Annotated in this window: 82 protein-coding genes and 1 tRNA gene (2 of these 83 cut by a window edge); 42 read left to right on the top strand and 41 right to left on the bottom strand. The window is 71.5% G+C overall.

All coding sequences use genetic code 11. The features are described from left to right. Together WME85_RS26065 and WME85_RS26060 are read left to right on the top strand one after the other, a co-directional pair. Positions 1–140: the end of a glucuronyl esterase domain-containing protein gene (locus WME85_RS26065; RefSeq protein WP_437842072.1), read on the top strand. Its footprint begins 949 nt before the window's first position; only the last 140 of its 1,089 coding nucleotides appear in the window; its start codon lies beyond the left edge, outside the window; the stop codon is at positions 138–140. Positions 141–459: 319 nt separating this feature from the next. Beyond that, positions 460–1,302 (top strand): hypothetical protein, encoded by an 843-nt coding sequence (locus WME85_RS26060; protein WP_437842070.1) that lies wholly within the window; start codon positions 460–462, stop codon positions 1,300–1,302. Positions 1,303–1,449: 147 nt separating this feature from the next. Here WME85_RS26060 and WME85_RS26055 read toward each other — a convergent pair whose 3' ends face one another. Genes WME85_RS26055 through WME85_RS26030 form a run of 6 tightly spaced genes read right to left on the bottom strand, consistent with a single transcriptional unit; the run spans position 1,450 to position 8,172 of the window. After that, positions 1,450–2,388, bottom strand: a complete 939-nt coding sequence (locus WME85_RS26055; protein ID WP_437842069.1) for an NAD-dependent epimerase/dehydratase family protein — start codon at positions 2,386–2,388, stop codon at positions 1,450–1,452. Next, complete coding sequence (gene rfbG, locus WME85_RS26050; RefSeq protein WP_437842067.1) at positions 2,385–3,452, bottom strand: CDP-glucose 4,6-dehydratase; 1,068 nt, start codon at positions 3,450–3,452, stop codon at positions 2,385–2,387. Before rfbG ends, WME85_RS26055 begins: the two co-directional genes overlap by 4 nt. Next, positions 3,449–4,222 carry a glucose-1-phosphate cytidylyltransferase gene (gene rfbF / locus WME85_RS26045; RefSeq protein ID WP_437842065.1) on the bottom strand — a complete coding sequence of 258 codons (774 nt, stop codon included), beginning with the start codon at positions 4,220–4,222 and terminating at the stop codon, positions 3,449–3,451. Before rfbF ends, rfbG begins: the two co-directional genes overlap by 4 nt. Next, positions 4,219–5,385 carry a glycoside hydrolase family 26 protein gene (locus WME85_RS26040; protein WP_437842063.1) on the bottom strand — a complete coding sequence of 389 codons (1,167 nt, stop codon included), beginning with the start codon at positions 5,383–5,385 and terminating at the stop codon, positions 4,219–4,221. Before WME85_RS26040 ends, rfbF begins: the two co-directional genes overlap by 4 nt. Continuing rightward, on the bottom strand, positions 5,382–7,043 hold the full coding sequence (locus tag WME85_RS26035) for a glycosyltransferase family 2 protein (RefSeq protein WP_437842061.1): 1,662 nt from the start codon (positions 7,041–7,043) through the stop codon (positions 5,382–5,384). Before WME85_RS26035 ends, WME85_RS26040 begins: the two co-directional genes overlap by 4 nt. Then, on the bottom strand, positions 7,009–8,172 hold the full coding sequence (locus WME85_RS26030) for a hypothetical protein (RefSeq protein WP_437842059.1): 1,164 nt from the start codon (positions 8,170–8,172) through the stop codon (positions 7,009–7,011). Before WME85_RS26030 ends, WME85_RS26035 begins: the two co-directional genes overlap by 35 nt. Positions 8,173–8,387: 215 nt before the next feature. Here WME85_RS26030 and WME85_RS26025 point away from each other — a divergent pair, with 215 nt between their 5' ends. The 4 genes from WME85_RS26025 to WME85_RS26010 all read left to right on the top strand — a co-directional run bounded on the left by WME85_RS26025 (position 8,388) and on the right by WME85_RS26010 (position 12,848). Next, on the top strand, positions 8,388–9,062 hold the full coding sequence (locus tag WME85_RS26025; RefSeq protein WP_437842057.1) for an RNA polymerase sigma factor: 675 nt from the start codon (positions 8,388–8,390) through the stop codon (positions 9,060–9,062). Beyond that, entirely contained in the window at positions 9,050–10,276 is a 1,227-nt protein-coding gene (locus tag WME85_RS26020) for a FecR domain-containing protein (RefSeq protein WP_437842055.1), read from the top strand. Before WME85_RS26025 ends, WME85_RS26020 begins: the two co-directional genes overlap by 13 nt. Then, positions 10,266–11,504 (top strand): hypothetical protein, encoded by a 1,239-nt coding sequence (locus WME85_RS26015; RefSeq protein ID WP_437842054.1) that lies wholly within the window; start codon positions 10,266–10,268, stop codon positions 11,502–11,504. The genes WME85_RS26020 and WME85_RS26015 overlap by 11 nt, the downstream gene beginning before the upstream one ends. A gap of 498 nt (positions 11,505–12,002) precedes the next feature. Then, complete coding sequence (locus tag WME85_RS26010) at positions 12,003–12,848, top strand: SUMF1/EgtB/PvdO family nonheme iron enzyme (RefSeq protein ID WP_437842052.1); 846 nt, start codon at positions 12,003–12,005, stop codon at positions 12,846–12,848. Positions 12,849–12,901: 53 nt separating this feature from the next. Here WME85_RS26010 and WME85_RS26005 read toward each other — a convergent pair whose 3' ends face one another. Continuing rightward, entirely contained in the window at positions 12,902–13,831 is a 930-nt protein-coding gene (locus tag WME85_RS26005) for a LysR family transcriptional regulator (protein ID WP_437842050.1), read from the bottom strand. 114 nt (positions 13,832–13,945) lie between these two features. On the opposite strand from WME85_RS26005, the gene WME85_RS26000 reads away from it, so the two are divergent. The 6 genes from WME85_RS26000 to WME85_RS25975 all read left to right on the top strand — a co-directional run bounded on the left by WME85_RS26000 (position 13,946) and on the right by WME85_RS25975 (position 20,101). Beyond that, a complete protein-coding gene (locus WME85_RS26000; protein WP_437301721.1) occupies positions 13,946–14,110 on the top strand; it encodes a hypothetical protein in 165 nt (54 codons plus the stop codon). Next, entirely contained in the window at positions 14,107–14,604 is a 498-nt protein-coding gene (locus tag WME85_RS25995; protein WP_437842049.1) for an anthrone oxygenase family protein, read from the top strand. Before WME85_RS26000 ends, WME85_RS25995 begins: the two co-directional genes overlap by 4 nt. Before the next feature lie 110 nt (positions 14,605–14,714). Continuing rightward, positions 14,715–16,163, top strand: a complete 1,449-nt coding sequence (locus WME85_RS25990) for a serine/threonine-protein kinase (RefSeq protein ID WP_437842047.1) — start codon at positions 14,715–14,717, stop codon at positions 16,161–16,163. Beyond that, the gene (locus WME85_RS25985) at positions 16,153–17,151 is read left to right on the top strand and encodes a hypothetical protein (protein ID WP_437842046.1); all 999 of its coding nucleotides are present in this window, start codon (positions 16,153–16,155) and stop codon (positions 17,149–17,151) included. Before WME85_RS25990 ends, WME85_RS25985 begins: the two co-directional genes overlap by 11 nt. Continuing rightward, positions 17,151–17,921 carry a hypothetical protein gene (locus WME85_RS25980; RefSeq protein ID WP_437842044.1) on the top strand — a complete coding sequence of 257 codons (771 nt, stop codon included), beginning with the start codon at positions 17,151–17,153 and terminating at the stop codon, positions 17,919–17,921. Before WME85_RS25985 ends, WME85_RS25980 begins: the two co-directional genes overlap by 1 nt. Positions 17,922–18,283: 362 nt before the next feature. After that, a complete protein-coding gene (locus WME85_RS25975) occupies positions 18,284–20,101 on the top strand; it encodes a CotH kinase family protein (protein WP_437842042.1) in 1,818 nt (605 codons plus the stop codon). A 33-nt stretch (positions 20,102–20,134) separates the two neighbouring features. On the opposite strand, the gene WME85_RS25970 is transcribed toward WME85_RS25975, so the two are convergent. Continuing rightward, on the bottom strand, positions 20,135–21,922 hold the full coding sequence (locus WME85_RS25970) for a hypothetical protein (RefSeq protein WP_437842040.1): 1,788 nt from the start codon (positions 21,920–21,922) through the stop codon (positions 20,135–20,137). A 144-nt stretch (positions 21,923–22,066) separates the two neighbouring features. Then, the gene (locus tag WME85_RS25965) at positions 22,067–22,900 is read right to left on the bottom strand and encodes an alpha/beta hydrolase (RefSeq protein WP_437842038.1); all 834 of its coding nucleotides are present in this window, start codon (positions 22,898–22,900) and stop codon (positions 22,067–22,069) included. Between the two features lie 303 nt (positions 22,901–23,203). Between WME85_RS25965 and WME85_RS25960 the strand changes: the two genes are divergently transcribed. Continuing rightward, positions 23,204–24,892, top strand: a complete 1,689-nt coding sequence (locus WME85_RS25960; protein WP_437842036.1) for a DUF1592 domain-containing protein — start codon at positions 23,204–23,206, stop codon at positions 24,890–24,892. A 14-nt stretch (positions 24,893–24,906) separates the two neighbouring features. Next, entirely contained in the window at positions 24,907–26,268 is a 1,362-nt protein-coding gene (locus WME85_RS25955; protein ID WP_437842034.1) for a DUF1552 domain-containing protein, read from the top strand. Positions 26,269–26,347: 79 nt separating this feature from the next. On the opposite strand, the gene WME85_RS25950 is transcribed toward WME85_RS25955, so the two are convergent. Further along, entirely contained in the window at positions 26,348–27,514 is a 1,167-nt protein-coding gene (locus WME85_RS25950) for a S1C family serine protease (RefSeq protein WP_437842032.1), read from the bottom strand. 207 nt (positions 27,515–27,721) lie between these two features. On the opposite strand from WME85_RS25950, the gene serA reads away from it, so the two are divergent. After that, positions 27,722–28,981, top strand: coding sequence for a phosphoglycerate dehydrogenase (serA, locus tag WME85_RS25945; protein WP_437312138.1), 1,260 nt, complete (start codon positions 27,722–27,724; stop codon positions 28,979–28,981). Positions 28,982–29,080: 99 nt separating this feature from the next. Here serA and WME85_RS25940 read toward each other — a convergent pair whose 3' ends face one another. The 5 genes from WME85_RS25940 to WME85_RS25920 all read right to left on the bottom strand — a co-directional run bounded on the left by WME85_RS25940 (position 29,081) and on the right by WME85_RS25920 (position 36,031). Further along, complete coding sequence (locus WME85_RS25940) at positions 29,081–30,334, bottom strand: MFS transporter (RefSeq protein WP_437842030.1); 1,254 nt, start codon at positions 30,332–30,334, stop codon at positions 29,081–29,083. 112 nt (positions 30,335–30,446) lie between these two features. Further along, the gene (locus tag WME85_RS25935; protein WP_437842029.1) at positions 30,447–31,319 is read right to left on the bottom strand and encodes an alpha/beta fold hydrolase; all 873 of its coding nucleotides are present in this window, start codon (positions 31,317–31,319) and stop codon (positions 30,447–30,449) included. Between the two features lie 228 nt (positions 31,320–31,547). Continuing rightward, complete coding sequence (locus tag WME85_RS25930) at positions 31,548–33,446, bottom strand: hypothetical protein (RefSeq protein WP_437842027.1); 1,899 nt, start codon at positions 33,444–33,446, stop codon at positions 31,548–31,550. 288 nt (positions 33,447–33,734) lie between these two features. Further along, positions 33,735–35,141, bottom strand: a complete 1,407-nt coding sequence (locus WME85_RS25925; RefSeq protein ID WP_437842025.1) for an FAD-binding oxidoreductase — start codon at positions 35,139–35,141, stop codon at positions 33,735–33,737. A 50-nt stretch (positions 35,142–35,191) separates the two neighbouring features. Then, a complete protein-coding gene (locus tag WME85_RS25920; RefSeq protein ID WP_437842023.1) occupies positions 35,192–36,031 on the bottom strand; it encodes a GNAT family N-acetyltransferase in 840 nt (279 codons plus the stop codon). Positions 36,032–36,134: 103 nt separating this feature from the next. Here WME85_RS25920 and WME85_RS25915 point away from each other — a divergent pair, with 103 nt between their 5' ends. The 3 genes from WME85_RS25915 to WME85_RS25905 all read left to right on the top strand — a co-directional run bounded on the left by WME85_RS25915 (position 36,135) and on the right by WME85_RS25905 (position 39,557). Further along, a complete protein-coding gene (locus WME85_RS25915) occupies positions 36,135–37,166 on the top strand; it encodes an alpha/beta hydrolase (protein WP_437842021.1) in 1,032 nt (343 codons plus the stop codon). 594 nt (positions 37,167–37,760) lie between these two features. After that, the gene (locus WME85_RS25910; RefSeq protein ID WP_437842019.1) at positions 37,761–38,198 is read left to right on the top strand and encodes a hypothetical protein; all 438 of its coding nucleotides are present in this window, start codon (positions 37,761–37,763) and stop codon (positions 38,196–38,198) included. A 534-nt stretch (positions 38,199–38,732) separates the two neighbouring features. Beyond that, the gene (locus tag WME85_RS25905; protein ID WP_437312130.1) at positions 38,733–39,557 is read left to right on the top strand and encodes a CBS domain-containing protein; all 825 of its coding nucleotides are present in this window, start codon (positions 38,733–38,735) and stop codon (positions 39,555–39,557) included. Positions 39,558–39,569: 12 nt separating this feature from the next. Here WME85_RS25905 and WME85_RS25900 read toward each other — a convergent pair whose 3' ends face one another. The 3 genes from WME85_RS25900 to WME85_RS25890 all read right to left on the bottom strand — a co-directional run bounded on the left by WME85_RS25900 (position 39,570) and on the right by WME85_RS25890 (position 44,519). After that, positions 39,570–41,393, bottom strand: coding sequence for a hypothetical protein (locus tag WME85_RS25900; protein WP_437842017.1), 1,824 nt, complete (start codon positions 41,391–41,393; stop codon positions 39,570–39,572). 139 nt (positions 41,394–41,532) lie between these two features. Then, on the bottom strand, positions 41,533–42,624 hold the full coding sequence (locus WME85_RS25895) for an HmuY family protein (RefSeq protein ID WP_437842016.1): 1,092 nt from the start codon (positions 42,622–42,624) through the stop codon (positions 41,533–41,535). Next, positions 42,621–44,519, bottom strand: a complete 1,899-nt coding sequence (locus tag WME85_RS25890) for a TonB-dependent receptor plug domain-containing protein (protein ID WP_437842014.1) — start codon at positions 44,517–44,519, stop codon at positions 42,621–42,623. The genes WME85_RS25895 and WME85_RS25890 overlap by 4 nt, the downstream gene beginning before the upstream one ends. On the opposite strand from WME85_RS25890, the gene WME85_RS25885 reads away from it, so the two are divergent. The 3 genes from WME85_RS25885 (at position 44,512) to WME85_RS25875 (ending at position 45,741) form a co-directional block, all read left to right on the top strand. Then, positions 44,512–44,703, top strand: a complete 192-nt coding sequence (locus tag WME85_RS25885) for a hypothetical protein (RefSeq protein ID WP_437842013.1) — start codon at positions 44,512–44,514, stop codon at positions 44,701–44,703. The two genes, WME85_RS25890 and WME85_RS25885, sit on opposite strands and share 8 nt — an antisense overlap. 525 nt (positions 44,704–45,228) lie before the next feature. Further along, the gene (locus WME85_RS25880) at positions 45,229–45,468 is read left to right on the top strand and encodes a hypothetical protein (RefSeq protein WP_437842011.1); all 240 of its coding nucleotides are present in this window, start codon (positions 45,229–45,231) and stop codon (positions 45,466–45,468) included. Between the two features lie 198 nt (positions 45,469–45,666). Continuing rightward, positions 45,667–45,741, top strand: a tRNA-Glu gene (locus tag WME85_RS25875). A gap of 85 nt (positions 45,742–45,826) precedes the next feature. Here WME85_RS25875 and WME85_RS25870 read toward each other — a convergent pair. Next, the gene (locus WME85_RS25870; protein ID WP_437842009.1) at positions 45,827–46,462 is read right to left on the bottom strand and encodes a Uma2 family endonuclease; all 636 of its coding nucleotides are present in this window, start codon (positions 46,460–46,462) and stop codon (positions 45,827–45,829) included. Between the two features lie 599 nt (positions 46,463–47,061). On the opposite strand from WME85_RS25870, the gene WME85_RS25865 reads away from it, so the two are divergent. The 3 genes from WME85_RS25865 to WME85_RS25855 all read left to right on the top strand — a co-directional run bounded on the left by WME85_RS25865 (position 47,062) and on the right by WME85_RS25855 (position 49,183). Next, entirely contained in the window at positions 47,062–47,619 is a 558-nt protein-coding gene (locus tag WME85_RS25865) for a hypothetical protein (protein WP_437842008.1), read from the top strand. Positions 47,620–47,888: 269 nt separating this feature from the next. Beyond that, positions 47,889–48,044, top strand: a complete 156-nt coding sequence (locus tag WME85_RS25860) for a hypothetical protein (protein WP_437842007.1) — start codon at positions 47,889–47,891, stop codon at positions 48,042–48,044. Positions 48,045–48,895: 851 nt separating this feature from the next. Then, positions 48,896–49,183: a hypothetical protein gene (locus WME85_RS25855; protein ID WP_437842005.1), complete on the top strand. Its 288-nt coding sequence runs from the start codon at positions 48,896–48,898 to the stop codon at positions 49,181–49,183. On the opposite strand, the gene WME85_RS25850 is transcribed toward WME85_RS25855, so the two are convergent. Next, positions 49,146–50,516, bottom strand: a complete 1,371-nt coding sequence (locus WME85_RS25850) for a PAS domain S-box protein (protein ID WP_437842003.1) — start codon at positions 50,514–50,516, stop codon at positions 49,146–49,148. The genes WME85_RS25855 and WME85_RS25850 overlap by 38 nt on opposite strands. Before the next feature lie 377 nt (positions 50,517–50,893). Here WME85_RS25850 and WME85_RS25845 point away from each other — a divergent pair, with 377 nt between their 5' ends. After that, complete coding sequence (locus WME85_RS25845; RefSeq protein WP_437842002.1) at positions 50,894–52,045, top strand: alpha/beta hydrolase family esterase; 1,152 nt, start codon at positions 50,894–50,896, stop codon at positions 52,043–52,045. A 16-nt stretch (positions 52,046–52,061) separates the two neighbouring features. Here the strand turns inward: WME85_RS25845 and WME85_RS25840 are convergent, their stop codons facing one another. Then, entirely contained in the window at positions 52,062–52,199 is a 138-nt protein-coding gene (locus tag WME85_RS25840; RefSeq protein ID WP_437842000.1) for a hypothetical protein, read from the bottom strand. 135 nt (positions 52,200–52,334) lie between these two features. Between WME85_RS25840 and WME85_RS25835 the strand changes: the two genes are divergently transcribed. Further along, positions 52,335–53,147 carry a response regulator transcription factor gene (locus tag WME85_RS25835; RefSeq protein WP_437841998.1) on the top strand — a complete coding sequence of 271 codons (813 nt, stop codon included), beginning with the start codon at positions 52,335–52,337 and terminating at the stop codon, positions 53,145–53,147. A gap of 120 nt (positions 53,148–53,267) precedes the next feature. Here the strand turns inward: WME85_RS25835 and WME85_RS25830 are convergent, their stop codons facing one another. Beyond that, positions 53,268–54,677: an aldehyde dehydrogenase family protein gene (locus WME85_RS25830; RefSeq protein WP_437841997.1), complete on the bottom strand. Its 1,410-nt coding sequence runs from the start codon at positions 54,675–54,677 to the stop codon at positions 53,268–53,270. A gap of 471 nt (positions 54,678–55,148) precedes the next feature. Here WME85_RS25830 and WME85_RS25825 point away from each other — a divergent pair, with 471 nt between their 5' ends. Then, positions 55,149–56,597, top strand: a complete 1,449-nt coding sequence (locus WME85_RS25825; protein ID WP_437841996.1) for a B12-binding domain-containing radical SAM protein — start codon at positions 55,149–55,151, stop codon at positions 56,595–56,597. 397 nt (positions 56,598–56,994) lie between these two features. Next, entirely contained in the window at positions 56,995–59,298 is a 2,304-nt protein-coding gene (locus WME85_RS25820; protein ID WP_437841995.1) for a caspase family protein, read from the top strand. A 189-nt stretch (positions 59,299–59,487) separates the two neighbouring features. Here the strand turns inward: WME85_RS25820 and WME85_RS25815 are convergent, their stop codons facing one another. From WME85_RS25815 to WME85_RS25805, 3 genes are all read right to left on the bottom strand, one after another. Continuing rightward, a complete protein-coding gene (locus WME85_RS25815) occupies positions 59,488–62,826 on the bottom strand; it encodes a tetratricopeptide repeat protein (RefSeq protein ID WP_437841994.1) in 3,339 nt (1,112 codons plus the stop codon). A 74-nt stretch (positions 62,827–62,900) separates the two neighbouring features. Continuing rightward, positions 62,901–66,554 carry a tetratricopeptide repeat protein gene (locus WME85_RS25810; protein WP_437841993.1) on the bottom strand — a complete coding sequence of 1,218 codons (3,654 nt, stop codon included), beginning with the start codon at positions 66,552–66,554 and terminating at the stop codon, positions 62,901–62,903. A 4-nt stretch (positions 66,555–66,558) separates the two neighbouring features. Continuing rightward, the gene (locus tag WME85_RS25805) at positions 66,559–66,801 is read right to left on the bottom strand and encodes a hypothetical protein (protein WP_437841992.1); all 243 of its coding nucleotides are present in this window, start codon (positions 66,799–66,801) and stop codon (positions 66,559–66,561) included. A 402-nt stretch (positions 66,802–67,203) separates the two neighbouring features. Between WME85_RS25805 and WME85_RS25800 the strand changes: the two genes are divergently transcribed. Further along, positions 67,204–69,354 carry a caspase family protein gene (locus WME85_RS25800; RefSeq protein ID WP_437841991.1) on the top strand — a complete coding sequence of 717 codons (2,151 nt, stop codon included), beginning with the start codon at positions 67,204–67,206 and terminating at the stop codon, positions 69,352–69,354. 14 nt (positions 69,355–69,368) lie between these two features. Here WME85_RS25800 and WME85_RS25795 read toward each other — a convergent pair whose 3' ends face one another. From WME85_RS25795 to WME85_RS25780, 4 genes are all read right to left on the bottom strand, one after another. Further along, complete coding sequence (locus tag WME85_RS25795; RefSeq protein ID WP_437841990.1) at positions 69,369–72,773, bottom strand: tetratricopeptide repeat protein; 3,405 nt, start codon at positions 72,771–72,773, stop codon at positions 69,369–69,371. 11 nt (positions 72,774–72,784) lie between these two features. Next, positions 72,785–76,081, bottom strand: a complete 3,297-nt coding sequence (locus tag WME85_RS25790) for a tetratricopeptide repeat protein (protein WP_437841989.1) — start codon at positions 76,079–76,081, stop codon at positions 72,785–72,787. 98 nt (positions 76,082–76,179) lie between these two features. Then, a complete protein-coding gene (locus tag WME85_RS25785; RefSeq protein WP_437841988.1) occupies positions 76,180–79,971 on the bottom strand; it encodes a tetratricopeptide repeat protein in 3,792 nt (1,263 codons plus the stop codon). A 96-nt stretch (positions 79,972–80,067) separates the two neighbouring features. Beyond that, the gene (locus tag WME85_RS25780) at positions 80,068–83,775 is read right to left on the bottom strand and encodes a tetratricopeptide repeat protein (protein ID WP_437841987.1); all 3,708 of its coding nucleotides are present in this window, start codon (positions 83,773–83,775) and stop codon (positions 80,068–80,070) included. A gap of 472 nt (positions 83,776–84,247) precedes the next feature. Between WME85_RS25780 and WME85_RS25775 the strand changes: the two genes are divergently transcribed. Then, positions 84,248–85,036, top strand: a complete 789-nt coding sequence (locus WME85_RS25775; RefSeq protein WP_437841986.1) for a matrixin family metalloprotease — start codon at positions 84,248–84,250, stop codon at positions 85,034–85,036. Between the two features lie 129 nt (positions 85,037–85,165). Beyond that, positions 85,166–87,316: a caspase family protein gene (locus WME85_RS25770; RefSeq protein WP_437841984.1), complete on the top strand. Its 2,151-nt coding sequence runs from the start codon at positions 85,166–85,168 to the stop codon at positions 87,314–87,316. A gap of 143 nt (positions 87,317–87,459) precedes the next feature. Here the strand turns inward: WME85_RS25770 and WME85_RS25765 are convergent, their stop codons facing one another. The 4 genes from WME85_RS25765 to WME85_RS25750 form a co-directional block, all read right to left on the bottom strand. Next, on the bottom strand, positions 87,460–88,446 hold the full coding sequence (locus tag WME85_RS25765; protein ID WP_437841982.1) for an HTTM domain-containing protein: 987 nt from the start codon (positions 88,444–88,446) through the stop codon (positions 87,460–87,462). A gap of 4 nt (positions 88,447–88,450) precedes the next feature. Beyond that, entirely contained in the window at positions 88,451–89,239 is a 789-nt protein-coding gene (locus tag WME85_RS25760; RefSeq protein WP_437841981.1) for a DUF5819 family protein, read from the bottom strand. A gap of 110 nt (positions 89,240–89,349) precedes the next feature. Then, positions 89,350–89,739, bottom strand: a complete 390-nt coding sequence (locus WME85_RS25755) for a hypothetical protein (protein ID WP_437841980.1) — start codon at positions 89,737–89,739, stop codon at positions 89,350–89,352. Between the two features lie 1,196 nt (positions 89,740–90,935). After that, a complete protein-coding gene (locus WME85_RS25750) occupies positions 90,936–91,115 on the bottom strand; it encodes a hypothetical protein (protein WP_437841978.1) in 180 nt (59 codons plus the stop codon). Here WME85_RS25750 and WME85_RS25745 point away from each other — a divergent pair. Both WME85_RS25745 and WME85_RS25740 read left to right on the top strand, forming a co-directional pair. Next, positions 91,107–91,556, top strand: coding sequence for a hypothetical protein (locus tag WME85_RS25745; RefSeq protein WP_437841977.1), 450 nt, complete (start codon positions 91,107–91,109; stop codon positions 91,554–91,556). The two genes, WME85_RS25750 and WME85_RS25745, sit on opposite strands and share 9 nt — an antisense overlap. A gap of 193 nt (positions 91,557–91,749) precedes the next feature. Further along, a complete protein-coding gene (locus WME85_RS25740) occupies positions 91,750–92,163 on the top strand; it encodes a hypothetical protein (protein WP_437841975.1) in 414 nt (137 codons plus the stop codon). A 75-nt stretch (positions 92,164–92,238) separates the two neighbouring features. Here the strand turns inward: WME85_RS25740 and WME85_RS25735 are convergent, their stop codons facing one another. After that, positions 92,239–92,547 carry a hypothetical protein gene (locus tag WME85_RS25735; protein WP_437841973.1) on the bottom strand — a complete coding sequence of 103 codons (309 nt, stop codon included), beginning with the start codon at positions 92,545–92,547 and terminating at the stop codon, positions 92,239–92,241. A 209-nt stretch (positions 92,548–92,756) separates the two neighbouring features. Here WME85_RS25735 and WME85_RS25730 point away from each other — a divergent pair, with 209 nt between their 5' ends. Continuing rightward, entirely contained in the window at positions 92,757–95,051 is a 2,295-nt protein-coding gene (locus tag WME85_RS25730; protein WP_437841972.1) for a glycoside hydrolase family 15 protein, read from the top strand. Between the two features lie 18 nt (positions 95,052–95,069). Here WME85_RS25730 and WME85_RS25725 read toward each other — a convergent pair whose 3' ends face one another. From WME85_RS25725 to WME85_RS25695, 7 genes are all read right to left on the bottom strand, one after another. Further along, positions 95,070–98,372: an FAD-binding and (Fe-S)-binding domain-containing protein gene (locus tag WME85_RS25725; protein WP_437841970.1), complete on the bottom strand. Its 3,303-nt coding sequence runs from the start codon at positions 98,370–98,372 to the stop codon at positions 95,070–95,072. A 10-nt stretch (positions 98,373–98,382) separates the two neighbouring features. Next, positions 98,383–99,489, bottom strand: coding sequence for an enolase C-terminal domain-like protein (locus WME85_RS25720; protein WP_437841969.1), 1,107 nt, complete (start codon positions 99,487–99,489; stop codon positions 98,383–98,385). A 2-nt stretch (positions 99,490–99,491) separates the two neighbouring features. Next, on the bottom strand, positions 99,492–101,279 hold the full coding sequence (locus WME85_RS25715; protein ID WP_437841967.1) for a thiamine pyrophosphate-requiring protein: 1,788 nt from the start codon (positions 101,277–101,279) through the stop codon (positions 99,492–99,494). A 254-nt stretch (positions 101,280–101,533) separates the two neighbouring features. Further along, complete coding sequence (locus tag WME85_RS25710; RefSeq protein ID WP_437841966.1) at positions 101,534–102,160, bottom strand: hypothetical protein; 627 nt, start codon at positions 102,158–102,160, stop codon at positions 101,534–101,536. Positions 102,161–102,349: 189 nt separating this feature from the next. Continuing rightward, positions 102,350–102,619 carry a hypothetical protein gene (locus WME85_RS25705; protein WP_437841965.1) on the bottom strand — a complete coding sequence of 90 codons (270 nt, stop codon included), beginning with the start codon at positions 102,617–102,619 and terminating at the stop codon, positions 102,350–102,352. A gap of 148 nt (positions 102,620–102,767) precedes the next feature. Beyond that, positions 102,768–104,687 carry a chloride channel protein gene (locus WME85_RS25700; RefSeq protein ID WP_437841963.1) on the bottom strand — a complete coding sequence of 640 codons (1,920 nt, stop codon included), beginning with the start codon at positions 104,685–104,687 and terminating at the stop codon, positions 102,768–102,770. A gap of 700 nt (positions 104,688–105,387) precedes the next feature. Continuing rightward, positions 105,388–105,768, bottom strand: coding sequence for a sensory rhodopsin transducer (locus tag WME85_RS25695; protein ID WP_437841962.1), 381 nt, complete (start codon positions 105,766–105,768; stop codon positions 105,388–105,390). A 148-nt stretch (positions 105,769–105,916) separates the two neighbouring features. On the opposite strand from WME85_RS25695, the gene WME85_RS25690 reads away from it, so the two are divergent. The 8 genes from WME85_RS25690 to WME85_RS25655 all read left to right on the top strand — a co-directional run. Then, complete coding sequence (locus tag WME85_RS25690; protein WP_437841960.1) at positions 105,917–106,834, top strand: cation diffusion facilitator family transporter; 918 nt, start codon at positions 105,917–105,919, stop codon at positions 106,832–106,834. A 249-nt stretch (positions 106,835–107,083) separates the two neighbouring features. Continuing rightward, positions 107,084–108,547 carry a glucuronate isomerase gene (gene uxaC / locus WME85_RS25685; RefSeq protein ID WP_437841958.1) on the top strand — a complete coding sequence of 488 codons (1,464 nt, stop codon included), beginning with the start codon at positions 107,084–107,086 and terminating at the stop codon, positions 108,545–108,547. Positions 108,548–108,564: 17 nt separating this feature from the next. Then, a complete protein-coding gene (kduI, locus tag WME85_RS25680) occupies positions 108,565–109,410 on the top strand; it encodes a 5-dehydro-4-deoxy-D-glucuronate isomerase (RefSeq protein ID WP_437842357.1) in 846 nt (281 codons plus the stop codon). A 331-nt stretch (positions 109,411–109,741) separates the two neighbouring features. Beyond that, complete coding sequence (locus tag WME85_RS25675) at positions 109,742–111,412, top strand: serine/threonine-protein kinase (RefSeq protein WP_437841956.1); 1,671 nt, start codon at positions 109,742–109,744, stop codon at positions 111,410–111,412. After that, entirely contained in the window at positions 111,409–112,743 is a 1,335-nt protein-coding gene (locus WME85_RS25670; protein WP_437841954.1) for an arabinan endo-1,5-alpha-L-arabinosidase, read from the top strand. The genes WME85_RS25675 and WME85_RS25670 overlap by 4 nt, the downstream gene beginning before the upstream one ends. Positions 112,744–112,897: 154 nt before the next feature. Beyond that, the gene (locus WME85_RS25665) at positions 112,898–113,914 is read left to right on the top strand and encodes a LamG domain-containing protein (protein WP_437841953.1); all 1,017 of its coding nucleotides are present in this window, start codon (positions 112,898–112,900) and stop codon (positions 113,912–113,914) included. Between the two features lie 102 nt (positions 113,915–114,016). Continuing rightward, positions 114,017–114,931, top strand: a complete 915-nt coding sequence (locus WME85_RS25660) for a hypothetical protein (RefSeq protein ID WP_437841952.1) — start codon at positions 114,017–114,019, stop codon at positions 114,929–114,931. A 165-nt stretch (positions 114,932–115,096) separates the two neighbouring features. Next, positions 115,097–115,343: the beginning of a LamG domain-containing protein gene (locus WME85_RS25655; protein ID WP_437841951.1), read on the top strand. It continues 905 nt past the right edge of the window; 247 of the gene's 1,152 nt are visible here — the first part of the coding sequence; its start codon is at positions 115,097–115,099; its stop codon lies beyond the right edge, outside the window.

Raw genomic sequence — 115,343 nt, 5'->3', positions numbered from 1 at the left:
AAATGTTCAAGCGAGCATTCGAGGGCAATACCAGCGCAAACACGGACGTGCTGAATATCCTGGACAACGGCGTTCAGCAGCCGGTCAGCGAATGGAAAGACATGTGGGTCGACTGGGATATGGAGACGGTGCTGGAGTAGCGATCCCCGTCTCTCTCCCTGGCAAGCGCCGCACGAGCGCCAGACAGCTGTGAAGATCTCCCGGAGCTTCGCGACCTTCTTCGTGCCCGTCGCGGTCTGGTACAGGGCGAGCCGGCTCCTGCGCGCCGTGTCGACGAACCGCTGAACTCATCCTCCTCTTCGGATCCGCCTTCACTCCACAGCTGCGGGGTTCTCGGCGACGGGGCGCTCATCCACGCTCGGCCGCGCTCCCTCGTGACGGCCCGATCGCCTGACGTCGCGCCGCGGGCGGTCCCGCGCGGCGGTGGACCGCGCCCGCGCGGCGGTGGTAGGAGAAGATATGGCGAAGCGGCGCGTAGCATGGATGTGGGCGGCGTGGACGCTCGCAGCCAGCGGGTGCACCACGCTCGTGGGGCTGGACGACGGCTACCACCTGGTGGAAGGAGCGGGCGGCGCGTCCGGCGAGACGGGCGGCGGCCTGTCGTCGGCCTCGGCGATGGGCGGCACGGCCAGCCCCGGGACGGGCGGGGACGAGGGGAGCGTCCCCGAAGACGTCGACCTGATCGACGACATGGAAGACGGCGACAACGCCATCGATGAGGCGAGTGGCAGGGTCGGCTACTGGTACAGCTACAATGATGGGACGGGCACGCAGACTCCCCCGGATTCCTCGGAGGAGCCGCCCGTCGGGTTCGTCCCGGAGGCGCTCACGCCGCCGCGCGGCCAGAGCACGATGGCGGTACACACGTTCGGGTCCGGCTTCACGGAGTGGGGCGCCGGGGTCGGCTTCGCGCTGAACGGCCCCGACATGGGGCTGTTCCCCTACGACGCGTCGGCGTACGCAGGTATCGTGTTCTGGGCCAGGCTCGGCGACGCGGGCGCGGCGGCGACCGTCAAGGTCAACGTCTCGGACAAGTCCTCGGAGCCCGCGGGCGGGATCTGCGATGAATCGGCGGGCGAGGGTGAGCCCGATCGGTGCTTCGACCACTGGTCCTATATCGCGCCCCTCGGCGCGGAGTGGGCCCTGATCGTGATCCCCTTCGCGGAGCTCACGCGCGCTGGCTCGGGCGCCGAGCCCACCGCCCAGGCCGTCGACGTGGCAGGGCTCTACACGATCGACTTCGGGTTCGCGCAGGGCGAGGATTTCGACGTCTTCATCGACGACGTCGGCTTCTACAGGTGATCGCCTGAGGCGCGTGGCCCAGGCTGCGAATGGACGGCTCGTTCGTGCATGGGTGATGTGGGCTGCGCGAGATCGCGTGTCACGGCTGCTGACGAGACGGTATCGGTCACGCCGTGGGGCGTCGCCAGCTCCCCGTCCCCTGGGGCTTCACGAGGGGGCGAGCGAGGCGGCGACGCCGAGGGAGAGGGGCGTGCGAGGGCGCCAGCTGGTGGCGGCGCGGAAGCGGCGGGGGTCGCCGACGAGCCACGGGGGTTCGTCAGGGCGCGACGGCCGGCCGCCGAAGTCGAGGAGCGACTCCGGCGCGCCGAGCTGCCGCGCGACCTCGAGGCAGACCTCGCGCACGCTCGTGGGGCGACCCGAGCAGACGTTGTAGGCCGCGCCGGGCTCGAGCCCCGCGGTCGTCGCGCCGAGGAGCAGCGCCTCCACGACGTCGTCCACGAAGGTGAGATCGCGGCGCTGCGTGCCGGGGGTGAGGTCGACGCGCTCCCGCGCGCGGAGCCGGGCCGCGAGGTGCGGGATGAGGCGATGGGGCGCCTCGCCGGGGCCGTAGACGCCGAAGAGGCGGAGCGTCACGAGCGGCACCGACAGGGCCCGCGCCACGGCGCGCCCGTAGTCGTGCGCGGCGGCCTTGGCCGCGCCGTAGAGGTCCGAGGGGACGCGCGGCGCGCCCTCGTCGACGAGCTGCCCCTCGCGGACCGCGCTGTACTCCGAGCACGAGCCCGTGAAGACGACCCGCGTCCCGCCCCAGCGGGCGGCGGCCTCCAGGGTCGCGACGAGGGCCCCGACGTTGCCCTCGAGCAGCGTGCCCGGCGCTCGCTCTCTCGGGTTCACCCCGGCCGACGCCAGGTGGAAGACCACGTCCGGAGGCTCGTCGCCGACCCCATCCAGGAGCGCGTCCCGCGTCAGGCGATCGAGCGGGAGCCGCCGGACGCGCTGGCCCGGCGAGAGGCGCGAGAGGCGCGCCCAGCCCGCCGACCCCGCGGGCGCCGTCGCGACGACGTCGCACCCGTCCGCAAGGAGCCGCCGGACGAGCGCCGAGCCGATGAACCCGGTCGCGCCCGTGACGACCGCCGCGCCGAGCCTCACGCGAACCCCGTGGCGAGCCGGAGCTGCTCCTCGACGAGAGGCCGCGCGCGCCCGCGATCCGCGAGGTACCCCGCGTACCACGCGCTCGTGAGCTCGATGGCGCCGTCGGTGTCGAGGAGCGGGCGCCAGCCGAGCCGGGACCGCGCCTTGCTGCAGTCGAGCCGCAGCGTGGTCGCCTCGTGGAGCTGCTCGCCTTCCGAGGGCTCGGCGAGCTCGAGCGAGCCCCGCCCGAGCTCGCGGACGATGGCCTCCGCGAGGCGGTGCACCGTCCGCGGCTCGGCGTCGTCAGGGCCGAAGTTCCAGGCGCCGCTGTACCGCGCCGGATCGTCCCAGAGCCGCCGCGCGAGGAGGAGGTACCCCGAGAGCGGATCGAGGACGTGCTGCCAGGGGCGCACGGCGCGCGGGTGCCGGATGTGCACGGCCTTCCCCGCGACGACGCTCCGGACGATGTCCGGCACGATGCGGTCCTCCGCCCAGTCTCCGCCGCCGATGACGTTCCCGGCGCGCGCGGTCGCGAGCGCGATGTCGCGCCCGTAGAACGACTGCCGGTAGGCCGCCGCGACGAGCTCCGCGCAGGCCTTGCTCGCGCTGTACGTGTCGTGGCCGCCGAGGGCGTCGGTCTCGCGATAACCCCAGACCCACTCGTTGTTCTCGTAACACTTGTCCGTCGTCACCACGAGGACGACCCGCACCGACGGGAGGCGCCGCGCCGCCTCGAGCACGTGCGCCGTCCCGAGGACGTTGGTCGCGAAGGTCTCCACCGGCCGCGCGTACGACCTCCGGACGAGCGCCTGCGCCGCGAGGTGCAGCACGATCTCCGGCTCGGCCTCGGTCATCGCCCGCGCGAGGCGCCCCTCGTCGCAGAGGTCACCGAGGATCGAGGTGACCCCGTCGTCGATGCGCGCGTCGGCGAAGAGGCTCGGCGCGCCCTCCGGCGGCAGAGAGTACCCGGTGACCTGCGCGCCCAAGAGCCGCAGCCAGGCGGTGAGCCAGGAGCCCTTGAACCCCGTGTGCCCGGTGACGAACACGCGGCGGCCGGCGTAGAAGTCGAGGTGCTCGCTCATGACCAGGTCCTCCAGGGCGCGCGCCCCTCGTCCCAGAGCCGCTCGAGGAGGCGCTTGTCGCGCAGGGTATCCATCGGCTGCCAGAAGCCCTCGTGCTGATAGGCCATGAGCTGCCCGAGGGCGGCGAGCCGCTCGAGGGGCTCGCGCTCGAGCGGCATCGCGTCGTCGCAGTCGAGGTAGTCGAGGGCGCCTGGCTCGAAGACGAAGAAGCCCCCGTTGATCCACCCCCCCTCGGCCTGCGGCTTCTCGGCGAACGCCGCGACCTCGCTGCCCCGGAGATCGAGGACGCCGAACCGGGCCGGCGGGCGGACCGCGGTGATCGTCGCGAGCTTGCCGTGGGAGCGGTGGAAGGCGACGAGCTTCGCGATGTCGATGTCCCCGACCCCGTCGCCGTAGGTGACCATGAACGGCTCCCGTCCGAGCACGCGGCTCAGGCGGCGGATGCGCCCGCCCGTCTGGGTGTGCAGCCCCGTGTCGATGAGCGTCACGCGCCAGCTCGGGCAGTGGACGCCGAGCGCGTCGACCTCGCCGCTCCGCAGGTCGACCGTGAAGTCCGCGCGGCGCGTCCTCAGCCCCGCAAACCAGTCCTTGATGAAGTCGCCCTTGTAGCCGCAGGCCACGACGAAGTCGTCGAAGCCGTGCGCGGCGTACATCTGCATGATGTGCCAGAGGATGGGCTGGCCCCCGATCTCGACCATCGGCTTCGGCCTGTCGACTGTCTCTTCACTGAGGCGGGTCCCGAGCCCGCCGGCGAGCACCACGATCTTCATCGCTGAGCCTCCTGTGCATGGTTGGTCTGTGCCGCGAGCGCGCGGCGCACCGCGCCGGCGACCGCGGGGTCGTCGGCGAAGGCCCACGAGAGCGGCTCGTGGGTCACCGTCGCGTCGCTCGCGACGTGGAAGAACAAGAGCGCCTTCACCGCGGGGTGGCGCGCCGCGAAGCCCGTCAGGGCCTCCTCGTACCAGCGCGCGCGGTCCCCGCCGGCGGCCAGCGTGCCGAGCTCGGCGACCATCATCGGCTTGCCGAGCGGGGCGAGGCGCTCGTAGTGGCGCGCGAAGAGCTCCTGGAACGAGTACCATTTGGACCAGCGGACGGCGGTCCCGTAGTTGAGGACGCCCGTCGCGACCCAGTCGACCCACTCGTTGCCCGGGTAGTACTCCCAGTAGTTCTCGTACGAGACGCTCGGCGCCCAGACCCAGAGGACGTTCGACGCCCCGGCGGCGCGGAAGCGCCCGACGACGTGCCGCCACGCGCGGATGAACTCCTGCGGTCGCGGGTTGTTCACCGGCCCCCAGGGGTAGCGATAGCCGTCGTTCATCTCGTGCGCGAAGCGGAGGAGGATCGGGTGCCCGTGCTCCGCCGCCGCCTTCGCCCAGCCGTCGACGTAGGCGTCGTACTTGCCGTCGGCGATGTCGGTGAGGCCGCCGTGGTCCCGCGTCGCCGCCGGGCGGAGCGAGAAGTCCGCGCGCTGGAACGCGCTGAGCCAGGGCTCCCACGTGATGACCGGCACCGAGCCCACGGCCCAGATGGCCCGCGCGGCCCGGCTCGGGAAGCCCTGGTCCGCGCCGTCGCCCCAGGCCGCGTAGATCTGCGTGAGGAGGAGCGTCTGGCCGACCGCTTCCTCGAGCGCGAGGTACCCGCCGACCTCGCGCGGCAGCCCCCCGTCGTGCGCGCCGTAGAGGAGGCGCTTCGGGGCGCGGAGATCCTCCAGCTTGCGCGGCGCGAGCTCCGCGGACAGGCGCGCGAGCCGGGCGTCGCGCTCGGGGCCGGCGGTCCAGGCGAGATCCGCCGTGGCCACGGCGGCGCTCGCCGTGCTGAAGGCCGACGAGAGCCAGGCCTCGGCGGGCTCGCGCCCGTAGGTCGAGAAGAGCACCGCGAGGGCGGCGCCTGTCGCGGTGGCGGCTGTCAGCGCGACGCGGTGTGAGCGCTTCATCGTGATCCTCCGAGGGTGGTCATGGGGGTCGTGGTCGTCGTGGCGGTCGCGGCTCCGCGCGCGGGTAGGCGCTCCCAGGGGTCGATCACCTGGGCCGCGCCCCCGCCGCGCCGCGCGGCCCAGGCGATCGCTCCGCTCATCGACGCGGCCCCGAGCGCGCCGAAGAGGAGCATCGCCCAGTAGGACTCTGCGTCGCTCCAGCGCTCGGCGAGCCGGTGCGCGGAGGTCCGGAGCCAGAGGCTCGCGCCCATCGTGACGAGGAACGAAAGGACGACGAGCAGGTGCGGCCACGCGAGCGGCAGGAGCCGGCCGCCGAGCCCGCGCTTCGGCGTGGGCACGTAGCGGACGAGGCGCTTGACGATCGCCAGCGCCACCCCGAGCGTGTAGACGGGGAAGGCGGCGAGCTTGAGGAGGAGGGCGCGCCAGTGGAGGCCGCTCTCCGTGGCGCGGTCGCAGAACCACCGCTGCCCGTGGAAGTGGAGCGCGACCGCCGCCACGACGATGGGGGCGCCCGCCGCGACGAACCCCGCCGGATCCACGTGCATGGGCCAGGAGCCGCCCCAGAGCGCGACGAGCGGCAGGACGAGGTACGTCAGCGTGGCGGGGCCGGTGAGGTAGTACGTGCCGATGGCCACGTACGAGAGCCGCTGGCGCGCGCTGAGCCGGAAGAAGCGCGGCACCACCTCGGCGAAGAGCGCGTCGACCGCGCCGGTCGCCCACTTGAGCTGCTGGGAGAAGTACCCGCCGAGGTCGTCGGGCACGAGCCCGCGGCTGACGATCTCCGGGACGTAGACCGACGTCCATCCAGTCGAGTGCAGCCGGATGGAGGTCATGAGGTCCTCCGCGAGCCCCACGGCGTGCCCGCCGATGGACGCGAGCGCGGCGCGGCGGAAGGTGCAGTTGGCGCCGATGGCGACCGCGCTGCCGAGCCCGTGGAGCCCGAGCTGCATCGGCCCGTAGAACCCGTAGGTCTGCTCGGCCGCGCCGCGGGCGATCGGGGAGTCGGCCTGGTTGTAGTAGCCCTGCGAGACCTGCACGAAGCCCACGCGCGGGTCGTCGAAGTGCCCGAGCACGCGGTCGAAGAACTCCGGGAAGGGCAGGTGATCCGGATCGAGGACCAGGACGAAGTCCTCCGCGGTCCGCGCGAGGGCCATGTTGATCTTGCCGGCCTTGGCGCCCGGGACGCCGCTCGAGTCGAGCCACACCGCGCCGTGCCGCTCGGCGAGCGCGCGGAAGCGCGGGTCGGCCGTGCCGTCGAGGAGGTACGTGCGGTGCGGGTAGCGGACGCGGGCGAGCGCCGCGAGGGTCGCCTCGAACATGGCGAGCGGCTCGCCCGGCGCGGCCGTGGTGAAGACCGCGACGGAGAGGCCCGCGGGCGCCGGGCGATGCTCGACAGGGCCCGCCGCGAGGTACCCGATCCAGGCGAGGACGATGCGGCTGATGCCGTACCAGACCGCGATCGACAGCGCGACGAAGGTCGCGAGGTGGGCGACGTGGCGCTCCTGGAACCAGAAGCTCGCGAAGCCCGCGACGCCCACGAGCCCGAAGGCCACGAGCGCCCGGACGATCAAGCGATCGACGAGCCGCACGGGCGCGGCCGACGACCACCGGAATAGCCCCGGGTCAAAGCGGGAGATCGAGGCGAAGCGTCGTGTCATGGAACCGGTAGTAGAGCTGGTGGTTGTGGTGGTAGGTGACCCCGAGGCGGACGACGCCGAGGTCGAGCGACGCCCCCGCGCGGACGTCGACGTGGGTGCTGTCGACGCGCGACGTGACGCTCCAGGCGAGCGCGGTCGGATCGATCTCGCTCCCCTGCACGGCGAAGTCGCCGCTCGCGTCGAGGCGGAGCTTGCCGAGCGAGAGCGCCGCGACGAGGATGGGTCCGTGGCGGCGCACGCCGAGGGGGGTGAAATACGGCGAGTAGGTCTGCGCCGTGAGGGACCAGCGCGAGCGCGAGGTGTCGGCCCAGGCCGCGCCCCACCCGGCCTTCAGGCTCAGCGCGCCGCGCAGGAGCGGCGCCACGGCCCAGCCGTAGGCGGTGAGGCCGTCGTTCCCGTCGGAGTACCAGCGCCCCTCGCCGCGGAGCTCTCCGCTCCAGCCGTTCCAGTCGGCGACGGCGAGCGCGCCGCCCGCCGCGCTGACGAACACGTGCTCGCGGGTCGCCGCGTGGGCGTCGAGGAGCTCCTCGCGCCGCGCCGACGCGCGGAGCCGCAGCGGCGAGAGCCACCGCCCCTCGATCTCGCCGCTCCCCGACACCTGCGCGCTGCCGTCCGCCCAGACCCGCGCTGTTCCCGTCGCGCTGACGTCGAGGTCCGCCCGGGCCGGGCGGAAGAGGAGCCCCACGAGCCCGCCCACCGCGTGGGCCGGCGTCGCGCCGCTGCGGGGCTCCGTCGTCTCGCCGCGCTCGTGGGAGGCGCGCGGGTACCAGAGGCCGAGCGCGCGCGCGCGCAGCTCCAGGCTCGCCGTCGGCCAGAACGACAGCCCGGCGCTCTGCGACCAGCGATCGAGCGGCTGCGTGTCGAAGAAGGCGCGGGTCTCGAGCTCGAGGCGCGGGGCGAGCGCCGCGTCGAGCTGGCCGCGGAGGATCCCGGCGTCGCGCGCCGCCTCGCTCTGCGCGGGGACCTGCGCGAGGAGGGCCTCCGCCGCCGCGTAATCGGCGATCGCGAGCCGCTCCTGCGCCTCGGCGACGTGGCGCCACTCCCCGGGAAGCGGGCGCGGCGCGGCGCCGGCGGCGCCCGCGAGGGCGGCGGTGGCGATGAGGCAGGGGACGGAGGAAGCGAGGCGCATGGCAAGGGGAGGGGGACATCTCGTCCCGGTCGACCCCAAGGGACCGCCTCCGCCCGGGGACGGCTCACCGGGGCGCGCAGAAAAGATGCGTGAGCCGTCTCGGGCTCCTGCCGGTCCTTTGATGGAGAGCTGTGCCCTCCCGCATCGAACCCTCTCCGCCCCGCAGCGCCGAGCCTCGGCTCGGCGACACCGCCGCGACCCGCCGAGGAGACCCCGTGCCTGACGGATCGCGCTCGCCGATGCCGCACGCCGCGAGCCGCGCCAGCGCCCCGCCGGGCGGCGGGCAGCTCGTCGCGCTGCCGGTCGAGCGCGACGACGCCGAGCTCCTCCGTCGCCTCCAGCGCGGGGATCCCTGGGCCAAGGCGGTCCTCTTCGAGCGCTACGGCGCCCTCGTCGAGCGCGTCGCCCGCCGCATCCTCGGGACCGAGCGGCACACGACCTTCGTGGACGTCGTCCACGACGCCTTCGTGTCGGCCTATGCGACCGTGCACCAGGTGAGCGACGCGGCGGCGCTGACGTCGTGGATGAGGTCCGTCGCCGTGCACACGTCGTGCAAGAGCATCCGCCACCACAAGGCCCGGAGCTGGCTGCGCTTCTTTTCGCCCGAGGACATGCCCGAGCCCCTGGCGCGCGGCGCCGACGCGGAGCTCCGGGAGGCCCACGATCGGACCTACCGGCTGCTCGAGTCGTTCCCGCTCGAAGAGCGCGTCGCCTTCGCGCTGCGCTACATCGAAGGGATGGAGCTCACCGAGGCCGCGGCCGCCTGCGACGTGTCGCTGGCGACGATCAAGCGGCGGATCGCCCGGGCCGAGGCGCGCTTCGTCAGCGCTGCCCAGCGAGACCCCGTGCTCGCGACATGGATCGAGGAGGGCACGCGATGGAACCCGTGACACGACGCATCGAGACCCTCGGGGCCGAGGTGGCCCGCACCTCCGACCAGCGCGCCAGGCCGGGCGAGACGCTCGCCGCGGCCCGCGCGCGGCTCTTCGCCGCCGAGGTCGAGGCCCCGCCCCGCCGGGCGCGCCCCGCCGTCTGGGCCGCCGCGGCTGCCGCGCTCCTGCTCGCTGCGGGCGGCGCCGCGCTCTTCCGCACGGCCTGGCCGCCCGCGGGCGGGAGCGAGTTCGCCGCCGTCGCGCCGAGCGCGGGCGCGCCTGCGCCAGGCGCGGGCGCGCGGGTCGAGGCGCGCGACGCGCCGCTCGCCTTCACCTTCGCCGAGGGGACCTCCGTGCGGCTCGACGCGGCGTCCGCGCTCCAGGTCCTCGCGACCGACGCGCGCGGCGCGGAGCTGCGCGTGGAGCGGGGCGGCGCGGACTTCCACGTCGTCCACCGGAGCGACACGCGCTGGGTCGTCCACGCCGGGCCCTACGCGGTGCGCGTGACAGGGACGCGCTTCGAGGCGCGCTGGGCCCCCGAGGCGCGGCGCTTCACGCTCGCGCTCGCCGAGGGCAGCGTCGAGGTGACGGGCCCGGATCTCGGGACGGCGCGGCTCTCGGCGGGCGATCGGCTCGACATCACCGCGCCGAGCGAGCCCCCGGCGAGCAGCGCCGCCGCCGCCCCCTCGGCGGACGCGCCCGCGGTGGCCGCGGGGCCGCCGCCCGCGGACCGCGACCGCGACCCCCGCCCGCCGGCGGCCGGCGCGACGGACGCCGCGCCGCGCTGGCAGTCTCTGGCGAGCGCGGGGCGCCACGAGGAGGCGCTCGCGGCCGTCGAGCGGCTGGGGCTCGACGCCGTGCTCGCGCGGGCCACGCCCGAGGAGCTCCGGCTCCTCGCCGACGCCGCGCGCTACGCGGGGCGCCCGCGCGCCGCGCGCGCCGCGCTCCTCGCCCTGCGCAACCGGCACGGCGCGCGCGGCGACTCGGCGTTCCTCCTCGGCAAGCTCGCCGCCGATCAGCTCGGCGATCCTGGCGACGCGCTCGCCTGGTTCGACACCTACCTCCGCGAGGCGCCTGGGGGCGCGCTGCGCGAGCAAGCGCTCGGGCGGAGCCTCGAGCTGGAGCAGCGGCGGGACCGGGAGGTCGCGCGCCGCGCTGCGCGCCGTTACCTCGCCGAGTACCCCAACGGCGCCTACGCGCCCCTCGCGCGCTCCCTCACGGATGCGCGCTGAGCTCGCCTCCGCGCGCCGCGCCGCCCGCGCCGCCCGCGCCGGCCTCCGCGTCCTCGCGATGCTCGGCGCCCTCCCGGGCCTCCTCGGCGCGGCGCCGCCGCCCGAGGCGGCGCAGGCCCCGGCCAGCGCCGACGCGCCCGCGCGGGCCACGGTGGCCCTCGCCGGGGACCCGGCGGAAGCGACGTTCCAGCGGATCCGCGCCGAGCTCCGCGCGCTCGAGGTGCGCGTCACCACGGGCGGCGCCGAGGACGCGGACGCGCGCGTCGTCGTGGCCCGCAAGCGCGTGACGATCGCCCTCGCCGCGCGGCACGGAGGTGGCGAGCTCGAGGTCGCGGTGCGCGGCGGCGAGGGGCCCGAGATCCTCGCCCTGGCCGCCGTCGAGCTGCTCCGCGCTCGCCTCCTCCACCGCGATGCCCCGAGCCCTCACCGCGATGCCCCCAGCCCTCACCCGATCGACGGCGCCGCCGCGAGCGGCCAGCCCCACCCGCCCGCGGCCAGCCCTGCCGGCGTCCCCTCCGCGAGCCCGGCGGCCTCCGCGAATCCCCCATCCCCCGCGCCCCCCGCGCTCTCCGCCGATCACGCGCCCGCTGCGAGCTCCACCCCACCCGCTCCTCAGCCCGCTCCTCAGCCCTCCCCTCAGCCCTCCCCTCAGCCCTCCCCGCACACTGGCGACGACGCGCGGCGACGCACGCGCTTCGTCGCCTCGGTCGGCCCCGCGCTGCTCATCACCGGAGGCGATGTCCCGGCGACGCCGGCGCTCTCGATCGGCGCGTCCGCGCTCTTCCGCGGCGGCTACGTCGCGGCGGGCGGGACCGCGACGCTCGGCGACACCTCGTGGAGCATCCCCGGCGGGCGCCTCGAGCACGGCGTCTGGCTCGTCGGCGCCACGGCGGGCGGCGCGCTCTCCTTCGCGAGCGGCCGCGGCCTCGCGACGCTCGGGGCGGGCGCGAGCGTGCTGCGCCTGCGCTACCAGACGCTCCTCGCGTCACCGGTGTTCGACGGCGGCTCCGGCGCCGCGTGGGCTGCCGTCCCGCACCTCGATGCGGCCCTGCGCTGGTTCGTCCACGATCACGCCGGCTTCCGCCTCGGCGGCCTCGCCGGCGCCGCGTTTCCGGCCGTCGACATCCCGCACCCGGAGCGCAACGTCGGCTCGAGCCCCGCCGCCGACGCCACCCGCTACGGCCGACCTCTCCTCGCCGTCTCCCTCTCCCTGGAGGCGCGCTTCTGACGGCTCCCGGCGCCGTGCCCTGGGACGTCGCTCACTTCACGAGATCTCCTCCGATCCATCGTTGTCGAGGATCGGCTCTGTGAAAGAAGTCGCGCGAGAGGACGTCTGGCGCGCCTGTCGCGTGTGACAGCGCGTGCCGGGGTGGCCGCGCTGGCCGGCCATCGTGGCCGACCGGGCGGCCACGCCACGGCACGACGGCGGGTCGAGCAGCCGCGTTGCCCGGCATCGTCGGGCACGGCAGCAGGCCGAGATTTTGCAACCTCAGCAGCCAGCTCCCGACGCTCGCGAGAAGGAAGATCGCGACGAGCTCGGTTCAGCTTCCAACTTGGCCCGCGTGTGTACGCTGATGTAGTCAGACGTGGGAAGAAGGTTAACGTGCGAATCCTGGGCTTCACGGTAACGACACTCCTCGGCGTCGCGGCTTTGAGCTGCGGCAGTCATCTGGACACGGAGAGGGCCAGCGCCCGAACCGTCGAGATTCATGAGGTTCCGGCGCAGGTGTCCGAGCCTGCGCAGGTCGCGTCCTGGCAGATGGAGACCGACGAGCTGCCGACGGACGATCCCACGACGACGGAGGCGCCCGTCACCCTCCCCGGATCGACCGAGGGCTGCCCCGGCGGGATGGTGCGGGTGGAGGGTGAGTATTGCCCCGCCGTGGTGCAAGAATGCCTCGAATACCACCCCGAGTGGACGAAGCGCCACGGTGAGCCGGGCGTGGCCGCCCGGTGCTTGCGTTTCCGCGAGCCGTCGCGGTGCGTCGCCAAGAAGAACGAGAGTCTCTCGTTCTGTATGGACAGGTACGAGTACCCGAACGTCCCGGGTGAGCTGCCGCGCACGCTGACCTCGTGGGAGCAGGCCGCCGGTCTCTGTGAGGCGCAGGGCAAGCGGCTGTGCACCGAGGCCGAGTTCAACTTCGCCTGCGAGGGCCCCGAGGCGCTGCCTTACGCTTACGGCTACGAGCGGGACGCCGAGACGTGCAATCAGGACCGGGACTACGTCTTTCCCGACCACGCGCAGCGGCTGCTCCACTACGAGGCGTGCCAGCAGAACGAGCGGTGCGCCGCCGAGGTTGCGCGCCTGGACGGCCGCGAGCCGGCCGGCGCGCGCGCGGCGTGCGCCTCGTGGGCGGGCGTCTTCGATCTGAACGGCAACGTCAACGAGTGGGTGGTGCGCACTGATCAGAAGGCACCCTACCGCAGCGGGCTCAAGGGTGGATGGTGGGGGCCGATCCGGAGCCAGTGCCGTCCGATGACGACCTTTCACAAGGAAGACGACTACGGCTACGAGGTCGGCTTCCGCTGCTGTTCGGACGTCGAGCCGCAGGCCGCGAGCGAGAGCGGCTGAGAGCCCGGGGAGAGCGCCGGAGCGCGCTCCTCGGGCTCTCCTGACGGCCATCCTCACGTTTTCTTGCGGGTCGGCGCGCGCTCCCCCAGGCGCTCGACCAGGAGATCCCACAGGACGCGCACGCGGGGCACGTCGCGGAGCGCGCGGTGCGCGACGAGGAAGAGCTCGTCCGACGGCCACTCTGCCGCGGATTCGCGCAACGAGGCGCCGATCTTCACCGGGACCAGCCCGTAGTGCGCGACGCTGGGCTCCGGCACGAGCCCCACACCCACGCCGCTCGACAGCACCGAGAGCTGCACCCTGAGGCTGTCCGACCGCACCACCGGCTCGGCCCCGCGGGCGAACGTCTCGAGCCAGCGCGCCGGCCCGATGGTCGACAGCCGTTCCCCCCAGCCGACCCACGGCGCGTCCGGCCACGCCCGCAGCGTCCCGAGCTCGCGCGCGACCTCGGGCGAGGCGGCGGCCACCCAGCGCACCGACCGGAGGCGCGTCACCAGGAGATCGCCCCGGGTCGGCCGCGCCGTCCGGAGCGCGAGGTCGGCCTCGCGGCGCGTGAGGTCCAGGAGCGCTTCCCCGGGATCGAGCGTGATGCGGAGCGCCGGGTGCCGCTCGAGCAGCTCGCGCAGGAGCGGCACGACGACCGCCTCGGCCACGTCCGCGGGGCACGTCACCCGCACGGGCCCCGCGACCTCGCGCTCGATCCCCTCGGCGGCGCTGGCGAACCGCATCATCGCCTGCTCGATCTCCTCGGCGATGGGCAGGAGGTCCTCCGCGGCCCTGGTGGGCGCGACGCCGTCGCGCCCGCGATCGAAGAGGGACGCGTCCATCGCCTCCTCGATCGCCGCGAGGCGGCGCGACACGGTCGAGGCGTCGATGCCCAGCGTGGCCGCCGCGCTGCCGACGGTCCGGGCGCGGCACAGCGCCAGGAACAAGCGCACGTCGTCCCACTGGAGCGCTCTGCGGGCCGCGGACGTTCGTTGCATGGGTGCAATGATAGTCTGCATCGTTGCCTGTGGCGATGCGTCCGTGCACGGCCCATCCTCTCCCTGTCAGCGCGAGCCAGCGAGCCAGCGAGTCAGCGAGTCAAGGAGATGGCCATGACCGTTCAGAAGGGGAGGACGTCGAACATCGGGCGCACGGGCGAGGCGGGGCGCCGCGTGCGCCGCGTTGCCGAGCGGCTGACCGCGCGGGGGCTGCCGGCGCGCGTCGCCTGCCGCGCCGCGGGTCGCGACGCCGCGGCGGCGTGGGGGTGGAGCCGATGAGCGCGCGGGCGCTGTTCCTCCTGACCCTCGGGTCGACGCTCGGGTGTGGGCTGATCGCGGGGGTGTTCTTCGCTTTCTCGAGCTTCGTGGCGCCGGCGCTGGCGAAGCTCCCGCCGGCGCAGGGCGTCGCGGCGATGCAGTCGATCAACGTGGTTGTCCTGAACCGATCGTTCCTCGGGGTGTTCGTGGGGACGGCGGGGGCGTGCCTGATCGTGGCCGTCGCCTCGTTGTTCAGCTGGTCAGAGGCCGGCTCGCGGCTCCGCGTCGCCGGGGGCGCGCTGTATGTCATCGGCACGTTCCTGGTCACGATGGCGCGCAACGTCCCGCTCAACGACGCGCTGGCGAGCGTCTCGCCGGAGGCCGCGGTGGCCGCGGAGACGTGGGCTCGCTACGTCCCCGCGTGGACGGCGTGGAACACCGTCCGGGCGCTCGCGGCCCTCGCGGCCGCTGCCCTGTTCACGCTCGCCCTCGTCGAGAGCGCGCGCGCCGATTGACAGCGATCCAAACAGCGGTTCGATCGAGAGGTCGACAGACCGATCCGGTGGAATTGCAAAAACCGCTCATCGTGGCATATTGGATGCCCGTCTGTCACCCTGCGCTGCCCATGTCGAGCCCCGATGAGTACACGATTGCCCCTGGAGACGTCCTCCTCGGCAAGTACCGCGTGGAGAGCGTCCTCGGCAGGGGCGCCATGGGGCTCGTCGTCGCTGCGCGCCACCTCGCGCTCGACGATCGCGTCGCGATCAAGGTGCTCCTGCCGAGGTACGTGCGGGACCCGGAGATCCTCCAGCGCTTCCTGAGAGAGGGGCGCGCCGCCGTGCGCATTCGCAGCCGGCACGTCGTCCGTGTCGCCGACGTCGGCACGCTGGAGAACGGCGCGCCGTACCTGGTGATGGACCACCTGGAGGGGAAGGACCTCGCCGCCGTGCTCGCCGAGAGCGGGGTCCTCCCGGTGCCTGTCGCCATCGAGCTCGTGCTCCAGGTCTGCGAGGCGCTCGCGGAGGCGCACGCGCAAGGCATCATCCACAGGGACGTGAAGCCGAGCAATCTGTTCCTCACGCGGAACGCGGACGGCTCGCCGTGCATCAAGGTGCTCGATTTCGGGATCTCGAAGATGACGCACGCGGAGGACCACGCGCTGACGCGGGTCGGGGGAATGCTCGGCTCGCCTCTTTACATGTCCCCCGAGCAGCTCCGCTCCGCGAGCGACGTCGACGGCCGCGCGGACGTCTATTCGCTGGGCGTCGTGCTCTTCCAGCTGCTCACGGGGCGGACGCCGTTCGTCGCGCAGGAGCTCGCGCAGCTCGTCTACATGGTCACTCAGGGCGAGCCGCTGCGGCCGCGCGCGCTGCGCCCGGACATCCCGGAGCCGCTGGAGCAGGTGCTCCTCGCGGCGATCGCGCGGGATCGCGACCGTCGCTTCCCCACGATCGCGGATCTCGCGCTCGCGCTCGTGCCCTTCGCGCCGCCGCACGTGCGGTCGGCCGCGGAGCGCCTCTTCGTCGCGCTGCGCGGCTCGCTGCCGGCCGCGGCCGTGCAGCCTGGCGTTCTTCCCTTGGCCTCGTCGGCCGTGGCCGCCGTCCCCGCCGCGGCCGTGCCCCTCGAGGGGGGAGCGCTCACGATCGCGCCGGTCGGCACGACGACCCGCAAGCACGCGTCCCGCGAGCGGCGCGCCCTCCCCATCGCCATCGGGCTCGGCCTTGCGGTCGTGAGCACCGGCCTCTTCCTCTGGAGCCGGCCGCGCCACGCCGAGCGGGAGATCGCGCCGGCGGAGGGCGATCAGGCCGCTCTGGCGGAGCCTCGCGCCGCGCAGCCGAGCGCCGCTCCGCCCGTCGCCGTCGGGGTCGCCATCGAGCACTCGGCGAGCGCCGTGCCGCCGCCGAGCGCCGCGCCCGCGGCGTCGGCCGAGGTGCCGCAGCCGGAGGCGCGCGCGACGGCCTCCGCCGCGCCGGCGGCCGCGAAGCCGAGCGGCTCGGCTCAGCCTGCGAAGCGCGCCCCGCCGCCCGTGAAGCGCGCCCCGAGCGCCGACCCCTTCTCGCGCGATGTCTTCTGATACCCTCGCGGGGGCGATGGTGCCGCTGCAGACGAGGGGCCGAGTCAAGGGTGGACGCCGGTGGGGCGCGCGCCTCTGCGCGCTCGGCGTCGGCCTCACGACGGCGATCGCCGGGGGACGCGCGGCGAGGGCCGAGGACAAGGCGGGCGCCGTGGCGCTGTTCAGGGAGGCGGGAGCGCTCATCGACGCTGGCCAGCCCTCGCGCGCCTGCCCCAGGTACGAGGAGAGCCTTCGCCTGTATGACAGCGTGAACACCCGTTACTTCCTCGCCGATTGCTACGAGCGGGTCGGCAAGACGGCCTCCGCGTGGGCGCAATTCCTCGAGGTCGCCGCCCGGGTGCACGCGAGCGGCGATCGGGCGAAGGAAGCGAAGGCGCGCGAGCGCGCCGCGGCCGTCCGGCCGAAGGTCTCCCACCTCACGGTGGTCGTCGAGGCCGCGAGCACGTCGGGCCTCGAGGTGAAGCGCGACGGCACGCCGGTCGGCCCTGGCCAGTGGGGCGTGCCCATGCCGGTCGATCCGGGGACCCATGTCGTCGCGGCGAGCGCGCCGGGCAAGCGGGCGTGGACGGCGCGGGTCGAGGTCGGGCCGGGCGGCGCGACCTCGACCCTGGTCGTGCGCGCGCTCGAGGACGACCCCGCGTCGAGGGAGGCGGCCAGCGCGGGCGACGGGCGCCGCACGCTCGCGCTCGTCACGGGAGGCGCGGGGGTCGTGGCCGTGGGCGTCGGGACGGCGCTCGCCTTCGCGGCGAAGTCGAGGTTCGACGAGTCGAGCGCCTTCTGCAACGGCGACCGCTGCGATCGGCGCGGCATGGATATCCGCGACGGCGCCGTGGCGCGCGCGAACGTCGCGACGGTGGTCTTCGGCGTCGGCCTCGCGGCCATCGCCGGCGGTGGCGTGCTGTGGCTCACGGCGAAGAGCTCGGCGACGGGCGCGTCGATCGGGCTGGCGCCCGTGGTGGGCGGCGCGCTCGTGCGAGGCAGCTTCTGATGCGTCTCCAGACGCTCTTTCTCGGCCTCTGCGCGTCGGCGCTCGCGAGCGGATGTGGCCTCGTCCTCGGGATCTCATCCGGCGAGTACGACCCCGATCCGTTCGGCCTCGATGGTGGCGCCGGGGGCGCCGGGGGTGCCGGGGGCGCTGGTGAACCGGACGCGGGGGCCGAGCCGCCTCCCTGCACGGCGCTCCTGGACGACCTCGAGGACGGCGACGGCGCGATCGTCCGGTGCAAGGACCGTGTCGGCAACTGGTACACGTACAACGACGGCACCCGGGGCGGCACGCAATCTCCTCTGCCAGGCCGGCCGTTCGTGCCTGTCTCGCCCGGGCACGAGCCGAGCATGTACGCCGCCCACGTCGCGGGGAGCGGCTTCGTCACGAGGGGGGCCGGGATGGGGTTTGACCTGAACCTCGCCCCGGGGGGCGCGAAGTTGAGCTACGACGCGTCCGCGTACTCGGGCCTGACGTTCTGGGCCAAGGCAACGGCCCCGACGCACATCTACGTGAACTTCCCCGATCGCAACACCGATCTGGAGGGCGGCGTGTGCGCCGGCTCCGGCTGCGGCGACCACTTCGGCGAGGGACTCGACATCACGACCGAGTGGGCCCAGTACACGGTCATGTTCGCGGCCCTCAGCACGGACGGCTGGGGCGTGCCGGCGCCTGCCGCGTTCGATGCTGCGCACGCCTATTCGGTGGAGTTCCACACGGCGAAGTCGACCGTGTTCGATATGTCTGTCGACGACATCGCCTTTGTCCCGTGATCGCGGGGCGTCGCTGACCTGTCCATTTCGTCCCTGTCCGGCGCCTCGCGGAGCACCAGAGCCAGCCGGCGGCGCAACCCTTGGTTCCATTGACCGAGGCACGGAATGCGATCATCGCGGCCCCGCGCGCGCACCTTGTACCCGGTATACCGCAATCTGCGCCTGACGGCGGCCGCGCGGTCTCTCGGCCTCTCGGCCTCTCGGCCTCTCGGCCTCTCGGCCTCTCGGCCTCTCGGCCTCTCGGCCTGACAATGCGCGCGGTGAATCCGGGAATGCGTGCAAGGAGCGTGAACCCACTGTAAAAGGGGAGGAGCGTGAGAAAGTCATCGGCAAGTTTCTGGAGCTGGACCGGTCTGATAGCGATGTCCTTTGCGCTGCTCGCAGCGTGCGGCGATGCGGCGGAGGAGCCCCTGCCGAGCGGCAGCGGTGTCGGGGGCTCAGCCGGCGGCACCGGCGGCCTCGGCGGCCTCGGCGGCCTCGGCGGCGGCGCCGGCGGCCTCGGCGGCGCGGGCGGAGGAGCCGGCTCTGGCGGGGAGGAGCCGCCGCCTCCCGATCCGGCAGAGCCGCTCTTCGCCGGCGCGAGCATCCCACGGTTCGAGATCACATTGTCGCGGGCGTCGATCGAGCAGCTCGACGCCACGCCCGACGAGTATGTCCCGGGGCAGCTCAAGGTGACGATGGACGGCGAGGTGGTAGAGCTCTCCGACATCGGCGTGCGGCTCAAGGGGGTTCACGGCTCGGCCCGGACCCTGGAGCAGAAGGCTGCATTCCTGCTGAAATTCGGCGAGTTCACCGACGACCAGACCCTGTTCGGGGTGGAGAAGCTCGCGCTCAACAACATGGTCCAGGACCCGAGCATGATCCACGAGCGCCTGGCCTACGCGGTGTTCCGCGCGATGGACGTGCCCGCGTCGCGCTCGGCCCACGCGACGGTCTGGGTGAACGGCTCGCTCTACGGCCTGTATACCACCGTGGAGTCACCGGATAACCCACGCTTTCTGGATCGATGGCTCGGCGGCCACAAGGGCAACCTCTACGAGGGGGCTTACGGGAGCGATCTCGATCCCTGGCTCATCGAGACCTTCGACCAGGACAACGGCGACGACATCGCGTTCGCCGACCTGGCCGAGCTCGCGGAGGCGCTCGATGGCATGACGGACCCGGACACGTTCCTCACGGAGGCGTCGCAGGTCATCGACATGGATCGCTACCTCGCGTTCGCGGCCACCGAGACCTTCCTCGGCCACTGGGACGGTTATGCCTGGAAGCTCAACAACTACTTCATCGCGCGGCGCCCCGACGATGGCCGGTGGACCTTCCTGCCCTGGGGCCTCGACCAGACCTTCGACGACGATCTGTACCCCTTCGGCGGCGACGCGCGCCTCCAGCGCATGTGTACCGCCTCGCCGCCGTGCCGGCAGGCGCTCGCGGCTGCGTTCGAGCGCGTGATCGAGCGCGTCTCGGAGCTCGGCCTGGTGAGCGCCGTCGAGGAGGTGCGCGCCCAGGTCTGGGCCGATGTGCTCGAGGATCCGCGCAGGGAGGTGGGTCCCGATGACGTCGGCGCGCACATCGACGCGATCGTCGCTTTCCTGAACGACCGTCCCGCCAGCGTGCGGACCGCGCTCGTCTGCGTCGATCCTTCGGGGCTCGACGCGGACGGCGACCTCTCGTCCGGCTGCGGGGACGACTGCGACGACAGCGATCCCTCCGTGTACCCGGGCGCCCCCGAGCTGTGCGATCTAATCGACAACGACTGCGACGGGCGCGTGGACAACGATAACGATCGCTCGTGTCCGCACTGCGCTCCGCAGCCGCTTCCGGACGGCGGCTCCCTTGCGTTCTGTTTCGTGCCGGCTTCGTGGGAGGCCGCCGAGCTCGACTGCATCGCGCAGGGCGGGCACCTCGTGTCCATCCATGACGGGGAGGCGCAGGATCTCGTGGTCTCGGGCGCCGACGCGATCCAGCCGGGCGACTGGTGGATCGGCCTCACCGATGCGGCCTCCGAGGGGGACTTCGCGTGGATCGACGGCACGCCGACCGACCACGAACGCTGGGCCGGCGGCGAGCCGAACAACGCTGGTGACGGAGAGCACTGCGTGGAGCTGGCGAGCTGGGCCGACGGTCTCTGGAACGACATGCCCTGCGACGCCGAGCTACCCTACGTGTGCAAGCTGCCTTGACGCGCCGCACGCGGGCTCGCGATAACCTGCCGCTCAGAAGAACCCGGTCGGCCCGATGGACCACGGGAGCTCCAGCTCCTCGCCGACCGCCGGCGGCGCCACGCGGCGGAGCCGCCCGTCGCGCCACGTCAGCAGCACGAGCTCCGGATCCTCGAGCGGCGTCCCCAACTCGACCTCGATCCGCGTCGGCCTCCCGCCCTCGACGGCCGCGACCCGGATCGTGGCGTCGCACTGGCGGATCGCGTCGCCCACGCGGAGCGGCGCCTCCGGCGATCGGTACAGGGTCTCGAACATCCCTGTGAGCATGGTCCGCTCGACGGGCGCGAGGGCGAGCGACGACGCGCCGGTGCGCGTGAGCCGGTGCGTGGCCTTGGTCATCGAGAGGACCGACCAGCAGGAGAGCGCCTCGGGAGAGGTCATGACGAGGATCGCCGCCGGGTACGTCGATGCCATGGGATCCGAGGAAGCGGCGATGAAGACGCGCTTGCGCGGCGGCGCGTCGAGCTCCGCGGTGCGGGCGATCTCCTCGACGCTGCGCGCGATGCCCGCGCTCGTGCGGGTGCCGACGAGGAACAGGAGCGGCGCGAGCGCGACGTGCGCGAAGCCGAGCAGGCCCGCGCCGGCGCGGCGAGCGTGGGACGCGGCGCCGCGCGCCGGCCCGCGCCGGAGCCCGTGCACGACCAGCGCCGCGAGCAGCGGCGCGAACCCGACGTTCGGCAGCAGGAGCAGCCGCGACCCGGGGAAGCCGCCGGCCGTGACGAGGAGCGCGAGCACCGCGCCGGGGGCGAGCCAGCGCAGCGCCACCCGCTCCGCCTCGGGGATCGAGGGCAGGCAGGCGCGGTAGAGGAGCGCGGCGCCGGCGACCGCCGCGAGCCCGGCGGCGATGAAGGGGCCGCTCGGGAGCGCGGTGCCGAGCTCGCTGGGGATGGTCGCGAGCGCGTGGCCGAGCAGGATGGGGAGGCGCTCGGCCGCCGCGGCCGCGAACCCGAGCGGGTTGGAGAGGGGCTCGATGTACGCGGCGGTCCTCGCGGCCCCGCCGCCGACCGCCTTGTAGACGGCGAAGTACGCGAGCAGGCCCAGCACCGGGAGCGCGCTGACGAGCCGGGCGCGCCACCCGCCCGCGCTGCCGCGCGGCGCCGGTCCGGCGAGCTGGTACGCGACCCAGAAGCCTGCCCCGCCGAGCGCCACCTCGCCGCTGAGCAGCCCGACGCCGAGGCCGAGCGGACCCAGGTACCGCCCGGGGCGCCATCCCTCCTCGCGGTAACGGAGCCACGCGAGCAGCCCGAGCACCACGGAGAGCGCGCCGAGCAGCAGGTGCTGACAGGAGATCCAGCCGACCGGGCTCGCGTGCGCCGCGCTGATCGCGAAGATCAGCAGCGCGAGCGCCCCGGTCGCCCCGGGCAGCGCGCGCTGGAACAGCTTGCCGGCGGCCGCGACGAGGGCGAGGTACAGCGCGATGGAGACGAGGTGATAGGGGAGCGGCGCGTCGCCGAAGAGGGCGTGCTGGAGCGCCAGGAGCGCGCTCGCCAGCGGCCGGACGAGGTGGATCTTGAGCTCGGGATCGGTCCACCAGGGCACCCCCGATATCTCGATGAGCGCCTGCGTGGTGCGCGCGTCGCCGGTGAGGAAGCGATAGAGGTCGTACCAGGGCGGCGAGCCCGGGTACTTCTTCGAGAGGAAGGCGAAGAAGTGGTAATCATCGGCGTAGAAGCCGACTGCGATGGACGGAGCCGCCAGGACGGCGGTGAGGAGCAGGACAGCCCTGAAGAAATAAGGGTGGCAGAGCCAGCGCTCCAGGCGAGCCGGATGGTCGGGGGTCATTCCGCCTCGTGAGGTAGGGTAGGCTCCGCGCGCGGGCAATGCGGACGCGCATGGGCCACGCATGGAGGGACAGCGCGCCGCTGGCGAAGAGTGGCCGCGGCGCCCGCAGGTCTCGATTCCCTCCGGGTGGGTGGTAGACGGCCGTCAGCGCATCTCGCCGATGGCGCCGCGGATGAGCCGCACGAGATCGCGCCGCATCTCGGCGCTCACGGTGTGGCCGACGTCCGGATAGGCCTCCAGGCTCGCCTTGACACCGAGCCTGCTGAGCGTCGCGATCGCGTCACGGGTCGGTCCGATCGGCACGCGCCGGTCGGCCTCTCCGTGCAGCGCCACCAGGGCGGGAGTCGCCGGATCCACCGCGCCCGCGCCGGGCAGCACCGCGGGGGGGACCCAGCCGCCGACGGGGAACGCCGCGCCGACGACGCGCGGGTGGTGCAGGGCGAGCGCGAAGCTGAGCGCGCCGCCCTGGGAGAAGCCGGTGACGACGGCCTTGCCCCGCGTCGGCCGCTCGGCCGCGAGCCGCTCGAGCGCCGCCGCGAGCGCGCCGGCCGCGCGCAAGATGCCCTGTCCCACGTCGTCGCTCCCGAGCGCCTGCTGAAGCGCAAACCACGAATAGCCGTCGTGGTACGGCGTGAGCCCGCGCGGCACGATGAGGCGCGCCTTGAAGTCGGCGCCCGAGAGCAGGCCCGCGAACGACTCGGGCCGATCGCCGAGCCCGTGAATGGCGACGACGAGGGGGAGCGCCTCCCCCCTGTCGGCGCCGCCGGTGACCTCTTCGAGGTACTCGACCGCGACCGGCGCGGCCGGCGCGGTGGAGACCGCCGTGCTCGCGGCCGGCGCGGCCCCCGGCGCCTGCAGCCCGGTGTCCGCCGCGCCGCCCCCGGGCGGCGCCGCCCGCCGCTCGCACGCGGCGAGCGAGACGAGCGACGCGAGCGCGAGCGCGGACCAGGCGGAGCGGTGGAGGCGAGGGGGGCGCATGGAGGGGAGCCTGCTGAAACCGCTGCTCGGCAGCAACAGCGAACTTACCCCGGCGACACCGCGCCCGCCCCGACAGGAGCGGCGAGCCATCGAGAGCTCCTGCCGTATCCGGCGTTCATCGGAGGCCGTACACGCCAGATCGTGAGCCCGGTGCTGTTGGATTTATGTGCTTGAGGCGAACGCCGGTCGCGGCGCGGAATCCGGCGAACCGATGTCTTTTTGGTTTGTTAGTAAAGTGTCCTTCCTTCATAACATGATCAGATTGCTTATCAGGAGAATTCGATGTTCTCATTGGCTTGTCGATTGACCAGCTTCCCGCGGTGGCGGCGGCTCGGCGCGGGGGTGGGCGCCGCGGCGCTGCTGCTCGCGGGGTGCACGGGCGCCGTGGGCGACCCGCTGCCGGACGACGGCGTCGAGCCGGGCGGCGCGGTCGGGCCGGGCGGCGCGGCAGAGGCGCAGGTCGCCGAGCGCAGCATGTTCCCGCGGCTGAGCCACGCGCAGTGGGAGAACACCGTGCGCGATCTCCTGCGCCTCGACGACAGGCCCGGTCTCTCGGCTTCGTTCACGTCCGATCCGCTCGGCGGTGTGTTCGACAACAACGAGGCCGCGCTCCTGGTGACCCCGGGGCTCTGGGGCGATTACCAGCGCGCCGCCGAGGAGCTCGCGGCGATGGTGGCCGCCGACGAGGGGAAGCTCGGCCGGCTCCTGACCGCGGACCTGCCGGCCGAGCCGGAGGCGCGGGCGCAGGCGTTCGTCGAGCGGTTCGGCGAGCGCGCGTTCCGGCGCCCGCTCACGGCCGAGGAGCGGGCCGCGTACCTCGCCCTGTTCCAACGCGGCGCCGAGCTCTTCGAAGGCGAGGACCCGTTCGCCGCGGGCGTGCGCGCGGCGCTCGAGGCGTTTCTACAGTCACCCCATTTCGTCTACCGCGTCGAGGTCGGCGCCGGGCCGGCGAAGGGAGGGCTCATCCCGCTGAGCGGCCACGAGATCGCGACGAAGCTCGCGTATCTGCTGTGGAACACGATGCCCTCCGACGAGCTCCTGGCCGCGGCGAAGGCGGGCGAGCTCTCGACCCCGGAGGCCGTCCGCGCCTACGCCGAGCGCATGCTGGAGGACCCGCGGGCGCGCGAGGTCGTCGGCGCGTTCCACCGCCAGCTCTACGACTACAAGATGTACCACGACCTCAACAAGGACACCGCGCTCTACCCCGAGTTCGTCCCCGAGATGGGCGACGACATGCAGCGCGAGGCGGAGCTCTTCGTCGAGCACGTCGTGTTCGACGAGGGCGGCGGGCTCACCGACCTGCTCACCTCGCGCACCGCGTTCGTGAACGACCACCTCGCGGCGGTCTACGGGGTCGATGGCGACTTCTCCAACGAATTCACCAAGGTAGAGCTCAAGGACGCGGAGCGCTCCGGGCTGCTCACGCGCCTCGGCTTCCTCGCGGCGAAGGCGACGGCGCGGCAGCCCGACTCGATCCACCGGGGCGTCTTCGTGAACCTGAGGATCCTCTGCGCCGCGCTGCCGGCGCCGCCGGACAACGCGACAGCGCTGCCGCCGGGCGAGAAGGCGACCAACCGCGAGCGCGTCGAGGCGCACACGGGGAAGGGGACGTGCGGCGCGTCGTGCCACGGCGCGCTCATCAACCCTGCCGGGTTCGCCTTCGAGCGCTACGACGCGATCGGCAAGTACCGCACGACCGACAACGGGGCGGAGGTCAACTCCGCGGACGTCTACACGCTCGGCGGCCAGCCGAGGAGCTACGCGGACGCGATCGAGTTCAGCCAGCTCCTCGCCGAGAGCAGCGAGGCGCATGCTTGCTACGCGAAGCGCTGGGTCACGTTCGCCGAGGGCCGCGACGTCGGCGTGAAGGACCAGGCGTTCATCAGCGAGCTCGCCGAGGCGTCCCGCGGCGGCGCCTCGACCAAGGACCTCATCCTCCAGATCGTCTCGTCCGCTTCCTTCCTCGCTCGCGTTCCCGCGGAGGCGCAATGATCACCCGACGACGTGTGCTTCGAGGCCTGTTTGGCGTCACGGTCGCGCTCCCGTTCCTGGAGACCTTCGCGCCGCGGCGCGCGGCGGCCGGCGCGGGCGACGTGCCGCCCTTCGCGATCTTCATGCGCCAGGCCAACGGCGTGGCGCAGGCGGTCGGCGACGAGGAGCCCGAGATGTTCTGGCCCAGCAAGACCGGCGCGCTGACCGCCGAGTCGATGGCGCAGGACAGCGACCGGGCGGTGAGCGAGCTCAAGGACCACGCGAGCAAGCTCATCATGGTGCGCGGCGTCCGCTTCGCGTTCCAGGGCAACGGGTGCGGCCACTCCGGCGGCGGCAACCAGTGCCTCACGGCGGCGCGCGTGTCGGACGACCCGTCGGGCAACGAGTCGCTCGCGATGGGCGAGTCGATCGACAACCGCATCGCGACCCAGCTCAACGCACCAGGCGTCGAGCCGCTGACGCTCTACGCGGGCAGGATGGCCGGCTACATCAACGAGGTGCTCTCGTACCGCGGGCCGAAGCAGCTGCGCGCCGCGGAGCGCAACCCGTTCAACGCGTACCAGAAGCTCTTCGGGCTCGGCGGCGTCGACGACGGGGTCAAGCAGGCGCTGGCCGACCGCCGCGCCAGCGTGAACGACCTGGTCCGCGCGGACATGCAGGCGCTCATGCGCCGGAAGGACCTGAGCAAGAGCGACCGCGAGCGGCTGGAGCTCCACTTCGACAGCATCCGCGACCTCGAGGTCACGCTCGCCTGCGGGCTCCCGCCGGAGCAGGTCGCGGAGATGGAGGCGCTCTCCCCGCGGGCCGGCGCCAACGAGAACGTGGAGGCCGTCGCGCGCATGCAGATGGACATCATCGCGCTCGCGATGGCGTGCGGCGTGACGCGCGCGGCGACGCTCCAGGTGGGCGACGGCAACGACGGGACCGAGTACACGATCAACGGCGTCCGGCAGAAGAGCTACCACAAGATCTCGCACCGCATCGACAGCGACGGCTCGGAGGGCCCGCCCATCGAGGGCGCCCAGGAGCTGCACCACCAGATCGACCGGATCCACGCTCGGATGTTCAAGCACCTGCTCGACCGGCTCTCGTCCTACAAGCTCGGCTCGGGGACGCTCCTCGATCACGGCGTGGCCGTGTGGCTCAACGACAACGCCGACAAGTACCACTCCTACTCGAGGGTCCCGTACATCCTCGCCGGCGGCGCCGCCGGCTACCTGAGGACCGGCCAGTTCGTCGACATGAAGGTCACCAACAACAAGCTGCTCAACACCATCGGCGCGGCCGTCGGCTGCACCAACGGCCAGGGCGGCCCGCTCGACGACTTCGGCGACGAGAGCCTGGAAGGCGGCCTCATCGACGAGCTCCTCGCCTGATCGCGCTGCCCGCCCGCGCGCGGGAATGCTCGCGCGGGGGCGGGTCGCGCTCGACCGACGCCCCCGCGGGAGCCGCCGCTCAGGTGAGGAGCTCGACCGCGACCTCGACCGTGGTCTTCTGGCCGTTCCGGAGCAGGTCGACCTTCACCTTGTCCCCCGGCTTCTTGGTGTCGAGCGCGTTGTAGAGCGCGTCGTAGTCGTCGACCGCCGTGCCGTCGACCCCGACGATCACGTCGCCCAGCACGAGCCCGCGGTCGCCCTCGGAGAGGCCGCGCAGGCCGGCCTTGTCGGCGGGGCCGCCCGGGATGACGCCCATCACGATGACGCCGCGGATGCCGTTGCGCCGCTCCAGGCGGTGGGCCGGGTCGAGCTGGATGCCCAGGCCGACCGTCTCGGCCTTCCCGGTCTTGATGATCTGCGGGACGATCCGCGCGATCGTCGTCGAGGGCACGGCGAAGCCGATGCCGGCGGACGAGCCGGTCTTCGAGAAGATCATCGTGTTCATCCCGATGAGGTGCCCGCTCGAGTCGAGCAGCGGACCGCCGGAGTTGCCGGGGTTGATGGCGGCGTCGGTCTGGATCATGTCGCGGATGGTCACGCCGCCGACGCCCTCGACCGGGCGCCCGACCGCGCTGATGATGCCGGTCGTCAGCGTGTGGTCGAGGCCGAAGGGATTGCCGATCGCGATCGCCTTCTGCCCGACCTCCAGCGGCTCGCGCAGGGGCGCGACCTGGATCGGCTTGAGCATCTCCTTCGGCGCCTCGATCTTGAGCACGGCGATGTCCTTGCGCGGCTCGACGCCGACGAGCTTCGCCGGGAACGTCTTCTCCCCCTGGAGCCGGACCACGAGGGACTGCGCGTTGTCCACGACGTGGAAGTTCGTGACGATGTGCCCGTCGGCGTCCCAGACGAAGCCCGAGCCCGAGCCGGCGGGCACCTCGACCGCGGTGCCCCAGAAGCGGTCCACCACGAGGCGCTTCTGGGTCACGAAGACCGTCGCGGGCGCGACCTCGCGGAACACCGAGATGGTGTTGCGCTCGTCCTCGATCAGCGCGCCCTTCGAGGGCGGCGGGACGGGGGGCGGCATGGTCTCGATCGTCGAGGCCGTCGGGGGCGCATCGGGGACCTTCGTCGCGCTCGGCGGCGGGGGGCCGCCGGGGCTGGGCCTCTCCTTGCATCCGGAGGCAGCGGCGAGCGCGGCGACGGCGATGAAGGCACAGAGTCGAGCGTGGCTGCGGTGGCGCATGGGTCGCAATCTAGCCTGCGGCGGGCGAGGCGTCTCCTTTGCGGCGCGCTCGGCGGGAGGCGCGGCGCTTTGCCGCGCGCAACGGATGCGCGGACGACGCGCGGACGACGCGCGGACGGCGCGCGGACGGCGACCCATTGCGGTCGCGCCGGATCGGATCCGAGATGCAAACGGGCCAAGTTGCGGTAGTAGAGGTGGCCCTGACGGATGAAGCCCATGACGCACTCTTCGACCAAGTTTCAGACCACACCCCCTGCCGTGAAGGAGCCCGTGAAGGTGCTCCTGCTGGAGAACATCCACCAGAGCGCGCACGAGCTGTTTCGATCGCGGTCGTTCGAGATCGAGACGCGCAGCTCTGCGCTGAAGGAGGACGAGCTCATCGCCGCGCTCGCGGGGGTCGACATGCTCGGCATTCGCAGCAAGACGCACGTCACGGCGCGCGTGCTGGAGAAGGCTGACAAGCTGCTCTCCATCGGCTGCTTCTGCATCGGCACGAACCAGGTCGACCTGGACGCGGCGAACCGGCGCGGGGTGCCGGTGTTCAACGCGCCGTTCAGCAACACGCGCAGCGTCGCCGAGATGATCATCGCCGAGTGCATCGTGCTCGCCCGGCAGATCGGCGACCGGTCGCGCGAGGTGCACGCCGGCACGTGGAAGAAGGTCTCGAAGGCCTGCTACGAGGTCCGCGGCAAGACGATCGGCCTGATCGGCTACGGCCACATCGGCCAGCAGCTCGGCGTGCTCGCCGAGGCGATGGGGATGCGCGTGGTCTACTACGACATCGCGCAGAAGCTCCCGATGGGCAACAACCGCCCCCTGCCGACGCTGCAGGCGCTGCTCGCGGAGTCGGATTACGTCTCGCTCCACGTGCCGGCCACGCCGGACACGCACAACATGATCGGCGCCGCCGAGCTCGCGCACATGCGCAAGGGCTCGTACCTGCTCAACGCGAGCCGCGGCACGGTCGTGGTGATCCCGGCGCTGGCCGAGGCGCTGCGGAGCGGGCACCTCGCGGGCGCGGCGATCGACGTGTACCCGGAGGAGCCGGAGTCGAACTCGGACGGGTTCCACACGGAGCTGCAGAAGCTGCCGAACGTGCTCCTGACGCCGCACATCGGCGGCTCGACCGAGGAGGCGCAGGAGTCCATCGGCCGGGAAGTGTCGCGGGCGCTGACGCAGCTCGTGACCACCGGGGCGACGACGAGCGCGGTGAACTTCCCGAACGTGGAGCTCCCGCCGCTCAAGGGCACGCACCGCATCCTCAACGTCCACCGCAACGTGCCGGGCGTGCTCCGCGACGTGAACCGCATCGTGTCGGACGTGAACGCCAACATCGACAGCCAGGTCCTCTCGACGGACGCCAACATCGGTTACCTCATCATGGACCTGTCGCAGGACGTGTCGGCGGAGGTGAGCCGGCGGATCGGGGCGCTCGAGACGAGCATCCGGACACGCGTGCTCTACTGATCCGCGGCGGCCCGGCGGTGGGCGCCGGCGAGCTCCCGGAGCTGACGTTCGAGGTCGGACTCGTGGTCTTCGGCCACGGGAGCGCCTCGAGTCAGCGCCTCACGCGGCGAGCTCGAGCCGGCCCCGCTCGCCCCGCCGCGACGCCGGGTCGTCGCCCGAGAAGACGATCGTGAACACGACGAACGCGGCCCACAGCGCCGCCAGGTGGTAGAGCATCGCGACCCCGCCCGCGGCCTCGTACAGGGCGCTCGACGCGGGGGGGCCGAGGAGCATCCCCGCGGCGTAAAAGACGTTGTAAATCGAGTTGGCGCGGCTGTAGTCGCGCGGCGCGGTCACGACGCCCTGGAGCGCGAGGCTCAGCGGCGAGATCGACGCGAGCGTCGCGCCCGCGATGAACACCGCCACGCACATCGCCGTGTACTGGTCGAGGTACACGAAGCCGAGGATCATCAGCGTGCCGATCGCGCCGAGCACGCGCATGAGGGCCAGGTGCCCGCGGCGATCGCCGATCCGGCCGAAGACGTTGGTGAACGAGAGCATCCCCACCGCGAAGAAGGCAGGGATGAGGATCGTCTGATCCAGCGTGACGCCCTTCGAGGCCATGAGATAGAGCGGGAGGAACAGCACGACCGACGCCTGGAAATAGCCGTAAGCGAAGGTCGCGAAGCACGCGGTCTTGATGCGCCAGAGGATCGACGCGGAGGACGCCGCGGGCTCGGCGCCCTCGGGCGCGCCGGCCTCCCCGTGCGCCAGCGCCTCGGGCGGGTCGCGGTCGAGGCGCGCGAGCACGAGCAGCGAGGAGAGCGCCGAGATCACGCAGGAGATGACGAACGCCGACGGCATCGAGGCGAGCGCGACGATGCCCTTCGCGCAGAGCGGGCCGAGGACATAGCCGAGCGCCATCGCGACGGCGTAGAGGCTCGTGACGAACGCCTTGTTGTCCTTGTCCGACCGGGCGAGCAGGATCGTCTCGCAGCTCACCCAGATGCCGACCGAGCAGGCGCCGTCGAGGAAGCGCACCGCCGCGATCGAGGCGAAGCCCGGCAGAAAGGGGAAGACGCCCACCGCGCCCGCGTACCCGGCCAGCGAGATGACCAGCGTGGCCTTCGCCGAGAACCGGCGGATGAGCGCGCCCATCGGCAGCGAGAGCAGGACGATGCCGAGCGCGAAGCACGACGCGAGCAGCCCGATGTCGCGCTTGTTGAACCCGCGCGCGTCGAGGAACACCGCCGTGAGCGAGATGGCGATGCCGTACGCGAGCCCGAGCAGGAAGATCGCGCCGTAGATGAGCCAGATGTTCCGATCAGGGATGCGGCGGAGCATGATCGAGCGCGAGGTTCGATCGGCAGCCACGCCGTGTCAAACGGGTCCGTGGCGCCGGAAAAGCGCTCTGCCGCCGCTCCCGCTGCGCGTGTAGGCCGCGCTGCGCCGCGCCGAGGCGCGGCGGGGCGCGATCAGGCCGGCATCACCGGAGGAACTCGAGGAGGAGCTGATTGACCCTCTCGGGCCGGTCGTAGTGCACGAAGTGGCTCGCGTCGGGGATACGGGTGACTCGAGCGTTCGGGACCAGCTCCGGATCCGGCGCGGCGAGCTCGGAGCCGAGGTAGCGGTCGTGCTCGCCCCAGATCACCAGCACGGGGGTGTCGATGCGGGGCGACTTGCCCAGGTCGCGCATGCTGCTCGGGCGGAAGGCGGCGCGGTAGTAGTTGATCGTGGCCGTGAGCGCGCCGGGCCGCGACCACGCCTCGAGATAACGGGCGAGATCCTCGTCGGTCACCGCGCCCGGCCGCCGCGGATCCTCCTGCACCGACGCGCGGAACAGGGCGTAATCGTTTCGCTGCGCGAGCAGCTCGGGCAGCTTCGGGAGCTGGAAGAAGAACATGTACCAGCTCTTGCGGAGCTGCCGCGCCGTGCGGAACGCGGCGAGGAGCCGCGCGGGGTGCGGGCAGTTGAGGATGACAAGCCGCTCGAGGAGCGCGGGATACCGCATGGCGAACGCCCAGGCGACGCCGCCGCCCCAGTCGTGGCCGACCACGGCCGCGGCGCGCTCCGCGCCCGCAGCCTGGATGAGCGCCGCCACGTCGGCGGTCAGCTCGTCGATCGCGTACGCCGCGACGCCCGCGGGCTTGTCCGAGAGGTTGTAGCCGCGCATGTCCGGCGCGATCACGCGGTAGCCCGCCTCGACGAGCGCCGGGATCTGGTGCCGCCACGAGTACCAGAGCTCGGGAAAGCCGTGCAGGAGCACGACGAGCGGCCCCTCGCCAGCCTCGACATAGTGAAGGCGGACTCCGCCTCGTTCGGTGAACCGGTGCGATAGCCTGGATTCGTCGAGGGTCATCGTCTCTTCCTTCCGCTGATCGGCCACCGTCGTCCGGGCCGGTCAGGCGCTGGGTATGTGGGTGTTCACGCGGTGCTTCAGGCCGCTGGAGGCTCCAGGAGGCCACGGCGAGCGCCTCCTGCCGAGCGGCGCCGCGGTTCTACCACGAAGCGGATCGACCAGCGCTGCGGCGGCGGGCGCCGCGGGCGCGCGAGCGGCGGCGCTCCGGCCGGCCCCCTCGACCGAGGATCAGGCCCGCCGGCGCGGCGTCTCGGGGTGGGCGTCGCCGCGCTGCGCGCTCCTGCCGCCGCGGCCCCCGAGCGCCGCCAGGATCGCGCTCCGGGTGCGGTGCTCGTCGCAGAGCGCCCGGAGTTCGTCCCGGTCGAGCAGCCGGTCCACGTAGACCTCGGCCATCACGGGGTAGGCCAGGTCGTGCGTGAGGGCGCCGAACCGCACGTCCACCTCGGGCGTCGACGCTTCGCGGCCGTCCGGCGCGAAGACCTTCACCACGGGCGGCGTCCGGAACGACACGAGCACGCGCTGCGCGCTCCATCCCAGGAAGACCCAGGCCTTCGTCTTCTGGCGCTCGAGGTCGTGGAAGACGGGCACCATCCTCCGCGCGTCCCGCCCGACGTCGCGGTCGTCCCGCGCGATCCAGCGCCGGAACGCCTGCGCGTCGTGCTCGCGCCCGCGCCCGGATCCGAGCGACCCGTCCCGGTCCGGCAGGACGCCCACGACCGCGCAGGCGTCGCGGAACGCCGGATCCATGGCCTCGTCGAGCGACATCCCGAGATCGCCCGCGACCGCGGCGGCCGCGCCGAAGAACAGCCCCTCGACCTGCGCGAGCTCGTCCGAGAGCGGGAGCTCGACCGGCCCTTCGGGGGTGAGGCGCATGATGCGGGCGAGCGCTTCCTCGCCGAACGTGCCCTCGAGGGTCCGGCGCACGAAGCGGTATCCGAGCGTGCGGCGAAGGAAATACGACGCCGTGGGCTCGGCGGAGAGCTCCGGCAGGACGTCGATGACGACGCTCGGCCGGCGGCGCAGCGCCGGCGGGGCGCAGCCGAGGAGCGGGACCGCGAGCTGCTTGACGTGCGTCTCGCGCGTGAGCGCGAGGACGCCCTTGAACAGCTCCAGCAGGAGCTCGCCGTACCTCCGCTCGAACGACAGCCGCGACGCTTCCGGCGAGCGCCCGGGCGCGACGAGCGGCTCGAGCGCCCAGGTCTGGATGTCGTACCAGCCCGAGGCCGCGGTGGGGCGGAGGTCCACGCTGCCGTCGCGGATGCGCGCCGCGAGCTCGCCGATCAGGTCGAACCCCTCGGGGATGGACCTGTCGCCGAGGAGCCTCACCGTCAGATCGGCCTCGACGGAGCGCGACGGCGGGAAGATCGCGTGCGCGCGCCCCACCTCGACCTGGCCGCGATCGAGCGAGCGCAGCACGGACGTCAGATCGGGGGTCGCCAGCGCCCCCGTGAGCCGCGACGCGAGGGCGAGCACCGCCTCGTACGTGGTCCGCGCGGCGGCCTCTTCGCGGAGGACGCGGGCGAGCGCCTCGATCTGGCCGGGATCGCGCAGCGGCGCCTGGAGCAGCCGGTCCTGCTGGAAGACGCGCCGGAGCGGCTCGCTCCACGTGTAGATCCCGAGCGGCTTCGAGCGGAGCTCGTCGGCGAGGAACTCGTCGGTGAGGCGCGCGACGTCGGCCGCGAGCGCGGGCGGCGCCGCCCTGGCGACCCCGCCGAGCCGCGCCGCGGAGAGCAGCAGCGCGGCCGGGACCGCGGGCGAGCCGTGGGCCAGCGACGCGAGCCATGTCTCGAGCAGGTACGCCTTGCCGCGCAGCCGCCCGGCGCCGTGCTGGGCGGCGAGCTCGACCGCCGCGATCAGGCCATCGTCGAACTGCTTGGCCTTCTGGGCGAGCATCGCGGTCGAGACCATCCTCGACGGGGGCCGCGCCGCCCGGAGCGTGGGGAAGATCTCGGGCTCGCCTTCCTCGGCCTCGTACTCGGCCGGGACGGAGAGGCAGAGCGCCTGACACGAGAGATCCGCCTCGACCCGGTACCCCTGGACCCTCCAGGTGCGCGTCCTCGAAGGCGCGAACGGCGCTGTCGCCTCGGGGCGGCTCGGGGCATCCGTCGCTGCCGCAGAGGGGGGCACGGGCGGCTCCGCCGCGTCGCCGCGCGGGAGCGTCGCTTCCGTCGGGGCCTGAGGACCACGCCTTCGCCTGAGCCAGTCGAGCAGCCCCATACGCCTCGCGAGGGAGTATGACCGCGAGGCCACCCCGGGGCGACGCGGAGCGCGCCAGCGCGGCCGCGCACGCAACCACGAGGAGGGGACTTCGAGAGATCCGGAGAAGGACGGCTTGTGTCCGGGTCGGAGCGCGCCGTTTGCCCTTTCAGCGGCGGGCGGCGAGGTGCCTTTGCCGAGGGGCAGCCCGGGGCGCGCTCAGACGTCGATGATCTTGCCTGGGTTCATGATGTTCAGCGGGTCGAGCGCGCGCTTGATCGACCGCATGATCGCGAGCTCCTCGGCCGAGCGCGAGTAGGGCAGGTAATCCTTCTTGAGCAGGCCGATCCCGTGCTCGGCGGAGATGCTGCCGCGGTACTTCTTCACGAGCGAGAAGATGGCGTGATCCGCATCGTGGGTGCGCTGCAGGAACTCCTCCCGGGTGAGGCTGTCGGGCTTCATCACGTTGATATGGAGGTTGCCGTCGCCGATGTGACCGAAGAGGGCGATCTCCCACCCTGGATAGCGGGCCTCGAAGAGGCTCTCCAGCTCGGAGCAGAAGCCCTCGAGCTCCTGGATGGGGAGCGACACGTCGTTCTTGTGCGGCAGCCCGGTCGCCGACAGGCTCTCGCTGATCCCCTCGCGCAGGGTCCAGAGCTCGGCGGCCTGCGTCGAGTGCTGCGCGAGCGTGCCGTCGGTGACCAGCCCGCGCTCGAACAGCGAGGTGATCCAGGCGTCGAGCGCCTCGGGTTCGCCGCGCTCGACCTCGATGAGCACGTAGTAGTCCGACGGCGCGGAGAGCGGCATGCGCACGTTCCGGTGCCGGCGCAGGCGCGCCTGGCACTTCTCCGTGAAGAACTCGTAGGCCATCACCACGAACGGCCCCATGCGGGCCTCGCGGAACAGCGCGAGCACGCCGGCGAGGTCCGGCACCGCGAAGAGGAACACGTTGAGCTCCTCGGGCACGCGCGTGAGCTTGAGCGTCGCCTCGGTGATGATCCCGAGCGTGCCCTCGCTGCCGATGAAGAGCTGGCGCAGGTCGATCCCCGTGTTGTTCTTCTCGAGGGCGCCGTTCAGGTCGAGCACCGCGCCGCTCGCGGTCACGACCGTGAGGCCGAGCACCCACTGCCGCGTGAGGCCGTAGCGGATGACCTTCACGCCGCCGGCGTTCGTGGCGATGTTGCCGCCCACCTGGCTCGACCCCTTCGAGGCGAAGTCGACCGGCCACGTGAGGCCGAGCGGCGCGACGTGCTGGTGCACCGCCTCGGTCACCGCGCCTGCCTCGACGCGCACGGTCGCGCCGAGCACGTCGACGGGGCCCATCTTGCGCATCCGCTCGAGCGAGACGACGAGCTCGCCCTTCGCCGCCACGGCGCCGGCAGCGAGCCCGGTGCGCCCGCCCGAGGGCACGACCGGGACGCGGTGCTCGGAGCAGAGGCGGAGGAGGCGGGAGACCTCGTCCGTCGAGCGCGGGAGCGCGATCGCCGAGGGCCTCGGCTCGTGGACCTTGGTCCAGTCGCGGCCGAACGTCGCGAGATCGGCGGCGTCGGTCGAGAGGAGATCCGCGGGGAGCTCGCGCGCGAGGGCCGCGAGGAAGTCGCCGGGGAGGCCGGGAAGTGGGCTCATGGCCGGCTCGGTACTGCGGCGTCGCGGCGAGGGCAAGCGGCCTGCGCGGGTCAGCCGTCGCGCGGGATCTCGCCGCGGAAGTGCGCGCCGACCAGCTGCACGGCCGCGCCGACCCCGCGCAGGGCGGAGACGAGCGCGTCGTCGTCCTCGACGGTGACGAGGAGCGCCCCGGGCTCGCGCGGGGCGTGCGGGCGAAGGGCGTCGAGGAGGGGAGCGGCGAGCCCGGGCGCGGCGACGCGGAACGGAAACGCGCCGGGGAGGAAAGCGTCGAAGCTGGCAAACCCTAGCGGCGGCGCGTCCGGCGCCGCTGGGTCGACCAGGCAGAGGAGCACGAGGCCGCCGCGGCCGCGGGCCTCGGCGACCTGGCCCGGCAGCAGGGCGAACGCCGCCTCCAGCGCGGCGTCGTCGGACGGCTGCGCCGGGCGGGCGACCACCGGGCGGGATGGGCGCGGGAGGCGAGCCACGGCATCCCAGGCGAGCTGGAACGTGGTCATCGTGTAGGCGTGCTCCATGCCGACGCTCCGGTAGAGCCGCACGGCAGCGGTGTTGTCCGGCTTCACGTTGAGGCACCAGCGCGTGCAGCCGCGGCCGTGGAGGTGCGCGGCGATCGCTTGCATGACCGCACCCCCGACGCCCCGGCCGCGGTGGGGCGGCGCGACAACGACGTGGCGCACGTAGCCGATCCCGCGCAGCGGCTGGACATAGGCGTAGGCCACCACCTCGCCGCGCGCCGCGCCGCGCGCCTCCTCGAGGAAGAGCGTGTCCCTGGCCATGGCGCCCTCCCAGCGGTCGCGAGGCAGGACGGGATTGCCCGTGTCGAGCTCCACGAAGAGCCGGGCGAAGTGCTCGTAGTCGTCTGGAACGGCAGGGCGCGCGACGAGGCGGGACATGGCGCGAGCTTACCTTCGGGCGAACCGCCCGTCCCGCGGGCGCAAGCACCTCGCGGGCGCGAGCGTTGCGGCGCCGCGCCCGACAGGGCACCGTGACGGAGGGATGGACAGGGCACATGGCGGGTGGATCCTCGAGGGCCGCGCGGCGCCGCTCGCGGCGCTCGCGCTCGCGCTGGCCGCATGCGAAGGCGCGACCAGCGGGGCGCCGCGCGCGGGCCAAACCGGCGGCGCAGGCGGCGCAGGCGCAGGCGCGGGCGCGGGCGAGGAGGCGGACGCCGGCGAGGGAGGCGGTGACGCTTCCGTCGACGCCCCGACGGGCAGCAGCGCCCCGACGGGCAGCGGCGCCCCGACGAGCAGCGGCGCCCCGACGGGCAGCGGCGCTTCCGGCGGGGGCGGCGCCGGAGGGCAAGGCGGCGACGGAGGCGCCGGCGGCGCGCTGACCTGGGAGCCGGTCGAGACGGAGTGGTGCTCGGCAGGGTGGAGCGGCCTGGACGATCACACCTGCTTCCATGTGCCGGAGACGGCCGCGCGCGGCGCGCCGATCCTCCTCGTGCTGCACGGGGCCATGGCGCCCGACTCGCTGCCCGGGGGACTGCAGGCGATCGCCGCGGAGGCCGCCAGGGCGCTCGGGGTCGTCGCCGTGTTCCCGCGCGGAAGGCCGGGACTCTGCACCTGGGATCCGTCCGTGGAGACCCACCTCTGCTGGCCGACGCGCCGCGAGACCGTCGACGCCGCGGCGCCCGCCCTCATCGAGGAGTGGATGCGCGCCGAGGCGCTGCTGGCGCGGATCCTCGGCGGGACGTTCGGCAGGCGCTATGTCATGGGCTTCTCCAACGGGGGCTATTTCGCGAGCTACGTGGCGCTGGAGGGGCTCGTCGACGTCGACGGCGCCGGGCTCGTCGGCGCGGGGCGCATGGTCATCGAAGAGCACCTCTTCTCGCAGGAGAGGCCGCCGATCTACATCGCCGTCGGCGAGCAGGAGCTCGCCTCCACGGTCGCGAGCGCCGAGAACCTCGCCGACGTGCTCACCCAGCACGGCTGGGAGCACGAGCTCGTGGTGCACCCCGGGCGCGGCCACGAGATCCGCGCCGACGACTTCACGGGCGCCTGGCAGACCTGGATCGCCGCGCCCTGAGCGGCCCGGCCTGGCGCGGCGAGGCCAGAGGCGACAGGCACTCAGACCGCAGGCATCGCAGGATGGAAGAGCGCTGCTCCCGGGCGCTCTCGCGTGCACAGACGCAAGAGAGATGGGCTGAGCGCCGCGACAGCGGCGGCTCCAATAGACCGAGAGCGGTGCGCGCACCTGCGCGATTGTCGTCGCCTGGATCACCATGTGCGCGAGGCGGCGCCGGATCGTCGGAGACGCCCTGTCGAGGCGCCCCGCGAAGAGAAGTCGATAGCTCGGGAAAGGCGTGTTTTTGCCGGAGCCGCGGCGTCTTGCGAGTCGCCAGCGGGGCTCCGCTGCGCGGTGAGCGCGCCTGGAAGCGCCTTATCTGCCCAGTGATCCGGCGCGGGTGAACTGGCCGTCGCTCCGGGGCCGGACGCTGTTTAGGAATGTCGGTTTGTCGGTGCCTCGCGCCCGCCGCGAGCGCGCTCGGGCGGCAGCCTCTGCACACCAGCTCTCGGGCATGAGCGCTGCTCTCTGCGACATCCGACTCGCGCGACGGTCCTGCGGATGTCGCAGGCCGTGGAAGGAGGAGAAATGGTTGAGCTGGTGAATAGCAGGTGGATGCATGTTGCGATGGCGATGGCGGCCTTGACGACCGGGTGCGCGGCGGGAGAGGCCGACGCCGACGAGATCGACGCGGACGAGGCCCAGGCCGTGGAGGTCGAGGAGACCTCCCAGGCGCTCTTCGGCAATCGGGACTGCGGCAACTCGTGGAACAACGGCCCGGGCTGGGGCTGGTCCGGCGGCGGCAACTACCCGGGCGGGTGGGGCTCGAAGCCGTTCTGCGGCGGGAACCCCTGGGGCGGCAACAGCTGGAAGCCGTGCGGCAACTCGTACGGCAACTCGTACGGCAACTACGGCAATCCTTACAACTATGGGTATCCCCCGAGCGGCTATGGCCCTTACAGCGGCTATGGTCCTTACAGCGGCGGTGGTCTCTTCAACGGCTATCGCCCCGGCAGCTTCGCCCCCAGCTACGGCTGCAACAACAGGTACTAGCCCGTCGCCCGTCCGGAGCGCGAAGGAGAGAAGCGGCCCCGGACGGCGCGACGAGATCTCGGGACGACGAGGCAGAGCCGCGGCGCGCTCGGTAGCTGACCCGCGGCGCGCCTGAGACGCCTCTCGGGACCTGGTCGCCAGGAGCTCGTGGCAGAAGCACGGCTCCTGGCGGCCGGGCGACCCGGGGCCAGCTCCGGCTCGCCTCGGCCGCCCTGACGCTACGTTCCAGGGCTCCCCACGTGATGCATTTTGGGACAACCCCTGCCTGGAAAACCTACATCGGTCCGGTCGCCCGAGAGCTGCCCAGCTCGCCACACACCTTGGCGCAGATTGAGCGCCGCTGCGCCGCGTCTGCGCCGCGTCAACGGCGGTAAGGCGCACCCCCCGCGCGGCGCCGCGCCAGGCCGAGCGCCTCGTGGATTGGCGCCCGATAGCGCCCGCTCACATTACGGATCGCTTCTTGCTTTTACCGCGTTGCGCGCTGATGCGCCGCCTGCCCGAGACCCCGGCAGGCGTCTTCGAGGAATTCCCCCCATGATGCGCTTTGCGACCCCCGTCTCGCGTTACATGACCTGCGAAGTCATCACGGCGCCCGACACGACGCCGCTGCCCGAGGTGCATCGCTCGCTCGGCGAGCACGCGATCTCCTGCGTTCCCATCGTCGACGCGGCGTCGCGCGCGATCGGCGTGCTCTCCCGCACCGACCTGCTGCGGCTCGGTCGGTTCGAGACGAAGACGAACAGCCGCGGGATGCTGCTGACCTTGCCCGACGTCCCGGCGCGCGACGTGCTGCGCCCGGGGATCATCACGGTGGGGCGCACGACGCTGGTCGTGCAGGCGGCGAGCGTGCTGCTGAAGCACCGCATCCACCGGGTGTTCGTCCGCGAGGGCGACAGCTTGACCGGGGTCTTCAGCACGAAGGATCTCCTCCTCGCCCTCGTCGAGGCGCGGGACGCGACCCCGATCGCCGAGCTCATGTCGGCCCCCGCGTACACGATCCCGCTCGACGCGCCGCTCGCGCTCGCCGCCGATCGGCTGACGACAGCGCAGGTGAGCGGGCTCGTGGTGGTGGACCCGGACGGCTGGCCGGTGGGGATGTTCACCCAGACAGAGGCGCTGCTCGCGCACGGCGTGCTCTCCGATTCGCCGGTCGAGGACGTGATGAGCCCCGCCATGGTCTGTCTCGATGTCCGCACGCCGCTCCACCGGGCCGCGGCCGCGGCGCACGCGGCGCAGGCGCGGCGCGTGCTCGTGGTGCAGGGGCGACGGCTCCGCGGCGTGCTGACCGGCCTCGACTTCGCGCGCGCCGTCGCCGGGACGGGCGTGATCCCCGTGGCCGCGAGGTCCAAGGCCGGGTAGCGCCAGCGCGGCTCACCGCGCGGCGCGGGTCGCCATGCGCCCGACCACCGCGTCGGGGTCGGCGGCCAGCCGCGCGGCGAGCGCGCGGGCGGCGGCCGGCGAGGCGGAGGCGAGCCCCTGGATCGCGCCGAGCCGCGCGCGCCGGGGCAGGCGCGGGTCCGCGGCGAGCGCCTGGAGCTCCGCGAGCGCCGGCGCGGAGGGCGTGGCGGCGCGGCCGGCCGCGGCGAGGGCGCGCGCCCTCGCCTGCACGGGCGCCGCCGGATCGCGGCCGACGGCGAGCAGCTGGTCGGCATCCGCGACGCCGGCCGCGCGGAGCAACGCGAAGAAGTCCGCGCCGGCCGCCGCGCTCTGCCCACAGAAGTGCCCCTCGAGCAGGGTCGCGGCGCGCGGCGGGAGCGCTACCGTCCAGGCGCGATCGCCCGGCGCCGCGCCGCGGCCGGCCAGATCGCGGCCGGCCTGGGCCATGTCGCGGCCAGCCGGGGCCGGGGCGCGCGCGCCGCCCGCCGGCGTGCCCGGGTCGTCGGGGAGCGGGTCCGCAGCGCCGCCGCCGTCCTCGACGATCCCGCGGTAGAACGCGCTCGCCTGCACGATCGTCGTCTGCTGCGGCGTCATCTTGCCCGAGAGATCTCCCCCGGTCGGGAACATGACGTTGCTGTAATCGGGGCAGCGCGCCTCCAGCGCCAGCACGTCGTCGCACCGCGCTGTGTCGTCGAGCGGGTCGGCGAAGCCGGGCTCGAGCTCGGTGGTGTGGAACAGCCCGGCCAGATGGCCCAGCTCGTGGCGCAGGATGACCGTGTCGGCGTCGGGTTGCTCGTAGAGCGCGACCACGATGCCGCTGAGATGAGTGCCGTGCTCCACGGCGACGGAGGGCACGGCCGGCGTCACGCCGGCAGCGAGCTCGAGCCTGCCGCCGAGCTGTGACACAGCGATCACGTTGAGCGCGGGCCTGCCGGCGGCGCCAGCCGTCTGCTCGAGCACGATGGGCAGCAGCTCCTCGTCGATGACGTCCCACTCCGGTCCGAGGTGATGGACCGTGATGTTGCCGACGCTGAGGCCCACGAACCCCTGGTACGCCGTGCGCAGCGCGCTCTTCATGTACTCCTCGGAGAGCGCGCGTCCGGCGATGAAGGCGTTGATATCGATCTTCCCGCCGTGAAAGCGCCCGTCGAGCGTCTGGCGGCGCCACACCGAGAGGCGCGCCGGCCCCGCCGGGACGCCGAAGCCGCCGTCACCCACCGTGATCCAGTACGTGCCTGGCACAAATGGCACGGCTGCTGCCGCGCCCGTCTGGGGGACGGCCGCTGCGCCGATACCCTGGTTGTAGAAGGTGCCCATGGTGCCGGGGATCGAGTAGTCCGTCGCGAACGTCCTGCCGCCGGGGCCAGAGATCTCCGCGATCCCGATCGGATCGAAGCTCGGCCGCGAGGTCATGAGCTGCGCGATCGCCGTGAAGCCGAGGGTGCCTGGCGGGATATCCACCGGGATGGGGACGCCGATGGCGACCTCGCCGAGATCCTCCTCGACGAGGGGCGGAATCGGCGGCGCGCCGCCCTCGCCGATCTCGCCGCCTTGACCGGAGCTCGACGCGTCCCGTGGGGCGGAGCTCGTGCTCCCGCCGGTCTCGTCGAAGCCCCCGGCGCCGTCGCGCGGCTCGAACCCGTCGATCACCACCTTGCCGCCGCAGGCGCTGGCGTCGAGCGCGGCGAGCGCGGCGAGCACGCCCGCGGCGAGCAGCCCCCCGCGGCGCGCCGGCGTCGCCCTGCGTTCACCCTCGGGTGTCCCGTCGCGGCGGGACGGGCGTGCGGCGCTCGGTGCGGGTGCAAGCGGCTCTGTCATAAGCATGCTCCTTACAGGAGGTGAGGGCTACCCCTCACCGCGCGCGCAGTATGATCGCGTCCCTGCGCGAAGTCACGCGCCGCGCACGCTCTTCACCGCCCCGTCGCGCGCGAGGGCGGGAGTGACGCGGGAGTGACGCTCATTCCACCTGCTTGACGCGCATTACCACCCGTCCCGGGGACGCGTCCGTCGCGCCCTCGAAGCGCTCGAATAGGACCACGAAGCGCGACTGGCCGTCAGCGCTCTGGATGAGCCACGCGGAGTCCTTCGCTGGCGCGGGGGGGCTCGATCCAGGCTCGATCCAGCGCCCGGTGAAGGCGGTCGCGACGTGATCGCCGCGGTAGCGGACGGCGGGATCGGTGAGGTCCGCGTGCTCGGCCGCGTCGAACCGCGCTGCCTCCGACTCGGCGGTGCGCTCCTTGACGTCGGCGAGCGACTCGGACCTTGTCTCGGCTTCCTGGAGGTCGGCGCCGCGCGTGGTCCCGGGGCCGCCCAGCTCGCCGTTGACGCTGACGAGCGATCTGCGGAAGCAGACGTGCCACTCGGTCGACTCGCTCGCCTCGGCGGGCGTGAGCATCAGCTGTCGGTTGCCCGCGAGGTCGAGGCAGGCGCTCGGCGCGCTCTCGTCGGCGTCGAGGCCGCCCGCGGTGGCGTCGAGGTTCTCGATGTCGACGGTCTCACCGGGGCCGTCGGGGAGCACCTCGGCGACCCGGAGCTGGTAGAGCCCCGTGACCGGCGCCCCCTCCACCTCTCCGTAGAAGGAGAGGATCTGGAGCTTCCAGTAGCGGCCCTCGTGCTCGATGGCGTGGACGTGATAGCGGCTGAAGGCGACGTGCTGCTCGCCGTCGTAGGCGTACCACTGCGTGAAGGCGCCGCCGGCCTCGTCCTTGAGGAGGAAGGGCGTGTTCGGCAGCTGGCCCGCCCGGTAGTCCTCGAGGCTGATCGGCAGCGCGCCGCCGTCGCCGGGGCCGCTGAGTCCGCTGTTGGTGAGGACATCATATCCGGAGAGCGCGAGATCCCAGTCCGTGGACGCCGAGCCGTCGTCGGCCGGGGTGACGATCTCGGGCGTGGCGAGCCGGAGGAAGACGCGGCCGGAGGCCGGCACATCGACCTCGAGGAGCGCGCCGTCCTCGGTGGTCGGATCGCCCCCGCTCGAGCTCTCTTTGCCAACGTCATCGCTGCACCCCGGGGTGAGCAGGAGAAGCGCTGCGGTGATTGACCATCTTGTCATGAGTCCTCCCACGGTAGCTCGGCGGCGACGCCGAGGTAAACGGTGCGCCCCTCGAGGGGCCGGTGATCGCCGTGGCGGTCAGGATCCTTCTGCGCGCCGAGCAGGTTGCGGACGCCCACGTAGGCCTGCGAGGAAGGCCAGAGCGGGCGCGCGAGCCGCGCGTCGAGCGTGGTGAAGCCGGGCGCGCGCAGGCCCTCCTGGATGAAGGCGCCGCTGATGGTCCGGAGCCTGGTGACGAGCTCGAGCTGGAAGGGCAGGTCGGCGCGGAGCGCCGCCTGCGCCGTGTGCGGCGGCTTGCTGGAGAGCGGCTTCCCGGGCTCGGTCGTGTCGTCGCTCGTCCACAGGTAGGCATAGCCGGCCTCGGCGCGGAGCCACGCTGTCGCCTGGAACGTCGCCGAGAGCTCGATCCCCGCGGTCCGCGCCCTGGCGATGTTCATGTAGGTATACGTGTCGACGTCGGGTTGCGGGTCAGGTTGCGTATCGTCGTCGGGTTGCGTGTCGTCGTCGGCGGAGGAGCGGATGGGCGTCGGGTTGATATCGATGAGGCCATCGACCCAGTTCGAGAAGGCGCCTCCCCGCAGGGTGAGGCCCTCTGTCGGGATCCACGTGACGTCGCCGTTCACGCCCCAGGACTTCTCCGGGGCGAGATGGGGGTTGCCCTTGAGGATGTAGCCGAGGCTCGAGTGGTCGAACGAGAAGCCGAGCTCCTTCGCGCTGGGCGCGCGGAAGCCCCGCCCGCCGGAGATGCGCAGGGTGAGCGACGGCGCGGGCCGGTAGGCGAGGGCGAGGCGCGGGGCGATGACGCCGCCGCTGTAGCGCGGCAAGTACTCGCCGCGGACGCCGGGCATGAGGGTGAGGCGGTCGGTGAGCTTCCACGCGAGCTGGCCGTAGAGCGCGGCGCTGCCGAGCTCGGTGTCGGGCACCTCGTCGACGGCGCTGTCGGAGGTGCCCGAGGTGGAGATCGCGGTGGTCTTGTGCTCCTGGGTGAGCGACTCGACCTCGGCGCGCGCGCCGGCGACCCAGGTGAGCTGGCCCTGGGCGATGGTGGCGATCGCCTCGTAGCTCTGCAGGGTCCCCGAGCGCTCGCGCAGCTCCGCGGCGTCCGAGCCGCGCAGATCGCGGCCGCTCGTGCGGAAGGCCCATTGTCGGCCGGCGGCGAGGCGCAGGTTGGAGCCTCCGCCGAGGTCGAGCGTCTCGGTGAGGTGCAGGGTGACGCGGTCGGTGACCTCGGGGACGTCGTAGATGTAGGGGCGGAGGCCTGGCAGCGTTGGTGGCTGCTCGATGCCGTCCTGCTCGTCGTGGATCCAGCGGGCGCGGAGGCGCACGTCGATGCCGCGGCCGAGCGCGGCGCCGGCGCGCAGGCCGACGAGGTGCTGCGCGCGCTCGGGGAGCGTGGTGGCGGCGCTGTCGTCGACGAGGGAGAGGCTGTCCTCCCGCTGGAACGAGGCGTCCGCGCTGGCCCAGGCGGCCTCGCCGCGGTAGGCGCCGGCTCCCTGGACGAGGAGGCCGGCGCGGCTGCGGCCCTCGAGGCGGCCGCGGCCGCTGAAGCCCGGGTGGGCGGGGGGCGCGGAGAGGACGTTGACGACGCCGCCGATGGCGCTCGCGCCGTAGAGCGAGCTCGTCGGTCCGGTGACGAGCTCGATGCGGGAGACATCGCTGAGCGGGAGGGAGGAGAGGTCGATGGCGCCGCCGGCGTCGCCGATGACGCGCTCGCCGTCCTCGAGGACGAGGACGCGGTCGAGGTCGAAGCCCTGGATCTGGATGGCGCTCGGGCTGCCGAGCGAGCCGTAGGCGCTCGGGTTCACCTGGACGCCGAGCTCGCCGTCGAGGGCCTCGCCGACGTTGGTGGCGCCGCGGCGCTCGGCCTCCTCGCGGGTGATGACGCGCGTGCGCACCGTGGCGCGCTGGCTGCTCTCGGGGGTGCGGGTGCCGGTGACGACGACCTCGAGCGGAGGGGGCGGGGAGGGAGAGGGGGGCGGCGCGGCGTGGGAGGGGGTGGGCGGCGCGGGCGGCGTGGGGTGGGGCGGCGCGGATCGCGCAGGCTCCGGCTCCGCCGGCGGCGCAGGCTGTGGGGGCTGAGGCTGCGCGGGCTGCGCGAGCGCAGGGTGCCAAGGGGCGGCCGAGAGGAGCGCCGGGAGAAGGCAGAAGGCGAGCTGCGCGGCGCGTGTCAGGCGCCGGCTTCGGTGCACGGTCCTCCCGGGGACATGAGAACAGCAGGCTCGGAGCGCGGAAGAAGGAGCATGGGGAGAGCTCAGGCCCGTGTGGCGCAAGGTAGGTGGCGCGGGTGCATGGTCGCCCGGTTCACGGCGGCCGTCCAGCGGTTCGGGGCGAGCGATCACATCGATGGTGCGCGCCCGCGGTAGCGGGGCACGGGGCGCTCGGAGGGCAGGGTGGGGCACGCGAAGGGGCGGGGAGCAAGGGCCCGCGAAAGGCAGCGCAGGACCTCGAGAGGTGCGGAGGAGGGCCCGGAGGAGGGAGCTCCGTGCCGGGCGAACGGCCGACGACGAGCTCACGAGCACCTGGTCGGCCCCCTTGCGCCCCTTGCGGTGCGCCTCGACGGCTCCAGGTGGTCTGGAGAAGCCGGAACAGCCCGAGGAGGTGCTCATGAAGAAGGACGAGAAGGCGACGGAGGAACAAGGGGCAGCGGCGCCCAAGAGCGCGTCCCCGCAGGATCGGCAGGGCGGCGGCGAGCAACACCGGCACGTCCCAGGGGATCCGGTCGAGGGCCACGAGGCCAGGTCGGACAAGGAGCCGGAAGAGAAGGTGGACGAGACCGTGGAAGACTCGTTCCCCGCGAGCGACGCCCCCGCCTGGACGCCGGCCAAGAGCGGCGAGGCCGACTAGGCCCGCCGAGATCGAGGCGACGACAGGCAGCGAGGGTCGCTACCCCCCGAAGCCCGCCGCGACGAGCCGCCGAACCGGGCGCGGCTCCGCTCGGCGGGCCTCGCGGGCGACGCGGAGGGAGCGGATGATGGAGCGGACGGAGCTGGTAGGGCTTGCATTGCTCGACGACGGCGGGTAGGTTCCCGCGCCGCATCGCCGGTCCCCATCGTCTAGCCCGGCCCAGGACTCAGCCCTTTCAAGGCTGCTACGCGGGTTCGAATCCCGCTGGGGACGCAATTCTTGAGTAATTCCCACTAGTTGGCGATGCTTCAAGCGCCGGCCAGCAGCGTGGGTGGATGCCATCCTGATGGCGGCAACCCTACTGGGCCTCAGGATCGCCGAGCGCTCCTTCTCCGGATTCAGGACCGAGTCGTTCTACCTCGCTCCAGAGCGCATCGAGATCGAGCGTGAGCCCCTCGAGGCCGGGCACGCCGTCGACGATCCCGTCCGCCGCCGAGCGCGCATGCACGTAGCGGCGATCGGTCCCGAGTTCGAGGAACTCGAGCGTTCTTTCCTGCGGGTCGATGATCCAATACCAGCGCACCCCGAAAGACGCGTACTCGTGCAGTTTGTCGACACGATCGCGGCGTGCATCACGCGGGGTAGGAGAGACCACCTCGACCATGACGTCGGGCGGAGCGCTGATTGTTCCGCGCCGAGGCGGCTTCCGACTCCCGGGCATGTACGCAGAGGCGTCGGGCTTCCGGCCAGAGACAGCGCTCACCGCGTACTTCGCTTCGGACCCCAGCACGAGCCCGCCCTGCGGGATGAGCCAGGCCCCGAGGACCCTGACCACCCAGGCCACGATGACTTCGTGAATGGCGTCCGGCACCTCTTCCTCCACGATCCGTCCATCGACGAGCTCGCCCGGCTCATCTTCCGGCAAACTGATCCAGTGGGCGAAAGTGACCCTCCGCTCGACCGCGGCCTCGGTGCGTGCGCTGTCGCTGATCACATCAGCATGATAGCACGACGTTGCCGCGTGTCGTCGTGCTGTGCGGGTTCCTCGAGGTGTTCCAGGCTCGCCCTCGCGTCCGCTGCCGCGCCTGGCGCTGTGATCAGCGGGCTGCCCTCGCGATGAGCATCGCCATGAGCGAGCGCTCTGCGGTGAGCGCGCCCATCGGTGGGGAGCTCGGCGGATGTGTCGCGGCAGGCGGCCTGCGGGCTTCCTCCCGCGGGCGTTTCACCTGCACGTCCTGGAATGCTCGAGGGGAAACTGCACGCTGACAGGCTCGGCTGCGGGGCAGGAAGCAGGCGGGCGAGTCGCCACCTTCAAGGCGGAGCGGTTCCTTGACCCGTCGAGGCGCCTGAGGATACATGCTACCCGGGGTGTTGCTGCATCCGCGCCCGGTACGTTTTCTGTTCAGTGAGCTTGTGTGTCAGCGCAAGAAGCTTGATAGAGACCCCCGCTCGGCGACGGCCAGAATCGCACCGTCTGGTATTTGTTTGACAACGAGACGGTCGTCTTGTTGTCAACGCCATCCCGGAGCTAAGCGCTTGCTGGCCGTCAGCGAGTGAGGAGTATTGTGTTCGGTTATACACAGTGAGATTCGCATGTGGTTCGAGAGGCGCACGTTCAATCCGGAGCACCTCTGCTTCCATGAGGCACTACAGTTCTTTGCCAGCTACTTCGGCTCCGTCACCCTCTGCCGTTTTCCGATCGAAGAGGACGGGATCATTATCAAGACACCCGGATGCGACCAGGTAGTCACGCTGCACGGGGCCGCAGAGATGATCGGCTTTTTAACGGGGAACAGTCCGCAGCCGACATCCCTGGCTTACTCTCTTGCCCCGACGCCGATCCATCTTCCGGGTGATCCTCCAGAGAGAACGGGTGAGTTGCCAGCCAACAGGATTGGGCCCACTCTTTGCGTTTACCTGCTAGCGGGACTTTCGCAAAAAAGCAGGCTTTGCCACCGCATCCATCGTCAATTCGGCCCAGTTCTGCACGAGGTCATTCGCATGAACGAACTCCGAATTTCACTATCACTGAAACGCCGTCGGATGGCCGCCCGCTTGACGCAGCACGCTCCATCCAGCCTCTGTTCCAAGCCGGATTTCGTTCCTGTAGCTAGTTGGCGCCGTTTTAGGCTCAAAAAGAGCGACGAATAGCTCGATCCGGGGCCTGTTTTGCGAAAGTAGGGCTAGGCTATGCTTTCGAGCGTCACCACGCATCGATCAAGAATAAGCAGCCCAAGAAACCTGATGGCAAGGACGACCTTCAAAGCTGGGATAAAGATCTCCAGTTCTTTCGCCATATCAGGAACGGGTGCTTTCATGGCAACAGATTTCAGATCTGGAAACATCAGGTTGCGCGCAATCCGCCGCCACACACGGGATGGCCTCGCTCTAACGTTCCGGAGTGGCGCAACCATATCATCATGATCGACGACTCGTCCGGGACCGACCAGATCGTCGATGAGCATGGTGCCGAGCTGAACGGGCGGAAGGTGATAGGCGAATACCTGTACGTTCCTGATGTGCTTTCGCTTCTCTACGACATGGGGAACCGCATCGCCGAAGTGTTGAAGCCGTAAAGAAGCAATGTGCTCGTCTCAGCACCCGGGTGCGCTCGGCGGCGAGGTCGATGACGCCGGCGGCGTCCGCACCCATCACCTCGCCGCCAGCATGCGGACCCCTACGTGATTCCTGCGGATCTCGACGCGTTTCCAGGGTTCGAATCCCGCTGGGGACGCTCCGCTTTCTGTAAGCATTTCCGCGCAGTAGGCCCCAGGTGGCCGGTCCCTCGGACGAACCAGGAGCGCGGCAGGAAGCGGCGGGAAGGGCTCCCCCACGGGATGCATGAGGTTCTCGGCCTCGCGCACGTAGCCCATGGTCGTTGCGATGTCATCGTGGCCGGCGCGGCGCATGCTCTACCAGCGTGTCACCTCGTGGCGGAGGACGCGGACGGAACCGCAGCCCTTCTGTCAGCGCCAGCGCGCTGGGCTACTGGGCTAGGTTGTAGGCGTCACTCGACGCGTCCTCGCACCGAGCGGAGCGCTTCCCATGAGCACGTCGGGCGACCCTTGCGCCCCTGAGTATCGCGGTCGAGCGAGTGCACAGCGGGAGGTGTGCATGCCATCGTGGGAAAGGAACTGATCTTCCCGTCGGCATGCCTGCTTCTTCACCATTACCCTGCATCATGTAAGCGCATCTGCATGCGTTGTCCTGGCCGCGCTTCTGGCCCGCTGCCGGGCCTCGCGCAGCATACGCCGCTCGCCAGCGGTGCACAGCGCTCACCGCTGCGCGGCACCCGAACCCGCGTCACACCGGCGGCTGACGGACGACAGATACATCCACGGCCACGAGGTGCGCCTGACTGATCCCAACCCCTCCCGTTCGATGGCTCCGAGCTCATCGAGTGGGGCTGCGCCCAGCTCACATCGCGGTGACGAACCGGCTGCACCACGATGCGCGCCGGCTGGCGCGCCATGGCTTCCACAAGGCGGACAGCAAGCCGTGGCAGCCGCTCGACACCTCGCTCCGGCGGCGGCTACCGCACGAGGACACCTACGCTGACGACAGCCACGGGGTGCGGCTGATCGGCGGCCTGATGTGCCTCGGGCCGGAGCAGCGCTGCGCTGTCGCCGTCCTGCTCGATCAGGCGCTGTGCGGCCTGCTGAGCGACGAGGGGATCATCAGCGTGCCGCGGTACGAGGTGCGTCCTCTCGGGTGAGCCCACCCCCCTCCACCTTCGACGTCGCGAAGATCCCGCGCGCGCCCGCCCGGGCGAGCGCGTAAGCGATCCCGCCCTGCAGCGTGCCCCGCGTGGCGATGCCTTGCAGATCCACGCCGAGGCTGACCATGGTCTGGGCGACCTCCGCGCGGATCCCGGTGAGCACCACCTCGGCGCCGAGCAGCCGCGCTCCTTGCGCCACGCGGAGGAGAGCGTCCGCCACCTTCGTGTCGACGACCTTCACCCCCGTGACGTCGATGATCGCGACCGTCGCGCCCGACGACGAGAGCCCTCCCAGCAGGGTGTCCATCACCTGCCCCGCGCGCCTCGTGTCCAGCACGCCGATGAGCGGCATCACCACCACCTGATCGGTGATCGGGATGAGCGGCGTCGACAGCTCGGCGATCGCGGCGGCCTGAAGGCGGATGAGCTCCTGCTGCTGCTCCGAGCGCAGCAGCTCCGCCTCCTTGCGCGCCGTGACATCGGTGTTGATCTCCATGACCAGGGCCTGCGCTTCGCCCGGGTCCGGCTGAGCGACCCACCGGCTCTCGACGACGACGGTCCCGCCGTCGCGCCGGGTGTGCTCGAGCTCCCCCTGCCAGTGGGCGTCCGCGCGCAGCGCCGCGTCGATCTCGGAGAGCGCTGCAGGGAACCGCGTGCGCAGGAGCTCGTGGGATCGCGCGCCGATCGCCTCGGCGGCGGCGTAGCCGTACATCCGCTCTGCTCCCCGGTTCCAGTACGTGATCGTGCCGTCGAACCGCCGGAGGACGATCGCGTCGTGCGCGAGATCGAGCAGCTGCGCTTGCCGCCTGAGCAAGGCGGTTTGCCGATCTCGCTCCTTCTCGGCCGCCTTGCGCGCGGTGATATCGTTGTTGATCTCGAACACCGTCTCAGGGCTGCCGCTCGGGCCCCGCCGGAGCACCCATCTGCTCGAGACGATGACGACGCCGCGAGGCGTCGAGTGCTCGAGGTCTCCTTCCCAGTGGCCGTCCTCCAGCAAGGACCGCTCGATAGCGGGCAGCGGCGCGGGGAAGACGGTGCGGAGGAGCTCATGGGAGGCGCGCCCCACCGCGTCCTCCTTGCGGATGCCGTACATCCGCTCTGCGCCCTCGTTCCAGTACGTGATCATCCCATCGAGGCGCCGGACGAGGATGGCGTCGTGCGCCACGTCGAGCAGCTCCACGCGCTCCCTGAGCGCCTCGATCTCTCGCGCGCGCTCGGCTTCCGCCCCGGAAGCCGCGACCGGCGACCGCTCCGGCTCGCCCGTGCCCTGCTGTGAGGCGGCGAGCTCGGCCGTTCCCGTGCCGCCGGGTGCCCTGGTGCTGCTGGTCATTGTCCCTCTCCCTCCCGCCACGCCCACAGGGACCTCCAGCGCGGAGCCGGAGCTACCCATGGCCGCGCCACGCTAGTCCTCGGCCAAGTAGCCTGTCAAGCTGGACTGCCCTCACGAGCGACAAGCGGCATCTCGGCGACAAGCGGCATCTCGCCTCGCCGAGAGCGCTGCGGCGTGCTGCCGCCAGGGGTGCGGCCAGGCTCAGCGGTCGAGGCGAACTGCGCAGGTGAGGTCGCCGCGGCAGCATAGGCCAGTATGCCTATGCCTGGAGAGGGCGACCTCGGGTATCACAGTCACCCGCATCGCGTGATGCGAGCGCGTGACGCCAGACCGCGGGCTAACGATCTCTACCCATACCAGAAAAAAGGTGGCGACCCATGGTGATCGGACGAACGAGTTTGCCAAAGCAGATCCTGCTGTCAGGAGCGCTCGGCATTGCCTTGTGGGGCTGCAGCAGCGGCGGCGACGGGACCACCAGCGCCGGCGGCGACGGCGGCGGCGATGATACCAGTACGAGTGTCACCTCGGGCAGCGGCACCAGCTCCGCGTCCGGGAGCACGACGGCCTCGTCAGGCGGTGACAGCACCACGGGGAGCGGCACCGGTGGGAGCGGCACCGGTGGGAGCGGCACCGGTGGCACCGGCACCGGCACCGGCGGCGGGGGTACCGGCGGCAGCGCGACCACGGGCGCGGGCGCCGGGGGCGGCGGCACCGGCGGGGGCGGAAGCGTTACCTGCCCGTCGCCCGCGCTGAGGGCTGGCGACACGAACCAGACGGTGACGGTGGGCTCCGCGAGCCGCAGCTATGTCTTGCATGTCCCCGCCGCGTACGACGGCAGCAAGCCCGTGCCTCTCGTCGTGGACTTCCACCCTCTCGGCGGCTCCGGCCCGTCGGAGCGAACGGGCTCGCCGTACCCGGCGCAGACCGACCCGGAGGGGGTGATCATGGCGTTCCCGAGCGGGCTTTCCGGACCCTCGGGCGGCGCCTGGAACGTCGGGCCCTGCTGCGTGGCAGGCACCGACGACGTGGCCTTCGCCAAGGCCCTGGTGGCCCAGGTCCAGGAGACCGCCTGCATCGACCCCAAGCGCATCTATGCCGTCGGCTTCTCCATGGGCGGCGGTATGTCCCACTACCTCGCCTGCCACGCCGCCGACGTGTTCGCGGCGGTCGCGCCCGCCGCCTTCGACCTCCTGCAGGAGAACGTCGGCGACTGCGAGCCGTCGCGCCCCATCACCGTGGTCTCGTTCCGGGGCACCGGGGATCCCATCGTGCCCTATGCCGGCGGATCTTCGTCGGTGGTGCGCGGCATGCCCGTCAACTTCCTTGGCGCGAAGGCGACGTTCGCGAAGTGGGCCGATATCAATGGATGCACCGGCTCGCCCTCGGCCGAGGACGGCCAGGGCTGCTCGACCTACTCGACGTGCGAGGGCGGCGTCGAGGTCGCCCTTTGCACGAAGCAGGGCGGTAGCCACGAGCCCGGCAATGCCGCGGTCGGCTGGCCCGTCCTGAAGCGGCACACCATGCCGTAGACCACGTCCACCGCGCTCAGGGGAGAAGGTGCTCACGCGATTCGCTCGGCAGGATGGGACCTATCAGCAATGACCCCTCGTCCCGGCCATCGACGAGGGCTTCGAACAGCAACCGGGCCTGCAGCGCCATCGGAAGAATCTGCTGCTGATTCATCCCTCTCACCGTGCTTGCGGCTTCCCATGACCAGCGAGCTCGCGCATTGACCGCGGGCGCCCTGATCGTCCATACTGGCGAGTGATCCTTTGCGAGCCGTGCTCCTGCGCGGCCTCGTCCTCACTCGCCTTTTTTATGAAGGTCAGCGGAACCACAATCCTGACGCGGAAGACGCTGATCAGCCGGAGGTTCGGCTCGGAAGCGTGGCGCGTCTTCTTTCGTGACGTGGCGCTGGGCAATCCATGGTTCCGACGGCCGATCACGGGCAGCAGCCTGGTCCCGCTGTCCGAGTTCCTCGCGTTCCACGACGAGCTCGTGCGTCGGTTCTATCCGGACGGCAAGGACGTGCTGTTCGAGCTCGGGGCCGAGTCGGCGCGCTGGGCGCACGTCGACGGTCCGCTGAATCGCTTCGTCCAGGATCCGGAGATCACCTCGCTGGTCGCGGCGATCGCGGACCTCTGGCACCGTTACTTCACCGAGACGGACAGCCGCTCCGAGGCGAACCTGAGCGACTCCGGCGTCGAGTTTCGAGTCCGTGACCTCCCCGCCTGGCACCCGTATCTCGAGCAGTTCGTGATCGGGTACACGAAGGAGATCCTGGAGCTCTATTGCGCGAACCCGATCTGGACGCATCGCCTCACCGGGGAGCGCGGGACGACGTACGGCTATCTGTTCGCCACCGATCCTGCGCCGGTCGCGCCTCCGAGCAGCAAGCGCCCGGGCACCGGGCACGGCCGGCTCCTCCGGCCGCGAAAGGTGCTCACGGCCCGCGAGCTGGAGGTGCTGCGGCTCGTCGGGGCCGGCAAGACCAACCGCGAGATCGCCTTCGTCCTGCGCATCTCGGAGAAGACCGTGCAGCACCACGTCGCCCACGCCTACGACAAGCTCGGCATCTACAGCCGCGCCGGCGCGACGCTGTGGCTGGCCGAGCGCGGGCTCCTCGGCTGACCCGGGGGCAAGGGCGCTCCGCTCGCCGCGCTCCGCTCGCTCATTGCCTCAGCGCCTCGCGGGTCGAGCCAGGGCGCTGCCCGCGGGCGCGCGTCCTCGCCGCGCGCGCCCGCGCGCAGCCTACCTTCGCTGCACCGCCTTGCCCGTGCGATCGAGGAACACGTCGCGCACGCTCACGATGTCGTCCCCCGACAGGAAGCCGCTGCGCCCGAGGAGCCGCCCGCGCTCCCAGTTGGTCAGGCCGAGCTCCGGGCGATCGTAGGCCCACTGCCCGTCGACCCACCGCGTGAAGCCGTTGCTGACGTACGGGGCGTCGACGGCGGCGTAGAGCTCCTCGAAGGCGCCCGGGCGCGTGGAGAGGATCGACGCGACGAAGCGCGGGCTCGACCTGTTGAAGCGGCGCGCGGCCTCCTGCAGGTCGTCCACGAGCAGGAACGAGACCTCCGGCACGCGCTCCCACTCCCACTCCGTCCCGAGCGAGCCCTCCGGGAAGCCCTCCTCGCCGGTGACGACGCCCTCGGACCCCGCCACCACGTGCACCTTTGCGCCCGCCTTGCGCAGCGCGCGCTCCACGACCGGACCGAGCGAGCCCCTCGCCGCGCGCTCGAGCAGGAGCACGTTCAGGGTGTTGCAGACCTTGCGATCGAGGCTGTTCACGATCGCGCTCTCGAGCGCCTCGGGATCGGCGCTCTGCTCGACGAACATCCACGCCCCGCCCGTCCCGTGCAGGGACGCGGGGATGCCGTGCTGCTCCGCGATCGCGCCGAGCAGCGCGACCGTGGCGCCCGAGCCGCGCGCGACGGCGAGGCGCACCCTGGGCAAGGTGAAGAGCGCCTGCCCGGCGCCGTGCGCCTTGTGCCGGACCAGGCGCACCGCGCCCTCGGGCAGGCCGGCCGCCAGCAGGGCGGGGCGGAGCGCGTGGGCCTCGATGGCGAGCGCCGTCCCGAGCGCGTCGGCGCCGATGCGCATCACCGCGGCGTTGCCGTTGCGCACCACGCCGGCGCCGTCGGCGAACACGTTCGGCCGCCCCTCGAAGACGAACGCGACGACGCCGAGGGGCGCGCGCCGGCGCTCGATCACGTAGCCCTGCCGCTCGCGGCGCTCGATCACCTCGCCGACGCGGCTCGGCGTGCTCGCCCAGTTGCGCAGCCCAGCGATCATGTCGGCGCGCATCTTCGGCGTGGCCACGAGCCGCGCGGTGCTGCGGCCGCGCGCCTCGGCGCTCGCCACGTCCTCCGCGTTGGCCCGCGCCACGTGCGCCCACACGGCGTCGTCGGCCAGGCGCTCCGCGAAGCCCAGGAAGAAGGCGTCGACGGCGCTGCTCGGCACCCCGGCGAGGGCCTCCACCGCGGCGGCCGCCTCGTCGACGGCGGCGCGCGCGGCCTCGTGGGCCTCCTCCGAGATGACCACGAGCTCGCCGGTCCGCACGACCGGCACCACGCGGTCGGTCGGCTTCACGGCCGGCATCGGCACGACGTTCTGACCAACGACGACGGGGGTCCCAGCAGGGATGGTGGCGATCGACGACATGGCAGCACGGCGTGATACGCCCCGCGCCGGGGGGCCGCAACCGTGGAGCCACCCGCCGGCGCTGATCTGCGGCTGGATCGAGGGCGGGGGCCGCCGCGGATCCGTGGACGCGCCCGTTGCCGCGGCGGATGAACGCCGAGCGGCCCGCGGCCCGCGGCCACGCCGGCCCGCGGCGCGGTCGCGGCGCCCGCGGCGGGCTCGCGGACCAGCGCCTTCAGATCAGCCTGGTCGCAAGAGGATGGGCGAAGCCGAAGGAGAGGTTCCGCATTGACGCTCTCGTTGGAACTCGCTTCCTCCGCTCCCGCACGCGCCCACCACCGTCCTTCCACGGTAGCTCCTCCCGCTTCTGGAATCGACACTGGCCGGCTTCCGTTATTCTGAGCGCGTCTCATCGAGTCTCCGTCCGCCCGCGGATCCGCGTCGTCATCGCGGATCCAGCCCGATGAGGCGCATGATCCCGAGGAGGCGCTCATGAAGGTGAGGATTGTCGTGAGTTACGTCCCCCGCTATCGCAGGGGGCACCATTTCCACTTCGTCCCGCCGGTCACCGGGATCCACCTCGCGGCGATCACCCCGCCGGAGCACGAGGTCGAGCTCTTCCACGAGCAGGTGCGCCCTGTCCCCGTGGACGCCGCGCCGGACGTCGTCGCGCTCTCTTTCTTCTCCGGCTTCGCGCGCCGCGCCTACACGCTCGCCGATCGCTACCGCGCCCTCGGCGTGCGCGTCGTCGCTGGCGGGCCGCATGTCTCGTACTGGGTCGAGGAGGCGCTCCAGCACGTGGACGTGGTGGTCACCGGGGAGGCCGAGGCGGTCTGGCCCGCGGTCCTGCGCGATCTCGAGCGAGGCACGCAGCGCCGCGTCTATCACGGCGAGCCGGCCTCGCTCGCCGGGCTGCCGACCCCTCGCTACGATCTGCTCGAAGGCCGCTTCCTCGTCCCCCGCGTGCTCCAGGCGACGCGCGGCTGCCCGTTCACGTGCAGCTTCTGCACGGTGCCCGACCTCAACCCCGGCTTCCGCGTGCGCCCCGTGGGCGAGGTGATCCGCGACATCGCCACCACGCATTTCCCCCGCTTCTGGCAGGAGAAGGTCGCCTGGTTCTGGGACGACAACCTGCTCGTCCAGCGCCGCTGGGCCAAGGAGCTCCTGCGCGAGCTCGCCGGGCTCGATCGCTGGTGGCTCACGCAGGCCTCCATCGATATCGTCAAGGATCGGGAGCTCCTCGACGCGATGGAGCGGTCGGGGTGTATCGGCATCTTCCTCGGCATCGAGAGCCTCGACGAGGCCGACCTGAAGAGCGTCGACAAGCGCCAGAACCGCGCGCGCGAGTACCGCGACGCCATCCGCAAGCTGCACGATCGCGGGATCTGCGTGATGGCGGGGTTCATCTCGGGCTTCGACGATCAGACGCCGGAGGTCATCGCCTCCACGGCCGATCGGCTGAACGACATCGGCGTCGACGTCCCGTTCCTGAGCATCCTCACGCCGTTCCGGGGCACGCCGCTGTACGACGAGCACCGGCGGGACGGGCGGATCCTGGAAGAGCGCGACTGGCCCCATTACAGCGGCTACGGCGTGGCCTTCCGGCCGGCGCGCATGAGCCCCGAGCAGCTCCTCGCCGCCCACCGGCAGATGTGGAATCGCGCCTTTTCCCCCGCGGCGGTGCTCGAGCGCCTCGCGCGGGGCGCGCGGTCCTTGAGCCGCGGCGCCATGATGCTCTCGGCGACGATGAACGGCTTTTACGGCCTGAAGCAGGTCACCGGCAACGAGCCGGCCGCGCCGCCGCTCGAGCCGCGAGGGACGATCCGGCACCCCGCGCCCGGGGACGCCCCGGCCCGGCTCTCGCGCCTCGGGCTGAGGCGGGCGGAGGCCGCCGTCGTTCACCCGGGAGGGGCACACGAGGCCGCCACCTCGCCGGAGTGAGCAGCGGCCAGGACCCGCTCCTGGATCGCACCAGCCCGCTCCATCAGCGGCGGCGCACGTGCGGGCGCCGCGCTGGCTCGATGCAATAACCTGGCCACGTTGGTGAGGTGGATGGCCGTGGTGGGATGCTCGTGCCCCAGCGCCCTATCGAAGACGGCCAGAGCGTGACGGTAGTTGTCCAATGACGCGGCGCGGGGCCCCCATCTCCTCGAGCACGCGTCGGCTCAAAGAGACTGAAAATGCCGTAACTGGCTCCCTTGGTCTGAAAAGCGACGCGAGGCGATTCGCCCTTTGTCCCCTCCGCTCCAGCTTGACCTCTTGGCCCTGTTCTTCATCGAACCGTCATGGGCTGTCGGCGCGCGCGAGCGAGCGTTAGCCTTTGAGGAGGGAAATGGCCATGTCAATTTCAGAAGCCAACGTCGGGGTTTGCCACGATCGGATGCTGCCGCTCGATCTGGAAGAGGATGGAAGACGGGCCGCAGTGCAGGAAAGCGAGGCGCAAGATGCCGATCCGAGCCGCGATCCGAACCTTGAGCCAGCGGATCCCATGATGGCGGGGCAACCGGACGACGAGCACGACGAGGCGGAGACGAGCAGCGCTCGGGACACGGGCTCGACCTTCCGGGCGCTGCTCATCGGCATCGACTTCTATTTCCCGAACCGGCTCGAGAGCGGCGCCACCTACGCGAGCTTGAGCGGCTGTGTGAACGACGTCGGCCTCGTCGAGTCGGCGCTGCGCGCCCACGTCACCGGACCGCTCGAATTAACGAAGCTCGTCGCGTACGACGACGGGGCTGGCCAGCCCGGTGGGCCGAGCTCCGAATGGCCTACGTACGCCAACATGAAGGCGGCGTTCGAGGCGCTGATCACCCGGGCGCAGCCAGGCGACCAGGTGTACATCCACTACTCCGGCCACGGCGGCCGCATCCCCACGATGTTCGGAGACCTGAAGGGGTCCGGCAGGTACGACGAGACGCTGGTGCCGATGGACATCGGCAAGGCCTCGCCTTACCTGAACGATGTAGATCTCGTGTATTACCTGGACGCGCTCACGAGGAAGAGCCAGGCGATCGTGACGGTGGTGCTCGACAGCTGCCATTCCGGCGGCGCGACGCGCGGGATCGACGTCGCGCCGCGGTGCGCGACAGGCGCCCGCGAGGGGGTCGATCCCACGCTCGACACGACGGAGCGGCCGGCGGGGGGCGTTGCTCCCCCTGAGGAGCTGCGCGCCGCGTGGAAGCGGCTCGTGGTGACCGGCGCCGCGCCGGGAGGGGCCGTCGGCACGACCTGGCTCCCCGAGTCCAACGACTACGTGCTCCTTGCGGCGTGCCGCGACGACCAGTCTGCGCTGGAGGCCAGCGTCGACGGCGCCCAGCGGGGCGGCGTGATGACGGCGGCCTTCCTGAACGCGCTGACGCGGCTCGGCAAGGACCAGACCTGGAAGACGCTCTACGAGCGCTTGTTCACCCTGGTGCATAGCCAGCACCCGACGCAGACACCCCAGTTCCTCGGCAAGGGCGAGCGCCAGGTGCTCGGCGTCACGCTCCGGCCCGTCGAATACAAGGTGAGGGTCATCGGAATCGATGAAACGAGCCGGAGGGTGAGGCTCAGCGCCGGCCGCGCGACGGGGATGAAGATGGGCAGCAAATTCGGCTTCTATGTTCCCGGGACGATGGACTTCACGCAGGGCGACAAGCGCGTGGGCGGCGCCACCGTCGACGAGGTGACAGGCACGGAGAGCTGGGCGAAGCTGGACGAGGGCACCCCGGTCGACAAGGTCGAGCCGGGCGCCCCGGCGATCCTCGAGGACGTGGGATCGGTCGCGCTGAAGCGCTCAGTCAACCTCTTCCGCCGGAATGACCTGCCGCCCGGGATCGATCAGGAGCGGGCATTTGCCGCCCTGCGGGCAGCGATCGAGACGAGAGGGCGCGGCTTTCTCGTGCTCCATACGAGCGGGACGCCGCACTACCAGGTCGCCATCGACGACGGCGGTCAATACGAGATCTGGGATCCGAGCGGAAAGCCGATGCCCAACGTGCCAGCGGTGAGCGTCGCCGCGCCGAAGGCCGCCGAGCTCGTGGTCGATCGGCTGATACATATCTTCCGGTACAAGACCATCGAGGAAATCTACGACCCGTTCTCGGGGCTCAAGGACGCGCTTCGCGTCGAGCTCCGCGCTCCCCCGCCAGGGTGGTCGCCGGGCGATTGGATCGAAGGGGGGACGGTGATAGAGCCGAAAGGCGGCAGATATGTCGTGAAGCCCGGCTCCTACTCGTTCGTCCGTGTCGTGAACGAGAGCGATCGTCGAGTCAACATCGTGGCCATCGACCTCGAAGATGATTGGAGCATCGGCCCCGTCATGCCTCCTGACCCGTCGCGCGAGTACTACACCACCGTCGAGGCCCATCAACACGCCTGGTTCGCGCTCGGGGCCGTCCTGCGCGCCGGGCGGGCCTCGGCCAAGAATATCATCAAGATACTGGTGACCGTCGACGACTCCGATTTCTGGTGGCTCCTGCACCCGCCGATCGATCGGCCCATCACCCGGTCGGAGAGGAGGAGAGCCAGCGCCGCGCGAGACACGCTCTTTCGGCTGCGCGAGGCGCTCGACGCCGACAAGAACGAGGAGAGCAGGATGCGCGTCGTGTCCCAGCCGGGCTTCGACTGGACCGTGCAGCAGATCATCGTGGACACAGAGTAGCCTCGACGATTCGAGCAGAGCGCGCTCGTGCTCCGGGTTGCGCCTTGCGCGGGGTCCCCGTCTGTAGATGCGTGTCCGGAAGGCAGGGGAGCGTGGCCTGATCCTGCTGTGCGACAGGATCGACTACAGCAGGCCGCGGCTCGCGCGCCGTGGCTTGCCGGCGCGGCCCCCCTCGCTGCGAGCTCGCGGTCACTCGGGCGCGGCCCGCCCCGCGGTGTCCACTGCCCTCGGCAAATCGGCTTCTCGCACCGGGGGCGGCTCCTTTCCGGAGAGCGACCGGCCGCTGCCGCCTGCGATGAAGGCGGCCCAGTAATAGGGATGCAGGTGCTGGCGCGCCATGGCGAGCTGCACTTCGCGCAGGGCGTCGCTGCGCCCCTCGCCGGCGGAGAGCCGGCCGTAGTAGGCCTTCATGAGCGCCTGGGTCTCCTCATCGGCGACCTTCCACAGACTGATGATCTGGCTATCGGCCCCGGCGAGCACGAGCGCGCGCCGCAGGCCGTAGACGCCCTCGCCCCGGGAGAGCGCGCCGATGCCCGTGTCGCACGCCGAGAGCACGACGAGCTTGGTGCCCCACAGGTCCAGGCCCGCTACCTCGAGCGCGGTAAGCACGCCGTCCTCGCCGCCGCTGTGTCGCTGGTTGGCCCCTGCCAGCGCGAGACCCGAGCGCAAGAGCGGGTTCTCTGGCAAGGGCGGCAGCGCTCCGGGCTGGAGCAGGATCAGGAACGGCCGGTCCTCGCGGGGCGCGAGCGGTGCCGCGGGTGCCTGCGCCAGGAAGAAGCCGTGGGTGGCCAGGTGCACGATGGCGGGGCCGGCGAGCGCCTTGACGGCGGCCTCGGTGGCATCCTTGTCGAGCAGCAGGCGTGCATCTGGCAAGAGGTCCTTGACGGCGCGCGCCTCTGGCTCGGTCCACCGGAGTGGGCCGAAGCGCATGGCGCCCATGGCGTCCGAGCGGCGCCCCGAGGCCGCACCGGCCGGCGCGCCGCCGCCCTCGTCGTCGTAGGCTGGGTTCCCGAGGACGAGCGGCGACGAGCGCGGGCTCTCGGTCCGGGTGACTTCGAGGCGCAGCAGGTCGCGGCCGCTGGTGAGGTAGGTGAAGCGATAGCGCGCGAGCAGGAACTGCCCGCGCTCGTCGACCAGCGCCGCGAAGGGCACCAGGTTGAGCGCTCCGTCCGGTGACAGGTACACCTCGCGCGCCTCGCCAAGGAGTTGCCTGACCGGCTGCATGACCTTCTCGTCGAGCGCGCGCGCCGCGTCGGCGTAGCGCGGATCGGTGGCGCTCAGCAACGCGCGCGCTCGAGCGACGAGCGCATCGATGGGCGCGGCCGGGCCGAGCTCCACCCAGCTTGGATCACTGGTCCGGTGCAGCACATAGGCGACGTAGTGCGGGTCGCCATACCAGCGGTTGGACTTCGCGCGTGGATCAAAGGGCTGAAACAGCGCGATCTCGACGAGCGCGGCGCCCGGATCGAGCGTAGCTTGTACGGCCTCGAGGGTGACGGCCCGGCGCTCCGCGGCCAGCGCCTTATACCGTGCCGCCAGGTCCCGCTCGAACTCCTCGGTGTCGGCGCGCAGCCTGGCGAGCGCGCCCTTGTGATGGTTCAGGTCTTCTCCGGGCGCAGGCCCGCGCAGCGTGCGCGTCGCCAGCTCGCCCGCGAGGCTCGCCAGGTGGGTCAGCTTCGCCTGGTCCTCTGGCCGGCCGCGTGCACGGAGCTGCGCGAGCATGTCAGCCATCGAATCGAGGACGCGGCCCTTGCGCTGGAGCAGGACGGCGAGCGCGAGCCGGGCGGCGTCTGCGCGGTCGGGCAGCGCGCGGACGTGGAGAGAAACGGTCGTGTCGGTCTCGCTTTGCACCGTCCACGCGAAGGCGTGTCTTTGCCGCTCGCTGCTTGCGGCGAGGACAGCGGCCAGGACCCGCTCGTGGATCGCAGCCGCCCGCTGCATGAGCGGAAGTGCCCGCGTGGGCGCCGCGCTCGCCCAATGCAAGCCGGCCAGGTTATTGAAGGCGATGGCCACGCTGGGATGCTCAGGCCCGAGCGCCTTCTCCCAGAGGGCGAGAGCGCGGCGGAAGGGCGGCTCTGCCGCCGCGTAGTCGCCTTTGGCCCAGAGCAACCCGGCCAGGTTGTTGAGGGGGGCGGCCACGCTGGGATGCTCGGCCCCGAGCGCATTCTCCCGGATGACCAGAACGCGACGGTAGAGCGGCTCTGCCGCCGCGTAGTCCCCTTTCGTATGGAGTAACCCGGCCAGGTTATTGAGGCTCGTGGCCACTTCGGGATGCTCAGGCCCGAGCGCCTTCTCCCAAAGGGCCAGGGCCCGGCGGTAGAGCGGTTCGGCCGCCGCGTGGTCGCCTTTGGTCTGGAGCAACAAAGCCAGGTTGTCGAGGCTGTTGGCCACGCTGGGATGCTCGGGGCCGAGCGCCTCCTCCACGATGGCCAGAGCGCGACGGTAGAGCGGCTCGGCCGCCGCGTAGTCGCCTTTCGCCGCGAGTAGCCCGGCCAGGTTGTTGAGGCTTGCGGCCACTTCGGGATGCCCGGCGCCGAGCGCCTTCTCCACGATGGCCAGAGCGCGACGGTAGAGCGGCTCAGCCGCTGCGTAATCGCCTTTCGCCTCGAGCAACCCGGCCAGGCTGTTGAGGCTGATGGCCACGTGGGGATGCTCGGTGCCGAGCGCCTTCTCCCGGATACCCAGGGCACGGCGCAGGAGCGGCTCGGCCGCTGCATAATCGCCTTTCGCCTCGAGCAGCCCGGCCAGGTTGATAAGGCTCGTGGCCACGTGGGGATGCTCTGGGCCAAGCGCCTTCTCCACGATGGCGAGAGCGCGGCGGTAGAGCGGCTCAGCCGCTGTGTAGTCGCCTTTTACCTCGAGCAACTGGGCCAGGTTGTTGAGGCTCTGAGCCACGTCGGGATGGTCTGGCCCGAGGGCCTTCTCCCGGATGGCCAGAGCGCGACGGTGGAGCGGCTCGGCCGCGGCGTACTCGCCTTTCGCGTAGAGCAACCCGGCCAGGTTGTTGAGGCTCGTAGCCACGTGGGGATGCTCGGGCCCGAGGGCCTTCTCCCGGATGGCCAGAGCGCGACGGTGGAGCGGCTCGGCCGCCGCGTAGTCGCCCTTTGCCTTGAACAACAAGGCCAGGTTGCTGAGGGCGATAGCCACGCTGGGATGCTCGGGGCCGAGCGCCCTCTCCCAGATGGCCATAGCGCGGCGGTAGAGCGGCTCAGCCGCCGCGTAGTCGCCTTTCGTCTGGAGCAGCCAGGCCAGGTTGTTGAGGCTCTGGGCCACGTGGGGATGCTCGGATCCGAGTGCCCTTTCTCGCAGCCCGAGCGCCCTCCGCGCCAGGGGTATGGCCTCGTCGTATCGGCCGGCCTGCTCAAGCTCGACGACGCGGCGATTCAGCTGCTCTGCCTCTTCGAGCGGTCCCTGCGCCGCCCCGGCCGCTTCCTGCTTCGGCATCTGCGCCCGCCCCTCGACTTGCGGATGCGCGGCCACGATCTGCGCCGCGATCCGTGTTGCGCGTGCCCTCGAACGCCCCTTCATCTCACTGCTCCTTGTCCTTCAGATTCGTGCCGGGCGAGGCCTGGCAGCGCGGCTCGCGCGCCACGGGCGCGCGGTCACTCGGGCGCGGCCCTCCCCACGATGTCCACTGCCCTCGGCACGTCGACTTCTCGTACGGCGGGCGGCTCCTTTCCGGCAAGCGACAGCCCGCTGCCGCCTACGATGAAGGCGGCCCAGTAATAGGGATGCAGGTGCTGGCGCGCCATGGCGAGCTGCACTTCGCGCAGGGCGTCGCTGCGCCCCTCGCCGGCGGAGAGCCGGCCGTAGTAGGCCTTCATGAGCGCCTGGGTCTCCTCATCGGCGACCTTCCACAGACTGATGATCTGGCTGTCGGCTCCGGCGAGCACGAGCGCGCGCCGCAGGCCGTAGACGCCCTCGCCCCGGGAGAGCGCGCCGATGCCCGTGTCGCACGCCGAGAGCACGACGAGCTTGGTCCCCCACAGGTCGAGGCCCGCGACCTCGAGCGCGGTAAGCACGCCGTCCTCGCCGCCGCTGTGTCGCTGGTTGGCCCCTGCCAGCGCGAGACCCGAGCGCAAGAGCGGGTTCTCTGGCAAGGGCGGCAGCGCTCCGGGCTGGAGCAGGATCAGGAACGGCCGGTCCTCGCGGGGCGCGAGCGGTGCCGCGGGTGCCTGCGCCAGGAAGAAGCCGTGGGTGGCCAGGTGCACGATGGCGGGGCCGGCGAGCGCCTTGACGGCGGCCTCGGTGGCATCCTTGTCGAGCAGCAGGCGTGCATCTGGCAAGAGGTCCTTGACGGCGCGCGCCTCTGGCTCGGTCCACCGGAGTGGGCCGAAGCGCATGGCGCCCATGGCGTCCGAGCGGCGTCCCGAGGCCGCACCGGCCGGCGCGGCGCCGGCCTCGTCGTAGGCGGGGTTGCCGATGACCAGCGGCGACGAGCGGGGGCTCTCGGTCTGGGTGACTTCGAGGCGGAGCAGGTCCCGTCCGCTGGTGAGGTAGGTGAAGCGATAACGCGCGAGCAGGAACTGCCCGCGCTCGTCGACAAGTGCGGCGAACGGCACGAGGTTGAGCGCTCCGTCCGGCGACAGGTACACCTCGCGCGCGTCGCCGAGGAGCTGCCTGACCGGCAGCATGACCTTCTCGTCGAGCGCGCGCGCCGCTTCGGCGTGGCGCGGATCGGTGGCGCTCAGCAACGCGCGTCCAGCAGCGACGAGCGCGTCGATGGGGGCGGCGGGGCCCAGCTCCACCCAGCTCGGCTCGCCGGTTCGGTGCAGCACATAGGCGACGTAGTGCGGGTCGCCAACCCGGCGGTCGGGCTTGGCGTGCAGATCAAAAGGCTGAAACAGCGCGACCTCGACGAGCGCGGAGCCCGGACCGAGCGCGGCTTGCACGGCCTCGACGGTGACGGCCCGGCGCTCCGCGGCCAGCGCTTTGTACCGTGCCGCCAGGTCCTGCTCGAGCACCTCGATATCCGCCAGCAGCTCGGCGAGCGTGTCGCTGTGATGGCTCACGTCTTCGCCGGGCGCAGGCCCGCGCAGCGTACGCGTGGCCAGCTCGCCCCTGAGGCTCGCGAGCTCGTCCAGCTTCGCCTGGTCCTCCTGTCGGCCGCGCGCATGGAGCTGCGCGAGCATGTCGGTCATGGCGTCGAGGACGCGGCCCTTGCGCTGGAGCAGGACGGTAAGCGCGAGCCGGGCGGCGTCGGCGTCGTCGGGCAGCGCCCGGACGTGAAGAGAAACGGTCGCGTCGGTCTCGTCTTGCACCGTCCACGCGAATGCGTGCTTTTGCCGCTCGTTGCTGGTGGCAAGGACTGACATCAGGATTCGCTCGTGAATCGCAACAGCCCGCTGCATCAGCGAGAGCGCGCGCGTGGGCGCTTCGCTCGCCCAGAGCAACCTGGCCAGGTTGTTTAGGCTCCGAGCCACGTTGGGATGCTGAGGCCCGAGTGCCTTCTCCAGGACTGCCAACGCGCGACGCAAGAGCGGCTCGGTCGCCGCGTATTCGCCTTTCTCCACGAGCAAGCCGGCAAGGTTGTTGAGGCTTTGGGCCACGTCGGGATGCTCAGGTCCGAGCACCTTCTCCCGGATAGTCAGAGCGCGACGGTAGAGCGGCTCGGCCGCCGCGTCGTCGCCTTTCGCATGGAGCAATGTACCTAGATTGTTGAGGCTCTGGGCCACGTCGGGATGCTGAGGCCCGAGCGCCTTCTCCCGGATGGCCAGAGCGCGACGGTAGAGCGGCTCGGCCGCCGCGTAGTCGCCTTTCACATGGAGCGACGAGGCCAGGTTGTTCAGGCTGGTGGCCACGTCGGGATGCTGAGGCCCGAGCGCCTTCTCCACGATGGCCAGAGCGCGACGGAAGAGAAGTTCGGCCAATGCGTAGTCGCCTTTCTCCTGGAGCAACGAGGCCAGATTGTTGACACTCTGCGCCACGTCGGAATGCTCGGGACCGAGCGTTTTCACCCGGATGGCCAGAGCGCGACGCAAGAGCGGCTCGGCCGCGGCATAGTCACCTTTCGCCCAGAGCAACCCGGCCAGATTGTTGAGGCTGGCGGCCACGTCGGGATGCTCAGGCCCAAGCGCCTTCTCCCGCCTGGCCAGAGCGCGACGGTAGAGCGGCTCGGCCGCCGCGTCGTCGCCTCGCGCATGGAGCAACAAGGCCAGGTTGTTGAGGCTGGTGATCACGTTGGGATGCTCAGGCCCGAGCGCCTTCTCCAGGATGGCCAGAGCTCGGCGGAAGAGCGGCTCGGCCGCCGCGTAGTCGCTTTTCGCATGGAGCAACAAGGCCAGGTTGTTGAGGGAGGTGGCCACGTCGGGATGCTCAGGCCCGAGCGCTTGCTCTCGGATGGCCAGCGAGCGACGGTAGAGCGGCTCGGCCGCCGCGTAGTCGCCTTTTGCCTCGAGCAACCCTGCCAGGTTGCTGAGGGAGGTGGCCACGTCGGGATGCCCAGGCCCGAGCGCTTGCTCCAGGATGGCCAGAGCGCGACGGAAGAGCGGCTCGGCCGCCGCGTGGTCGCCTTTCGCAAGGAGCAACAAGGCCAGGTTGCTGAGGCTGGCGGCCACGTCGGGGTGGTCAGGCCTGAGCGTCTTCTCCCGGATGGCCAGAGCGCGACGGAAGAGCGGCTCGGCCGCCGCGTGGTCGCCTTTCGCCAGGAGCAACAAGGCCAGGTTGTTGAGGGTGGTGGCCACATCGGGGTGATCTGGCCCGAGCGCCTTCTCCAGGATGGCGAGAGCGCGACGGAAGAGCGGCTCGGCCGCCGCGTAGTCGCCTCTCGCAAGGAGCAACCCGGCGAGGTTGTTGAGGCTGGCGGCCACGTCGGGGTAGTCAGGCCCGAGCGTCTTCTCCCGGATGGCGAGAGCGCGACGAAAGAGCGGCTCGGCCGTCGCGTGGTCGCCTTTCGCCTGGAGCAACAAGGCCAGGTTGTTGAGGGTGGTGGCCACACCGGGGTGATCTGGCCCGAGCGCTTTCTCCAGGATGGCGAGAGCGCGACGGAAGAGCGGCTCGGCCGTCGCGTGGTCGCCTTTCGCCAGGAGCAACAAGGCCAGGTTGTTGAGGCTCTGGGCGACGTCGGGATGCTCAGGCCCGAGCGCTTCTTCACGCAGTTCGAGCGCGCTCCGGGCGAGCGGGATGGCTTCGTCGTATCGGCCGGCCTGCTGAAGCTCGACGACGCGGGCATTCAGCCGCTCTGCCTCTTCGAGCGGCCCTTTCGCCGCCGCGTCCGTGTCCTGTTTCGGCGTCTCCGCTGGCGCCTCGACCCGCATACGTTCAGCCCCGATCGGCGCCGCGAAGCTCGTTGCACGTGCTCTCGAAAACCACCTCATCTCGCCGCTCCTGACCCCTCAGCTTCAGCTGGGCGATCGCCGTCACGCCGGCAAACAGCGCAACCCGGTGACAGTTCAGGTGTCGATACTCGGAGCGCTCGTCTGAAAACGCGTCATCGTGCTCCGGCGCCAACTGCCCGACGAAGCACCCCTCGCCGATGCCGAAGTTTTCTCGTGCGCACCGCACACTGGTAATCGTGCGTGCACTCGCTGGGACGTCAAGTGGACACCGCTCCCTCGTTCGGGGTCGCCGTGCGCGCCGACGCGAGCCGCGGCTCCCTGGTGTGCTTGTACCACCCCCGCGGCGCGGGGGGCGATCTCCTCGATCGCGCGTCGGTTGGATGAAGCTGAAGATGCCGCAACTGGCTCCCCCAGCCTGAAAACCGGCGCGAGACGATTCGTGTTCGCTTCCTCCGCCCAGCTTGACGTTCGCGCGCTGTTCTTTATCGATCCGTCATGGATTGTCCGCGCGTGCGCGCGTGCGCCGAACTTTGAGGAGGGAAAGGAATATGGCAACGCCGGGCGCATGACGATCTGGGGAGTTACTGGAGGGGTAGGCCTCGCGGCCGCTATCATCTGGAGGAGCACGATGGACGGCCAACCGGACGACGAACACGACGAGGCGGAGACGAGCAGCGCTGAGGACACGGGCTCGACCTTCCGGGCGCTGCTCATCGGCATCGACTTCTATTTCCCGAACCGGATCGAGAGCGGCGCCACCTACGCGAGCTTGAGCGGCTGTGTGAACGACGTCGGCCTCGTCGAGGCGGCGCTGCGCGCCCACGTCACCGGACCGCTCGACATAACGAAGCTCGTCGCGTACGACAGCGGGGCTGGCCAGCCCGGTGGGCCGAGCTCCGACTGGCCTACGTACGCCAACATGAAGGCGGCGTTCGACGCGCTGATCACCCGGGCGCAGCCAGGCGACCAGGTGTACATCCACTACTCCGGCCACGGCGGCCGCATCCCCACGATGTTCGGAGATCTGAAGGGGTCCGGCAGACACGACGAGACGCTGGTGCCCATGGACATCGGCAAGGCCTCGCCATACCTGAGCGATGTCGATCTCGTGTATTACCTGGACGCGCTCACGAGGAAGAGCCAGGCGATCGTGACGGTGGTGCTCGACAGCTGCCATTCGGGCGGCGCGACGCGCGGGATCGACGTCGCGCCGCGGTGCGCGACAGGCGCCCGCGAGGGGGTCGATCCGACGCTCGACACGACGGAGCGGCCGGCGGGGGGCGTTGCTCCCCCTGAGGAACTGCGCGCCGCGTGGAAGCGGCTCGTGGTGACCGGCGCCGCGCCGGGAGGGACCGTCGGCACGACCTGGCTCCCCGAGTCCAACGACTACGTGCTCCTTGCGGCGTGCCGCGACGACCAGTCTGCGCTGGAGGCCAGCGTCGACGGTGCCCAGCGGGGCGGCGTGATGACGGCAGCCTTCCTGAACGCGCTGACGCGGCTCGGCAAGGACCAGAGCTGGAAGACGCTCTACGAGCGCGTGTTCACGCTGGTGCATAGCCAGCACCCGACGCAGACACCCCAGTTCCTCGGCAAGGGCGAGCGCCAGGTGCTCGGCGTCGCGCTCCGGCCCGTCGCATACGAGGTGAGGATCATCGGAATCGATGAAACGAGCCGGAGGGTGAGGCTCAGCGCCGGCCGCGTGACGGGGATGAAGATGGGCAGCAAATTCGGCCTCTATCTTCCCGGGACGACGGACTTCACGCAGGACAAGAGGCGTGTGGGCGGCGCCACCGTCGACGAGGTGACAGGCACGGAGAGCTGGGCGAAGCTGGACGAGGGCACCCCGGTCGAGGCGGTCGAGCCGGGCGCCCCGGCGCTCCTCGAGGACGTGGGATCGGTCGCGCTGAAGCGCGCCGTCAACCTCTTCCACCGGGATGACCTGCCGCCCGGGATCGATCAGGAGCGGGCATTTGCCGCCCTGCGGGCAGCAATCGAGACGAGAGGGCGCGGCTTTCTCGTGCTCCACACGAGCGGGACGCCGCACTACCAGGTCGCCATCGACGACCGCGGTCAATACGAGATCTGGGATCCGAGCGGAAAGCCGATGCCCAACGTGCCAGCGGTGAGCGTCGTCGCGCCGAAGGCCGCCGAGCTCGTGGTCGATCGGCTGATACACATCTTCCGGTACAAGACGATCGAGGAGATTTACGACCCGTTCTCGGGGCTCAAGGACGCGCTTCGCGTCGAGCTCCGCGCTCCCCCGCCAGGGTGGTCGCCGGGCGATTGGATCGAAGGGGGGACGGTGATAGAGCCGAAAGGCGGCAGATATGTCGTGAAGCCCGGCTCCTACTCGTTCGTCCGTGTCGTGAACGAGAGCGATCGTCGAGTCAACATCGTGGCCATCGACCTCGAAGATGATTGGAGCATCGGCCCCGTCATGCCTCCTGACCCGTCGCGCGAGTACTACACCACCGTCGAGGCCCATCAACACGCCTGGTTCGCGCTCGGGGCCGTCCTGCGCGCCGGGCGGGCCTCGGCCAAGAATATCATCAAGATACTGGTGACCGTCGACGACTCCGATTTCTGGTGGCTCCTGCACCCGCCGATCGATCGGCCCATCACCCGGTCGGAGAGGAGGAGAGCCAGCGCTGCGCGAGACACGCTCTTTCGGCTGCGCGAGGCGCTCGACGCCGACAAGAACGAGGAGAGCAGGATGCGCGTCGTGTCCCAGCCGGGGTTCGACTGGACCGTGCAGCAGATCATCGTCGACACAGAGTAGCCTCGACGATTCGATCAGGTCCCCACGGTGTCCGCTGCGCTCGGCAGATCGGCTTCTCGCACGGCGGGCGGCTCCTTTCCGGAGAGCGAGCGTCCGCTGCCGCCTGCGATGAAGGCGGCCCAGTAATAGGGGTGCGAGCCCTCGCGAGCCATGGCGATCTGCACTTCGCGCAGCGCATCGCTGCGCCCGTCGCCGGCCGAGAGCCGAGCGTAGTAGGCCATCATGAGCTCCTGTGTCTCCTTATCGGCGACCTTCCACAGACTCATGATCTGACTGTCGGCCCCGGCGAGCACGAGCGCGCGCCGCAGGCCGTAGACGCCCTCGCCCCGGGAGAGCGCGCCGAGCCCCGTGTCGCACGCCGACAGCACGACGAGCTTGGTCCCCCACAGGTCCAGGCCCGCGACCTCGAGAGCGGTCAGCACGCCGTCCTCGTTGCCGCTGTGTCGCAGGTTGGCGCCTGCGAGCGCCAGGCCCGAGCGCAGCAGCGGGTTCTCTGGCAAGGGCGGCAGCACTCCGGGTTGCAGCAGGGTCAGGAACGGCCGGACCTCGGGGGGCCGGGGGTGCTGCGCTTTGGTCTTCCCGGACCAACGATGTCGATCGGTTGCAGACCGGAGTGCAGCAGCGCCGCGGGACGCGCGCGGTGCCGCGCCTGCCCCGGCCAGGAAGAAGCCGTGCGTGGCCAGGTGCACGATGGAGGGGCCCGCCAGTGCCTTGACCGCGGCCTCGGTGGCGTCCTTGTCGAGCAGCAGGCGTGCGTCGGGCAAGAGCTCCTTCACCGCGCGCGCCTCTGGCTCGGTCCACCGAAGTGGGCCGAACTTCATTGCGCCCATGGCGTCCGAGCGACGCCCCGAGGTCTCACCGGCCGGCGCGGCGCCGCCCTCGTCGTCGTAGGCGGGGTCGCCGATGACCAGCGGCGACGAGCGCGGGCTCTCGGTCTGGGTGCCTTCGAGGCGGAGCAGGTCTCGGCCGCTGGTCAGGTAGGTGAAGCGATAACGCGCGAGCAGGAACTGCCCGCGCTCGTCGACCAGCGCCGCGAAGGGAAGGAGGTTGAGCTCTCCATCTGGCGACAGGTACACCTCTCGCGCCTTGCCCAGGAGCTGCCTTACCGGCTGCATGAGCTTCTCGTCGAGCTTGCGCGCCACCTCGACGTAGCGTGGATCGGCCGCGCTCAGCGCCGCGCGCGCTCGATCGACCAGCGCATCGATAGGCGCGGTGGGGCCCAGCTCCACCCAGCGTGGATCGCCGGTCCGGTGCAGCACATAGGCAACGTAGTGCGGGTCGCCATCCCAGCGGCCGGGCTTCGCTCGCGTATCGAAAGACTGAAACAGCGCAATCTCAACGAGCGCTGCGCCCGGACGGAGCGCGGCTTGCACGGCCTCGAGGGTGACAGCGCGTCGCTCTGCGGCCAGGGCCTTGTACCGTGCCGCCAGGTCCTGCTCGAGCACCTCGGTGTCCACCCGCAGCTTGGTGAGCGCGTCGCTGTGATGACTCACGTCCTCGCCGGGCGCGGGTCCGCGCAGCGTGCGCGTCGCCAGCTCGCTCGCGAGCCTTGTCAGCTCGGCCAGCTTCGCCTGGTCCTCGGGCCGGCCGCGCGCGCGGAGCTGCGCGAGCATGTCGGTCATGGCGTCGAGGACGCGGCCCTTGCGCTGCAATAGGACGGTGAGCGCGAGCCGGGCGGCGTCGGCGCGGTCGGGCAGGGCGCGGACGTGAAGGGAGACGGTCGCGTCGGTCTCGTCTTCCACCGTCCGCACGAACGCGTGCTTTTGCCGCTCGCTGCTGCCGGCGAGAACGGAGGTCAGGACCCTCTCGCGGATCTCAGTGGCGCGCTGCATCAACGGAAGCGCCCGCGTGGGTGCTCCGCTCGCCCAATGCAAATCGGCCAGGTTGTTGAGGCTCTCGGCCACGTCGGGATGCTCGGGGCCGAGCGCCTTCTCCCGGATGGCCAGAGCGCGACGGTAGAGGGGCTCGGCCGCCGCGTAGTCGCCTTCCTCGTAGAGCAACGCGGCCAGGTTGTTGAGGCTCTCGGCCACGTCGGGATGCTCGGGCCCGAGCGCCTTCTCCCGGATGGCCAGAGCGCGACGGTAGAGGGGCTCGGCCGCCGCGTAGTCGCCTTCCTCGTAGAGCAACGCGGCCAGGTTGTTGAGGCTGGTGGCCACGTCGGGATGCTCGGGCCCGAGCGCCTTCTCCCGGATGGCCAGAGCGCGACGGTAGAGGGGCTCGGCCGCCGTGTAGTCGCCTTTCGCGTAGAGCAACGCGGCCAGGCTGTTGAGGCTGGTAGCCACGTCGGGATGCTCGGGTCCGAGCGCCTTCTCCCGGATGGCCAGAGCGCGACGGTAGAGGGGCTCGGCCGCCGCGTAGTCGCCTTTCGTCCAGAGCAACCCGGCGAGGTTGTCGAGGCTCTCGGCCACGTCGGGATGCTCGGGCCCGAGCGCCTTCTCCCGGATGGCCAGAGCGCGACGGAAGAGGGGCTCGGCCGCCGTGTAGTCGCCTTTCGCCCAGAGCAACACGGCCAGGCTGTTGAGGCTGGTGGCCACGTCGGGATGCTCGGGCCCGAGCGCCTTCTCCAAGATGGCCAGAGCGCGACGGTAGAGCGGCTCGGCCGCCGCGTAGTCGCCTTTCTCGTCGAGCAACCCGGCGAGGTTGTCGAGGCTCTCGGCCACGTCGGGATGCTCGGGCCCGAGCGCCTTCTCCCGGATGGCCAGAGCGCGCCGGTAGAGCGGCTCGGCCGCCGCGTAGTCGCCTCGCACCTGGAGCAACCCGGCGAGGTTGTTGAGGCTCTCGGCCACGTCGGGATGCTCGGGCCCGAGCGCCTTCTCCCGGATGGCCAGAGCGCGCCGGTAGAGCGGCTCGGCCGCCGCGTAGTCGCCTCGCACCTGGAGCAACCCGGCGAGGTTGTTGAGGCTCTCGGCCACGTCGGGATGCTCGGGCCCGAGCGCCTTCTCCCGGATGGCCAGAGCGCGCCGGTAGAGCGGCTCGGCCGCGGTGTAGTCGCCTCGCACCTGGAGCAACCCGGCGAGGTTGTTGAGGCTCTCGGCCACGTCGGGATGCTCGGGCCCGAGCGCCTTCTCCAAGATGGCCAGAGCGCGCCGGTAGAGCGGCTCGGCCGCCGCGTAGTCGCCTTTCGCCCAGAGCAACGCGGCCAGGCTGTCGAGGCTGGTGGCCACGTCGGGATGCTCAGGCCCGAGGGCCTGCTCTCGGAGCTCGAGCGCCCGCCGTGCGAGGGGGAGGGCCTCGTCGTATCGGCCGGCCCGCTCGAGCTCGACGATGCGGGCACTCAGCCGCGCTGCCTCTTCGAGCGGCCCGTTCGGCGCCGTGGCTGCGTCCAGATTCGGCATCTCCGCCGGCGCGTCGACCGGCGGACGCTCGGCACCGACCGCCACCGTGAACCGTGTTGCTCGTGCCTTCGAGAACCGTTTCATCTCACCGCTCCTCATCCCTCAGCGTCGAGCCGGGCGAGCGCCGCCGCGTCGGCGAGCAGTGCAATCCGGGCGCAACCGTCCTCACCACGGGCTCGCGTCGACTCGGGCGCGGGCCTCCCCACGGTGTCCACTGCCCTCGGCACGTCGGCCTCTCGCACGGGGGGCGGCTCCTTTCCGGAGAGCGAGCGGCCGCTGCCGCCCACGATGAAGGCGGCCCAGTAGTAGGGATGCAGGTGCTGGCGCGCCATGGCGAGCTGCACTTCGCGCAGGGCGTCGCTGCGCCCCTCGCCGGCGGAGAGCCGACCGTAGTAGGCCTTCATGAGCGCCTGGGTCTCCTGGTCGGCGACCTTCCACAGACTCATGATCTGGCTGTCGGCCCCGGCGAGCACGAGGGCGCGCCGCAGGCCGTAGACGCCCTCGCCCCGGGAGAGCGTTCCGATGCCCGTGTCGCACGCCGAGAGCACGACGAGCTTGGTCCCCCACAGGTCGAGCCCCGCGACCTCAAGCGCGGTGAGCACGCCGTCGTCGCCGCCGCTGCGTCGCTGGTTTGCGCCTGCGAGCGCCAGACCCGAGCGCAAGAGCGGGTTCTCGGGCAAGGGCGGCAGCGCGCCGGGCTGGAGGAGGATCAGGAAAGGGCGGGCCTCGCGGGGCGCGAGCGGAGCCGCGGGGCCCTGCGCCAGGAAGAAGCCGTGGGTGGCCAGGTGCACGATGGCGGGGCCGGCGAGCGCCTTGACGGCGGCCTCGGTGGCGTCCGCTTCGAGCAGCAGACGTGCGTCTGGCAAGACCTCCTTGACCGCACGCGCCTCTGGCTCGGTCCACCGGAGTGCGCCGAAGCGCAGGGCACCCATGGCACCCGAGCGGCGCCCCGACGTCGCACCGGCCCGTGCGGCGCCGGCCTCGTCGTAGGCTGGGTTGCCGAGGACCAGCGGAGACGAGCGCGGGCTCTCGGTCCGGGTGACCTCAAGGCGGAGGAGGTCGCGGCCGCTGGTGAGATAGGTGAAGCGATAACGCGCGAGCAGGAACTGCCCGCGCTCGTCGACGAGCGCCGCGAAGGGCACGAGGTTGAGCGCTCCGTCGGGCGACAGGTACACCTCGCGCGCGTCGCCGAGGAGCTGCCTCACCGGCTGCATGACCTTCTCGTCGAGCGCGCGCGCCGCCTCGGCGTAGCGCGGATCAGCCGCGCTCAACGACGCGCGTGCCTGAGCGACGAGCGCATCGATGGGCGCGGCGGGGCCCAGCTCCACCCAACGTGGCTCGCCGCTCCGGTGCAGCACATAGGCGACGTAGCGCGGATCGCCGAAGCTGCGGCCGGGCTTCGGGCGCGGATCGAAAGACCGAAACAGCGCCATCTCGACGAGCGCGGCGCCCGGACCGAGCGCGGCTTGGACGGTCTCGAGGGTGACGGCGCGGCGCTCCGCGGCAAGCGCCGTGTACTGTGCCGCCAGGTCTCGCTCGAGCGCCTCGATGTCCGCGCGCAGCCTGGAGAGCGCGTCGCCGTGATGGCTCACGTTCTCGCCAGGCGCAGGCCCGCGCAGCGCGCGCGTCGCCAGCTCGCCCCAGAGGCGTGCGAGCTGGTCCAGCTTCGCCTGGTCCTCCGGCCGGCCGCGGGCACGGAGCTGCGCCAGCATGTCGGTCATGGCGTCGAGGACGCGGCCCTTGCGCTGCAGCAGGACGGTGAGCGCGAGCCGGGCGGCGTCGGCGTGGGTCGGCAGCGCTCGGACGTGAAGAGAAACAACCATGTCGGTCTCGCCTTCCACCGTCCACGCGAGCGCGTGCTTTTGCTGCTCGCTGCCGGCGGCAAGGACAGCGGCCAGGACCTGCTCGTGAATCGCCGCCGCCCGGTGCATCAGCGGAAGCGCCCGCGCGGGCGCCGCGCTCGCCCAGTACAACGCGGCCAGGCTGTCGAGGGTGGTGGCCGCGCCGGGATGCTCGGCCCCGAGCGCCTTCTCCGCGATGCCCAGAGCGCGGAGGTAGAGCGGCTCGGCCGCCGCGATATCGCCTTCCGCCTGGAGCAGCGCGGCCAGGTTGTTCAGGGTGACGACCAGATGGGGGTGGTCTGGCCCGAGCGCCTTTTCCCGGACGGCCAGCGCACGACGGAGAAGCGGCTCCGCTGCCGCGAGATCGCCCTTCTCCCAGAGCAACAAGGCCAGGTTGTTGAGGGCGGCGGCCACGTCGGGATGGTCTGGCCCGAGCGCTCTCTCCTGGATTGCCAGAGCGCGACGGTAAAGCGGCTCGGCCTCCGCGTCTCCGCCCCTCAGATCGAGCAACCTGGCCAGGTTGTTGAGGGCGGCGGCCACGTCGGGATGGTCTGGCCCGAGCGCCTTTTCCCGGATGTCCAGCGCGCGGCGGTAGAGCGGCTCGGCCGCCGCGTAGTCGCCTTTCGCCCGGAGCAGCCCGGCCAGGTTGTTGAGGGGGGTGGCCGTGTCGGGGTGGTCTGGTCCGAGCGCCTTTTCCCGGATGTCCAGCGCGCGGCGGTAGAGCGGCTCGGCCGCCGCGTAGTCACCTTTCGCCTCGAGCAACGATGCAAGGTTATTGAGGCTCTGCGCCACGTTGGGATGGTCTGGTCCGAGCGCCTTTTCCCGGATGTCCAGCGCGCGACGGTAGAGCGGCTCGGCCGCCGCGTAGTCGCCTTTCGCCTGGAGCAACGAGGCCAGGTTGCTGAGGCCATTGGCGACCTGGGGATGGTCTGGCCCGAGGGCCTTCTCCCGGATGTCCAGCGCGCGACGGTAGAGCGGCTCGGCCGCCGTGTAGTCGCCTTTCGCGTAGAGCAGCGCGGCCAGGTTGTTGAGGGTGGTGGCCACGTCGGGATGGTCTGGCCCGAGGGCCTTCTCCCGGATGGCCAGAGCGCGACGGTAGAGCGGCTCGGCCGCCGCGTAGCCGCCTTTCGCGTAGAGCAGCGCGGCCAGGTTGTTGAGGCTCTGGGCCACGTCGAGATGGTCTGGCCCGAGGGCCTTCTCCCGGATGGCCAGAGCGCGACGGAGGAGCGGCTCGGCCGCCGCGTAGCCGCCTTTCGCCCAGAGCAGCGCGGCCAGGCTGTTGAGGCTCTGGGCCACGTCGGGATGGTCGGGTCCGAGCACCGCTTCTCGCAGCTCGAGCGCCCTCTGTGCGAGGGAGATGGCCTCGTCGTATCGGCCGGCCTTCTTGAGCTCAGCGACGCGGCCATTCAGCCGAATTACCTCTTCCAGCGGCCCCTTCGGCGCCGCGGCCGCGTCCGGCTTCGGCGCTTGCGCGGGCGCCTCGACCCGTGGATGCGCGTCCACGACCGGCGCTGGAAGTCGTGTCGCACGTGCCCTCGAGAACCGCTTCATCTCACCGCTCCTCATCCCTCAGCTTCCGGCCGGGCGAGCGCCGTCGCCTCGGCGAACAGCGCAGCCCGAGCGCGGCCCCGCTCGCCAGGGGCTCGGGTCTACTCGGGCGCGGCCCTGCCTACGATGTCCGCTGCGCTCGGCAAGTCGGCCTCTCGCGCCGCGGGCGGCTCCTTTCCGGAGAGGGACCGGCCGCTGCCGCCCACGATGAATGCCGCCCAGTAGTAGGGGTGCAGGTGCTGGCGCGCCATGGCGAGCTGCACTTCGCGCAGCGCGTCGCTGCGCCCCTCGCCGGCGGAGAGCCGACCGTAGTAGGCCTTCATGAGCGCCTGGGTCTCCTGATCGGCGACCTTCCACAGACTCATGATCTGACTGTCGGCCCCGGCGAGCACGAGCGCGCGCCGCAGGCCGTAGACGCCCTCGCCCCGGGAGAGCGCGCCGAGCCCCGTGTCGCACGCCGACAGCACGACGAGCCTGGTCCCCCACAGGTCCAGGCCCGCGACCTCGAGAGCGGTGAGCACGCCGTCCTCGTTGCCGCTGTGTCGCAGGTTGGCGCCTGCGAGCGCCAGGCCCGAGCGCAGCAGCGGGTTCTCTGGCAAGGGCGGCAGCACTCCGGGTTGCAGCAGGGTCAGGAACGGCCGGACCTCGCGGGGCGGGGGGTGCTGCACTTTGCTCTTCCCGGACCAACGATTTCGATCGGTTGCAGACCGGAGTGCAGCAGCACTGCGGGACGCGTGCGGTGCCGCGCCTGCCCCGGCCAGGAAGAAGCCGTGGGTGGCCAGGTGCACGATGGAGGGGCCCGCGAGCGCCTTGACGGCGTCCTCGGTCGCGTCTTTTTCGAGCAGCAGGCGTGCGTCGGGCAAGAGTTCCTTCACCGCGCGCGCCTCTGGCTCGGTCCACCGAAGTGGGCCGAACTTCATTGCACCCATGGCGTCCGAGCGACGCCCCGGGGTCGCGCCGGCCGGCGCGGCGCCACCCTCGTCGTAGGCCGGGCTGCCGATGACCAGCGGCGACGAGCGCGGGCTCTCGGTCTGGGTGACTTCGAGGCGGAGAAGGTCTCGGCCGCTGGTCAGGTAAGTGAAGCGATAACGCGCGAGCAGGAACTGCCCGCGCTCGTCGACCAGCGCCGCGAAGGGAAGGAGATTGAGCTCTCCATCCGGCGATAGGTACACCTCTCGCGCCTCGCCCAGGAGCTGCCTTACCGGCTGCATGACCTTCTCGTCGAGCTCGCGCGCCACCTCGACGTAGCGTGGATCGGCCGCGCTCAGCGCCGCGCGCGCTCGATCGACCAGCGCATCGATGGGCGCGGTGGGGCCCAGCTCCACCCAGCGTGGCTCGCCGGTCCGGTGCAGCACATAAGCGACGTAGTGCGAGGCGCCAGACCGGTGGCCGGGTTTCGCGTGCGGATCAAAGGGCTGAAACAGCGCGATCTCGACGAGCGCGGCGTCCGGACCGAGCGCGGCTTGTATGCCCTCGATGGTGACGCTCCGGCGCTCCGCGGCCAGGGCCTTGTACCGTATCGCGAGGTCCTGCTCGAGCACCTCGGTGTCCACCCGCAGCTTGGTGAGCGCGTCGCTGTGATGACTCACGTCCTCGCCGGGCGCGGGTCCGCGCAGCGTGCGCGTCGCCAGCTCGCTCGCGAGCCTTGTCAGCTCGGCCAGCTTCGCCTGGTCCTCGGGCCGGCCGCGCGCGCGGAGCTGCGCGAGCATGTCGGTCATGGCGTCGAGGACGCGGCCCTTGCGCTGCAATAGGACGGTGAGCGCGAGCCGGGCGGCGTCGGCGCGGTCGGGCAGGGCGCGGACGTGAAGGGAGACGGTCGCGTCGGTCTCGTCTTCCACCGTCCGCACGAACGCGTGCTTTTGCCGCTCGTTGCTGGTGGCAAGGACCGAGGTCAGGACCCTCTCGTGGATTTCAGTGGCGCGCTGCATCAACGGAAGCGACCGTGTGGGTGCTGCGCTCGCCCAATGCAAATCGGCCAGGTTGTTGAGGCTGCGGGCCAGGTCGGGGTGCTCCGGCCCGAGGGCCTTCTCCCAGGTGGCCAGCGCGCGACGGTAGAGCGGCTCGGCCGCCGTGTAGTCGCCTTTCACTTGGAGCAAAAAAGCCAGGCTGTTGAGGCTCTCAGCCACGTCGCGATGCTCCGGCCCGAGCGCCTTCTCGCGGATGGCCAGCGCGCGGCGGTAGAGCGGCTCGGCCGCCGCGTAGTCGCCTTCCTCACTGAGCAACCCGGCCAGGTTGTTGAGGCTGGTGGCCACGTTGGGATGCTCGGGCCCGAGCGCCTTCTCGCGGATGGCCAGAGCGCGACGGTAGAGCGGCTCGGCCGCCGCGTAGTCGCCTTCCTCACTGAGCAACACGGCCAGGTTGTCGAGGCTCTGGGCCACGTCGGGATGCTCGGGCCCGAGCGCCTTCTCCCGGATGGCCAGAGCGCGACGGCAGAGCGGCTCGGCCGCCGCGTAGTCGCCTTTCTCACTGAGCAACCCGGCCAGGTTGTTGAGGCTGATGGCCACCTCAGGATGCTCGGGCCCGAGCGCCTTCTCCCAGATGGCCAGAGAGCGACGGTAGAGCGGCTCGGCCGCCGCGTAGTCGCCCTTCGCTCGGAGCAACCCGGCGAGGTTGTTGAGGCTCCTGGCCACCTCAGGATGGTCAGGTCCGAGCGCCTTCTCCCAGATGGCCAGATAGCGACGGTAGAGCGGCTCGGCCGCCGCGTAGTCGCCTTTCTCACTGAGCAACACAGCCAGGTTGTTGAGGCTGGCGGCCACGTCGGGATGCTCGGGCCCGAGCGCCTTCTCCCGGATGGCCAGAGCGCGACGGTAGAGCGGCTCGGCCGCCGCGTAGTCGCCTTTGTCATTGAGCAACCCGGCGAGGTTGTTGAGGCTCCTGGCCACCTCAGGATGGTCAGGTCCGAGCGCCTTCTCCACGATGGCCAGAGAGCGACGGTAGAGCGGCTCGGCCGCCGCGTAGTCGCCTTTCTTATTGAGCAACCCGGCCAGGTTGCCGAGGCTCCTGGCCACCTCAGGATGGTCAGGTCCGAGCACCTTCTCCCAGATGGCCAGAGAGCGACGGTAGAGCGGCTCGGCCGCCGCGTAGTCGCCTTTCGCCTCGAGCAACCCGGCCAGGTTGTTGAGGCTGGCGGCCACGTGGGGATGCTCGGGCCCGAGCGCCTTCTCCCGGATCGCCAGAGAGCGACGGTAGAGCGGCTCGGCCGCCGCGTAGTCGCCTTTCGCTTCGAGCAACCCGGCCAGGTTGTCGAGGCTGATGGCCACGTTGGGATGCTCGGGCCCGAGCGCCTTCTCCCAGATGGCCAGAGCGCGACGGCAGAGCGGCTCGGCCGCCGCGTAGTCGCCTTTCGCTTCGAGCAACTCAGCCAGGTTGCTGAGGCTGGCGGCCACGTCGGGGTGCTCGGGCCCGAGCGCCTTCTCCCAGATAGTCAGAGCCCGGCGGAAGAGCGGCTCGGCCGCAGCGTAGTCGCCCTTCGCATAGAACAACGCGGCCAGGTCGTTGAGGCTCTGAGCCACGTCGGGATGCTCGGCCCCGAGTGCCTTCTCGCGGATGGCCAGAGCGCGGTGGTAGAGCGGCTCGGCCGCAGCGTAGTCGCCCTTCGCTTGGAGCAACCCGGCGAGGCTGTTGAGGCTCTGAGCCACGTCGGGATGCTCCGGCCCGAGGGCCTGCTCTCGGAGCTCGAGCGCCCGCCGTGCGAGGGGGAGAGCCTCGTCGTATCGGCCGGCCCGCTCGAGCTCGACGATGCGGGCATTCAGCCGTGCTGCCTCTTCGAGCGGCCCGTTCGGCGCCGTGGCTGCGTCCAGATTCGGCGTCTGCTCCCGCGCCTCGACCAGTGGATGCGCCGCGACGATCGGCGCTGAAGATCGCGTTGCGCGTGTTTTCGACAACCACTTCATCTCACCGCTCTCCTCCCTCAGCTTCGAGCCGGGCGAGCGCTGTCACGTTGGCGAACAGCGCTGCCCGGGTGCGGCCCCGTCGCGACGGGCTGGCGTCTACTCCGGCGCGGCCCGCCCCACGATGTCCACTGCCGTCGGCAAGTCGGCCTCTCGCACGGAGGGCGGCTCCTTTCCGGAGAGGGACCTGCCGCTGCCGCCCACGATGAAGGCGGCCCAGTAGTAGGGATGCAGGTGCTGGCGCGCCATGGCGAGCTGCACTTCGCGCAGGGCGTCGCTGCGCCCGTCGCCGGCGGAGAGCCGACCGTAGTAGGCCTTCATGAGCGCCTGGGTCTCCCTGTCGGCGACCTTCCACAGACTCATGATCTGGCTGTCGGCCCCGGCGAGCACGAGCGCGCGCCGCAGGCCGTAGACGCCCTCGCCCCGGGAGAGCGCGCCGATGCCCGTGTCGCACGCCGAGAGCACGACGAGCCTGGTGCCCCACAGGTCGAGGCCCGCGACCTCGAGTGCGGTGAGCACGCCGTCGTCGCCGCCGCTGTGTCGCTGGTTTGCGCCTGCGAGCGCGATACCCGAGCGCAAGAGCGGGTTCTCTGGCAAGGGCGGCAGCGCTCCGGGCTGGAGGAGTATCAGGAAAGGCCGGGCCTCGCGGGACGCGGGCGGTGCCGCGGGGTCCTGCGCCAGGAAGAAGCCGTGGGTGGCCATGTGCACGATGGCGGGGCCGGCGAGCGCCTTGACGGCGGCCTCGGTGGCGTCCTTTTCGAGCAGCAGGCGAGCGTCTGGCAAGAGCTCTTTGACGGCGCGCGCCTCTGGCTCGGTCCATCGGAGTGGGCCGAAGCGCACGGCGCCCATGGCGTCCGAGCGGCGTCCCGAGGTCGCGCCGGCCGGCGCGCCGCTGCCCTCGTCGTCGTAGGCGGGATTGCCGATGACCAGCGGCGACGAGCGCGGGCTCTCGGCCCGGGTGACCTCGAGGCGGAGCAGGTCGCGGCCGCTGGTGAGGTAGGTGAAGCGATAGCGCGCGAGCAGGAACTGCCCGCGCTCGTCGACGAGCGCCGCGAAGGGCACGAGGTTGAGCGCTCCGTCCGGCGCCAGGTACACCTCGCGCGCGTCGCCAAGGAGCTGCCTTACCGGCCGCATGACCTTCTCGTCGAGCGCGCGCGCCGCCTCGGCGTACCGCGGATCGGCCGCGCTCAGCGCCGCGCGCGCTTGAGCGACGAGCGCATCGATGGGGGCGGACGGGCCGAGCTCCACCCAGCTCGGATCGCCGCTCCGGTGCAGCACATAGGCGACATAGTGCGGGGCGCCAAACGTGCGGCCCGGCTTCGCGTGCGGATCGTCTTGATGAAACAGCGCGAGCTCGGCGAGCGCGGCGTCCGGACCGAGCGCCGCTTGCACGGCCTCGAGGGTAACGGCGCGGCGCTCGGCGGCCAGCGCCGTGTACCGTGTCGCCAGGTCTCGCTCGAGCACCTCGATGTCCGCCCGCAGCTTGGCGAGCGCGTCGCCGTGATGGCTCACGTCCTCGCCGGGCGCAGGTCCGCGCAGCGAGCGCGTTGCCAGCTCTCCCCTGAGGCCTACGACCTCGGCCAGCTTCGCCTGGTCCTCCGGCCGGCCGCGCGCGCGGAGCTGCGCGAGCATGTCGGTCATGGCGTCGAGGACGCGGCCCTTGCGCTGCAATAGGACGGTGAGCGCGAGCCGGGCGGCGTCGGCGCGGGTGGGCAGCGCGCGGACGTGAAGGGAAACGGTCATGTCGGTCTCGTGGCTTACTGCCCACACAACGGCGTGCTTCTGTCGCTCGCTGCCGGCGGCAAGAACCGCGGCTAGGACCCGCTCGTGGATCGCTGTCGCCTGCTTCATCAGGGGGAGTGCCCGCGTCGGCGCGGCGCTCGCCCAGAGCAACCCGGCCAGGTTGTTGAGGCCGATGGCGACGTCAGGATGCTCAGGCCCGAGCGCCTTCTCTTGGATGGCCAGAGCGCGACGGTGAAGCGGCTCGGCTGCCGTGTAGTCACCTTTTGCACGGAGCAATAACGCCAGGTTGTTAAGCGATAAGGCCACGTTGGGATGCTCGGGCCCGAGCGCCTTCTCTTGGATGGCCAGAGTGCGACGGAAGAGCGGCTCGGCCGCCGCATAGTCGCCATTGTATAAGAGCAACAAGGCCAGGCTGTTGAGGCTGATCGCCACGTCATGATGGTCGGGGCCGAGGGACTTTTCTCGGATGGCCAGAGCGCGACGGAAGAGCGGCTCGGCCGTTGAAGGGTCGCCCTTCGTATCGAGCAATCGGGCCAGCCCGTCGAGGCTGAAGGCCACGTCGGGATGCTCGGGTCCGAGGGACTTCTCCCGGATGGCCAGAGCGCGACGGAAGAGCGGCTCGGCCGCCGAATAGTCGCCTTTCATCTCGAGCAACCCTGCCAGATTGTTAATTGTGGTGGCTACATCGGGATGGTCGGCCCCGAGCGCCTTCTCTCCGATGGCCAGAGCGCGGCGGAAGAGCGGCTCGCCGGCCACATAATCGCCCTTCGCATCGAGCAATAAGGCCAGGTTGTTGAGGGTGGTGGCCACGTCGGGATGCTCGGGTCCGAGGGACTTCTCCCGGATGGCCAGAGCGCGACGGAAGAGCGGCTCGGCCGCCGCATAGTCGCCTTTCATCTCGAGCACCCCTGCCAGGTTGTCGAGGGTGGCCGCTACGTCATGATGGTCGGGCCCGAGCGCCTTCTCCCTGATGGCCAGAGCGCGGCGGTGGAGCGACTCAGCCGCTGCATAATCGCCTTTCTCCCGGAGCAAGAGAGCCAGGTTGTCGAGGCTTTCTGCCACGTAGGGATGCTCGTGGCCGAGCGCCTTTCCCCGGATGGCCAGAGCGCGACGTAAGAGCTGTTCGGCCGCCGCATAGTCGCCTTTTATTTCGAGTAACTCTGCCAGGTTACTGAGGGTGGTGGCCACGTAGGGATGCTCGTTGCCGAGCGCCTTCTCCTCGATGGCCAGAGCCCGGCGGAAGAGCTGTTCGGCCGCCGCATAGTCGCCTTTCACCGCGAGCAGCCCTGCCAGATTGTTGAGTGTGTTGGCCACGCGGGGATGCTCATGGCCGAGCGCCTTCTCCCCGATGGCCAGAGCCCCGCGGAAGAGCTGTTCGGCCGCCGCATAGTCGCCTTTCGCCTCGAGCAAGGAGGCCAGGCTGTCGAGGCTCTGGGCCACGGCGGGATGGTCGCGCCCGAACGCCTTCTCCAGGATGGCCAGAGCGCGGCGGAAGAGCGGCTCGGCCGCCGCGTAGTCGCCTTTCGCCTGGAGCAGCCCTGCCAGGTTGTGGAGACTGTAAGCCACATGGGGATGCTCGGGCCCGAGCGCCTTCTCCCGGATGGCCAGAGCCCGGCGGCAGAGCTGTTCGGCCGCCGCGTAGTCGCCTTTGGCCTTGAGCAATAAGGTAAGGCTATTGAGGGTGGTGGCAACGTCGGGATGCTCTGGCCCGAGCGCCTTCTCCCGGATGGCGAGAGCGCGGCGGTAGAGCGGCTCGGCCGCCGCGTAGTCGCCTTTCGTCTGGAGCAGCCAGGCCAGGTTGTTGAGGCTCTGGGCCACGTGGGGATGCTCGGATCCGAGCGCCCTTTCTCGCAGCCCGAGCGCCCTCCGGGCGAGGGGTATGGCCTCGTCGTATCGGCCGGCCTGCTCGAGCTCGACGACGCGGCGATTCAGCTGCTCTGCCTCTTCGAGCGGCCCCTGCGCCGCCGCGTCCTGCATCGGCGTCTGCGCCCGCCCCTCGACCCGCGGATGCGCGGCCACCGGCGCTGCGAAGCGTGTTGTACGTGCCCTCGAGAACGCCGTCATCTCACCGCTCCTCATCCCTCAGCGTCGAGCCGGGCGAGCGCCATGGCACCGGCGCCGGCCGCCGCGTCGCACCCGCTCCGGTGCGGCGCCACGTAGCTTCGCTCCTTGAATGTGATCCTCCCTGCGTCCCACTCTCTCTGCTTGGCCACTTCCTTCACGTCGTGGCGGATGCCGAAATGCCCGAATCCACTGCGAGTGAACCCCCGTTGATGCCGTTCGGTAATCAGCTTGAGCTCAGAATGCTCTGAACGCTCCGTATGTGCGCCGCATGCTGGTAACCGTGTGCAAGATAGCCGGGGCGTCAAGTGGGCACTCCTTGCTCCTCCCGCGGCCGGCTTCTCCAGCCTGGAAACTGGCACAAAACGGTCCGGCGTCTGCCCGAAACTTGACCTGTGGGTCCTGCTCTTTATCGATCCATCATCGGCTGTGTGCGCGAGCGAGCGCGCCCCGGCCGTGGAGGAGGGGAAGGAACATGGATATGACAGGAACCGCCGAAGCCATCTGCTACGATCGGACACTGCCGCTCGAGCTGGAAGACGAGGCAAAACGGGTCGCCGTGCAGGAAAATCCGGCGAACTACGTGGATCCGAGCGTCAGCCTCAGCGACCCGAACATCGACCCCTCGGAGCGCATCGCGCTCATCGCGAACAAGCGGTGGCGCCCCGGCAAGATCCTGAAGATCCGCTTCCTCGACGGCTCCGCCACGATGCAGTCGAAGGTCGTCCAGCACGCCACGGAATGGACCCAGTACGCCAACATCCAGTTCCAGTTCGATAACTCGACGTACGCGGAGATCCGCATCTCGTTCTACGCCGATCGGGGCTCGTGGTCGGCGCTCGGCACCGACGCCCTGCTGCAACGCGCCTTCCCGCTCAACCAGCCCACGATGAACTTCGGCTGGCTCCGCGACAACACCAGCGAAGAAGAGTCCTCGCGCGTCGTCCTCCACGAGTTCGGTCACGCCCTCGGCGCCATCCACGAGCACCAGAACCCGCAGGGCGGCATCGTGTGGAACGAGGAGGCCGTCTACAGGTATTTCTCCGGTCCCCCGAACTACTGGACCCCGGAGCAGATCCGATTCAACGTCCTCGATAAGTACTCGCAGGACATCCTCCTGGGCACCACGTTCGATCCCGAATCGATCATGCTCTACAACCTGCCCCCCTCGCTCACGCGCGGCCCCATGCGGCTGACGGGGCGATCGAACACCAGGCTGTCGCAGATGGACATCGACTTCATCAAGGTCGCCTATCCCAGGTGACCTCGGCGCGGTCGCGCGCGCACCGAACGCGTGCCGCGCGCGATCCGCGGCGAGCACCCATGACGAGCACATGAAGGGCCGGGGCGCCACGAGGGGCCGGCCTCACGTCCGCTGTTCCTGGAGGGAACGATGGAGAGCCAACCGGACCACGAACACGACGTTGCGGCGAGCAGCGCTCCGGACACGAGCCCGACCTTCCGGGCGCTGCTCATCGGCGTCGACTTCTACTTCCCGAACCGCCTCCCGAACGGCGCCAGCTACGAGACGCTGAGAGGCTGCGTGAACGACATCCGCCGCGTCGAGGAGATGCTGAAAGCCCGGATCACCGGGCCGCTCGAGATCACGAAGCTCGTCGCGCCCGACACCGGGGCCGGCAGGCCCGCCGGGCCGGGGAGCGCCTGGCCCACGTACGCCAACGTGCAGGCGGCGCTCGATGGGCTCCTCGCCCGGACCCGGCCGGGCGACCAGGTGTACATCCACTACTCCGGCCACGGGGGCCGCGTCCGCACGAAGTTCCCCGACCTGAAGGGGCCCGACGGGTACGACGAGACGCTCGTGCCCACCGACATCGGGGAGGTCTCGACGCGCAACCTGCGCGATGTCCATCTCGCATATTACCTCGACGCGCTCGCGACGAAGAACCAGGCGATCGTGACGGTGGTGCTCGACAGCTGCCATTCCGGCGGCGCGACGCGCGGGATCGACGTCGCGCCGCGGTGCGCGACGGGCGCCCGCGCCGGGGTCGATCCCACGCTCGACACAACGGAGCGCCCGACGGACGGCGTGGCCTCCGAGGACGAGCTCCGCGCAGCGTGGAGGCGGCTCGCGGGGACCGGCGTCACGGCGCGCGCAGCCGCCGCCACGAGCTGGCTCCCCGCGTCCAGCGACTACGTGCTCCTCGCGGCGTGCCGCGACATCGAGTCGGCGCTGGAAGCCAGCGTCGAGGGCGCTCCGCGGGGCGGCGTGATGACGGCGGCCTTCCTCGACGCGCTGGCACAGCTCCGCGCCGACCAGACCTGGAAGACGGTCCACGAGCGCGTGCTCGCCTGGGTACACAGCCGTTACCCGCAGCAGACCCCCCAGCTCCTCGGCAGGGGCGAGCGGCAGGTCCTCGGCGTCGAGCTCCGGCCCGTCGCGCACACGGTGACGGTCAGCGACATCGACGCCCCGAAACAGCGGGTGAAGCTCCGCGCCGGCCACGCGACGGGGACCGCCCTGGGCAGCAGATTCGGCCTCTACCGCGCCGGAACGACCGACTTCACGGAGGCCGACAAGCGCGTCGGCGCCGCCACCGTCACCGAGGTGATGGCCACGCAGAGCTGGGCCGCCCTCGACGGGGGCACCAAGATCGACGCGGTCGAGCTGGGCGCCCCCGCGCGCCTCGAGGACGTGGGGTCCCTCGCGCTGCAGCACACGGTCAACCTCGTCCGCCGGGATGACCTGCCGCCCGGGCTCGATCAGGATCGGGCGCTCACCGCCGTGCGGGCCGCGATCGAGACGAGAGGGCGTGGCTTTCTCGAGATCCATGGTAGCGGGACGCCGGATTACCAGGTCGCCATCAACAGCGGTGCCCAGTACGAGATCTGGGACCCGAGTGGAACGCCGATGCCCAACGTGGGAGCGGTGGACGTCGGCGCTCCGGAGGCCGCCGAGCTGGTGGTCGATCGCCTGATGCACATCCTCCGGTACCAGACCGTCATGAAGCTCAACAACCCGTCGTCGGGGATCGAGGAGGCGCTCCGCGTCGAGCTCCGCGCTCCCCCGCCAGCGTGGTCGCCGGGCGACTGGATCGGAGGCGGAACCTTGATCGAGCCGAGCGGCGACGCGTACGTCGTGAAGCCCGACACCCACGTGTTCGTCCACGTGCTGAACGGCAGCGACCGCAAGGTCAACATCGCGGCCATCGACCTCGGAGACGACTGGAGCATCGCCGCCATCGAGCCTCCTGGCCCTTCCTTCGGGAGCTACACCCCCGTGGACGCCAGGAAGGATGTTTGGTTCGCGCTCCGGACCTCTCTGAGCGGCGGGCGCACTTCGGCCCTCGACGTGATCAAGATCTTCGCGACCACCGACGACGCCGACTTCTGGTGGCTCCTGCACCCGTCGATCGACAGGCCGATCACCCGGTCGGCGATGGCGCGGGGCACGGCTGCGCGCGACGCGCTCTTCCGGCTGCGCGAGGCGCTCGACGCGGACCAGAACACGGCGCGCTCGGCGCGCGTCGAGTCCAGCCCGGGCTCCGACTGGACCGTGCGGCAGATCCGCATCCGCACGAGCTAGCCTCGATCCAGACGGGGACGTCCGCAGCCGGCTGGAGCGGCTCGCGCCGGACCACGCGGTGCCCGGCGCTCGCAGGCGGCGACGCCTCGACGCCCGGCGGGCCCCTCACGCTGGCCGAGCGCCTGGGCGGCAGCAGGGCTCGCCTACTTCACCCGGACGCGGCGCCCGGGCAGGAGGCGCCAGAGCGACGGCGGCTGGAACGACAGCAGCCGCCTGGAAAAGGCGCCGACGGCCCGGTACTCCGCGTCGGAGATGAGCGCCAGCTCGACGCTGATCATGAACGCAGCGAACGTCACGAGGCCCATCATCACCGCGATCCCGAGGTGGAACGTGAACGCGCCGGCGAGCGCGAGCCGCCGTGTGCGCCGGTCCAGGACGAACAGGAAAGGGAAGCTGAGCTGGAAGGCGACGGCCGCGTAGGTCAGCGCCGTCACCAGCGCCACGCTTCCGTAAAGGCCCTCGCTGTGGCCGGGCCACGTGAACTCGCCCACCCGGGTGATGTAGTAAAGGGCAGTCCCGTTCTGCCACAGCTCGCCCTGCACCTTGTACAGCCCGGCGATCCCGTAGACAAGACACACCTGGACGGCACAGGCGAGGATCGCCGCGCTGTGCGTCATCATCTTGATCCGCTCGAGGTCCCCGCCGCGCGCCCGCTGCGCGCGGAGCCGGTCCGCGTCGAGCGAGAAGAAGGCGCCGAGCTCGGCGAAGACGCCGTACAGCAGCGCGAGCCGGATGATGTTGTCACCGCCGTCGAGCAGGACCGGGTTCCGCTGATGCAGGGACCAGAGCCAGACGTACGTGAGCAGCGACATGAGCCGCGTGCGGAAGCCGACCACCCAGAGCATCGTGAACAGGATGCCGAGGTGGAAGACGACCTCGAAGTAGAGCGGCGCCCCGCTGAGCACGTAGATCGAGAACGCGCCGGCGCCGCGCGCCTCCTCGAGCGACCGCGCGAAGGGCCACACCCCGTCGGGGCCGTAGAGGTAGTGGCGCTGGAAGTAGTTCGCCAGGTAGAGGTGGAGGATCGTCAGCCCGGCGACGATCCGGAAGAGGCTGGCTCCGATCAGGAAGCGCTCGCGGCTCGCGAGCTCCACGACGCGCTGCCAGCGCGCGTTCAGCTTGCCCAGCATGGCGTTATCTCTCCTCCTGGGCTGCCAGCCGGGAGGCCACGGACCGCTGAAGGCCGTCCTCCGTCGCCACCTTCAGCGGCGCTACCGGCTGGTAAGGAGCCCAGTCAAAATCGTAGTACGTCACCTCGCCCTTCGCGTCGGGCAGGTCGCGCCGGGAGAAGCGCGGGAACTTCAGCACAGCCATGCGCATCCGCACGGCGGTGGTGCGGGTCGGGCCGTAGAGGCTGTCGCAGTGCGCGGAGCCGGCCCGAGCCAGGACGCTGCTGCCCAGCTGAAACCCCTCGTCTTGCTCCTTCTTCACGTCCTTCCGGAGCATGTCGGCGACCTGCTCCTCCGAGGCCTCCGAGCCGCCTCCGCCCGCCTGCGCGCGGGCGCGACGCTCGTCGAGCTTCTTCGCGATCTGCAATGACGTCGGATCGGCGCTGTAGGTCAGGCGTGCCGCGCCCGTCACCGATCGCGCGATGCGCGTCGCGGGGCCCAGCCGGTTCTTCAGGTGAGCTTCCCAGTAGGGAGTCGTGATGTCGGTCCACCCGGTCTCCAGCGTGCCCCCGTCCGGCTGGCGCAGGCGGCAGGCCACCATCAGGACGCGCGTGTCGTTGATGGGATCGGGCGCGAAGAGATGCCAGTTCTGCTGCAGGAGCGGGCTCATGTACCCGTCGATGAGCCGCGCGAAGCGGAGCTTCAGCGGGTTCTGCGGCGTCAGGTAGGCCAGCGTCATCGCGAAGTGGAAGCAGAGCGCCGCGGCGAGCAACGCGGGCGCGGACGTCGAGAGCAGGCGGAGTATACGGCCCATGGTCGGTCCATCCTGGGTTCAGATCCATCGGGAAAAGGCCGCGCGCGACCGGAGCGCCGCGCGCGGCCCGTGGATGGCGGCGGGACCCGGCTGGGCCCGCTCGCGTCAGCCTAGTTGTCGAAGAGGATGTCCGCTCGACTGGACACCGGCACGTCGTTCAGCGCGACGCGCCGGTGGCCTCCGAAGCCGCGGCCGAACATGCCCGCATTGGCGGTCGCGACACCGAGGTTGTCGAGGCCTCCGGCGTTGGCCACCCCGGCGTTGGCGACGGCGCCCGAGGTCCCGAGCGCGACGCCCGAGATGCCCACGTTGGTCGTGGTGGCCACGTTGGCCCCAGGCATCCCATAGAACGCCAACCTCCCGGGGGTCGCGGAGCTCGCCTCGGCGTGAAGACCCGAGAGGGCCTTCAGGCTCGAGGCCGCGGGCGCCGACGCGTGCGCCATCCCCGCGCCGACGAACAATGACATACCCGTGATAGCCGTGATGATCTTGCGAGACATGCTATTCCCTTTCCTTCGAACATGTGATGGTTGGAGCGGCCGGCGGCGCCTGCCGCGGTCGTCGAGCGCGGTCCCCCCACGACCGAGGGGCCCTGCGGGGCCCCGCGCATCAAGCCAATTCGCAGTGGATGTGAGGACTGTCCGAGCAAGAGCACGCGTCGTGCCGGCCCCTCGTTCGACGGGCCCAGCGCGCGCTCCGTCGCGCTCCGTCGCGCTCCTCGCGCCGAGTCGCGGGCCGCGGCCGCTCGGCGGCGCGGCCCGCCCGCAAGAGGCCTGCGTGTTCGAGCAAGCCGCTGCGCGCAACGAGCTGCTCGGCCCGTCGCGGCGCGACGCCAGGAGCTCGCCGGCCGCGCCACGGCACGCCGGATGCTTGTCGCCCTGATTGACGGGTAATCGACGATGCCAGTCTATTCCGGCGTCGCTGACCAGGAGGATGAAGATGCGCGCTATGCAGTTATCGGTGTTCGTGATGTCGCTCCTGCCTGCGCCTGCAGCGCTCCAGGCGAGCGCGTGCATGGGGGCCGCGGAGGGCGGAGAGGGGGCGTCGAGCGAAGCAAACGAGCGTGGTCGTTCGGAGTTCAGCGGAGCTGACACCACGGACGGCGACGAGGGGAGCACGGCTGCTTCATGCGTCGTCAGCTGCCCCAACGGTGACAAGGACCTCTCGTGCCCTGGTGGACACGGGTGTATCTGTTACTGTGATCCGGGCGGCGACCCGGTCTGCAAATGTACTTGAGGGCGGGCCCACCCTGACGATCACGCGATCGACGGACAGGGATCAGCAGGTGATCACCATCTCGGAAGGGACGATCCGGCTCGAGACGATGGAGACGAAGGACGGCGGGTGAGGTGGGCGCTCAGCGCCTCCTGCCGCCTGTCCCGATCGCCCGTTCCGGCGGCGCTTCCTCGACCACGATCTCCTCTTCCGCGAGCGGCACGCGGATCTCCGCGCCCTCGCCGATCGCGGCGCCGGCCTCGCGCGCCCGCCCTCGGGCCGCGGCGATGTGTCACCATCATGCACCTCCGACCGGGCTCTTCCGGCCCCTGCATCAGGTCGGCGGCGTCTCATGCCCCTTGTCACGTCGAGGGCGCCGGCCGCCCTCGCTCCCTCCGATGCTCCCGCCCGCGCTCCCCTCGCGCGGCCCGCCCGCCAACGTTGCCCGGCCGTACAACCGCTCGTCTCGCCGCCACCCGGTTCACATCCCATCTCGGCACAACGATTGCTGAAACCGCATGAACGAACACGGCGAGGAACCACCATGAAACGGCCGGGCGGCCGCGGTGCCGGCCAGCTTGGCGTCGATGGCGTCGATGTCGATGTGGGCCACAGGTCCGCCGTGGAGCAGAAAGGCGAGCGAGGTGACGATATGAAGCACGTTGACGCGGGACGCCCCTCCGGCCGCCGGACAGGGCTCCTGCTCTGTCTTCTCGCGAGCATGGCGCTCGCAGGCTGCGGCGGCCCGAGCGAGCGCGTCGTCCAGGGCACGCAGCTCGCGCCCGGCACCGATGCGCACATCACCGCCGACATCAACTCCGACGCCGCGACGACACGGCTGGCGGTGGACGTCGTTCACCTCGCGCCGCCCGAGCGGATCCAGGCAGGCAGCAAGCACTTCGTCGTCTGGCAGCGCCCGAGCGCCGAGAGCCCCTGGCGGCGGGTCGGAGTGCTCGACTACGATGCAGGAAACCGGGGCGGCAAGCTGGTCGAGACCACCGTGCCGTATGCGAGCTTCGAGCTGCTCATCACCGTCGAGCAGCAGATGAATCCTCAATTCCCATCGTCCGCCGCCGTCATCGGGCCGGCGTCTGTCGGGTAGTTCACCGCCGCCGCGGTGACCGGCAGCTCGGCGATCCTCGCCGGGGGCGTGAGCTCGTCGCGACAGGGCGCGCCTGGTGAGCATGGAGCGCGCGGCGCTCCGCGCGATACAGGAGACACCGGAGATCGCCCGCTCGTCAGGACGAGCGGCCCGAGCCGCTTCTCGACGGGCTCTCGCGCGTTAAGCTTCCCCCATGAGGCTCGCGGCACGGCTCACCACGCACGCGTTCTCGGCTGGCGCCGCCGGCATCAGCTTCGTCGTCCAGGTGCTCCCGGGCTCGGACCAGCTGTTCGTCATTCCGATCCAGTACCTGCTCGCCGCGTCGCTCGCGAAGGAGCGGGGCGCGTCCCTCTCGAAGGCAGCGTGGGCCCAGGTCCACCAGCTCATCTGGGGCGGCGGCGCCCTCCGGCTCGTGCTCGACGTGACCCTGGGGCTGATCCCGCTGGCTGGCGCGTTCACGAACGCGATCACGGCGTTCGCCACGACCGAGTATGTCGGGCGCTACGTGGAGAGCGCCCTCGACAACCCGGATGATCCGCCTCCGGCCCTGTCGATCCAGGGCCTCATCGACGCGGTCACCTCCCTCTTCACCGCGCGATCGCGGTAGGCGAGCGACACCTCGGTCGAGCTCGCCGCGCGGCTGCCGGAGCTGGAGCGCGAGCTCCCCGGGAGCGACGCGGCGTCACCACCAGACGCGCCGGTGTCTGCGGCGTGAGCGTGTCGCCACCGCCGCCGCCAGGGCCCCGATGGCGAACGCGGCGGTCGCCGCGACGGCGATGCTCCGAGCCATGTGCTCTGCCTCGCCCTTGACGCCGCGCCACCGCGCCCTCGTCCCGGCCAGGTCGCGCGCGAGCCGCTCCTTGCCGTGCTCGATCTGCGCGGCAGGTCCCACCGGCTCCGCCAGAACCGTCGAGGCGCTGACGTGCCCTCGTTCGCTGAGGGGACGGGCGACCCTGTCGACGTCGAACCGGATTGCGTTGGATCGTTCCATATGTCCTGCGGTTGCAATCGTTGTTCCCCGCCCGTGCGCCGGCGTGCTCATCGCTGGCAGGAGCCGCACACACGGCGCCGCGCCCCGTCCAATTGCCCCGGCGGCGCGCCGCTCGCGCCGCGAGGGCAGCGCGCCAGGCGTCGGTGGCCCGGGCGTTGCAAACCTCGAATCCGACGAGCTGTGCAGCCACCCCAGATCGAAGCCCGCCCATGCGAATTCTCGGAAGAACGGCGCTGATCGCGGCCCTGGGCCTCTCGCTCCCCATCGCCGGCGCGGCCAGGGCCGCGGCGCCCTCCGGCGCGGCGCCCTCCGGCGCGGCGCCCGGATCCTCATCCGCCGGGAGCTGGTCTCACGGCTCCAAGGAGTTCTTCGGCGCCGCATACGAGAGCTACGACGCGGACCTCGGGTATTCGGCGCGCTCCGGCACGGCCCCGATCAGCAAGGTCTGGTTCACGGGAGCGAGCGGCGTCCTGACCGAGGTCTACTGGCCGACGAACGACACCGCGCAGACGCGTGACAGCCAGCTCCTGGTCACGGGCGGAGGCAAAGGCCTCTTCGAGGAGCGGCGAGACGCGCGGCGGAGCGTCTCCTGGATCGAGGACGGCGTGCCGGCTTTCCGGGTCGTCACCGACGATCCGGGCGGCAGGTTCACGATCGAGAAGACCATCTTCGCGGATCCCGATCGCGACGTGGTCCTGCAGCGGCTGAAGATCACGCGGCGCGTACCGGGACTCAGGTTCTTCGTCCTTCACAACCCCGGCGTGGGGAACACGCCGCTCGGCGACAGCGCCATGGCCAGCACCGGAGGTGCGCCGGGGGCCGGGCTGTTCGCCTGGCAAGGCCCCTTTGCCCAGGCTCTCCTGGCCTCGGTCCCCTGGCGCGACGCCACGGCCGGCTTCTCGGGGACCGCGAGCGATGGCTATCGGGACCTGACGAACCACCGCACGCTGACCGCGCGCTACCGCGACGCGAGGGACGGCGACGTCGTGCTCACCGGGGAGCTGGACCTCCCGCTCTCGCCCGGGACCGACGAGCTCACGCTGGCGCTCGGCTTCGGGCGCGACGTCGGCGAGGCCCACCGCGCCGCCCAGGCGTCGCTCCGCGACGACCCCGGCGCCCTCCTCGACAGGTACCGCGCCCAGTGGCGCGCCTACCAGGCGTCCCTCCGCCCGCTCGGGAGCGCCTCGCCCGACCTCGCGCGCCTTTACCGCAGCTCCGCGGCGGTCATGAAGTCCCTGGAGGACAGGACCCACCCAGGCGCCTTCATCGCGTCGCCCTCCGTGCCCTGGGGCGACGTCAGGCTCGACAGGGCGAGCGCGATCTCGCCGAGGAGCTCGGCGACGATCACGGGCGGCTATCACCTCGTGTGGCCGCGCGACCTCGTCCAGATCGCGCTGGCGCTGCTCGCCGCCGGCGATACGCGCTCACCCGTGGCCGCGGCGCGGTTCATGAAGAGCGTCCAGCTCTCCGATTCCGACGGAACCTGGGATTTCGACTCCATCCATGTCTCGAAGGAAGGCTCGTTTTACCAGAACACCTGGTCCGACGGCGAGCCGTACTGGAAAGGCCTGGAGCTCGATCAGGTGGCGCAGCCGATCGACCTCTGTTACCAGCTGCACGAGGAGCAGATCGTCACGGCCGACGCGTGCTGGGACCTCGTGCGCGCCGCCGCCGACTTCCTCGTTGCCTTCGGTCCCTGGACCCCGCTCGATCGATGGGAGGAGATCTCGGGCGTCTCGCCGTCGACCATGGCCTTCCTGTGCGCCGCGCTCGCCCATGCGGCGGAGCTCGCGGGCACGACGGGTCATCCCGACCGCCAGGCCCGGTACCGGGAGACGGCCGAGCGCTGGGCCAGGCAGGTTGACCGCTGGACGTTCACCACCCGAGGGAGCATCGGCAAGGGTCGGTATTTCGAGCGCGTCGACGGGTCCGGCAGCCCGGACGCTCCGCGGGACCCCAACGACAGGCGACGCTACGTCTTGCACGGGCGCTCCTGGCTGGAGCGCGACGTCGTCGATTGCGGCTTCCTCAGGCTCGTCGTCCTCGGCGTGCGCCCGGCGCTCGCGGCGAACATCGCCGACTCGGTGGCGGCCTGCGACGCCGCGCTGCGCGTCGACGTCCCGGGGCTCGGCCCGGGATTCCATCGCTATGTGGGCGACGTGTATGGCTTCGACCCGCGCACGGGCGAGCGGACACGAGGCATGTTGTGGCCGATGCTCACGGGCGAGAGAGCCCAGTACGAGCTCGCGAGGGCGCTCGAGGTGTCCGGCTCGCCGGCGGCGGCGCGGCGCAAGATGCGCCCCTACCTCGACGCGATGGCGCGCTTCGCGACAGCGTCCCGGATGCTGCCGGAGCAGGTCTTCGATGGCGGGCCCCGCGCCGGCAAGCCGACCGGCTCGGCGGCGCCCCTCGGGTGGGCTCACGCCGAGTTCGTCACGGCCCTGCGTGCGTACGAAGACGCGCGGCTCTACCGCCTGCCGGTCCACATCGGCGGAGGCGGATAGCGCTCCCATCGCGGCGCCTCATCGGGCGCGCGCGATCCTCCCGAGCAGCCCCACCGCCGCGAGCGCCACGGCGGCCGCGCCCGCCGCCGCGAGCCATCCGCTCCGTCGCGCCCGCCGCGCCTGCCGCGCCCGCCGCCGCGCGGCCGCGAGCCGCCGGCCGCCCGCCCAGAGGAGCGCCGCGCCGGCCGGCGCCGCCGCGAGCGCCGCGGCCTGCGCGCGCGGCGTCACGTAGACCTCCCCGGGCCCCGGCAGGTACGCGCGCTCGGGGTAGTCGCCCGCAGGCCCCTCGGGGCCGTGCAGCGCCGCCATGCGCACGACCTGCGCCAGGTGCAGCGCCTGCCGCTCGGTCGTCTGCTGGATCTGCTCGCGGCAGCTGAAGCCGTCGGCCACGACGAGCGCGTCCTTCGGCGCCGACCGGACCGCGGGCAGCAGCACGCGCTCGCCGCACTGGATCGAGACGTCGTACTTGTCGCCCTCCTCGAAGCCGAAGGCGCCCGCCATCCCGCAGCAGCCCGAGTCGAGGAGCTCGGCGTCGAGCCCCATGCCGCGGAGCACGTCGCGCTCGCCGTCCATCCCCAGGATCGCCTTGTGGTGGCAGTGGCCGTGCACGACGGCGCGCCGGTCGAGCCGCGGCAGCTCGATTGCGCGCGGGCCGAGCAGCAGCCGGCCGGGGTCGCCGTCCGGCGCCCCCTTCAGGAAGTCGCCGAACATGTGCGTCAGCTCCCGGAGCCGCGACGCCACCGGATCGTCGGGGAAGAGCCCGCGCAGCTCGTCGCGGAAGACCGAGACGCAGCTCGGCTCGAGGCCGACCACCGGCACGCCGCGCTCGATCGGGTCGCGCAGCGCGCCCATCACGTCGCGCAAGAGGCGCCTGGCCGTCTTCAGGAAGCCGAAGTCGTAGAGCGGCCGGCCGCAGCAGAGCTGCCGCTCCGGGACGATCACCTCGTAGCCCGCCCACTCGAGCACCTCGGTCGCGGCGATCGCCGTGTCCGGGAAGAAGTGATCGTTGAACGTGTCCGGCCACAGCAGCACCTGCGGCGCGCCGGCGTTGCGCCGCGGCCGGCCGTGGAACCACTGCCTGAACGACGTCCGCGCGAAAGGCGGGATGCTCCGCTCGGGCGCGATGCCGGCGAGCTTCTTGGCGATCGCGGCGAGGGCCGGCGTCTGCGTCACGAGGTTGGCGAGCCCGGGCGCGCGCTGCCCGAGGCGCGCCCACCAGTGGATGAGCCCCATCGAGTACGCGGCCCGCGGCCTGAGGCGCCCCGCGTAGTGGTGCGACAGGAACTCCGCCTTGTAGGTGGCCATGTCGACGTGGACCGGGCACTCGCCCTTGCACCCCTTGCACGCCAGGCACAGGTCGAGCGACTCGCGCACCTCGTCGTCGCGGAAGCCCCGGAGCTCGCTCCCCTCCAGCATCTCGAAGAGCAGGCGCGCCCGCCCGCGCGTCGTGTGCTCCTCCTCGTGCGTCACCATGTAGCTCGGGCACATCGTGCCGCCGTCGCGGCGCCGGCACGCGCCGACGCCGACGCAGCGCTGGGTCGCGCGCGTGAAGTCGCCGTCGTCGTCCGGGAAGCGGAAGTGCGTCTCCACGGCGGCGGAGCGGAAGCCGGCGCCGAGGCGGAGGTTCTCGTCGACGCGGTACGGGTCGACGACCTTGCCGGGGTTCATGCGGAAGTCCGGGTCCCAGGCCGCCTTGAAGCGGCGGAACGCCTCGATGAGCTCCTCGCCGTACATCTTCGGCAGGAACTGCGCGCGCGCCTGGCCGTCGCCGTGCTCGCCGGAGAACGACCCGCCGTACCGGACGACGAGGTCGGTCGCCTCGTCGAGGAAGCGCTTCCAGTTGCGGATCCCCTCCGCCGTCACCACGTCGAAGTCCACGCGGCAGTGCACGCACGCCTGCCCGAAGTGGCCGTAGAGCGCGGGCTGGTAGCCGTGGCGATCGAAGAGCGCGCGCAACTCGCGGAGGTAGCCGCCCAGGTTGTCCGGGTGCACGGCCGAGTCCTCCCAGCCGGGCCACGTGTCGGGCTCGCCCGGGACGCGCGCGGTCGCGCCGAGCCCCGATTTGCGCACCTCCCAGAGCGCCCGCTCCTGGTCGGGGTCGTCGTACAGCTTCATCGACGGCGGGTTCGGCCCGCGCGCGAGGGCCTGCATGGCGCCGCGCGCCCGCGCGTCGGCCTCCTCCTGCGTGTCGCCCCCGAACTCGGCGAGCAGGAAGCCGCGGCCCTCCGGGAGGTAGCGCAGGTAGCGCTCGTGCAGCCCCTTCTTGTGCATGTCGTCGATGAGCCGGTCGTCGATCCCCTCGAGCGCGATCGGCCCGAAGCGCATCACCTCGGGGACGTGATCGCCCGCCGAGAACACGTCCGGGTAGCCGATCACGAGCAGCGTCCGGCGCCTCGGCCAGTCGACGAGGCGCAGGGTGGCCTCGAGCACCGTCACGCACGTCCCCTCGGTGCCGACCAGGGCGCGCGCCACGTGGAAGCCGTTCTCCGGCAAGAGCTCGTCGAGGTTGTAGCCCGAGACGCGGCGCGGGATGCGCGGGTAGCGCGCGCGGATGAGGTCCGCGTACCGGTCGCGGATCGCGCGCAGCTCGGCGTAGACGCGCCCGCGCCGGCCGCCCGCGCGGACGATGGCGTCGAGCTCCGCCTCGCTCGTCGGCCCAACGCGCACCCGCAGGCCGTCGTAGGTCAGCACCTCGAGCTCGTGCACGTTGTCGGCGGTGCGCCCGCCGAGCACCGAGTGCGTGCCGCACGAGTTGTTGCCGATCATCCCGCCGAGCGTGCAGTACTCGTGCGTCGATGGGTCCGGCGCGAAGGTGAGGTCGAGCTCGTTGGCGGCGCCGCGCAGGGTGTCGAGCACCGTGCCCGGCAGCACCCGGGCGCGCTTGCCCGCGCGGTCGAGCTCGAGGACGCCGCGCATGTACTTCGAGAAATCGAGGACGACCGCGACGTTGCAGGTCTGCCCGGCGAGGCTCGTGCCGCCCCCGCGCGCGAGGATGGGCGCGCCGTGGCGGCGGCACGCGGCGACGGCGGCGATCACGTCGTCCTTGTGGCGCGGCACGACGACGCCGATCGGCAGCTGCCGGTAGTTCGACCCGTCGGTCGCGTAGAGCGCGCGGTCGCCCGCGGTGAAGCGGACCTCGCCCTCGACCACCCGCGCGAGCTCGCCCGCGAGCGCCTCCACCTCGGGGCCGGCCGCGGGCGCGAGCCGCACGCGCCGCTCGCCGGGCAGGCGGATCACGCCCCGATCGATCTCGCGCTGCACGGGCTCGGAGGGCCCGTCCTCCGCCGGCGATCTCACCCTGTCCTGCTCGATGTGCTGCATGATTCCCCCCTCACACCGCGAAGCGCTCGGCGTCCGCGCGCCGGAGCTCAAGGCCCATCCCGGGGCGCGACAGGTCCGGGGCGAGCGCGCCGCCGGCCGGCGCCGCCGCGCCGTCGAAGAGCATCCGCTCGATGCGGACGTGGTCGTGGAAGAACTCGAGGTGCGCGAGCCGCTGCGCCGCGCACGCGGGGTGCAGGTGCAGCGACGGCGCGCAGTGGCCCGACAGGTCGAGCGAGCGCGCCTCGCACAGCGCCGCGGCGGCCAGGAACCCGGTGATCCCGCAGCGGCTCGCGTCCGCCTGCAGGACGTCGACGGCGCCGGCGTCGAGCATGCGGCGGAAGTAGAAGAGATCGTAGCCGTACTCGCCCGCCGCGACGTCCATGCCGGCGGGCGCCCGGTCGCGCAGGAGCCGCAGCCCGTCGAGATCGTCCGAGCTCACGGGCTCCTCGAACCAGCGGACGCCCTCGCCGGCGAACCGCTCGGCCAAGGCGAGCGCCTGCTTGCGCGCGTAGGCGCCGTTGGCGTCGACGAACAGCGCGGCGTCCGGGCCGACGGCGCGGCGCGCCGCGCGCACGCGCGCGAGGTCCGCCGCGGGGTCGCGCCCCACCTTCATCTTCACGCGCGGGATGCCCGCGGCGACCCAGCCGCCGAGCTGCTCGGCGAGCTCGGCCTCGGTGTACGACGTGAACCCGCCGCTGCCGTAGATGGGCGCGCGGTCGCGCGCCATGCCGAGCAGCGCGGCGAGCGGCAAGGCGAGCAGGCGGGCCTTCAGGTCCCACAGCGCCGCGTCCACCGCGGCGATCGCCATCTGCGCGATCCCGGGCCGGCCGAGGTTGCGGATGCTGCGCACCATCGCGGCCCAGGCGCCGGGGACCGCCATCGCGTCGCGCCCGCGCACGACGCCGGCGAGCCTGTCGGCCACGACCCGCGCCGTCGCGACGTCGGCGTAGGTATAGCCGAGCCCGCGCTCCCCTCCGGCGGACGCGTGCACGACGACGAGCGTCGTCTCGCGCCACTCGAGCGTGCCGTCCGACTCCGGCCGATCGGTCGGGATGGTGTACGCGGCCGCCTCGATGCGCTCGATCGGGACCGCCGCGCGGAGCGCCTCGTCGACCATCGTCAGCCCCGGTGCGGGATCCAGCTCTCGATCATGTCGCGGTACGCCTGGCGGACGATCCCGCGCCCGCCCGGGTCCCCCCGGAGCAGCGCCGTCGTGAGCATCCGCGCCTGCTTCACCGTGATGTGGGGCGGCAGCGGCGGGACCTCCGGGTCGGTGACCGCCTCGACCACGACCGGCCGGTCGACCCGGAAGGCCTCGTCCCAGGTGCGCGCGACCTGGTCCGGGCGGTCGATCCGCACGCCCGAGAGGCCGAGCGCCTCGGCGTAGGCCGCGTACGGGAAGTCCGGCAGCGTCTGGGAGGCCTCGAGCTTGGGGTCGCCGCTCATCACGCGCAGCTCCCAGGTGACCTGGTTCAGGTCGCGGTTGTTGAGCACGAGCACCACGAGGCGCGGGTCCTTCCACTCGCGCCAGTACTTGGCCACGGTGACGAGCACGTTGATGCCGTTCATCTGCATCGCGCCGTCGCCGACCAGCGCGACGACCGGGCGGTCGGGGTAGGCGAACTTGGCCGCGACCGCGTACGGCATCCCAGGGCCCATCGTCGCCAGCGTCCCCGAGAGCGACGCCATCATCCCCTCGCGGATCTTGATGTCGCGCGCGTACCAGTTCGCCGACGAGCCGGAGTCGGCGGTCAGGATGCACCGGTCGGGCAGCCGCGGCGACAGCTCCCAGTAGACCCGCTGCGGGTTGAGCGGGTCGGCGTCGTTCATCGCCCGCGCCTCGAGCACCTTCCACCAGTCGGCCACGCTCTCCTCGAGCTTGCGCCGCCACGAGCGGTCGGTCTTGAGCTTGAGGTAGGGGATGAGCGCCCGCAGCGTCTCGGCGCTGTCGCCGATCAGGTTGACCTCCATCGGGTAACGCAGGCCGAGCATCCGGCCGTCGATGTCGATCTGGACGCCGCGCGCCTGGCCCTCTTCCGGCAGGAACTCCGGGTAGGGGAAGCTCGAGCCGACCATGAAGAGGGTGTCGCAGTTGACCATCATCTCCCAGCTCGGCTTGGTGCCGAGCAGGCCGATCGCGCCGGTGACCCAGGGCAGGTCGTCCGGGAGCGCCGCCTTGCCGAGCAGCGCCTTGGCGACGCCGCACCCGAGGAGCTCGGCCACGCGCGCGACCTCCGGCGCGGCGCGGAGGGCGCCCTGGCCGATGAGCATGGCGACCCGCTTGCCGGCGTTGAGCACGTCGGCCGCACGCCTCAGGTCCTCCTCTCTGGGCACCACGCGCGGCGAGGAGTACCCGAGGCCGCTGTGCACGGTGCCGTGCTTGTGCGGGGGCTCCTCGACAGCGTCCAGCTCCTGGACGTCCTTCGGGACGATCACGCACGTGACCGTGCGCTCCGCCCGCGCGATGCGCATCGCGCGGTCGATGAGGTGCCGGATCTGCGCGGGCGAGGACGCCATCTGCACATATTCGTGCGCGACGTCCTTGAAGAGCGTGACGAGATCGACCTCCTGCTGATAGTGCCCGCCGAGCGCGGCGCGGTCCTGCTGGCCGACGATGGCCACGACCGGCTGGTGGTCCAGCTTCGCGTCGTAGAGCCCGTTCAGCAGGTGGATCGCGCCGGGGCCCGAGGTCGCCAGGCACACGCCGACCTCGCCGGTGAACTTCGCGTGGGCGCACGCCATGAACGCGCCCATCTCCTCGTGCCGCACCTGGATGAACCGGAGGTCCGGAACACGGTGGAACGCGCCCACGATGCCGTTGATGCCGTCGCCCGGATAGGCATAGACGCGCCGGACGCCCCACGCGACCAGGCGCCTCAGCAGGAACTCGCCGACGGTCTGGGCCATGAGTCTTCCCCCCCGCGAGCTTCGGAACGTGAGCTCGCCCCGCGCGGCGTGCGACATCCGTGCCGCCTCGCCGCGCCGCGCGCTGCGTGCGCGGTACGTGCCACGGCTGCGCGTGCGAGCGGCCGCTGCGCGCGCGGGCGGTCGGCGCTGCCCCGCAGCCCGCTGCCGATCGCCGCGCGCATCGCGTCGGACATCGAGGATGTCGCCCAGCGCGTGGTGGGGTGAGGTGCCTGGTGAGGCGAGCGCTGCCCGGCTCAGCGCCGGAGCGCCGCGGCCGCCCGTCCCGAGACGGCGCTTCCGCTCACGACGACGACCGACCCCAGCGCGAGGAGGGCGACGAACGTGAGCACCATCGTATAGATGCCGACCAGCGCGAGGATGCCGAGCACGACCGCGCCGGCGCCGACGAGCGACTGCAGGCCGGCGGCGGCCATCGACGCCTGACGGGCGAGGTGGGCGAGGTGCTGGTGCGCGCCGTGCGTGTCGAGCGCGCCGAGGTCCGCCGTCGCGCCGCCGCCGAGCAGCAGCGCGCCGCCGAAGACGATCACCGCGATCGAGGTCAGCGTCACGGGGGCGATGCCGAGGAGCGCGAGGATGCCGAGCACGACCCCGGCCGCGCCGCAGACGAGCTCCGCGCCCATACCGCCGCCGAGCTCGGTGCGCGTGTCCCACTCGACGGCCGGCGCGGCGCGGGTCAGCGCGCCGAAGCGCGAGGCGATCGCGCCGCCCTGCGCGATCAGCGCGGCGCCGAAGACGATCGTGGCGACCGAGGTGAGCTCTCCGGCCATGATCCCCGTCAGCCCGATGATGGCGAGGACGATCGTCGCCGCGCCGCACAGCACCTCGGCGAGCGAGCCGCCGAGCACGACCTTTGGCGTCACCTTCTCCTCCTCTGGTCTGCGTCGCGCGCCCGACAGCGGCGATGTCGGGCTCTCCGGCTGTGCAAACCGTTCACGTTCCTCGGGTCCTGGTGTCTGCATCTGCATGATTCCCCCGTCCTGCGGTGAGGCCTCGTCGGGCTCACGCGCGCTCCGACTTGCACGTGCCGACTTGCACGTGCTGCGCCGGGCTCACGCGAGGAGGCGCCGCCAGGGGGTGCCGCGCTGGGCCGCTGCGCTGTGCGCGGCGGCCCCGGCAAGGGCCGCCGCGCACAGCGCAGCGGCACCGAGCGACCAGCGGTGGATGTCGAGCCAGAGCTCCAGGCTCGAGGCCTCGGCGCGCCGGTCGAACGGGCCGTGCGCGCCGGAGTCCCTGGGCACGGGCGCCCACAGGTTGTCGAGGGGGGCGTTCATGGCGGTGCTCGGCGCGGTCGTCGCAGCGGAGCTCGCGTCCTTGATCATGAGTCCGTGCGCGTCCTCGCGGCGCGCGCCCCGAGCCGTCCGCGTCCCTGTCATGGGCCGCCGAGACACAGCCCGTGAGGACTGCCAGCGACGCGGGCGCGCTCTCGCCCGGCGTCTGGGCGGGCGCGGCGGCTCCTGCACCCGAAGCTCAGCCGAGCACGACCGGTGTCTCGTCTGCGCGAGCGCGCCTCGTCGTCGCCTCCAGGTAGGCCTTTCCGATGTCGGCCTCGTCCACGAACCCGACGATCGCGCCCTCGCCGTCGACGACGGGGAGCTCGCGGACGCCGTGCGCCACCATCGCCTCGGTCGCCGTCCGCAGATCGTCGGCGGCCGTCACGGCCACCGGCGGCTGCATCGCGTCGGCGGCCACGGTCACCCGCTCGAGGTCATGCTCCACCGCGATGATCCGGAGCGACTCGGCCGTGATCATGCCGACCATCTTGCGCGACGTATCGAGCACCGGGAACACCTCCTGCCAGCTCGCGTCGGCCGCTTGCCGGAGCATCTCGCGGGCCGGCGTCCCCGGCACGAACGTCACGAGCGCGCGCCCCTCGTTCATGATCCGCCGCACGCCGATCGTCTTGAGCACGTCGAGCGTCGGCACCGGGTGCGCGGGAGACTCGCGCTGCGTGGGGAGCTGCGCGTGGTAGAGCGAGTGCTTCCGCAGCGCGACGAAGGCGACGCCCTCGGCGAGCATCAGCGGCACCAGGAGGTCGTAGCTGCCGGCGAGCTCGCAGACCATCACGAGGGAGCTCACCGGCACGTGCGCGATGCCGCCGTAGAAGGTGCCCATGCCCACCAGCGCGAAGGCGCCCGGATCGATCCGCGGATCGTCGAGGAGGAGCGCCGCCGCGCGCCCGAACGCGCCGCCGAAGAGCCCGCCGATGACGAGCGACGGCGCGAAGTCGCCGGCGCACCCGCCGCTGCCGAGCGTGAGCGACGAGGCGACGATCTTGGCGGCGCAGAGCAGGAGCAGCAGCTCCACGCCGCGCCAGCCTGGGTGGAGCCACGGCGCGCCGGTGATGGCGACCTGGACGGCGCCGTACCCGCCGCCGAGCAGCCCGAGCCCTTGCCCGGGGCTCTCGATCCTGCGGCCGACGAACCAGAGGACGGGCACGCAGAAGAGGCCCAGCGCGAGCCCGCCGAGCCCCGGGCGCGCCCAGGGGGGGACCGGCAGGCGCGCCGCGAGCGCCTTCACGCCGCCGAGGCACTTCAGGAAGCCGATCGCGACGAAGGCCAGGAGCAGCGCGAGCAGCGCGTAGAGCGGGAGGTGCGACGGGATGAACGCATACTTGGGCGCGTGCGCGAAGAGCGTCGACTCGCCGTAGAACGAGATGAAGACCGAGTAGGAGACCACGCTGGCGAGCAGCGCCGGGATCAGCGCCTCCGCCTCGAAGTCGTCGCGGTAGAGCACCTCGGTGGCGAACAGGGCGGCGCCGAGCGGCGTGCGGAAGATGGCGGCCATGCCGGCCGCGACCCCGGCGAGCATCAGGATGCGATGCTCGCGCCGGCCGACCGAGAGCCCGCGCCCGACGAGCGAGCCGAGCGCTCCGCCGACCTGCATGGTCGGCCCCTCGCGACCGCCGGCGCCGCCCGAGCCGAGCGTGAGGACCGACGCGAGCGCCTTGACCCATGCGACCCGCTTGCGCATCCGGCCGCCGTGGTGGTGGAAGGCCTGGATCATCGCGTCTCCGCCGCCGCCCGCGGCCTCGGGGGCGAGGCGCCAGGTGAGGATGCCCCCGGCCAGCGCTCCGAGCGCCGGGATCACCAGCAGCAGCCAGAGCCGGACGCTCCGGTGCTCGGCGCTGTCGCCGCCGAAGATCGCCTCGCCGTGGGCCCGAAGCCGCGCGTAGCCGGCGAGGCGGCCGAGGAGCAGCTCCTCGACGAGCTCGAGGGCGCCGAAGAAGAGCACCGCCACCAGGCCCGCGATGGCCCCGACGAGCACGGCATGCAGGATCGTGCGCCCGACGAGGCGGAGATCGAGGGGTGCGATCTCCGACATGAACGCGGAGAACGGGCGCCGCCGTCGCACCACGCCGGCGCGAGCTGCTGGAACTGGTTCCGACATGGCGCTCGTCATGATCGCGTCCGGGTGCGGGCGCAACGGGGCTGAGGCAGTCCGGTGCACGCTGAGCACACAGCCCTGACGGACCCGTCACGTCGCCATGTCCGCGCCCAGCAGGCGCGCGTCCCTCGTGGCCGTCCAGCACATCCGGTGAGGAGCCTCGCGGCCGAGCGCGCGCCGGGCCGCTGGTGCAGCGCATGCAGGGCGCAGCGCGCGCGCCGGGGTCCTGGGGAAGGGCACCGCGGTCGTGGCGAGGAGGCCCCGGCACGGGCGCCAGGTCGCCGGGAGACGGCGGCGGCCAGCCCCGGGCGGCGGCCGAGAGCCCCGGGGCGGCGGGGGCCGTCCCCGGCTCGGCAGGCGCGTGCCCCGCGGGGGGTGCGTGGGGCGAGGCGGGGGGTGCGACGAGCGAGCCGGGGGATGAGGCCGGCGAGGTGGGGAGCGAGACGGCGGAGGCGGGGACGAGGCGGAGCGAGGCGGGGAATGAGCGCGGCGAGCCGGGGACGACAGCGCCGGAGGCGGGGAGGCGAGCGGCGGAGGAGGGGGCCGCCGGAAGCAGGGGAGGCCACGGGCCCGCGCTCGCAATCGGAGACCTCGAGACGCAATGAACCACAGAGAGGCACAGAGGGCACAGCCGGGGCTGAGAATCTGCACAGGGAGAGACACGCCATGCATCCACAGCAATGCTCGCCTCTGCCGGCGATCGTCACTCCCGGTCCGTGTAGGCGATCGTGCTGATCAGCGCGTTCTCCGCCTGACGCGAGTCGAGCCGGGTGTGCTGCACGACGATGGGGACGTCCGATTCGATCACGCTGGCATAGTCCGTATCGCGCGGGATCGGCTCGGGGTCGGTCAGATCGTTGAACCGCACGTGCCGGGTGCGCCTCGCTGGAACGGTCACCCGGTAAGGCCCGGCGGGGGCGCGGTCGCTGAAGTAGACGGTGATGGCGACCTGCGCGTCCCGGTCCGATGCATTCAACAGGCAAGCCGTCTCATGGCTCGTCATCTGCGGCTCAGGTCCGTTGCTCCGGCCTGGGATGTAGCCCTCTGCGATTGCCCAGCGCGTCCGCCCGATCAGCTTGTTCATGCGCCCTCCATCCCGGCTCCCCATCATCCCTGCGCACTCCTCCGGCGACGGCCGCGTCCACGCAACCGCCGTGCCGGCGCGGCTCTCCTGCACGACGGCAGGGCGTCCCCTGGCGCGACCTGCGCATCCCTGGAAGGATCGGCGGAGCATGGAGAAAGAATCGAGGATCGCGATCTACGGCGCCATCGGCGCCAACGTGGCGATCGCGGCGGTCAAGTTCATCGCCGCCGCCGTGACCGGCAGCTCGGCGATGCTCTCCGAGGGCGTGCACTCCCTCGTCGACACCGCAGACGGGCTCCTCCTGCTGCTCGGCAAGCACCGGAGCGCCCGCCCGCCCGACGCCGATCATCCGTTCGGCCACGGCAAGGAGCTCTATTTCTGGACGCTGATCGTCGCCATCATGATCTTCGCCGCGGGCGGCGGCGTCTCGATCTACGAAGGGATCTTGCACCTCTTGCACCCGCGCCCGATCGAGGATCCGACGTGGAACTTCGTTGTCCTCGGCGCCGCGGCCGTCTTCGAGGGGACTTCGCTCGCCATCTCGATCCACGAGTTCAAGAAGAAGGACGGACAGGGCTACCTCGCGGCGATGCGGTCCAGCAAGGACCCGACGACGTTCACGATCGTCCTGGAGGACTCCGCGGCGCTCGCCGGGCTCGCCATCGCCTTCCTCGGCGTCTGGCTCGGGCACCGCCTGGGAAACCCCTACCTCGACGGCGCGGCGTCGATCGGTATCGGCCTCGTGCTCGTCGCGGTCGCGGTCTTCCTCGCCAGCCAGAGCCGCGGACTCCTCGTGGGGGAGAGCGCGGACAGGGAGCTCCTCGCCGCGATCCGCGCGCTCGCCAGGGCAGATCCTGGCGTGTCGGCGGTGGGGCGGCCCCTGACGATGCACTTCGGTCCGCACGAGGTCCTGGTGGTGCTGCGCATCGAGTTCGACCCCGCGCTCACGGCCTCCGGGGTGGCGGAGGCGATCGAGCGCATCGAGACCCGGATACGGAGCGAGCGACCCGACGTGAAGCACATCTACGTCGAGGCCAGTTCGCTCCACCAGCGCGCGACGGCGTGACGCGTCCGTGAGGAGGTCGCCCGCGGCCCCCGCCATCCTCGCCATTTCAAGGGTCTCCCGTGCCCCCGGGTCCGGGTCTGTCAACCGCGACTGTCAACCCGCGCTCACCGCGGTTGACAGATCACCCCGGATTTCATATGCCGGGAGCAGAGATTTCCAGTGCTCCGGTTCCGTGAGGCGCCTCGCCTCGCGGGTCCGGCGCGCCGCATGGCGCTGGCTCGCGGCGTGCAGGCAGGACGCGGAAGACAGATGCCCAGGCCGCTGACGCTGCACGAGGACCGGCTTTTCCCGGCCGACGCCGGGACGCGCGCCATCGCGCGCCGCCTGTACGCCGAGGTGAAGGGGCTGCCGATCATCAGCCCGCACGGCCACACCGATCCGGCGTGGTTCGCCGGCGACGCGCCGTTCCCCAACGCCACCGAGCTGCTGCTCGCGCCCGACCACTACCTCTACCGGATGCTCTACTCGCAGGGCGTGCGCCTGGAGAGCCTCGGCGTGCCGTCTCGCTCGGGGCGATCGAGCGCCGACCCGCGGCAGGCGTGGCGCACCTTCGCCGCCCACGGGAAGCTCTTCCGCGGCACGCCGTCGTCCCTGTGGCTGACCCACGTCTTCGTGAACGTGTTCGGCCTCGACGTGGCGCTCTCGCCCGCGACAGCGGACCTCTACTTCGACACGATCAACGCGAAGCTCGCGACGGACGCGTTCCGGCCGAGGGCGCTCTTCGAGCGGTTCAATATCGAGGCGCTCGCCACCACCGAGAGCCCGTCGGACACGCTCGAGCACCACCGCGCCATCCGCGCCAGCGGCTGGGGCGGCCGGGTGATCACCGCCTACCGCCCGGACCCCGTGATCGACGCCGAGCACGAGGACTTCGCCGGCGCCCTGGAGCGCTTCGCCACGCTGTCGGGCGAGGACGTGACCACCTGGCGCGGCTACCTGGAGGCGCACCGCGTCCGGCGCGCGGCCTTCAAGGAAGCGGGCGCCACCTCCACCGACCACGGCCACCCCACGGCCCGGACCGCCGACCTGACGGCCGCCGAGGCAGAGGCGCTGTTCCAGGTCGTCGTCTCCGGCAAGGCCACGCCCGAGCAGGCCGAGCTCTTCCGCGCCCAGATGCTCACCGAGATGGCGAGGATGAGCCTCGACGACGGCCTCGTCATGCAGCTCCACCCGGGCTCGTTCCGCAACCACAACGCCTGGCTCCACGCGCGCTTCGGCCGCGACAAGGGCGCCGACATCCCCACGCCCACCGATTACGTGCGGGCGCTCAAGCCGCTCCTGGACAGGTACGGCAACGAGCGCGACCTCGGCCTCATCGTGTTCACGCTCGACGAGAGCGCGTACGCGCGCGAGCTCGCCCCGCTCGCCGGCCATTACCCGATCCTGAAGCTGGGCCCGGCCTGGTGGTTCCACGACAGCCCCGAGGGCATGCGCCGCTTCCGCGAGCAGACCACCGAGACCGCCGGCTTCTACAACACGGTGGGCTTCAACGACGACACGCGGGCCTTCCTGTCCATCCCGGCCCGCCATGACGTCGCCCGCCGGGTGGACGCGGGCTTCCTCGCCCGGCTCGTCGTCGAGCACCGCCTGGACGAGGAAGACGCCAGAGACCTCCTCGTCGATCTCACGTACAACCTGCCCAGGCAGGCTTACCGGCTGGATCGCAGCCAGCCCGGGAGGCCAGCCCCCGGCGCCCGAGAGCACTCCCCTTGACGACGGAACGACACAGCATGTTCAACAAGACCTACCAGGCCACGCATCCGGACATGATGAAGGGCGCGGACAACCAGGCGCTCCGCGACCGCTATCTGGTGCAGGGCCTCTTCGTTCCCGGCCAGATCAACCTGAACTACAGCCACAACGAGCGGTTCGTCATCGGCGGCGCGACGCCCGCGAAGGAGACCCTGAAGCTGCCGGTCCAGACCGAGCCGAAGGGCTCCAAGGGCCGCCCGTTCCTCGAGCGCCGCGAGCTCGGCATCGTCAACGTCGGCGGCGCCGGCCGCGTGACCGTCGACGGCCAGGCCCACGACCTGAAGCCCCGCGACGGCCTCTACGTGCCCATGGGCGCGACGGACGTGGCGTTCGACAGCGCCGACGCCGCGTCGCCGGCGAGGTTCTACCTGGCCAGCCTGCCGGCCCACACGGCCTTCCCGTTGAAGAAGATCTCCATCGACCAGGCCAATCCGCTGGAGCGCGGCTCGCCCGAGCAGTCCAACGAGCGGACCATTTACCAGTACATCATCCCGGGCGTCTGCCAGTCGGCGCAGCTGCTCCTGGGCGTGACGTTCCTGAAGCCGGGCAGCGTCTGGAACACCATGCCGCCGCACCTGCACGATCGCCGCTCGGAGGTCTACCTCTACTTCGACCTGGCGGGCGACAACCGCGTGTTCCACTTCATGGGCCAGCCCGACTCCATGCGCCACATCGTGGTCGGCGACGGCGAGGCGGTGATCTCGCCGCCGTGGTCCATCCACATGGGCGCGGGCACCTCGAACTACGGCTTCATCTGGACCATGGGCGGGGAGAACGTCGACTATACCGACATGAACGTCCTCGATGTCTGCCAGCTGAAGTAGGACCCGGGCGCAGCCCGGATCCGGGAGGCGCCGCGCGCTCGGCGGCCGCGAGCGAGGGGATCGATCGCGGCGTCGCTTTGTAAACTGTCTTTTGTAAGTCAATTCACGCCGCGGATCGCGCGTGCCCCGGCGTGCGCGCGATGCGGGGCACGCCGGGGCTCGGGCGTATGCCCTGCTGGCGGGACGTCGCTGCGACACCATCGCACCCGCGCTTCCACTGGGGAGGTGGAATGAAGCAGCAGCGCACGGTCGACGGCTCGCACGGCGCGCGATCCCGCTGAATCCGTCTGGTCTCGGCCGTTTTCTTCGTGCCATCATCGGGGAGATGAACGTGGATAGGTCCAGCGCCGCGCCCGAGGCGGGGCACCACCTCCTGCTCGAGCTCGGGCGGGGAGGGACCGCGCAGGTCTTCCTCGCCGTGCAGAGCGGCGCGGAGGGCGTGGACAAGCTCGTCGTCCTGAAGTTTCTCAGGCCCGACCTGCTGGACAACCCCGAGATGCGGGAGATGTTCATCAACGAGGCGCGGTTCTCCGCGCGCTTGAACCACGCGAACATCGTCCAGACGAGCGCGATCGTCCAGACGCCCCGGGGGGCCGCCATCGTGCTGGAGTACCTCGAGGGCCAGCCGCTCTCGGCGATCCGGTCGCGGGCGCGCACGAAGCTCCCGCTGGAGATGCACCTCCGGATCATCGTCGACGTGCTCCGCGCCCTCCATTACGCGCACGAGCTCACCGGCTTCGATGGCGAGCCGCTCGACGTCGTGCACCGCGACGTCTCGCCGCACAACGTGTTCGTGACCTACGATGGCCACGTCAAGCTCATCGATTTCGGGATCGCCAAGCTCCTGGGCGGTGGGGTCGAGACGGCGACGGGGGTGATCAAGGGCAAGATCGGATACATGCCGGCCGAGCAGATCGAGGGCAACCGCATCGATCGGCGCGCGGATCTCTATGCGGTGGGGGTCATGCTCTGGGAGGCCGCGACCGGCGAGCGGATGTGGAAGGGGATGGCCGACGTCGCCATCATGAACCACGTCTTGAACGGGAACATCCGGAGGCCGCGCGAGGCCAACCCCGACGTGCCCGAGGAGCTCGAGCGCATCATCCTGAAGGCCCTGTCGTTCGCGCCGGAGGCTCGCCACGCCACGGCGCTCGAGCTCGAGGCCGAGCTCGAGGCGTTCATCGGCGGGATGACGCCCGTGACGAGCCGCGACATCGGCAGGTTCGTCGCGCGCGAGTTCGAGGAGGTCCGCGCGGAGACGAGGCGCATCATCGGCCGTGAGATGAAGCGCCGGGCGTCCATGGCGCGCTCGTCCGTGCCGGCCGACGCTGTGTTGCCGCCGCCGCCGCAGATGCCGCAATCGCTCGCGCCCGCCGGCTACACCACGACGACGGACTCGGCGTCGCGGAGCACGGGCGTGCAAGGGCCGGCGCCGCGCCCGTGGGTGAAGGGGGCTTTCCGCTCGCTCGTCATCGTGGCCGTGCTGGCGATCGGCTGCGGCCTCGTGCTGGGCGCCATCGCCCGTTCGTCGCGCTCCGAGCGCTCGTCCGAGGTCGCTGCTGCCTCGGCTGCGGTGGCGCAGCCGTCGCCCCTGCCGGCGGCGCCCGCCGCTGCGCCTGCGCCCGAGAGTGCGGCGCCACCGCCGGGCGAGGGGGCGGTTCCGCCGCCGGGCTCCGTGGTCGTCGCGGCGGCCGCTCCGCCATCGGCGGGGCAGGCCGAGCCGCCATCGGCGGGGCAGGCCGAGCCGCCGGCGAAGCCGGGCGCGCCGGCGGCGAGGCCGGGCACGGCGGCGGCGAAGCCGGGAGCGGCGGCGGCGAAGCCGGGCGCGGCGGCGGCGAAGCCGGGCGCGGCGGCCGGGGGCGGGGCGGCCGTGCCCTCGGCGCCGGCCCCGGCGCCCGAGCCCACGCCCGCCGCGCCGGCGAGCCCGCCGAGCGCGCGATGCGACCCGCCGTACACCATCGACGCCGAGGGCATCAAGCGCTTCAAGGTCGAGTGCATGTGAGATCGCGAGTCGACACGGCCTCGAGCACGGGGGCGCTCTCCGCGCTGGCCCTGACCGTGATGAGCGGTTGCGGGACAGGCGGAGACACCGGGGCGCAGGGCGGCGACGGCAGGCCGGTGGCGGCGAGCGTGTCGAGCGGTCCCTGGGAGGGCGGTAAGGGCGGTGGGGGCGAGGGCGCTGCCGCGGGCTCCGGAGGAGCGGGGACCTCCGCGGGTGCCGGGGGCGCGGGCACCGGCGGAATGGGGAGCGCTGCGGGCACCGGCGGAATGGGGAGCGCTGCGGGCACCGGCGGAATGGGGAGCGCTGCGGGCACCGGCGGAATGGAGAGCGCTGCGGGCACCGGCGGAACGGGGGCCGCTGAGGGCACCGGCGGAATGGGGGCCGCTGCGGGCACCGGCGGAGCAGGGAGCGGCGGCGGTCCCTCTATCGAGACGGACCGACTTCCGGCCGCGCTCGCCCTCAGCGGAGACATCCAGGGCGTGCACGACCCGTCGATCGTCCGGGCGGGGGAGCTGTATCACGTCTTCTCCACCGGCCCCGGCATCGCGATCCGGACCTCGGCGGACCTCGTGCACTGGAGCCTCGCCGGCTCCGTGTTCAGCGCCACACCCGAATGGGTCGCGAGCGCGGTGGGGGACGTCGACGCGCTCTGGGCGCCGGACATCTCCTTCTGGGGCGGGCTCTATCATCTGTATTACGCGGCGTCGTTCTTCGGGACGAACCGCTCCTGCATCGGTCACGCGACAAGGGACTCGCTCCAGGCCCCGGAGAGCCGCTGGCTGGATCACGGCGCCGTCGTCTGCAGCGAGGGCACCGATTACAATGCCATCGACCCGAACGTCGTGATCGACGAGCGGGGCACGCCCTGGCTCGTCTTCGGGAGCTTCTGGTCGGGGCTCAAGCTCATGCAGCTCACCCTCGCAGGCGCTCCCGTCGCCGGGACGCTCACGTCGATCGCCTCACGGCCGAGCACGGCGATCGAGGCGCCGTTCATCGTGAGGCGAGGCGAACATTATTACCTGTTTGCCTCGTTCGACACCTGCTGCACCGGCGCGAGCAGCACGTACAAGATCATGGTCGGTCGGTCCCAGGCGCTCGCCGGCCCTTACGTGGACAGGCTGGGAAACCGCATGCTCGACGGCGGCGGCTCGCGCGTGCTGACCAGCAGCGCGAGGTGGCGTGGGCCCGGGAGCAACGGCTTGATCCGAGCTGGTGAGTCCTGGTACAACATCTACCATTCCTACGACGCCGACGCGGACGGCATGTCGGTCCTGCGCATCGCCGAGCTGAGCTGGGACACCGGCGGCTGGCCGGAGTCCGGCGGGCCGTGAGCCAGCATGCGGAGGTGGCCCATGCGCCGGTTCGATGCGGGAACCCGGCTCTTTCCCCTATACTACTCCGGTGGCGGCCGTGGTCCTCGAGTCACGACGGCTGCATCGCTCTCGGTCGGGAGACACGTCAATCTTGGTGAGAGGTGACATGAACATGCCAGGTCATGGAAGGATGCTGGCCGGCCCTGCGGCACTTCGTCCGGCGGCGCGCGCGCTCCTGACGCTCGCTCCCCTTTTCCTCGGGGCATGCTCGCTCGAAAGCCTCTCCTATCTCCAGGAAGAGAACACGGGCGGCGGAGGCGGCTCGGCGACGCAGAGCTCCAGCGAGAGCACCAGCAGCTCGGGAGGCGGCGCTGGCGCCGGGGGTGCGGGGGGCGATGGCGGCGGGGGCACCGGAGGTATCGGAGGCGAGGGCGGTGTCGGGGGCGCCGGGGGTGCCGGAGGCGAGAACGGCGCTGGCGGTGCCGGCGGTGACGGCGGTGCTGGAGGCGCGGGGGGCGCCGGAGGCGCGGGAGGCGGCCCCCTGGTCGAGCTCGAGAGGGGGCTCTTCCTGCACTACACGTTCGACGAGACCGAGGGAGACACCGCGGCGGACGCCACCGGCGACGCGTCGCATGAGGCGAGCGTTCTCGGTGGAACGTGGGGGCCGGGGCACATCGGAAATGCGCTGTCCCTCTCGGGGGACGCGCAATACGTGGATCTCCCGCCTGGGATCTTGCAGACGCTCAACGAGATCACGGTGTCCCTGTGGATCTCGCTCGACCGGCAGCTGCTGTGGCAGCGGATTTTCGATTTCGGATCCGGAGAAGTCGCGTGGATCTACCTGTGCCCGAAGGCGGCGGAGCCGCCGGGCCTGCGCTTCTCGGTGAACTCCCCCGCGGGCGTCGAGGAGTATACCCAGAACTGGACCATGCCGATCCAGGTGTGGAAGCACGTCGCGGTGACGGTGGGCTTCAACCCGAGCCGCTCTTCGATTTACGTCGACGGAGTGGAGGTGGCGAGCAGCGACGGCATAAGCACCCGGCCCTCGGAGCTGGGGAACACCACCCAGAACTTCATCGGTCGCTCTCAGTTCCCGTCGGATCCCTATCTCAAGGGGAGCGTGGACGACTTCAGGATCTACGACCGCGCGCTCTCGGCGGCCGAGGTGGCGGCCCTCGCGGCGATGTGAGCGGGGCAGCGGGCCGCGCTCGCTGCGCCCGGCGGACCGCCGGAATCTTGCTCGACAGGCTGTCTGGTGCGAGTCTGCAGGACACGAGAGGAGCTCGTCGTGATGGCTGGGGAGACTGACATGCTGCGATGGGGGAGGCCTTCCGGGGCGGGGCGTGGCGTGGGCGCGGTGCTCGCGCTCGTGGCGACGTCGCTCTGGTCGAGCGCGGCCCTGGCGGACGAGCCCGCGGCGCCGGAGCAGGGGGCGGAGTCGGCGGTAGCGCAGTGTGTCGCGGCCCACGCCGAGGTGCAGAAGCTCCGGAAGAACCACCAGCTGATCGAGGCGGGCCGCGCGCTGAAGGGCTGCGCGCGGTCGGAGTGCCCGGCGCCGGTCCTCCGCGATTGCGGCGCGTGGCTCGACGAGCTCGAGCAGGTGACGCCGTCGGTCGTCTTCAACGTGACGAGCGGCGGCGAGCAGGTCGTCGACTCGCGAATCCTGGTCGACGGCCAGCCGGTCGAGCTCTCATCGAGCGGCGCGCCGCTCAGGCTCGATCCAGGGAAGCACACGTACCGTGTCGAGCACGACGGGTACAGGCCCGTGTCCCGAGAGCTCATCCTCTTCGAGGGGCAGCGCTTCTTGCAGCTGAGCGTCGCGCTCGAGCCCCTCGCGGACGCCCCGGACCCGAAGCCTCAGGCTCCCCCCGCCACGGAGACCTACCGTCCGGTGCCGGCGCTGACCTATGTGCTGGCGGGCGTGGGGGTCGCGGGCGCGGCGAGCTTTGCTGTGTGGGGGATGGTGGGCCGGTCCGAGCAGGACGACCTGGAGCAAACGTGCAGGCCGAGGTGCAGCGACAGCGATCTGGCCGGTGTGCGCACGAAGTACCTGATAGCCGACATCTCTCTGGGTGTAGGCGCCGCGGCGTTCGTGGGCGCCGCGCTCACGTACCTGCTCCGCCCCACGAAGGAGAGGCCGGTCGTCGTGTCCGTGGAGCCGAGCCGGACCGGTGTGTATGGAACCGTCTTGTTCCGCGGCATGTGAGCTGGTTTCATCTCCGGAACCGGCGCTGGATTTCTTTTGATTCGATGGTCGCCCTCGCCGGCGCGACCTGCTCAGCTCCACAACCAGATCGAGCATCGTCGGACCGTTCCCCGATGCTCGACGAATCCGCGTTCATTGGAGGATGCTATGAGAGAGGCATCGATCTTGTCGGGTAGTCTCGGGGCTGCGCTGCTCGCGGCACTCGTGCTCGGAACAGTCGGCAGCGGATGCGGCTCGGACACCGAGGAGAACCCGGGGAGCGGCGGCAGCGCGGCGACGTCGGGTGAGGGGTCATCCACGAGCGGCAGCGGCAGCGCGACGAGCAGCGGCAGCGGCAGCGGCGGGGAGGGCGGCAGCGGCGGCGCGACCGGCGGCGGCGGGGAGGGCGGTAGCGGCGGCGCGACCGGTGGCG

This window comes from Sorangium sp. So ce1153 (genome assembly GCF_051521595.1).
Classification (GTDB): Bacteria; Myxococcota_A; Polyangia; order Polyangiales; family Polyangiaceae; genus Sorangium.
This window is presented reverse-complemented; position numbering and strand designations above follow the sequence as displayed.

Bases quoted from the DNA above. Each gene is read 5' to 3' on its own strand.
- WME85_RS26060 (WP_437842070.1), top strand. From the start codon at position 460: ATGGCGAAGCGGCGCGTAGCATGGATGTGGGCGGCGTGGACGCTCGCA.
- rfbG (WP_437842067.1), bottom strand. From the start codon at position 3,452: ATGAGCGAGCACCTCGACTTCTACGCCGGCCGCCGCGTGTTCGTCACC.
- rfbF (WP_437842065.1), bottom strand. From the start codon at position 4,222: ATGAAGATCGTGGTGCTCGCCGGCGGGCTCGGGACCCGCCTCAGTGAA.
- WME85_RS26040 (WP_437842063.1), bottom strand. From the start codon at position 5,385: ATGAAGCGCTCACACCGCGTCGCGCTGACAGCCGCCACCGCGACAGGC.
- WME85_RS26035 (WP_437842061.1), bottom strand. From the start codon at position 7,043: ATGACACGACGCTTCGCCTCGATCTCCCGCTTTGACCCGGGGCTATTC.
- WME85_RS26030 (WP_437842059.1), bottom strand. From the start codon at position 8,172: ATGCGCCTCGCTTCCTCCGTCCCCTGCCTCATCGCCACCGCCGCCCTC.
- WME85_RS26020 (WP_437842055.1), top strand. From the start codon at position 9,050: ATGGAACCCGTGACACGACGCATCGAGACCCTCGGGGCCGAGGTGGCC.
- WME85_RS26015 (WP_437842054.1), top strand. From the start codon at position 10,266: ATGCGCGCTGAGCTCGCCTCCGCGCGCCGCGCCGCCCGCGCCGCCCGC.
- WME85_RS26005 (WP_437842050.1), bottom strand. From the start codon at position 13,831: ATGCAACGAACGTCCGCGGCCCGCAGAGCGCTCCAGTGGGACGACGTG.
- WME85_RS26000 (WP_437301721.1), top strand. From the start codon at position 13,946: ATGACCGTTCAGAAGGGGAGGACGTCGAACATCGGGCGCACGGGCGAG.
- WME85_RS25995 (WP_437842049.1), top strand. From the start codon at position 14,107: ATGAGCGCGCGGGCGCTGTTCCTCCTGACCCTCGGGTCGACGCTCGGG.
- WME85_RS25990 (WP_437842047.1), top strand. From the start codon at position 14,715: ATGTCGAGCCCCGATGAGTACACGATTGCCCCTGGAGACGTCCTCCTC.
- WME85_RS25985 (WP_437842046.1), top strand. From the start codon at position 16,153: ATGTCTTCTGATACCCTCGCGGGGGCGATGGTGCCGCTGCAGACGAGG.
- WME85_RS25980 (WP_437842044.1), top strand. From the start codon at position 17,151: ATGCGTCTCCAGACGCTCTTTCTCGGCCTCTGCGCGTCGGCGCTCGCG.
- WME85_RS25975 (WP_437842042.1), top strand. From the start codon at position 18,284: ATGTCCTTTGCGCTGCTCGCAGCGTGCGGCGATGCGGCGGAGGAGCCC.
- WME85_RS25970 (WP_437842040.1), bottom strand. From the start codon at position 21,922: ATGACCCCCGACCATCCGGCTCGCCTGGAGCGCTGGCTCTGCCACCCT.
- WME85_RS25965 (WP_437842038.1), bottom strand. From the start codon at position 22,900: ATGCGCCCCCCTCGCCTCCACCGCTCCGCCTGGTCCGCGCTCGCGCTC.
- WME85_RS25950 (WP_437842032.1), bottom strand. From the start codon at position 27,514: ATGCGCCACCGCAGCCACGCTCGACTCTGTGCCTTCATCGCCGTCGCC.
- serA (WP_437312138.1), top strand. From the start codon at position 27,722: ATGAAGCCCATGACGCACTCTTCGACCAAGTTTCAGACCACACCCCCT.
- WME85_RS25935 (WP_437842029.1), bottom strand. From the start codon at position 31,319: ATGACCCTCGACGAATCCAGGCTATCGCACCGGTTCACCGAACGAGGC.
- WME85_RS25925 (WP_437842025.1), bottom strand. From the start codon at position 35,141: ATGAGCCCACTTCCCGGCCTCCCCGGCGACTTCCTCGCGGCCCTCGCG.
- WME85_RS25920 (WP_437842023.1), bottom strand. From the start codon at position 36,031: ATGTCCCGCCTCGTCGCGCGCCCTGCCGTTCCAGACGACTACGAGCAC.
- WME85_RS25915 (WP_437842021.1), top strand. From the start codon at position 36,135: ATGGACAGGGCACATGGCGGGTGGATCCTCGAGGGCCGCGCGGCGCCG.
- WME85_RS25910 (WP_437842019.1), top strand. From the start codon at position 37,761: ATGCATGTTGCGATGGCGATGGCGGCCTTGACGACCGGGTGCGCGGCG.
- WME85_RS25905 (WP_437312130.1), top strand. From the start codon at position 38,733: ATGATGCGCTTTGCGACCCCCGTCTCGCGTTACATGACCTGCGAAGTC.
- WME85_RS25900 (WP_437842017.1), bottom strand. From the start codon at position 41,393: ATGACAGAGCCGCTTGCACCCGCACCGAGCGCCGCACGCCCGTCCCGC.
- WME85_RS25895 (WP_437842016.1), bottom strand. From the start codon at position 42,624: ATGACAAGATGGTCAATCACCGCAGCGCTTCTCCTGCTCACCCCGGGG.
- WME85_RS25880 (WP_437842011.1), top strand. From the start codon at position 45,229: ATGAAGAAGGACGAGAAGGCGACGGAGGAACAAGGGGCAGCGGCGCCC.
- WME85_RS25865 (WP_437842008.1), top strand. From the start codon at position 47,062: ATGTGGTTCGAGAGGCGCACGTTCAATCCGGAGCACCTCTGCTTCCAT.
- WME85_RS25860 (WP_437842007.1), top strand. From the start codon at position 47,889: ATGATCGACGACTCGTCCGGGACCGACCAGATCGTCGATGAGCATGGT.
- WME85_RS25850 (WP_437842003.1), bottom strand. From the start codon at position 50,516: ATGACCAGCAGCACCAGGGCACCCGGCGGCACGGGAACGGCCGAGCTC.
- WME85_RS25845 (WP_437842002.1), top strand. From the start codon at position 50,894: ATGGTGATCGGACGAACGAGTTTGCCAAAGCAGATCCTGCTGTCAGGA.
- WME85_RS25840 (WP_437842000.1), bottom strand. From the start codon at position 52,199: ATGAATCAGCAGCAGATTCTTCCGATGGCGCTGCAGGCCCGGTTGCTG.
- WME85_RS25835 (WP_437841998.1), top strand. From the start codon at position 52,335: ATGAAGGTCAGCGGAACCACAATCCTGACGCGGAAGACGCTGATCAGC.
- WME85_RS25830 (WP_437841997.1), bottom strand. From the start codon at position 54,677: ATGTCGTCGATCGCCACCATCCCTGCTGGGACCCCCGTCGTCGTTGGT.
- WME85_RS25825 (WP_437841996.1), top strand. From the start codon at position 55,149: ATGAAGGTGAGGATTGTCGTGAGTTACGTCCCCCGCTATCGCAGGGGG.
- WME85_RS25820 (WP_437841995.1), top strand. From the start codon at position 56,995: ATGTCAATTTCAGAAGCCAACGTCGGGGTTTGCCACGATCGGATGCTG.
- WME85_RS25815 (WP_437841994.1), bottom strand. From the start codon at position 62,826: ATGAAGGGGCGTTCGAGGGCACGCGCAACACGGATCGCGGCGCAGATC.
- WME85_RS25810 (WP_437841993.1), bottom strand. From the start codon at position 66,554: ATGCGGGTCGAGGCGCCAGCGGAGACGCCGAAACAGGACACGGACGCG.
- WME85_RS25800 (WP_437841991.1), top strand. From the start codon at position 67,204: ATGGACGGCCAACCGGACGACGAACACGACGAGGCGGAGACGAGCAGC.
- WME85_RS25795 (WP_437841990.1), bottom strand. From the start codon at position 72,773: ATGAAACGGTTCTCGAAGGCACGAGCAACACGGTTCACGGTGGCGGTC.
- WME85_RS25790 (WP_437841989.1), bottom strand. From the start codon at position 76,081: ATGAAGCGGTTCTCGAGGGCACGTGCGACACGACTTCCAGCGCCGGTC.
- WME85_RS25785 (WP_437841988.1), bottom strand. From the start codon at position 79,971: ATGAAGTGGTTGTCGAAAACACGCGCAACGCGATCTTCAGCGCCGATC.
- WME85_RS25780 (WP_437841987.1), bottom strand. From the start codon at position 83,775: ATGACGGCGTTCTCGAGGGCACGTACAACACGCTTCGCAGCGCCGGTG.
- WME85_RS25775 (WP_437841986.1), top strand. From the start codon at position 84,248: ATGGATATGACAGGAACCGCCGAAGCCATCTGCTACGATCGGACACTG.
- WME85_RS25770 (WP_437841984.1), top strand. From the start codon at position 85,166: ATGGAGAGCCAACCGGACCACGAACACGACGTTGCGGCGAGCAGCGCT.
- WME85_RS25765 (WP_437841982.1), bottom strand. From the start codon at position 88,446: ATGCTGGGCAAGCTGAACGCGCGCTGGCAGCGCGTCGTGGAGCTCGCG.
- WME85_RS25760 (WP_437841981.1), bottom strand. From the start codon at position 89,239: ATGGGCCGTATACTCCGCCTGCTCTCGACGTCCGCGCCCGCGTTGCTC.
- WME85_RS25755 (WP_437841980.1), bottom strand. From the start codon at position 89,739: ATGTCTCGCAAGATCATCACGGCTATCACGGGTATGTCATTGTTCGTC.
- WME85_RS25745 (WP_437841977.1), top strand. From the start codon at position 91,107: ATGAAGCACGTTGACGCGGGACGCCCCTCCGGCCGCCGGACAGGGCTC.
- WME85_RS25740 (WP_437841975.1), top strand. From the start codon at position 91,750: ATGAGGCTCGCGGCACGGCTCACCACGCACGCGTTCTCGGCTGGCGCC.
- WME85_RS25735 (WP_437841973.1), bottom strand. From the start codon at position 92,547: ATGGAACGATCCAACGCAATCCGGTTCGACGTCGACAGGGTCGCCCGT.
- WME85_RS25730 (WP_437841972.1), top strand. From the start codon at position 92,757: ATGCGAATTCTCGGAAGAACGGCGCTGATCGCGGCCCTGGGCCTCTCG.
- WME85_RS25725 (WP_437841970.1), bottom strand. From the start codon at position 98,372: ATGCAGCACATCGAGCAGGACAGGGTGAGATCGCCGGCGGAGGACGGG.
- WME85_RS25720 (WP_437841969.1), bottom strand. From the start codon at position 99,489: ATGGTCGACGAGGCGCTCCGCGCGGCGGTCCCGATCGAGCGCATCGAG.
- WME85_RS25715 (WP_437841967.1), bottom strand. From the start codon at position 101,279: ATGGCCCAGACCGTCGGCGAGTTCCTGCTGAGGCGCCTGGTCGCGTGG.
- WME85_RS25705 (WP_437841965.1), bottom strand. From the start codon at position 102,619: ATGATCAAGGACGCGAGCTCCGCTGCGACGACCGCGCCGAGCACCGCC.
- WME85_RS25700 (WP_437841963.1), bottom strand. From the start codon at position 104,687: ATGTCGGAACCAGTTCCAGCAGCTCGCGCCGGCGTGGTGCGACGGCGG.
- WME85_RS25695 (WP_437841962.1), bottom strand. From the start codon at position 105,768: ATGAACAAGCTGATCGGGCGGACGCGCTGGGCAATCGCAGAGGGCTAC.
- WME85_RS25690 (WP_437841960.1), top strand. From the start codon at position 105,917: ATGGAGAAAGAATCGAGGATCGCGATCTACGGCGCCATCGGCGCCAAC.
- uxaC (WP_437841958.1), top strand. From the start codon at position 107,084: ATGCCCAGGCCGCTGACGCTGCACGAGGACCGGCTTTTCCCGGCCGAC.
- kduI (WP_437842357.1), top strand. From the start codon at position 108,565: ATGTTCAACAAGACCTACCAGGCCACGCATCCGGACATGATGAAGGGC.
- WME85_RS25665 (WP_437841953.1), top strand. From the start codon at position 112,898: ATGCCAGGTCATGGAAGGATGCTGGCCGGCCCTGCGGCACTTCGTCCG.
- WME85_RS25660 (WP_437841952.1), top strand. From the start codon at position 114,017: ATGGCTGGGGAGACTGACATGCTGCGATGGGGGAGGCCTTCCGGGGCG.